We start from the raw sequence: 109,755 nt of genomic DNA on the forward strand, positions 1-109,755 counted from the left end.
TGGCCAAGCTGTCCGGGGTGACGCACGCCAGCGTGAACTCGTTGCACGGCCAGGGTGTGCGTCGGCTGGGCGACGGCCTGGTGGTCGAGGCGAAGGCACCCGACGGCCTGATCGAAGCGTTCCGGCATGACGGCTCCGCCTTCATGCTGGCGGTGCAGTGGCATCCGGAATGGAAGGTGACGGAAAACCCGTTCTATCTCGCGATCTTCCGCGCTTTCGGCGATGCCTGCCGTGCCCGTGCGGCCCGGCGCGGGGCGGTGGCATGAAGCGGCGGCATCCCCCGCCATGGAGAGGGAGCGCACGCCACGACATGGCGGCGTAGCGCGCCGGCGCGCAAGGCGGCCGTTCCTCTCTCCCTTACCGATCGCACCGACACCATGAGCCAGAAGAAGCCGAACCCCCGAAAGAAGCCTGCCGCGCCCGAGCCGGCCGACAGTTCATTGCGCCGCTGGCTGAAGGAACGCAGCATCACTGAGGTCGAGTGCCTGGTGCCGGACATCACCGGCATCGCACGCGGCAAGATCATTCCGGCCGACAAGTTCAGCCACGACTACGGCACGCGCCTGCCGGAAGGCATTTTCGCCACCACCGTCACCGGCGACTATCCGGACGACTATTACGACCTGACGTCGCCGTCGGATTCGGACATGTTCCTGCGGCCGGACCCGGATACCGTGAGGATGGTGCCCTGGGCGACCGACCCCACCGCGCAGGTCATCCACGACTGCCACACCAAGGACGGCAAGCCGCATGACCTGGCGCCGCGCAACGTGTTGCGCCGCGTGCTGGCCGCGTACGAGAAAGAAGGCCTGCGTCCGGTCGTCGCGCCGGAACTGGAATTCTTCCTGGTGCAGAAGAACACCGACCCCGATTTCCCGCTGCTGCCGCCCGCCGGGCGCTCGGGTCGCCCGGAGACCGCACGGCAGTCGTATTCCATCGATGCGGTCAACGAGTTCGACCCGATCCTCGACCTGATGTACGACTACTGCGACGCCATGGAACTGGACGTGGACACGCTGATCCACGAATCCGGCGCCGCCCAGCTCGAGGTGAACTTCACCCATGACGATGCGTTGTCGCGCGCCGACCAGGTGTTCCTGTTCAAGCGCACGATGCGCGAGGCGGCGATGCGCCATGGCGTGTATGCCACCTTCCTGGCCAAGCCGATGGAGAACGAGCCCGGCAGCGCCATGCACATCCACCAGAGCCTGGTGGACGTGAAGACGGGCCGCAATGTGTTCACGGGCAAGACGGAGGGCAAGGGCAGCAAGCTGTTCGGCCATTACCTGGCGGGGCTGCAGAAGTACGTGCCCATGGCGATGGCGTTCTTCGGCCCCAACGTCAATTCGTATCGGCGGCTGGCGCTGGGGCAGGTGGCGCCGATCAACGTGCAGTGGGGGTACGACAACCGTACCTGCGGCCTGCGGGTGCCGATGGACACACCGGAGAACATGCGCGTGGAGAGTCGTTTCGCCGGCTCCGATGCCAATCCCTATCTCGCGATGGCCGCGACGCTGGCCTGCGGCCTGCTGGGCATCCGTGAACAACTCAAGCCGACCGAGCCGCTGGCCAGCAGCGCGCAGGACATCGGCTTCGAACTACCGCGGTCGCTGGGCGAGGCGCTGGACGAACTCGAAGGCTGCAAGCCGCTGCAGGAGCTGATGGGCGCGCGCTTCGTGCGTGCGTACGTATCGGTCAAGCGCAAGGAATACGAGACCTTCTTCCGCGTGATCAGTTCGTGGGAGCGGGAATTCCTGTTGTTGAACGTCTGACTGTTGTTTCCTTCTCCCTCCGGGAGAAGGTGGCGCGAAGCGCCGGATGAGGGTGCGGCGGAATCGGGATGGTTCACCACTGATGATTCCGCCGGACCCTCACCCCAACCCCTCTCTCCCACAGGGACTTCCTTTGGTCGCCGGTGGGAGAGGGGCTCGATATCACGGAGCCCTTATGACCCAACTCGACACCCGCACCCTGCAGAGGCTCGACGCCGAGCACCACCTGCATCCGTTCAACGACAATGCCGCGCTGGCGAAACGGGGCACGCGCATCCTCACCAAGGGCGAGGGCTGCTACGTCTGGGATGCCGACGGCAACAAGCTGCTCGATGCCTTTGCCGGGCTGTGGTGCGTCAACATCGGCTACGGGCGCAAGGAACTGGGCGAGGTGGCATCGAAGCAGATGACGCAGCTGGCCTACTACAACAGCTTCTTCCAGTGCACGACCGAGCCGACCATCGCACTTGCCGCGAAACTGGCGGAGCTGGCGCCTGGCGACCTCAATCACTCCTTCTTCGTCAATTCCGGTTCCGAGGCGAACGACACCATCCTGCGCATGGTCCGCCACTTCTGGGCGGTGCAGGACCAGCCGAAGAAGAACATCTTCATCGGCCGCCACGACGGTTACCACGGCACCACGATGGCCGGCGCCAGCCTCGGTGGCATGAAGGGCATGCACAAGCAGGGTGGCCTGCCGATCCCCGACATCCACCACATCGATCCGCCGTTCTGGTTCGCCGACGGCGGCGACCTGTCCGAGGACGAGTACGGCCTGGTCGCCGCACGCCGGCTGGAGCAGAAGATCCTGGAACTGGGGCCCGAGCGCGTGGCCGCGTTCATCGGCGAACCCATCATGGGCGCGATCGGCGTCTACATCCCGCCGAAGACCTATTGGCCGGAGATCGAACGCATCTGCCGCCAGTACGACGTACTGCTGGTGGCCGACGAGGTGATCTGTGGTTTCGGGCGCACGGGCGAGTGGTTCGGCTCGCAGTATTTCGGTTTCCAGCCCGACATCATGCCGGTGGCCAAGGGCATCACGTCCGGCTACATCCCGCTCGGTGCGGCAATGTTCAACGATCGCGTGGCCAGCGTGCTGAAGGAGCGGGGCGGCGAGCTGGCGCATGGCGCCACCTACTCGGGCCACCCGGTGTGTGCTGCAGTGGCACTCGAGAACATCCGCATCCTGCAGGACGAGAAGATCGTCGAAACCGCGAAGACCGACACCGCGCCCTACCTGGCCCAGCGCTGGGCGGAACTGGGCGATCACCGCTTGGTCGGACAGGCGCGCATCGCCGGCATGGTGGGCGCGCTGGAACTGGTGCCGGACAAGAAGAAGCGCGCCTTCTTCCCCGAGCGGGGCACCGTCGGTCCGCGTTGCCGCGACCACGCGTTGAAGCATGGGCTGATCCTGCGCGCGACCTGGGACGCCATGCTGCTCTCGCCGCCGTTGATCATCACCCGTGCGCAGGTGGACGAACTGTTCGACAAGACGTGGAAGGCGCTCGACGACACCGCGACGGACCTGGGCATGTGAGGCCATCGAAGCGGCCCGTGCGCTGCGTCACGCCCTCGCAGCGCGGGCGTATGATGGTTCCCATCCCCCGTTCCTGTTCCATGGAGACCCCGATGAAGCTCAAAGCCCTCACCGTCATGCTGGCTGCCGCCGTGCTGGCCGCCTGTGGCGGCAAGGATGACAAGGCCGCCGACGGTGCGCCGTCGAAGGTGCTCAATGTCTACAACTGGTCCGACTACATCGCCGAGGACACGATCCCGAACTTCGAGCAGCAGTCGGGCGTCAGGGTCACCTACGACGTGTTCGACAGCGACGAGATTGTCGAGACCAAGCTGCTGGCCGGCAGCAGCGGCTACGACGTGGTGGTGCCGTCGCTGAGCTTCCTGGGTCGCCAGATCCAGGCCGGCGTGTTCCTGCCGCTGGACAAGAGCAGGATCCCGAACCTGAAGAACGTCGACCCCAAGATGCTCGAGCGGATCGCGCTGCAGGATCCGGGCAACCAGTTCGCGGTGCCGTACCTGTGGGGCACCAGTGGCATCGGCTACAACGTCGACAAGATCAAGGCCATCTTCGGCGACACCGCCGTCACCGGCAGCTGGGACGTGGTGTTCAAGCCGGAGAATGCGGCCAAGCTGAAGGACTGCGGGATCACCGTGCTGGATACGCCGTCGGAGCTGATCCCGATCGCGCTGAACTACCTGGGCGAGGATCCGCACAGCTTCGATCCCAAGGTGATCGACAAGGCCGCGGCGCTGCTGAAGTCGATCCGCCCGTACATCCGCAACTTCCACTCGTCCTCGTACATCAACGACCTGGCCAACGGCGATGTCTGCCTGGTGGTGGGCTGGTCCGGCGACATCATCCAGGCGCGTGATCGCGCGGCGGAGTCGGGCAACGGGGTCAACGTGGCGTACTCCATCCCGAAGGAAGGCGCGCCGCAGTGGTTCGACATGCTGGCCATCCCGAAGGATGCGAAGAACGTCGACAGCGCCTACGCCTTCATCAACTACCTGCTGGACCCGAAGGTTGCTGCGGCGAACACCAACTTCGTGACGTATCCCAATCCGGTGCCGTCGTCGAAGCCGATGGTCGACAAGGCGATCTCGGACGATCCGACGATCTACCCGCCCGCCGATGTCGATGCGAAGCTGTTCACCTTCGCGGTCCTGCCGCCGGACGTGGATCGCCAGTACACGCGCATCTGGACGGAGCTGAAGACCGGACGCTGAAATACCACGGGCGCGTGCCGGCAAGGACGCGCCCTTTGTCATCGTGGCATCGCCCGTGAAAGCCGGCGACGCCACAGGGAGGGGGTAGGGGAGCGGGACGGCACGGAACACGCCATTGCAATGACAGCACGCCCGCGGCGGCCCAGGCCGGTCCGGGACCACATCAAGCCGCCCTCGCGGGCCGAATGGAGAGAGATTGATGAAACTGCGCGTACTGGCAACCACCCTGGCCCTCTGTACCCTTGCCGCTTGCGGCGGAAAATCCGGCAGCGACGGCGGCGCCGACACCGGCGGCGCCAAGCAGGTCAACGTCTACAACTGGTCCGACTACATCGCCGAGGACACCATCCCCAACTTCGAGAAGGCCACCGGCATCAAGGTGACCTACGACGTGTTCGACAGCAACGAAGTACTGGAAACCAAGCTGTTGGCGGGCAGCAGCGGCTACGACGTGGTGGTGCCGACGATGAACTTCCTCGGGCGGCAGATCCAGGCCGGCGTATTCCTGCCGCTGGACAAGAGCAAGATCCCCAACTACGCCAACCTAGACCCGGCCATCATGAAGCGGCTGGAGAACCAGGACCCCGGCAACCAGTACGCCATCCCCTACATGTGGGGCACCACCGGCATCGGCTACAACGTCGACAAGGTCAAGGCCGCGTTCGGCAGCACCGATGTCGCCAACAGCCTGGACATCGTCTTCAAGCCGGAGAACATCAGCAAGCTGAAGGATTGCGGCGTGACCTTCCTCGACACGCCGTCGGAAATCATCCCGATCGCCCTGAACTACCTGGGCGAGGACCCGAACAGCCAGGATCCTGCGGTGATCGACAAGGCCGCCGCACTGCTGAAGACCATCCGCCCGTACATCACCAACTTCCATTCCTCGCAGTACATCGATGCCATGGCCAACGGCGACACCTGCCTGGTCGTCGGCTGGTCGGGCGACATCATCCAGGCGCGCGATCGCGCGGTGGAAGCCAAGAACGGCGTCAACATCGCGTATGCGATCCCGAAGGAAGGCGCACCGCAATGGTTCGACATGCTTGCCATCCCGAAGGACGCCAAGCACGTCGACGAGGCCTACGCCTTCATCAACAACCTGCTCGACCCGCAGGTGATGGCCAACAACTCCAACTTCATCAGCTATCCGAATGCCATCCCGAAGGCGAAGGCGCTGATGGACACGTCGATCACCGGCGATCCCACGATCTACCCGACGCCGGACGTCGAAGCGAAGCTGTTCACCTTCGCGATCATCACGCCCGAGGTCGATCGCCAGTACACGCGGATCTGGACGGAACTGAAGACCGGCAAGTAAACGCCTTGGCCGGGACGGACACACGCCGTCCCGGCCTTGCGTGATCGCTCATACCCACATCCATGCCGGTGCCCAGGCAGCCCGGCGACCAGGGGATCTCCATGGCGGCAGAACAGGGCAACGGCGCGGCACAGAACGGCAAGGCGAACGCGCAGGAGTACCTGCGCATCGTCGACGTCCGCAAGGAGTTCGACGGCTTCGTCGCGGTCGACGACACCAACCTGACCATCCGCAAGGGCGAGATCTTCGCGCTGCTGGGGGGCTCGGGTAGTGGCAAATCGACGCTGCTCCGCTGCCTGGCCGGGTTCGAGAAGCCGACCTCCGGCAAGATCTTCCTGGACGGCCAGTTGCTCAACGACCTGCCGCCCTACGAGCGGCCGCTCAACATGATGTTCCAGTCCTACGCGCTGTTCCCGCACATGACGGTGGAGCAGAACATCGCCTTCGGCCTGAAGCAGGACGGCCTGTCCAGGGAGGCGATCAAGAAGCGCGTCGAGGAGATGCTGGCGCTGGTGCAGCTGGGCAAGCTGGCCAAGCGCAAGCCGCACCAGCTCTCCGGCGGCCAGCAGCAGCGCGTGGCACTGGCGCGGTCGCTGGCGAAAGGACCTAAGCTGCTGCTGCTGGACGAACCGATGGGCGCGCTGGACAAGAAGCTGCGCTCGCAGATGCAACTGGAGCTGGTCAGCATCATCGAGAAGTCGGGCGTGACCTGCGTGATGGTCACCCACGACCAGGAAGAGGCGATGACCATGGCCACCCGCATCGCGCTGATGGACCAGGGCTGGATCCGCCAGGTCGGCACGCCGGACGAGATCTATGAGCAGCCGACCAGCCGTTTCGCCGCCGAGTTCATCGGCTCCGTCAACCTGATCGAAGGCGCGGTGGAGGAGGACGAAGCGAACTACGTCACCATCCGCTCGCCGCAGTTGCCCGATCCGATCTACATCGGTCACGGCATCTCGGGCTTCGAAGGGCAGGAGGTCGGGTTCGCGGTGCGGCCGGAAAAGCTTGGGATCGGCAAGCAGGAGCCGCCGCAGCCGCACAACAAGGCCAAGGGCGTGATCGAGGACATCGCGTACTTCGGCAGCCATTCGGTCTACCACGTACGCCTGCCGAGCGGGTACAAGTTCATGGCCAATTTCGCCAACGTGCAGCGCTGGGCCAGCGAAGGCCTCACCTGGAACGATGAAGTCTGGGTATGGTGGGGCGACAACGATGGCGTGGTGCTGACGTCATGAACCTTCTCCGCTCCCTTGGCAAGCGCCTGCCGGGGCCACGCTGGGGCGTGATCTCGGTGCCCTACGTCTGGCTGCTGCTGTTCTTCGCCATTCCCTTCCTGATCGTGCTGAAGATCTCGTTCGCCAAGCTGGCGATCGCGATGCCGCCCTATACGCCCATCCTCGAGTACATCGACGAGGCGCTAACGCTCAAGCTCAACCTGGGCAATTACGCGGCACTGTTCACCGATTCCCAGTACGTGGCCGCCTACCTCAGCTCGATCAAGATCGCGGCCATCTCGACCTTCCTCGCGCTGCTGGTCGCGTACCCGATCGCCTATGTCATCGCCCGCATGCCCCCCTCGTCGCGCAACATCGCGATGATGCTGGTGGTGCTGCCGTCGTGGACGTCGTTCCTCATCCGCGTCTACGCGTGGATCGGCATCCTCAAGAACAACGGCCTGCTCAACAACCTGCTGATGAAGATCGGCCTGATCGACGAACCGCTGCAGATCCTGTACACGCCGATGGCGGCGTACATCGGCATCGTCTATTGCTACCTGCCCTTCATGGTGCTGCCGCTGTACACCAACCTGGTGAAGCATGACCACCGCCTGCTCGAGGCCGCCTACGACCTCGGCGCCAAACCGTGGAAGGCGTTCTTCACCATCACCCTGCCGCTGTCGAAGGCCGGCATCATCGCCGGCTGCATGCTGGTGATGATCCCGGCGGTCGGCGAGTTCGTCATCCCCGAACTGCTCGGTGGCCCGGACACGCTGATGATCGGCCGCGTGCTGTGGGGCGAGTTCTTCAACAACCGCGACTGGCCGGCGGCGTCGGCGGTGGCCATCGTCATGCTGATCCTGCTGCTGATCCCCATCCTGATCTTCAACCGGGTGCAGCAGCGCGAGATGGAAGGGAGGCTGACATGAGCCGCACCGGACACCGCGCGGTCAACTGGACGATCCTGGGGCTCGGCTTCGCCTTCCTCTACGTGCCGGTCATCATCCTGATGGTGTATTCCTTCAACGAGTCGCGCCTGGCCACGGTGTGGTCCGGATTCTCGTTGAAGTGGTACGCCGAGCTGTTCCGCGATACGCAGATGCTGCAGGCGGCATGGATCAGCATCAAGGTCGCGTTCTGGACGGCGACGGCGGCCGTGGTGCTCGGCACGATGGCGGCCCTGGTGATGACGCGCATGCGCCGCTTCCCGGGCAAGACGCTGTTCGGCGCGTTGATCACCGCGCCGCTGGTGATGCCGGAAGTGATCATCGGCCTGTCGATCCTGCTGATGTTCGTTTCGCTCGGCCAGGTGGTGGGGCTGCAACCGCGTGGCATCCTGTCGATCTGGATCGCGCACGTGACCTTCACCTTGGCCTTCGTCACCGTGGTGGTGTCTTCGCGACTGTCGGAGCTGGACAAGTCGCTGGAAGAAGCCGCCATGGACCTGGGCGCGAACCGCATCAAGGTGTTCTTCCTCATCACGCTGCCGATCATCGCGCCGGCGCTGGTGTCGGGCTGGCTGCTGGCATTCACGTTGTCGCTGGACGACGTGGTGATCGCCAGTTTCGTCGCCGGACCCAGTTCGACCACGCTGCCGATGAAGGTGTTCTCGTCCGTGCGCATGGGCCTGAGTCCGAAGATCAATGCGCTCGCGACGCTGATGATCCTGGTGGTCAGCGTGGCCGCGTTCCTGGGCTGGTGGTTCATGGCCCGGGAAGAGAAGCGTCGCCAACGCGACATGCAACTGGCGCTGCAGGACAACGGGTAGCACCCTGGCGGTCACGCACCTCCGTCATCCAGGCCTACCCGCAGGAGCTCCCCCGGGCGCTCCTGCAAGGCAACGACGATCCGCTAACACATGCCGTCCGAAAATCCGGGCCGGGCAAGAGAATCTCCATGACCATCGAAACCACCAATCCCGCGACCGGCAAGGTCGAGTATCGCCACGAACTGATGACACCCGCGCAGGTCGACGCTGTACTGGCGGCGTCGGTAAAGGCATTTCCCGCGTGGTCCGCGCTGTCGTTGGCCGAACGCGGCACGGTGTTGCGTGCGATAGGCGCCGAGTTGCGCCGGCGTCGCGAGGATATCCAGCGCACGATCACGGCCGAGATGGGCAAGCTGCGCAAGGAGGCCCTGGCCGAGGTCGACAAGTGCGCAGGTGCCTGCGATTACTACGCCGACCACGCCGCCGATTACCTGCAGGACCAGCCGGTCGCCACCGATGGCCAGCGCAGCTACGTGCGCTATGAGCCGATCGGCTGCGTACTGGCCGTGATGCCGTGGAACTTCCCCCTCTGGCAGGTGTTCCGGTTCCTGGCGCCGGCCTTCATGGCGGGCAACGTCGCCGTGCTGAAGCATGCGAGCAACGTGCCGCGTTGCGCCGACGTGATCGGGGAGGTGGTGGCTGCGGCGGGCCTGCCGGAAGGTGTGTTCGGCGTGCTGCACATCGACAACGATCAGGCGGCCGAGGTCATCCGTGATGCACGGGTGGCGGCGGTGACCCTGACCGGCAGCGAACGTGCCGGCCGTTCCGTCGCCGCCAACGCCGGCGGCCAGCTCAAGAAGAGCGTCATGGAGCTGGGCGGCAGCGACGCCTTCATCGTGCTGGACGATGCCGACCTCGACAAGACCGTCGCCGGCGCCGTGGCGTCGCGCTTCGGCAACGCCGGGCAGACCTGCATCGCTGCGAAGCGGTTCATCGTGCAGGACGCCATCGCCGATGCGTTCGTGAAGCGTTTCGTGGAAGCGGCGGCAAAGCTGCAGCTCGGCGATCCGCAGGACGAGGCGACTACGCTCGCTCCCATGGCGCGCCAGGACCTGCGCGACGAGCTGCACAAGCAGGTGCAGGCCAGCGTTTCCAAAGGGGCCAAGGTGCTGCTGGGCGCGGAACCCGATGCGTCGCATGCCGGGTATCCGGCGTCGATCCTGGATGCGGTCGCGCCGGGCATGCCGGCCTATGACGAGGAACTGTTCGGCCCCGTCGCCAGCATCCTGCGTGTGAAGGACGATGCCGAGGCCGTGCGCGTGGCCAACGACACCACGTTCGGACTGGGCGGCAGCGTGTGGACGAAGGACGTCGAGCGCGGCAACCGCATCGCGCGCGAGTTGCAGGTCGGTGCGGCCTTCGTCAACGCGATCGTGCGCAGCGACGTGCGCCTGCCGTTCGGCGGCACGAAGCGGTCCGGCTTCGGTCGCGAGCTGGCCGAGCACGGCATCCACGAGTTCATGAACATCAAGTCGGTCTATATCGCCTGACCTGCGATGGCATCGAAGAGCCGGGCATGCCCGGCTCCGTGATGATGGGTCAGGAAGGAAGGCAGCGGAGCAGGCTCCGCCCTACGGTGTCCATGGGTGGAACGGATGGTTACGGCAGGCGCCGTTCCTAAGCCGACATGCCGGCGCCATCTTGTCGGCAGTTGAATTGGAGGCGCCATGAGTACCCTGACCGATACCACGCCCGCCCGCGTGATCCGCACGATCCGCGGCCGCCCCACGTCCGATGGCGCTGGCGTCAAGCTGACGCGCGTGATCGGCGGGCCCGACCTGCCGGATCTCGACCCCTTCCTGTTGCTGGACGAGTTCGGCACCGACAAGGCCGAGGACTACCTTGCCGGCTTCCCGGAGCATCCGCACCGCGGCTTCGAGACCGTCACCTACATGCTCGATGGCCGCATGCGCCATCGCGACAACCACGGCAACGAAGGCCTGCTGACGCCCGGTGCCGTGCAGTGGATGACGGCCGGTCGCGGCCTGGTGCATTCGGAGATGCCCGAGCAGGAATCCGGCCGCATGCGCGGCTTCCAGCTGTGGGTGAACCTGCCGGCGCGCGAGAAGATGACGGCGCCGAAGTACCAGGAGTTCGCGCCGGAGAAGATTCCGGTCGCGCATCCGGCCAACGGCATCGAGGTGAAGGTGATCGCCGGCAGTGTCGGCGACACGCGGGGCCCTATTTCCCAACCGGCCACCGACCCGGTGTACCTCGACATCGCACTGCAGCCCGGACGTGCCTGGGACTACACGCTGCCCGTCGGCCACAACGCGTTCGCCTACGTGTTCGAGGGCGCGGTGACGGTGGGCGAGGGCGAAGAAGCGCGTGCGCTGGACACCCATGAAATGGGGGTGCTGGGCGGTGGCGATACGCTGCAGGTGCGTGCGGGCAACCAGCCGGCGCGGTTGATCCTGGTGGCGGGGCGTCCGTTGCGCGAGCCGGTGATGCGCCACGGCCCGTTCGTCATGAACACCCGGCAGGAACTGATGCAGGCGTTCGTGGATTTCCAGGAAGGCCGCTTCTGAACCCTGCAGGGCGGGACCACGTCCCGCCCCGCGACCATCAGTTGCCGGCGGACAGCTGCGCGCTGGTGGCGCGCACGTCCAGTTGCTGCGCCAGCGAAATCAGGCTGCCGAGCTCTTCGGGCGAGTTGGCGTTGATCCAGACCTGCGCGTAGCGGTCGTTGTCCAGCTCGACGACGGTGATGCGGCGCGAGGCCATCGCGGGCGAGGTTTCCTGGCCGGCCAGATCGGGTCGGTACCAGAAGATCTCCTCGCCGGAGAACGCGCTTTCCTCCTCACGCAGTCGCCGTTCCAGGCGGATCCGCGGATCGCGCGAGGTGAGCATGACGTTCAGCACCTCGCGCCCGTCGGCGGCGACCGCCTTGCAGGCGATGAAGGTGGCATCCACGCGTTGTTGCCATTCCAGGCCCGCGTTCGCGGGCAGGGTGGGGCACGGCGGCGCTGTCTGCGCCCACGCAGCGGCGGAAAACAGGAAAAGGAAGGCAGCGATCATGGTCTTCATGCAAATCCCCTGGGGTGCGACACCCCGGACTACGGCGGTACGAATGTCCGCGCACCGTGGCGGGCCGTCACGGCCCTCCGTCATCCCCTGGCATGCCACGTTGGCGGCTGCCGCTTTCCCCCGGCAGTCGACCCGACCATAGCCCATGCTGCGTCGCAAAACAACGCGAGGGCGCGGGAACGGCGATCCCGGTCACCGCCATGCCGTCGCCGTGCCCGGCATCCACCGGGCACGGCGCGCAAGAATCAGTCGCGGTCGCGACCCAACCAACCATAGAGCATTCCGCCGATCAGGCCGCCGAGGATCGGCGCCAGCCAGAACAGCCACAGCTGGCCCACGGCAGCCGGCCCTGCGAACAGCGCGACGGCGGTCGACCGCGCCGGATTCACCGAGGTATTGGTCACCGGAATGCTGATCAGGTGGATCAGGGTCAGGGCCAGGCCGATGGCGATCGGCGCGAAACCCACCGGCGCGCGGCCGTGGGTGGAACCCATGATGACGACCAGGAAGAACGCCGTCAGCACGACTTCCGTCAGGAAGCCGGCCGCTACCGAATACCCCCCGGGCGACATGGCGCCGTAGCCGTTGCTGGCGAAAGCGCCTGCCGCGTTCGGATCCACTGCGAAAGCGGGGTTGCCCGAGGCGATCTGCCAGAGGATGAAGCCCGCCGCGAGACCGCCCACCACCTGGGCGACGATGTAGGGCAGCAGGTCGCGCGCCGGGAAGCGCCCGCCGGCCCAGAGGCCGATACTGACCGCCGGATTGAAATGGCCACCCGAGATATGGCCGAACGCGTAGGCCCCGGTGAGGACCGTCAGGCCGAACGCGAGCGACACGCCCAGCAGTCCGATGCCCAGGGGATTGCCGTCGCCGCCGAAGTTGGCCGCCAGCACTGCGCTGCCGCAGCCGCCCAACACAAGCCAGAACGTGCCCAGGAACTCTGCCGCGAGCCTCTTCGCCATACTCATGTCAGCTCCCCTCACTGTGATCGTGCGCCCCGTCACATGACGGTGCGCGCACGATAGCGGAAGCCCCTCGCCGTACGTGTTTGCTTTGCGTTACGCCGCAGGCATTCAAACGCCAATGAAGTTCGTGTCACATTCTGGCGGCGAGGCCGCCGATCATCGTTCGGGCAGCGGGATGAATTCGGTTTCGCCGGGGACGTGGCCGAAGCGGCCTTCCAGCCAGTCCTGCTTGGCCTGTTCGATGCGCTCCCTGGAACTCGACACGAAGTTCCACCACAGGTGGCGCGGTGCATCCAGCGGCTCGCCGCCCAGCAACATGGCCTTCACGGGTGTCCTGGCGCGCAGCACGGCCCGGCTGCCGCGATCGAACACCACCAGGTGCTTCTCCGGGATATCCGCACCGTCCACCTGCGCCTGGCCTTCGAGTACGTAGAGCGCGCGCTCCACATGCCCGCCGTCGATGTCCAGCTCGGCATCCGGCTGCAGGTCCACGGCGACGTTGAAGGTGCCGCTGAACACCTTCACCGGCGACTCTTCGCCATACGCGCGACCGGCGATGACGCGCAGCCGGGCACCGCCTCGCTCGATCCACGGCAGGGTCGCCGCCGTATGGTGGTGGAATTCGGGTGCGACTTCTTCCGCCGACGTCGGCAGCGCCACCCAGGTCTGCATGCCGTGCACGTCATGGCGTCCGGCACGCACGTCTCCCGGCGTGCGTTCGGAGTGGGCGATGCCGCGGCCGGCGGTCATCCAGTTGACGTCGCCGGGCGTGATCACCTGCTCGGACCCCAGCGTGTCGCGGTGGTGGATCGCGCCGGACCAGAGGTAGGTCACCGTGGCCAGGCCGATGTGGGGGTGAGGCCTCACGTCGATGCCGCGGCCGGGCTCGAACACCGCCGGCCCCATGTGGTCGACGAAGACGAACGGGCCCACGCTGCGGGCCTGGAGGCTGGGCACGGCGCGCCGGACGTTGAAACCGTCGCCGAGGTCGTGCACGCGGGGCGCGATGATCGTGGTCATGGGCAGGTCCTCCGGGAGAGGGACGAAGCATCGCACGGCGCCTCGGCCATGCCTGCAACAGCACGGAAACGGATCGTTGCGCGCCGGATCAGCCGCGCCGCGACGCCAGCCGGTCCGCCAGCCGCGTCGGTTCCGGCAAGCGGTAGCCGCGGAGCGTTCGCAGCACCCAGTCCAGCGCGCCCTGCATCGAGACGCGATGCCCCGGCGAGACGATCAGCGGGTTGCAGCGCGGCTTGCTGCGCAGGACCCAGCCGATGTGGTCGCCGCGATGGAGCAGTGGCGTGCGTTCGCCGGCAAGGGCGCCCGGTGCTTCGTGTTGACCGCAGAGGACGTTCTTGGCGACGCCGACGGCAGGCAGGCCGGTGACCACGCCAAAATGCGCGGCGATCCCCAGGCGACGCGGATGCGCGATGCCCTGGCCATCGACGAAGGCGAGGTCCGGCACGTGCGGCAGCCGGCCGAGCGCAGCGACCAGCGCCGGCAGCTCGCGGAAACTCAGCAGGCCCGGCACGTAGGGCATCGACGTGGGAAGGCGGACCACTCCATGGCGGTGGGCTGCAGCGTGCCGGCGTCCAGCAGCACGGCGGCGGCGCGGGTCGTGGCGCCGTCATCCTCGAATCCGACATCGAAGCCGCCGAGCCACCGCGGGACCTCCGGCACGTCGTCGCGCAGCACGACATCCGCCGCCAGTTGCGCCTGCACACGCCGCGCATCCGCGACGCTGCCGTCCCAGTCGCCGAATACGGGGTTCATCGTGGCGGCGCGGTGCCGTAACGCTGCACGTCCAGGGTCGCGACGCCGTCGGCGCCGATGCGCACGATGGACATGCGGTCGTATTCGCCATCGTCCATCGGTGCGGTCGCACACGCGCAGAGCGCGGCGACCAGGTCCGGCACCGTGTTGCTGTGGCCGACCACGAGCACCGTGCCGGCACGGTGCGCCTGCCGCCACTGCCCCGCGATCTCTGTCGCCGGACCGCGCGCGTAATACGCCGCGACCGGCAGCCGGTGCGCCGTGGCGGTGGGCTGTGCCGTCTGCCGGGTGCGGCGGAACTCGGTGGCGTACACGGCGACCAGCGGCTCGTCGCTCAGGCGACTGGCCAGTGCATCGGCACGGATCCGGCCGGCGGCGGAGAGGCTCGGGTCCTCGGGATCGTCCGTCGCCTTCTCGGCATGTCGGACCACCACGAACGTCAGCGGTGCGGCCATGTCGCGGGGAGCGCGGGTCACGCAGCCGGCGGCCAACGACGCCAGCAGGACCAGGAGGGGAGTGCGTAACCGTTGCGGCAGGCGCATGGCGATCCTCGGTGAAGGCAGGTGGCGAGCGTGCAGCGGCGGATCGGCCGGCGCAAGCGGCGCCATCACGGCGCTGCCGCTACGATAGGACCGTGTCCGTGAAGAGGGGGAGACCATGCGCAAGTGGCTGCGTCGGCTGGCCATCGCCATCGTCCTGCTGCTGGCGGCGTCCGCGGTGGCGCTGTACAGCTATGGGCGGTTCGCCGAAGGCGCGCGCGGGCCGGCATCGCATGCATTGCCGACGGCGGCCGATGCCACTGCGCTCGACCGCGCGATCGCGCCGATGCTGCGCGAGCGCGGCCGCCAAAGCGGCATGGCGCTACTGTCGGACAACCTGGATGCCTTCACCGTGCGTGCGGCCACGGCACGTGCCGCCGGCCGCAGCCTGGACCTGCAGTACTACATCTGGAACCACGACTTCACCGGCAACCTGCTGGGGTACGAGGTGCTGCGCGCCGCCGACCGCGGCGTGCGCGTGCGCCTGTTGCTGGACGACATGACGGCGCACGGCAAGGACTCTCACCTGGCCGCATTGGACGCGCACGCGAACATCGAAGTGCGCCTGTTCAATCCCTCGCGCAGCCGTGCGGGCGTGCTGGGACGTGCGACCGAGATGCTGCTGCGGCCGATGGCGATGAACCGCCGCATGCACAACAAGGCGTGGATCGCCGACGGCCGCGTGGCGGTGGTGGGCGGACGCAACGTGGGCGACGAATACTTCGACGCGGCTGCGCAGACCAACTTCCTCGACCTCGATGCCGTCCTGCTGGGCCCGGCAGTGAAGCAGACCTCCGCCATCTTCGATGATTTCTGGAACAGCGCGTCGGTCATCCCGCTCTCCGCCCTTACCCGGGCCGAGGACGGCGCGCTGGATCGCCTGCGCGAGAACGGCGATGCCGGTTACCGGTCGCCACAGGCGACGGACTATGTCGCGCGACTGCGCAGCACGCCCGGCATGCGCGCGCTGGTGGGCGGCAACACGCTGCACTGGCTCGACCAGGTGGGCGTGTACTCGGATCCGGCGTCCAAGGGACAGGGCGAGGGGCAGGGGTCGTGGCTCGTGCACCGGCTGGGCCGGGCGATGAACGAAGCCCGGCGCGAACTGCGGGTGATCTCGCCCTATTTCGTGCCGGGCGAGGAAGGCACGCGCTGGCTGGTGGGCAAGCGCGCCGAGGGCGTGGACGTCAGCGTCCTGACCAACTCGCTGGCCGCGAACGACGTGATGGCGGTGCATGGCGGGTACGCGCCGTACCGTATTCCGCTGCTGGAGGGGGGCGTGACGCTGTTCGAACTGATGCCTCACGGCCACCAGGACAGCAGCCTGTTCGGCTCGAGCGGCGCCAGCCTGCACACCAAGGCGTTCGCGGTGGACGGGGAGGGAGGATTCATCGGTTCGTTCAACCTCGATCCGCGCTCGGTGAATCTCAACACCGAGATGGGCGTACTGTTCCGCGACCGCAACGCGGCCACCGCGCTCGTGCGCAGCTATGAGACGAAGATCGCCCCCGACATGAGTTACCGCGTGCAGCTGCACGACGGTGCGCTGCGCTGGGAGGACGCCTCGCAGCAGCCTCCGCGCATCTGGGACCGGGAGCCCGAGGCCAGCGTCTGGCGACGGTGGACCGCACATGCCATCGGGTGGCTGCCGGTGGAATCCCAACTGTAGCGTGCGCCGTGCGCGCGTCCGCACGATGCCTGATCCGCATCCTGCGAACGGCGAACGGCGCACGCGGCATCAGGCGGCCAGCGTGGTCAGCAGGCCCTTCGCCGCATTGAACCGGTCCGGGGCATCCGGCATCGGCACCTTGATGCGCAGCTTGTCCGGCCCGTCCATGGCGTAGAGCTTCGGCTGCTTCTGGATCAGCTGGATCACCGCCATCGGGTCGATCTTCGGCTTGGCCTCGAACACGATGCGCCCGCCGTGCTCGCCCAGCTCCAGCTTGCGGATACCCATCGCATTCGCCGCCAGCTTCAGCTCGGCGGTGGCGAACAGGTACTTGGCCGGGTCCGGCAGCAGGCCGAAGCGATCGATCATCTCCACCTGCAGGTCGCGCAACTCCTCCTTGTCGCGCGCGCTGCTGATGCGCTTGTACAGCGTCAGGCGCGTATGCACGTCGGGCAGGTAGTCGTCCGGGATCAACGCGGGCACGTTCAGTTCGACCTCCGCGCCGCGACGCTCCTGGCCCAGGTCGACGTCGGGAAGGTGGCCGGCCTTGATGGAGCGCACCGCGCGTTCCAGCAGCTCGGTGTAGAGACTGAAGCCTACCTCCGCCATCTGGCCGCTCTGGTCCTCGCCGAGCAGTTCACCGGCGCCGCGGATTTCCAGGTCGTGCGTCGCGAGGGTGAAGCCGGCGCCCAGTTCGTCCATCGACGCGATCGCTTCCAGGCGGCGCTGCGCATCGGCGGTGATGCTGCGCTTGTCCGGCACCACCAGGTACGCGTAGCTGCGGTGATGCGAACGGCCGACGCGGCCGCGCAGCTGGTGCAGCTGCGCCAGGCCGAACTTGTCGGCGCGGTTCATGATGATGGTGTTGGCGTTGGGGATGTCGATGCCGGACTCGATGATCGTCGTGCACAGCAGCACGTTGAAACGTTGCTTCTGGAAATCCAGCATCACCTGTTCCAGCTCGCGCTCGGGCATCTGCCCGTGCGCCACGCCGATGCGCGACTCGGGCACCAGTTCCTGCAGCTCGCGCTGCATGCGGCCGATGCTCTCGACGTCGTTGTGCAGGAAGTACACCTGGCCACCGCGCGACAGCTCGCGCTGGAACGCCTCCTTCAGCAACGCCGCGTCCCAGGGGGTGACGAACGTCTGCACGGCCATGCGGTTGGCCGGCGGCGTGGCGATGATGGACAGGTCGCGCAGGCCTGCCATGGCCATGTTGAGCGTGCGCGGGATCGGCGTGGCGGTCAGCGTCAGCAGGTGCACGTTGGCGCGCAGCGCCTTCAGTGCCTCCTTCTGGCGCACGCCGAAGCGCTGCTCCTCGTCGACGATCACCAGGCCGAGATCCTTGAATTTCACGTCGGGCTGGAGCAGCCGGTGCGTGCCGACGATGACATCCAGCCTGCCGTCGGCCAGCTTTTCCAGTTCCGCCTTGATCTCCTTGGCCGTCTTGAAGCGCGAAAGCACTTCCACCTTCAGCGGCCAGTCGGCGAAACGGTCGCGGAAGTTGCGGTAGTGCTGTTCGGCGAGCAGCGTGGTCGGCACCAGCACCGCCACCTGCTTGCCCGCGCTGGCGGCAGCGAACGCGGCACGCACCGCGACTTCGGTCTTGCCGAAGCCGACGTCGCCGCAGACCACCCGGTCCATCGGCTGGCTGCTGGCCAGGTCGCGGATCACCGATTCGATCGCGTGGTGCTGGTCGGGGGTCTCTTCGAACGGGAAACCGGCGGCGAACGGTTCGTACATCGCGCGGTCCAGGTGCAGGGCCAGGCCGGCGCGGGCCTGGCGGCGCGCCTGGATCTCCAGCAGTTCGGCGGCGACATCGCGGACTTTCTCCGCCGCTTTCTTCTTGGCCTTCGCCCAGGCTTCACCACCGAGCGAATGCAACGGGGCCGTTTCCACCGACGCACCCGAGTAACGGCTGATCAGGTGCAGCTGTGCGACCGGCACGTACAGGCGATCGCCCTTCGCGTATTCGATCTCCAGGAACTCGCCCGGCATGCCGCCGACGTCCATCGCGATCAGGCCGCGATAACGGCCGACGCCATGATCCTCGTGGACGATCGGCGCGCCTTCGGTCAGTTCACCGAGGTCGCGGATGATCGCTTCCGGCTCACGCCCGGTGCGCTTGCGCCGGTGCGCCTGCGTGGCGCGTTCGGGGAACAACTGGCGCTCGGTCAGCACTGCGATGCGCGGATCGTCCAGCGCGAAGCCGTCGGCGAGCGGCGCAACGGCGATGGCGAAGCGTGGAAGCCCCTCTCCCTCCGGGAGAGGGGTTGGGGTGAGGGTGCGGGACGTACGCGATGGTTCGGCTGCCGAGGTCTTCGCCGCACCCTCATCCGGCGCTGCGCGCCACCTTCTCCCGGCGGGAGAAGGAAGAAATGCGCTGAAGTCGGCAACCACCTCCGGCTTCAGTTCCGCCGCCTGCAGCACTTCCAGCAAGGCCTCGCGGCGACCGGGCGAATCGGCGGCGATCAGCACGCGTCCCGGGTAGTGGCCGAGGAACGACTTCAACGCGTCGCCGGCGGGCGCGTCCTTGGCAGCGACAGGCAGCGGTGGCAACGGGTGTTCGCCCAGCGGCAGCGCATCGGCATGCCGGCTGTGCTGCGTGCCGCAGACCTCGATGCGGGCGCGCCGGTTGAGGTGCTCGCGCAGTCCGTCGGGCGATAGATACAGCTCGTCCGGCGGCAGCAGCGGACGTTCGATGTCGTGGCGACGCTGCTCGTAGCGGTTGCGCGTCTGGGCCCAGAACGCTTCGGCCGCCTCGCCGAAGCCGTCGGTGAGCAGCGGCAGCGCGTTCTCCTGCAGGTAGTCGAACAGGGTCGACGTCTGGTCGAAGAACAGCGGCAGGTAGTACTCCACGCCGGCCGGCGCCAGGCCGGACTTCAGGTCCTGGTACAGCGCGCTGCGCCGCGTGTCGACGTCGAAGCGGTCGCGCAGCAGCGTCATCGCGCGTTCGACGGCGCGTTCGTCCAGCGGCACTTCGCGGCCGGGGAGCAGCTGCACGGCATCGGTCTTGTCGAGCGAGCGCTGGCTTTCCGGGTCGAAGTGGCGGATCGAATCGATGGTGTCGTCGAGCAGCTCGATGCGCAGCGGCGCGTCCGCACCCATCGGGTAGACATCGAGCAACCCGCCTCGCACGGCGAAGTCGCCCGGGTCGAGCACCTGCGGCACGTGGCGGTAGCTGGCCGCTTCCAGCCGGCGCTTCTCGGCGTCGAAGTCGAGCCGCTGGCCGACGCGGTAGTCGAAGCTGCCGCCGACGATGTGGCGCAACGGCGACAGCCGCTGCATCAGCGTCTGCACCGGCACGATCACGATGCCGCGCGCCAGCGTGGGCAGGCGATGCAGCGCGGACAGGCGTTGCGACACGATGTCCGGATGCGGGCTGAACTGGTCGTACGGCAGGGTTTCCCAATCGGGGAACGGCACCAACGGTATCGCGGGGTCGTGCCCCAGCAGCGTATGCAGGTCCGCTTCGAGCTGGTGCGCATCGTGGTTGTCGCGCGCGACGACCAGCAGCGGCCCGTCATGCGCGTGCGCGGCGGACGCGATCGACCAGGCGAGTGCGGTCGGCGATGCCGGGGCACGCCACCAGGCGCGCGACTGGCCGCCACGGGGCAGCGGCGGTGGGAGAGGGAAGGTTTTCGGGGCGTCGGTCATGGGGTCTGCAAAAACAACGGCAGCGCCGGACACCATGGATGGCCAGCGCGAAGGAACGCGGAGTTTACCAAGCGGGCTTGCCGGGGCCTGTCACGCCCGGGAACGGATCATTCCGCGGTGAGCGGATCGATCACGTGGGCAACCACGGAAATGCGGTCGACGGGAAAGCCGCCTTGCCGCGCATGTTCGAGCACAAGGTCTTCGCTCGATGCGCGGTAGACGCAGTAGAGGCGGTCATCGGTGACGTAGCTGTGCTCCCACTGGACCTGCGGGCCGAGGTCGTGGAGCACGCGGCACGAGGCCTGGGAGACGGACTTCAGCTCGACGGGCGTCATCAGGCCGGCGCCCTGGATGTCGCGTTCGATCAGATAGCGTGGCACGGTCGCCTCGAGGGCGGGTGGCGGGGTCACCCTGTACGCATGACACGCTGTCCACGGCCCGCACGGGCCGACCGCCGGTCGGCGCGGTCAGGGATCTTCGTTCAGGTCGAGCACCACGCGGACCAGTCCGGAGCCGTCGTTTTCGCGGACACGCTTGAAACCCAGCGACTGCGCCAGCGTCAGCATGGGCTGGTTGGTATCGAGCACGTCGCCATACAGGCGGTCGAGCTTCTTCGAGCGCGCCCACTTGGCCAGCTTGCGCATCAGGTGGCGGCCCAGTCCCTGGCCGGCGATGAAGTGGCTGACCAGGATGGCGAATTCGGCCTCGCGTGTCCGCGGCACCATGGCGGCGCGCGCCACCGCGCCCACGAGGGCCTCGCCCGGCGGAAGCGCCTCGGCGGCGACCAGGGCGAACTCGGTGTTGGGGTCCGGATGGGTCAGGCGCTGCGCCATTTCCGGCGTGAGCTCCTTCAGCGCATACATGAACCGGTGGCGGATCTCTTCGGGGCCCAGCAGGCCGAAGGCGCCCTGGATGGGACCGGCATCCTCCGGCCGGATCGGGCGGATCAGCAGCTCGCGCCCGCTGGGCAGGCGGAAGTGTTCATGCCAGGGCGGAAGGCGTTTCGGCGCAGTCATGGCGTGATGCTCGCATGAAATCCGGAACCGGGGCGAGGGTCGCCGGCCCGCCGGTTCAGGCGCCGTGGCGTTTGCCGCGCAGGCGCGAGATCCCCGTGACGACGGCCACGATCACCGCGCCGGTCAGCACGCCGATGCCTGCATTGAACAGGCTGTCCCACAGCCAGCCGAGCTTGCCTTCCGCATACGGCTGGATGACGTGGTGCAGCGCCGGGACGCTGTGGACGAGGATGCCGCCGCCGACCAGGAACATGGCGGCGGTGCCGGCGATGGACAGGAACTTCATCAGGTACGGCGCGCTGTAGAGGATGCCGCGGCCGAAGGCACGCTTGAAGCGCGCCCAGCCGGTAGCGCGCGCATCGGCGGTCAGCGCCAGGCCGGCATCGTCCAGTTTCACGATGCCGCCGACCAGGCCGTACACGCCGACGGTCATGATGGCGGAGATCGCCACCAGCGTCAGCACCTGCTCCATGAAGGTGCGGCCCGCGAGCGTGCCCAGCGAGATGACGATGATTTCGGCGGACAGGATGAAGTCGGTGCGGATGGCGCCCCGGACCTTGTCCTTCTCGAACGCGACCATGTCGACGTTCGCGTCCTGGATCGCGGCCACGCGCTCGGCGTGGCGCTGGGTGTCGTCTTCCTTGTGCAGGAACTTGTGGGCCAGCTTCTCCACGCCCTCGAAGCAGAGGAAGGCACCGCCGATCATCATCAGCGGCGTCACCAGCGGGATGTCGTAACCTCGCCCGTGCAGCCAGGTTTCCAGGGCGCTGATCGCGAGCGCCGCCGGCACCAAGATCGCCTTGTTGACCACCGAGCCTTTCGCCACGGCCCATACCACCGGCAATTCGCGGTCGGCCTTCACGCCGGTGACCTGTTGCGCATTGAGCGCCAGGTCGTCGCCCAGCACGCCCGCCGTCTTCTTGGCGGCCACCTTGGTCATCACGGACACGTCGTCCAGCAGGGTGGCGATGTCGTCGATCAGGGCGAACAGGCTGGATCCGGCCATGGATGAGGCGTCGTCTTGGGAAAGGGAGCGGCGATTCTCGCACAGCGCCCCGATGGATCAGGTCGCGGCCTTCACCCACTCCAGCCGATGGCTCGCACCGGCTTCGCCGAGGGTGGCGGCCAGTACCGGCAGCACCGGCGCCAGTGCAGCGTCGAGTTGCCACGGCGGGTTCACCACCAGCATCCCGCTGCCATTGAGGCGCAGCGGGGAGTCGTCCGGGCGGACCAGCAGTTCGGCGACGAAGGCGCCCTTCGAGGGCAGCGCGGCGGCCTTGCGGAAGAACGGCAGCAGGCTGCGCCGCTGCTTGACGGGATACCAGACCGCATACGTGGCGGCCGGCCAGCGCTCCAGGGCATCGCGCAGCGAGGCGATGATCTGCGGGTACTCCGCATCCTGCACTTCGTACGGCGGATCGATCAGTACCAGTCCGCGCGCGAAGCGTTGCGTGCCGAGACGCGGCGGCAGCAGGGCCTTCATCGCCGCATAGCCGTCGCGGGCATGGACGGCCACGCGCTCGTCGCCATCGAAGACCTCGCGCAACGCCTTCGCCTCGTCGGGCTGCAGCTCGCACGCCGCCAGCCGGTCCTGCGCACGCAGCGCCTGCGCGACCAGCAGGGGCGAACCCGGATAGGTGATCAGCGCGCCGACGGGATTGTTGGCGACCACGGCGCGCAGGTAGCGCTCGGCGGGGTCGGGCAGGCGGGCGGCGCCCATCAGCTTGAAGACGCCGTCGTCGGCCTCGGACGTCTTGCGGCTTTCCGCGCCGCCCAGCAGGTAGCGGCCACGTCCGGCATGCGTGTCCAGCACGAAGAACGGCGCGTCCTTGCGCTTCAGCGCATCGACCAGGGCCAGCAGCACGATGTGCTTGAGGACGTCGGCATGGTTGCCGGCGTGGAACGCATGGCGGTAATTCATGGCGCGCAGCATATATGCTTGCGCCATGCCCCGCGTACTGATTGCCGAAGACGAAGCCGCCATCGCCGACGCCGTGCTGTATGCCCTGCGCAGCGAAGGCATCGACGCCGACCACTGCCTGCTGGCCCGCGATGTCGTGCCGCGCGTCCGCGCCGGCGGCATCGACGTGGTGGTGCTGGACGTGGGCCTGCCCGACGCCAGCGGCTTCGACGTCTGTCGCGCGCTGCGCGGCTTCACCGAGGTGCCGGTGATCTTCCTGACCGCGCGCAACGACGAGATCGACCGCGTGCTGGGCCTGGAGCTGGGTGCCGACGACTATGTCACCAAGCCGTTCTCGCCACGCGAACTGGTGGCGCGCGTGCGTGCCCGCCTGCGTCGCAGCGGCGGTACCGCGCCGACAGTCGCGGGCGACTGGGTCGCGCGCGGTGACTTCGCGATCGACCGCGAAGGCCACCGTATCCGCTACCGCCAGCAACCGCTCGACCTGACCCGCTATGAGTACGCCCTGCTGGACGCGTTGCTGCAACGCCCCGGCGCCATCCTCAGCCGGTCCCAGCTGATGGATCGCGGCTGGGACAGCGATGCCGACAGCACCGACCGCACCGTCGACACCCACGTCAAGACGCTGCGCGCCAAGCTGCGGGCGGCCGGCGCCGACCCCGACCCGATCCGCACGCACCGCGGGCTGGGTTACGCCATCGAGGCCTGACATGCGCCTCGGGCTGAAGCTGGTCCTCGGCTTCTTCCTCATCGTCGGCATCGCCGCCTTCTTTGTGATGCGCGTGTTCGTCAACGAGGTCAAGCCCGGCGTGCGCCAGGCGATGGAATCCACCTTGGTCGATGCCGCCAACATGCTGGCCGAGATGGCGGCGGACGACCTGAAGACCGGCCGCATCGCCAGCGGCGCATTCGCGGAGAACGTGGCGCAGGCGCAGCAGCGGGACCCGAAAGCGTGGGTCTGGCGTTTCCAGAAGCGCACCGTGGATTACCGCGTCACCGTCACCGATGCGAGGGGCACGGTGGTGTTCGACTCGCAGGGGCGCGACGTGGGCCGCGACAACTCGCGCTGGAACGACGTCTATCGCACCCTGCGCGGCGAGTACGGCGCACGCTCCAGCGCGGAGGTGCCGGGCGACAAGACCAATACCGTGATGCACGTGGCCGCGCCGATCTTCGACCCGGCCGACCGCTCGACGCTGATCGGCGTGCTGACGCTGTCGCAGCCGAACCGCAGCATCGAGCCCTTCATCGTCGCCAGCCAGCGCAGCATCCTGCTGCGGGGGGCATGGCTGATCGGCATTTCCGCCCTGATCGGCGTGCTGATGACGTGGTGGCTGATGCGCGGCATCGGTAGCCTGAACCGTTACGCACAGGCGGTCAGCGCCGGCGAACCCGTGCCGCCGCCACGCCCGCGCACCGACGAGATCGGCGACCTCGGCCGTGCGCTGGAGACGATGCGCCGCAAGCTGCAGGGCAAGGCCTACGTCGAGCAGTATGTGCAGTCGCTGACCCATGAAATGAAAAGTCCGCTCGCGGCGATCCGCGGCGCGGCCGAGCTCCTGCAGGAACCGTTGCCGGAAGCCGATCGGCAACGCTTCGCGCGCAACATCCAGACCCAGGAGCAGCGGCTCACCGAGACCATCGACAAGCTGCTCGCATTGGCGGAAGTGGAGCAGCACGGGTGGCTGCAGCGCCGTGAACGCATCGATACCGCCACCCTCGCCGATGATGTGGTGCAGGGAGTCGGTGCGAAGCTGACCCCACAAGGCGTCGACGTCGTGCGGGTGCCCCAGGCCGGCGCGTGGGCCGTCGAAGGCGATGCCTTCCTGCTGCGGCGCGCGCTGGGCAATCTGCTGGACAACGCGATCGCCTTCTCGCCGCCCGGCGGCACGGTGGAGCTGGTCGTCGATGCCGTGGACGGACTGGTGCGCTTCATCGTGCGCGACCAGGGCCCGGGTGTGCCGGACTACGCGCGGGAGCGCGTGTTCGAGCGCTTCTATTCGTTGCCACGGCCGGAGGGCGGTCAACGCAGTTCCGGCCTGGGCCTGCCCTTCGTGCGCGAAGTGATGCGCCTGCACGGGGGCGAAGTCACGCTGGAGAACCGGCCCGACGGTGGCGCGGAGGCGGTGTTGTCGCTGCCTGCGCTGCAGCCTTGAGGGATGCCTTCTCCCCGCGTGCGGGGGAGAAGGTGCCCGAAGGGTGGATGAGGAGCGCTTCCCCATCAGGCTTCGCGTCTCTCGCCGATAACGCCGCGCCCGCTGACCATGTCCTCAAGCGCCATCGTCGACGGTCTCCGCTCGCCCCTCACCCGCCTTCGGCACCCTCTCCCCGTTAACGGGGAGAGGGAACCCCGCACTTCACACAGCCTTCAAACACGCTTCCTGCCGGTTGCACATCACCGGCGGACGATGCACCGCGTATCCAACCGGGGCATCGACATGAAGTCACTGAAGTTGCTGTTGCGTTTCCTCACCATCGGCGGGCTGGTCCTGCTGCTGCTCATTCCGCTGATGATGATCCGCGGCACCATCCAGGAGCGCGAGGCCTACCGGCATCAGGCCGTGGAGCGGGTCATCGAAGGCACGGCTGGCAAACAGCGCGTGACCGGGCCGATCCGCGTCGTCCCGTGGACCGAGGTCCGTCGCGTCGAGTGGCAGGACGACAAGGGTTCGAAGCGTTACCGCGACGAGAAGACTGCCGGCCACTTGTTGCAGATGCCGAAGACCTTGAACGTCGCGGGCCATCTGGCGCCCGCCGAACGCGCCGTGGGCCTGTACAAGGTACGCGTGTACGAATGGCATGCTGACCTAGATGCCACCTTCGAGTCCGCACTGCCGGGGCCGTCGGCCACCGGCGCTGAGCGCCAGTACGGCACGCCGTACATCGTGTTCGGCATTGCCGACGTGCGCGGTGTCGCCGGCACGCCCGAACTGAAGATCGATGGCGCGACGCTCCCGCTGAAGTCCGGTACCGGCTACCTGGGCGCGCGCCTGGACGGCATCCATGCCGAACTTCCTGCCGTCGCGGCGGGTCGCGTGGCGGGCCAGCAGGTGAAGATGAAGCTGCTCCTCAAGGGTACCGAATCGTTGTCCGTCGTCCCGCTGGGCGACACCAATGACATCCGGATCAAGTCCAGCTGGCCGCATCCTAAGTTCGAAGGCTATTCGCCGAGCAGCGACGTCAGCGGTTCCGGTTTCAATGCCACGTGGAAGATTTCCTCGCTCGCCAGTAACGCGCAGAAGCAGCTGCGGGGCGAGGACGATGGCGCGTCGCAGACCGACCGCATCGTCGACGGCCGCGTGCTGGCTGCGCCGTTGAACGGCGGCGTGGACGCGCTGCAGGTCAGCCTGGTGGACCCGATCGACGTCTACACGCAGGCCGACCGCGCCAGCAAGTACGGCATCCTGTTCGTGGTGCTGACGTTCGTGGGGTTCGCGCTGTTCGAACTGATCAAGCGCTTGCCCATCCATCCGCTGCAATACCTGCTGGTGGGCCTGGCACTGGCGATCTTCTTCCTGCTGCTGCTGAGCCTGTCCGAGCACATCGCATTCTGGAAGGCCTACCTTGTTTCCGCGGCCGCCTGCATCGGATTGCAGTTCGTCTACCTGTCGGGCGTGCTGCAGAGTGGAGCGAGGGCGGCCGGGTTCGCCGCGATGCTGACCTCGCTGTACGGGGTGCTCTACGGCCTGCTGGTGTCGGAAGACAATGCCTTGCTGATGGGCTCGCTGCTGCTGTTCGGCATCCTCGCGGCGATCATGTGGGTCACCCGCAAGGTGGACTGGTACGCGTTGGGCACGGAACTGCGCTGAGGCGGCCATGCTCGATGTCGACAGCCTCCATCGCCGCGCATGCCGCGTGCTGCCCGACAAGATCGGTACCGACGCGGTGCTGCTCGACGGTGCGGACGATCAACGGCTGGCCGCACTGTTGCTGCCGTTGTCGCATCGTCGTCAGGGCAGCCTCGTGTTCCGGTTGTCGTCGACCACGTTGCGGTCGCTGGCATCGCGCGCGGCGCAGTACCTGCAGGACGCGTGCCGGGCCAGGGAGGGCCTGGGACGCCGCGCGCGACCCTTGACGTACGCCGCGTGGAAGCAGGAAGGGACCGGTCCGGCATCGCGCTTCCGGACCTGCAGCATGGACGGCCGCGCCGGCCTCTGCCTCCTGCCCGCCGCGGCATCCGTCGTCTACGTCTGGGACGATCGCGGACTCGACCGGGCGGGGTGGCGTGCCGTCCTTCCCTAGTGCCTGCTGCGTCACGATCTCGCCGCGGCCGATGGCGTGCGCTAGAGTCCCGGGATGGATTCAGCGCCCACCATCGGCCTCTTCCGTGGCCCGGAGATCACGCCCTGGCTCGACGACGTCGCGCGCCTGCGCGTCGCGGTGTTCCGTGACTGGCCTTACCTCTACGAAGGCGATCCCGGCTACGAGCGCGACTACCTGGCCGCCTATGCCGCGTCTGCCGAGAGCATCTTCGTGCTGGCCATGCAGGGCGGGGACGTCGTCGGCGCATCCACGGGCCTGCCCCTGGCGGACGACACCGACGCCTTCCAGCAGCCGTTCCTTGCCGCGGGCATGGATCCCGAACAGGTTTTCTACTTCGGCGAGTCGGTGCTGCTGCCTGCCTGGCGGGGCCACGGCATCGGCCATGCGTTCTTCGATCACCGCGAGGCGCATGCGCGCGCCCTGGGGCGCTTCGGCTGGACGGCCTTCTGCGCGGTGGACCGCGATGCCGGCGATCCGCGCAGGCCGTTGGCGCAGCGCACGAACGAAGCGTTCTGGGACAAGCGGGGCTATGCACGACAACCGGGCATGACGATGCGGCTGGCATGGAACGAGATCGGCCGCGGTGAGGTCGACCACGCACTGACGTTCTGGCTGCGCGGACTGGAGCCATCACGATGAAGGTGGCCGTCGCCAAGTACGCGATCGGGGCGCCCGCCGATTTCGATGCCTTCGCCGAACGCCAGGCACGCGTGATCGGCGAAGCGGCGGAGCAGGGTGCGCGCGTGGCCGTGCTGCCGGAATATCTTTCGCTGGAACTGGCGGCGACCTTCGATGCCGCAGTGCAGGCCGACCTGCTGGCTTCGCTCGCGGCGATACAGCAGTACCGGGATCGCTGGCTCGCGCTGTATGCACGGTTGGCCCGGGAGATGGATCTGTGCATCGTGGCCGGCAGCTTCCTGCTCGCGCACGATAGGGGACGCTACCGCAACCGCAGCGATGTCTTCACGCCGCGTGGCGGGCATGCCTGGCAGGACAAGCTGCAGTTGACCGGATTCGAGAAGGCGCTCGGCGTCATCGAAGGTGGCGACGCGCTGACGGTATTCGACCTTGATGGCGTGCGGTGCGGGGTGTCCGTCTGCTACGACAGCGAGTTCCCGCTGCCGGTGCGTGCGCAGGCCGAGGCGGGCGCACGACTGCTGCTGGTTCCGAGTTGCACGGATACCGACGCCGGGGCCACGCGTGTGCGGGTCGGTTGCCTGGCGCGCGCGCTGGAGAACCGTATGTTCGTCGCGCAGGCGGTGACGGCCGGGGAGGCGCCCTGGAGCCCCGCGCTGGACATCAACACCGGCGAGGCGGCTATCTATGCCCCGATGGATCGCGGCCTGCCTGCCGATGGCGTGGTGGCGAAGACCGCCGGCGCCCAGGCCTGGGCGATCGCGGACCTGGATCTCGACGCCCTGGACCGCAGCCGTGCGGACGCGCAGGTGGCGAATGATCGTGACTGGGCGGGTCAGCTGCGGCCGGCACTCGTGCGCGCCAAACTCCAGTCGTTGTAGGAGCGCCCTCGGGCGCGATGCTTTTCCGCACATCCAACGAACAGCATCGCGCCCGAGGGCGCTGCTGCAACAGATGGTCGTGCTCGCGATGCCTGGCGTGACTGCCGACTCAACCCGCAGCGATAGTCCCCCTAGCCCAGCAAGCTGACGCCAGGCACGATCCAGATCGACAGTCCTGCCAGCAGTGTTCCGATGGCCGTGGCGGCCAGCACGTCGCTCGGATAATGCAGTCCCAACACCACGCGCGACGCGGCCACGCAGCCGGCGAACGGGATCAGCAACGGCGCCAGGCCCGGGTAGTGCGCGAGTGCAACAAGGGTGAATGCGACGGCATGCAGCGTGTGGCCGGACGGGAAGCTGAACTCGTCCAGCGGCGCGATCCACGCGCGGATGCGCACGTCGGATGCGAACGGGCGCGGCCGGCGCGTCCAGCGCTTCAATGCCTTGTACAGCGTCAGTGCGATGACGCCGGTGCCCGCGAGGTGGGCAGAGGCCGCCAGGCCGTCCATGCCGTCGGCGACGATCAGCGCCGCCATCAGCACATACCAGAACACGCCGTCGCCCAGGCGGCTCACGACAGCGAAGAACCGGCGCACGCCGGCCCATTCACCCCACCGGTTGGCGCGCAGGCACCAGCCGGCGTCCCGGCCCATGAAGGCATTACGCGGCAGCAGCGGACGCATGGATGTTCCTCCGTGTCAGGGCGAGACCGGTCAGCAATGCATCGAAATCCGCCGCCACCTGGTCAGGATGCAGGCCGCGCATCGCGCGGCTGGCGGAACTGCCCTGCGCGCGACGCATCGGTGCATCCGCACCCAGGCGCAGGGCGGCGGCCAGGAAATCCTCGTCGTTCTCCACCGCCGCGCCGTGCACGCCGTCGATCAGGTGTTCGCGGGCGGCGCCGTAGTTGAACGCCACGGTCGGCACGCCGCTGGCCATCGCCTCCAGCGTGACGTTGCCGAAGGTTTCGCTGTGGCTGGAGAACAGGAACAGGTCACCGCTGGCGAAGTGCCGAGCCAGCGCTTCGCCGCGCTGCACGCCGCAGAACAGGAAGTCGGGGTGCTCCTGCGCCAGTCGCTCGCGCAGCGGACCGTCGCCCACCCACACGAACTTCGCCGTCGGTTGCCGCTGCTGGATCGCGCGGAACGTGCGTATCGACAGGTCCAGGTTCTTTTCCGCCGCGATGCGGCCGACATAGATGACCGCCAGGTCATCCGGCCCCAGGCCCCACGCGGCGCGCAGCGCATCGTCGCGCCTCGACGGGCTGAAGTGACGCGCATCGACCGCGCGCGCCAGCCGTACCACGCGGTCGAACCCCTCCGCCTGCAGGAAGTCCGCCAACTCGCGCGTGGGCACCAGCGTCGCGTCGGCGCCGTTGTGGAAGCGGCGCATCCATCGCAGGGCGGTGTGCTGCAGGAAGCGCACGCCGTAGTCGCGCATGTATTCGTCGAAGCGGGTGTGGAAGCCGGTCGCCACCGGGATGCCGAGCCGCCGCGCGGCACGCAACGCCGACCACCCAAGCGGACCTTCCGTGGCCACGTAGATCGCATCCGGCGGGTCGTCCTTCCACTGCGACAGCAGGCGGCGCGTGGCGGGCAGGCCGAACTTCAGTCCCGGATAACGCGGCAGGCTGGCGCCGCGCACCAGCAGGGTGTCGTCGACATGCGGCAGGTCGCCGGGTTGGCGCGGGCGGACCAGCGAGACCGCGCGACCGCGCTGGCGAAGGCCGGCCTCCAGGCCCTGCACGGTCAGGGCCACGCCGTTCACTTCCGGCGGATACGTCTCAGTGACGATGGCAAAGCGCATGCGCGACTCCACGTTTTGCGCATGCTGGACGCGGAAGATGTAGCCGGTGTGTCGAACGCGTGACCGGCCGATGACGGCGATCGCCGTGACATCAGCGTGGGGCGCGTGCAGGCCGGCCGTTGGCGGCGGCCTCCTTCAAGAGGCGCCGGAACGTGGGGCATGCCATGTGGTCGGGGGCAGGGCAGGCCGCGGCATGCCGCAGGCCACGGCGCAACGCAGCGAGGCGGTGGATCATGGCATCGATCTCGCGCGCTTTCGCCAGCAGGCTGCGCCGGTCGATGTCGGGTCGTCCATCGGGACCGAACATGGCGGCGATCTCGTGCAGCGTGAAGCCTGCGGTCTGCCCCAGCGCGATCAGCGCCAGGCGTTCCAGTACGCCGGGGTCGAACGTGCGGCGCAGGCCCTGTCGTCCGTTCGAGGCGATCAGCCCTTTCTGTTCGTAGTAGCGCAATGCCGACGCGGGGACGCCGGACCGCTTCGCGACCTCGCCGATATCCATGCGGATGCCCTCTTGACTTGAAGTCGACTTGAAGTCGCATCCTGCGCGCACCGGCCCTGCGGGACAAGCCTGCGGTGCCATCCCGTCCGGAGAACGTCATGGAACTTCCCGTCCACATCGTGCTGATCGGTCTCGGCGCCACCGTGACGATGGATGCGTGGGGCCTGCTGCGGTGGCGCGTGTTCGGTGTGCCGCGTGCGGATTACGGACGCGTGGGACGCTGGCTGGGCCACATGGCGGCGGGGCAGTTCCGGCACGAGGCCATTGCCCGCAGTCCGCCCGTCCGCGGCGAGCGCGTATTGGGCTGGGTCGCGCACTACCTGACCGGGGTCGCCTTCGCCGCGTTGCTGCCGGTGGTCTGGGGCGATGCGTGGTTGCGCGATCCCACGCCGTTACCGGCATTGCTGCTCGGGGTCGGGACCGTCGCCGCGCCGTTCCTGCTGATGCAGCCGGGCATGGGTGCGGGCGTGGCGGCGTCCCGCACTGCCGAGCCAGGCAGGGCGCGCCTGCACAGCCTCGTCAACCACCTCGTGTTCGGCGCGGGCCTGTACCTCTCGGCCATGTTCCTGCGTCCGCTGTTCCCCGCCTGATCCTTTCCTGTTTCCGGAGACTTCCCATGCGTATCCCCGTCCGTTTCGCTCCGTTGCTGTTCGGCGCCCTGCTGTCCGCGATCATGGTGTCGTTGGTGTCCGCGTTCGTGCTGCTGGTCAACCAGGGCCTGCGTCCCGACTTCCTGGGCACCTGGGCACGCAGTTGCGCCACGACCTGGCCCGTGGCCTTCCTCGCCGTCACGCTGGTGGCACCCTGGGTGCGCCGGGTGGTCGCCCGCATGACGGCCTGAGCGTCGGAGGGTCAGGCGATGCTTACCAGGCGAGGCCTTCCTGCCACGCCTCTTCCGGCAACCAGGTGGTCCGGTTCGGCGAGGGGGCATCCACACGCCCCTCAGCCACACTGCGCGCGACCCTGGGTTCGATCTCGGCGAACCGGACGGCACGTGCGCCGATCCGGGCTCCGATCAGGTTGTTGTGGATATCCATCGCATTGGAGCGCTTCCCTTGGTGTTCCATCACGGCGTTGATCCACGACACGACCCGCGGGTGGAGCGTATGCGAGACCACCGCGCTTGCCAGCGTGTGCCGATAGGCATCCAACGGTCCGTGCCGCCCGCCAGGCAGCGGGCTCTGCGAAACGTGCGACCAGGTGTAGGTCAGCACGAATGCCGGGTAGGCACCCATCGCCAAGGCGGTGAGGGCGAGCCGGGTAAGCCACGTGCGCTTTCGTCGGGACAGGTGCATGGCGCTTCGGACGATGCCAGCGATCAGGCGTCGAGCTGATGGCGCAGTTCGGTCACGACGGCGCGCCACGCGTGGATGTCGTCGGTCTCTTCCCACAAGTCCCGGAGCTCGGAGTGGTCGCCCAGCAGGCGTGTGAGCGCCTGCCGCGCTTGCGTGGCGATTCCGGCGGTGATCGTGGGCCGGATGCGGGCGAGCCAGGCAGCCAGGCCGTCCTGCTGCTGCGCGGCCAGCGTGGGCCGGCCTGCCGCAGCCGCGACGATCTCGGCGGCCACGATGGCCAGCACAGCATCCGATGCTTCCACGTACTCGGTCGAGGTCAGCACGTTGTCCAGTGCTTCGTGGACAAGCGCCAGGTCGCCGCTGTCCAGGACGTCGATCATGAAATCCGCCGCGTCGTCGTTTTCGAAGGAACCGATGCCCCAGGTGCCCATCCGCCTACTCCTTGCGCTGGCCTGCAAGGGCGAGCACGACCATGGCGGGCAGCGCCACGAGAAACGCGATGACAGCCGTCTGGTAGTGCCGCGCGTTGTACAGGTTGGTCATCCCGAGATTTCCTCGCGTGGGTTTTCACGTCGTGGAGAGGCGATCCGCACGGTCGGTTACACCCAGACGTCATTCTTCGCCGTGTAGGCACCGCCCGCATCGCCCGTATTCACCACGCCGCGGGGTTCCACCAGCATGATGCTGCACTCGTCGACGGCCACGGGCCGGTGCTCGACGCCCCTGGGTACCACGTACATTTCCCCGGTCGTCAGCACTACCGCCTTGTCGCGGAACTCCAGCGTCAGCGCGCCGTCGAGCACGATGAACACCTCATCGGTGTCCGCATGCGCATGCCAGACGAATTCGCCCTTCACCTTGGCGAGCTTGAACTGGTAGTCGTTCATTTCGGCGATGACGCGCGGAGACCAATGCTCGGAGAAGCGGGACAGCTTGTCCTTCAGATTGATGGCGGTGTGTGACATGGGCGTCCCGGAATGAAGCGGCTCGCAATACCGCATGGTGGGGGTTGCACTGTGCGTCAGGGAACCTGCTCGCCGCGTGCCGCGGTGAACAGCGCATACCATTCTTCCCGCGTCAGCACGACGTCGTCCGCGGCCGCGCACGCGCCGAGCCTGACGGGATCCGTCGTGCCGATGATCGGCTGGATGCCGGCAGGGTGCCGCAGCAGCCAGGCGATCTGGATCGCCTCGGGCGCCACGCCTTTGTCTTCCGCGATCCGCCGCAGCAGCAGCGATGTCGCGTGGATGACGGGATCGGCAAACGCCGACGTCGTCGCCAGCCTGCCGCCCGCCAAGGGCGACCAGGCCTGCACGCGGACGCCGTGCAAGCGGCAGTGGTCCAGCGTGCCGGCGGCGGAGGCATGGACATGGCCGGTGGTGTTGGCGACCACGCCGTCGTCGATCAGGTGATGGTGGAGCAGGCTGAGTTCCACCTGGTTGGCGACCAGGGGTTGCCGCACATGGCGCCGCAGCAGGTCGATCTGCCACGGCGTATGGTTGCTCACGCCGAAATGCCGCACCTTGCCGGCGGCCTGCAGGTCGTCGAAGGCGCGCGCGACCTCCTCCGGCTCGACCAGGGCGTCCGGACGGTGCAGCAGCAGCACGTCGAGATGGTCCACGCCAAGGCGCGACAGGCTGCCTTCCACCGACGCGGTGATGTGGCCATGGCTGAAATCGTAGCGGCCCGGCGTGCCGGCGGGATCCTCGGCAAATCGGATGCCGCACTTGGATTGCAGCACCATCCTACCGCGCAGGCCAGGCGACGCGCGCAGGACGTCGCCGAATACCTGCTCGGACTTGCCGCGGGCGTAGATGTCGGCGTGGTCGAACAGCGTGATGCCGTGCGACAGCGCGGTTTCGACCAGGCACTGCGCCTGCCGGCGCTCGTCGGCGGTGACCGGGGTGGCGTCCCAGGCACGGCTGAGGTGCATGCAGCCGTAGGCGATGCGGGACACCGGCAGGCCGTCGGCGAGGAGGTAGGTCTTCATGGCGGCGGAACGGAAAGGTCAGGGCCCATCATCGCAGGTCGCGGGCACGTCTTAGTAGCGCCGGCGCTCGGCCACGAGCCGGCGGGCCAGTGCGTCGGCCTCGAGCGGGCGCGCCAGGTGGTAGCCCTGCACGTCGTCGACGCCGAGCGCGCGCAGGGCGTCCAGTTCGGAGGCGGTCTCCACGCCTTCGGCCACCACGTGCGACTGCGTCTGGCGGGCGAATTCGATCAGGGCGGCAGCCAGTGCGCGACGCGGCGAATCGTGGTCGATCCCGCGCGTCAAGCTCAGGTCCAGCTTGATGATGTCCGGATGGATCGCGAGCACGTGCCGCATGCTGGCGTAGCCGGCGCCGGCGTCGTCAACGGCGATGCGCACGCCGGCCTCGCGCAACGGCGCCAGCCGTTCGTTGAGCAACGCATAGTCGTCGACCAGCGAGTGCTCGGTGATCTCCAGCACCACGCGCCGTGGATCCAGGTCGTCGATGTAGCCGTCGATGCCGCCGCTGACGAGGGTCTGCGGCGAGACATTCAGCGCGACATAGAAATCGCCGCTGACCTCGCGCAGGCCGTCCAGCGCGGACAGGATGGCATTGAGTTCCAGCCTGACGCCGAGGCCGATGGCGCGGGCTTCAGCGAACCATACGTCGGGCGTGCGCTGCGGTTCCAGCAGGAAGCGCGACAGGCACTCCACGCCGACGATCCTGCGCGTGCTGCTGCGGTAGATCGGCTGGTACACCATGTGCGGCTGGCCGAGTTCCAGCACGGAGGTGATGCGCGCCACCTTCTCTTCATGCTCTTGGACGGCATGCAGGTCGCCATCGATCTGGTAGGCGAGCAGGTCCGCGAACGCGCGCATCATGTGCAGGTCGCGCTCGCCGAGCGAAAGGCTGGGCGCCAGGCTGAAGCAGCAGAACGTGCCGTAGACGCGTCCGTCGCGCAACCGGATGGGGACGCTGATGTGCGCACCGATCGGCACGTGCTGTGTTTCGGGGATGCATTCCAGCGCGGGAATTGCCGCCGTATCGGGGATGAGCTGCGGGATGCTCCCTTCGACCACGCGCATGCAGTAGCCCTCGTCCAGCGGGCTGGAATCGCCGGGCCGGATGGGCGCGCGGTCGAGTCGGGTGGCGACATGGCGGAAGACACGGTGGCTGCCATGGAATTCGCTGACGAAGGCCACGTCCATGTCGAGGTGGCGGCGTACCGCGTCGAGCAGCCGGTCCACGTTGCGGCCGATCGCGACGGCGCCGGGGCCGCCTTCCAGCCAGGCGTCGGTCAACGCCTCCTCGGGTTTCCTACTGTCGATCACGGGCTTCCTCCTGAAGTCAGGTACGCGACGAATAGTCAGCCGTCGTGTTCTGCCCCCATCGCAAGGGCGCTGGGGAGGTGGCGCGGGGCGAAGGCGTTAGACGCGCCGCAGAGCCGGGGCGGGGTCGAGTGTAACCTCAAGTCACAATTTGACGGGTGAGGGGGACTCGTCGTCCGCGGACGATGGCGAGCCGGCAGCCTCGACGGCGCTCAGCGGGGTTTCCAGCGGCAGCATCCATATGCCATCCAGCAACACGCTCCAATCGGCGGGCTGCGGGTATCGGTAGGCGACGACCGACGATTCGATGGGGCCCATGCTGCGAAGACGCGTGCTGTCCAGATACATCGGTATCCCGCCGCGTGCCTCGAGCGAGGTCGCCGAGAGCGCGATAGCCACAGGTGGCAGGGAGGGGCGGCCGTGGCGACCCGATCGTGCGGTGAAGCCCACACTGGCCAGGCCACTCCCCAGTCGGCGGTGCAGGTGCATGCCCAGCGAAATCCGATCGGGCCGATCCGGAAGCGGGGCTTTCACCGCATGCGGTGTCGACGTCCAGATGATGGCGCGCTCACCCGGTGTGCGTGCATGCTGCCACGAGAAATTCCGTGCCATGCCCTCATCGCGCGTATTGAAGGAGGCCCCGCTGGACATGTCGAGGAATTGGCCAAGACTGATCGCCATTGCACGATCGGCCTGCCCATCGGGTCCGGATACACCGCGCCCGATCTTCTTCAAGCAACGGCGGAGGGCATCCCGGAATGCATCGTCGTACGGATGGGAGGCACTGAAATCCCATTGCGTCAGGCGCGCCAGCCGGCCTTCGCAAGCGACGCGAGAGGATCCGGCATGCGCGGCAAGGCGCCGGGGAAGCGCATGCTCCGAGAACGGTTGCGATACGCCGCCTACCTGAATGTCGAGGCCGCGCAGGCGCAGGGTGCCTTTGCTGGCGCGATCCCAGAGCCAACGCAGTGTCGGCTGGAATTCCCGCGTGCCGGACCACAGGGGGCCGATGGCCTCGGCAAGCCGTGCCGGCTGAGCAGTGCCCCGGGCCAGCTGCTCTTCCAGCGCGAGAAACTCGTAGACCGAACTCTCGAAGTAGAGCGCATCGAATCCGCATCGATCGACAAGCGCCTCGACGATGCGGCCCTTCAACATCACGGTGGCACCGGCACCGTGGCCGGCGTCTTCGCCCAGCATCACCACGCGCTGGGTGCACAGCGATTCGATCGCCGCGTCGAAGTCGTCGGCGACCGGAACCGTCGACGCGGTGGCGATGCCAGGCATCGCGAGCGCGAGCATCAGGATCGCGAGGTGCTTCAGACAGGTTCTCGATCGGCCCTCCCTGGCCTGCATGGAATTCCGCTACGCCACGAACGGTTTGAACGCCACGCCCAGGCCCTGCATGTCCTCGGGCTCGCCGACGAGATCCGAGCGCAGCAGCGGGCGTGCGTCGATCCATTTCTTGCTCACCACCAGGTCCAGCCGGTCGTCCGCCGCGGTCAGGTCCAGACGGGGGATCGCCTCGTTGTCGTGCGAGCGGTGCAGCAGCACGGCCAGGCGCAACAGCGCAGCCTTGCGCTTGGCGCTGAGCAGCAGGCGGTCGGGCAGGGCGTCGAAGGCGGTCTTGGGCACGCCACGCCGGTGGGTGCGGACCAGCGCCGAAAGTACCTGCTGCTCCTGGCGCGAGAAACCTTCGATGTCGGAATGTTCCAGCAGGTACGCGCCATGCACGTGGTACTGGCTGTGCGCGATCACCAGGCCGATCTCGTGCAGGCGCGCGGCCCAGCCGAGCATGCGTGCGTCGTCGTCGTCCAGGCCCCAGCTGTCCTCCACCTGCTCGAACAGGCGCATCGCCGTCGCCTCCACGCGCGCGGCCTGGAATTCGTCGATGCCGTAGCGCTGCATCAGCGCCGCAGTGGAAAGATCGCGCGGATCGTTGTCGCTGCCGCGGCCCAGCATGTCGAACAGGATGCCTTCCCGCATGGCCGCCTTGCTCACCATCAGGCGCTGCAGGCCCAGCGCCTCGAAGGCGGCCTCCAGCACCAGCACGCCGCCCGCGATGATGGGCCGGCGGTCGTTGGACAGGCCCGGCAGGTCGATGTCCTCGATGCGGTCGGCCTGCAGCAGTCGGTCGCGCACCTGCGGCAGCGCCTCGGCGGTCACCGCCCCCTTGGTGAGCTTCATCGCCGCACAGATCTCGCCGATGGCCTTGTTAGTGCCGGACGAGCCGATGGCTTCCTGCCACCCGAGGTTGCGGTACAGGCCGGCGAACTGCTGGAACTCGGCCCCGATCTCGGTGAGCGCTTCCCTCCAGCGCTTGCGCGACAGCTTGCCGCCGGGGAAGAAGCGGCGCGTGCTGGCGATGCAGCCGGCCTGAAGGCTTTCGCGCTCCAGCGTCTCGAAGCCGCGGCCGATGATGAATTCCGTCGAGCCGCCGCCGATGTCGATGACCAGGCGGCGCTGGTTCGATTTCGGCGGCTGCGAATGCGCCACGCCGAGGTAGATCAGTCGCGCCTCTTCGCGCCCGGAGACGACTTCGATGGGCTTTCCCAGCGCGGCTTCCGCCGCCGCCAGGAAGTCCTGCGGATCCCGCAGCTGTCGCACCGTGTTGGTCGCGAGCGCACGCACGCGGGCGGCCGGAATGTCGCGGATGCGCTGCCCGAAGCGCGAGAGGCAATCCAGGGCGCGTTGCCGTGCCGCGGCGGACAGGCCGCCCTTGCCATCGAGGCCGTCGGCCATGCGCACCGTCTCGCGCAGGCGGTCCACGACGCGCAACTGCCCCAGCAGCGAACGCGCGACCACCATGTGGAAGCTGTTGGAGCCCAGGTCGATCGCGGCCAGCATGTCCCCGTCCTGGAGCGGCGGGGAAGTGGGGGAAGTCAGGGGCGCCATGCGGTCAGTTTAGCCAATGGCGCCGTGCATGGCAGCAACGCGATCGGCAGGCGCGTCATCGCAGGCCGCATGCGGGGGTCGCCTCACACCTTTTCCAGCAGGGTGGACTGCGCCGAATGCGGCACGTCGTCGCCGGGCGTCAGCTTGACGTAGCTTCCATCGGCCTGCAGTTCCCAGGCATTGCAGTTGTCATCGAGATAGTTCTGCAGGCCGTCCTTGAACACCCGTGCCGCCAGGTCCTTGTCCAGGATGGGGAAGCAGGTCTCCACCCGATGCAGCAGATTGCGTTCGAGCCAGTCGGCGCTCGCGCAGTAGAGCTCCGGCGCGCCGTCGTTGCCGAACCAGTAGAGACGGCTGTGCTCGAGGAAGCGACCGACGATGGAGCGCACCCGGATGTTGTCGGAAATGCCCGGCACCCCGGGGCGCAGCGCGCAGGCGCCGCGGACGATCAGGTCGATCCGTACCCCTGCCTGCGAGGCCGCATACAGCGCGCGGATGATGCGCGGCTCGTTGATGGCATTGATCTTGGCGATGATGCGCGCCGGCTTGCCGGCCCGCGCCAGCTTGGCTTCGCGTTCGATCTTCTTGATCAGGCCCGGGTGCAGCGTGAAGGGCGATTGCAGCAGTCGCTTGAGCTTGGTCGTGGGCGCCAGGCCGGAGAGCTGCTGGAACAGCAGGTGCACGTCGCTGCCGATGTCGGGGTCGGCGGTGAGCAGGCCGATGTCCGTATACGCGCGTGCTGTACCGCTGTGGTAGTTGCCGGTGCCCAGGTGCACGTAGCGCCGCAGCTTGCGCCCTTCGCGACGCACGATGAGCAGCATCTTGGCGTGCGTCTTGTAACCCACGACGCCGTACACCACCTGCGCGCCGGCTTCCTGCAGCTTGTCGGCCACGCCGAGGTTGGCGTCCTCGTCGAAACGGGCGCGCAGTTCGACCACGACGGTCACGTCCTTGCCGTTCCGCGCCGCCTGCACCAGCGCTTCGACGATCGCCGAATCCTTGCCCGTGCGGTAGAGCGTCTGCTTGATCGCCAGCACGTCGGGGTCCACCGCAGCCTGCTTGATCAGGTCCAGCACGGCGCCGAACGAATCGAAGGGGTGGTGCAGCAGCACGTCGTCATCGGCCACCTTTTCGAAGATCGCCTCGCTGTCGCGCAGCGGCCGGGGGGTGAACACGGGGTACTTCAGCTCCGGGCGCTGCACCAGGTCGTACACCTGGATCACGCGGTTGAGGTTGACCGGGCCGTTGATCGGATACACCGCGTTGTCGGGCAGTGCGAAGTTCTGCAGCAACTGCCGCACGATGGGCTTGGGACAGTCGTGCGCGATCTCCAGGCGCACGGCCGGCCGGTAACCACGACCGACCAGCTCGTCACGCAGCGCCAGCGCCAGGTTCTCGACTTCCTCTTCGTCGACGACCACTTCGGAGTTGCGGGTCACGCGGAACTGGTACGAGCCCTTCACTTCCATGCCCGGGAACAGTTCGTCCACGAACACCGACAGCACCGAGGACAGCAGCACGAAGTCGTTCTCGCCACCGGACACGCGCTGCGGCAGGTGGATGATGCGTGGCAGCGAGCGCGGTGCGCGCACGATGGCGAGATGGCCGGCGCGACCGAACGCATCCTTGCCCTTCAGCACCACCACGATGTTCAACGACTTGTTGAGGATCTTCGGGAACGGATGCGCCGGGTCCAGTCCCAGGGGGGACAGCACCGGCATGATCTCGTTGCGGAAATAGGCGCGCAGCCAGCGCGTCTGGCGCGCGTTCCAGCTGTCGCGGCCGAACACGCGCACGCCGGCTTCGGCCAGTCCGGGGCGCAGCACCTCGTTCCAGCACTTGTACTGCGCATCGACCAGCTCGGCAGCGCGGTCGTGGATCTTGTTGAGCACGGTCGCCGGGCTCATGCCATCCGCGCCCGGCGGCAGGCCGAAGTCGAGTGCGTGGCGCACGGTGGCGGCGCGGATCTCGAAGAACTCGTCCAGGTTGGTGCAGGAGATGCACAGGAAGCGCAGCCGCTCCAGCAAGGGTACCGACGGGTCCTGGGCCTGCGCCAGCACGCGGAAGTTGAAGTCCAGCTGGGACAGTTCGCGGTTGAGGTAGAGCGCCGGGTCGCGCAGCGCGTCTTCGCCGGTCGCAGGGGCGGGCGTCGTGTCCAGGGCGGCGTTCATGCGGTCTGGCTGTCCGTGGTGAGGGCGCGCGGGGCGGCGTCGAGGCGAGGCTCGACACGTTCGGCGCCGAAATGGATGGAGAACAGGCTGCCCTGTCCGACCTCGCTTTCGATCTCGAGGCGGGCCTGGTGCAGGTTCAGTACGTGCTTGACGATCGACAGTCCCAGGCCGGTGCCGCCGCTCTCGCGCGAGCGGCTGGTCGAGACGCGGTAGAAGCGCTCGGTGATGCGCGGCAGGTGCGACGTCGGGATGCCGTAGCCGGTATCGCGCACGCTGAGCACCGCGCCGTCTCCCTCGCGCGCGAAGCGCACGGTGATGGTGCCGCCGACGGGCGTATAGCGCACCGCGTTGCTGACCAGGTTGGAGAAGGCGCTGTGCAGTTCCTTGTTGGAGCCTGACAGGTCCACGTTCGCCTCGTCCTGGACCACGATGGTGTGGCGGCGCTGGCTCAGCGCTTCCGCCTCGCGACGCAGCGTGGCCAGCATCGGCGCCATCGCGACGTTCTCGTCGGGCAGGCTGTCCTGCGCTTCCAGGCGCGACAGCGTCAGCAGGTCTTCCACCAGCTGGGTCATGCGCTGCGACTGCTTCTGCATCTCGGCCAGCATCGGCGCCCAGTCCGGGTACTCGGTGGGCTCCAGCATGTCCAGGTAGCCGTGCACCACGGTCAGCGGCGTGCGCAGTTCGTGCGAGACGTTGGCGACGAAGTCGCGCCGCATCTGCTCCAGGCGCAGCATCTTGCTGACGTCGCGCGCGACCAGCAGCCAGTACTCGTCGGAATAGGGGATCAACCGCAGGTTGAGCCGCAGGTTCGGATCGACCGGCGAGGCCGCATCGAGCATGGGTTCGGCGTTGCGGCCCGCGGCCAGCCAGTGCGACATCGGCAGGGGCTGCAGGCGGTCGCCGACCGGGGCGCCGATGTCCGTGGGGTACTGCAGGCCCAGCAGATGGGTGGCGGCCCGATTGAACCACTGCACGCGCTGGCTGTTCCGTTCCACGACGACGACCGCATCGGGCAGTGCGGCGGCGGCGGCGCGGTAGGCGCGCAGCATGTCGAGCAGGCGGCGCTTGCGGGTGCGCATCTCGGCCTGGCCGCGGAACAGCAGGCGGTCGAGTTCGTTCCAGACACCCTTGCCCTGCGCCGGTTCCATCCGCTGCCGGGCGGTCAGGCGCAGCAACACCTTGCGAAGCCGCCAGTAGTGCCACGCGACGACCCCGAGGGCAGCGACGGTGACGACGGGCCAGACCTGTCCCAGCAGCAGGCCGACCACGACCGCCATCGCCAGGATCAGGGCCAGCTGGCCGAGCGTCTTGAACCAGGCGGTGCGGATGTCGTGGGGCATGGATCGATTGTGTCAGATGTGTATGACAGCCTGCGCGGGCGGCGGCGCCGCCGCCGGCAGGGTCACATCGCCGCCGAGAAGCGGTAGCCCGAACCGCGGACGGTCTGCACCATGTTCTCCAGGCCATGGGGTTCGAGCGTCTTGCGCAGGCGGCGGATATGCACGTCGACGGTCCGCTCTTCCACATACACGCTGCCGCCCCACACGTGGTCGAGCAACTGCGTGCGCGAATAGACACGCTCGGGGTGAGTCATGAAGAAGTGCAGCAGGCGGTACTCGGTGGGGCCGATGGCGACCGGCGTATCGCCGGCGAACACGCGATGGGCGGCACCGTCGATGCGCAGGTTGCCGACCGCGACGCTGCCGTCCTCGTCGTCGTCGCGCGAGCGGCGCATGACGGCGCGGATGCGGGCGAGCAGCTCGCGGGCGGAAAAGGGCTTGACCACGTAGTCGTCGACGCCGGCCTCCAGCCCGCCGACCCGGTCGTTCTCCTCGCCGCGGGCGGTGAGCATGATGATCGGCACGTCGCGGGTCATGGCGTCCTTGCGCCAGCGGCGGGCCAGTTCCAGCCCGCTGGTACCGGGCAGCATCCAGTCCAGCAGGATCAGGTCGGGCACGCGGTCGGCGATGGCGTTCTGGGCTTCGCGGGCGTCGCCGGCATGGATCGGTTCGTAGTCGCCCTTGCGCAGGGCGAAGGCCACCATGTCGCGGATGGCGGGCTCGTCGTCGACGATCAGGATGTGCTTCTGCACGCAGGATCCGTGTGCGGGGAGGGACGACGCCAGTAGACGACAATTTTATGACGTTTACATGACATGCCGCGGGGCTGTCATGGCGGCGCCCGCAGGCCGGTCAGCGTCGTTCCACGTCCGGGTCGCGCACGCCCTGCCGGCGCAGCTCGAGCACCTCCGGCGTGATGGCGGCTATGCGGGCATCGACACGGGCGCGCGCGTAGAAGTCCAGGTCGCTCTGCTTCTTGAGATTCTGGAGCTGGATCAGAGCCTGCTCGGGCCGACCGTTCAGGTAGGCCGCTTCGGCATACGCCTCGCCGGCGCGCGCGGTATCTCCGGCCAGCTCGTTGGCCCGGGCGAAATTCTGCTGGAACACCGGGTCGTCGCCCGCGCGCGCCATCAGGGGGCGGAGCACGGCCTGCGCCCGCTGGCCGGCGTCACGGCCCCCCTGTTCATTGAGCACCTTGGCGTACGTCAGCGCGACGGGCCGGTTCTGGGGATACCGCAACATCAGGGCGTCGAAGCGCTGGTTCGCCGAGGCACGGTCTCCGGTACGCGATTCCGCTTCACCCAGCGCCAGCGCGACCCACAGGTTGTCTGCATGCTCATCGGCCAGCCGCTTGAGCTCCGTCAGCGCCAGACGGGTATCGCCGCCCTGCAGATGGGCCACGGCAAGCCCATACCGTTCCGGCCCGGTCAGCGGCTTGCCGGCCTGGCGCCGCAGGGTCTCGTATTCGCGGACCGCGGCGGACGGCGTACTGGCGCTGAGCGCGCGCAGGCGTTCGCGGGCCCAGTCGAACTGGCCGGTATCGCCCTGCCGGAAGGCCTGTGAGGGCAGGGTCACCGGGATCGGCAGCAGCGGATTGTCGCTGCGGGTTTCCGCCAAGGTCACCGCGTTGCGGTCGAAGCGCTCCACCCGCTCCCCGCCCGGCACGCTGGTCACCGCCGTCACCTGGTTGCCGCGCAATTGGTCCGCACGCTGGCGGGCCTCGCTGATGCGGGTCGTGGTGACCGGGTGGGTCTGCAGATAATCCGGCACCGATTCGCGACCGCTCCCGCGAGCGACCCGGGTGGCCTGCTGCAGTTTGGCGAAGAAGCCGGCCATCGCATCGATGTCGTAGCCGGCGCGCGACAGCGTGCGGATGCCGACCCGGTCGGCTTCCGACTCGTTGGAGCGCGTGTAGTCGATCTGGCGCTGTTGCATCAGGCCCATCGCCGAGGCGATGGCCGCCTGCGACGCATCCCCGCTGGAACTGCCGCCGGCCGCCTGCGCAAGCACGATGGCGCCCAGCATGCCCAGCAGGATCGGGACCTGGTCGCGCTGGGCCCGCTCGACGCCGCGCAGCACATGCTGCTGGGTGACGTGGGCGATCTCGTGCGAGAGCACCGCCGCCACCTCGTCTTCGCGGTCGGCGGTCAGCACCAGGCCCGCGTTCATGCCGATGTAGCCGCCGAGCGTGGCGAAGGCGTTGATCTGCCGGTCGCGCATCATGAAGAACGTGTAGGACTGCTGCGGGTTGTCGCTGTCCGCACCCAGTCGCCCGCCCACGCCCTGCAGCCAGTCGGTGACCAGCGGGTCTTCCAGCAGGTAACCGTAGTTGCGCAGCTCACGCAGCATCATGCCGCCGTACTGGGCCTGCCGGGCGGGCGTGAGCAACTCGCCCGCCGAAGACCCGATGTCCGGCAAACGGCTTTCCTGCGAGGCGGCCAGGGGCGCGGCGACGATCAGGGTCAGGGCGGTGGCAAGCAGCAAGGGACGCAAACGGGGGGCTCCGTGGCGGATAATGGGCGTCTTCATCAGGATGACCGTTCGTCGATCCGGGCGAGTGAATACGTGGTTAACCGGGCCCGTACCGGGTCGCACTGTTCCACTTCGTTCACTGGAAGACGGCGCGAACTGCCCGATATTGACGTGACCACCCGTCGCCCATTCCGTTCCGGAGACCTGCCTTGAGCAACACGCCCCACGCCGCAAGCGCCCCCGAGATCACGCTCTACAGCACGGCCATCTGCCCGTATTGCGTCGCCGCCAAGAACTTCCTCAAGAGCAAGGGCCAGACCTGGACGGAAGTGCGCATCGACCTGGATCCGGCCGAGCGCGAGAAGATGGTCGCCAAAGCCAGGCGCACCAGCGTCCCCCAGATCTTCATCGGCGACGTCCACGTGGGCGGCTACGACGACATGATCGCGCTGCATCGCGCCGGGCAGCTGGAGCCTTTGCTGGCCGGAGGTGCTGCATGAGCTCGGCCGACGACAGCCAGGACCGGGTCAAGGCGTTCACCGATTTCCGGCAGCGCATGAACAAGCGCATTTTGGATGAGCCGAACCAGGTGGTTCGCCGCTTCTTCGCCCTGGACACGCAGACCTACCAGGCAGGCGTGCTGGACGTGAAGACCAAGGAGCTCCTGGGCTTGGTCGCCTCGATGGTCCTGCGATGCGACGACTGCATCAGCTATCACGTCGCTCAGTGCAAGGAGGCCGGCGTGACGCGCGAGGAGTTCTTCGAAACCTTCTCAGTGGGCCTGGTCGTCGGCGGGTCGATCGTCATCCCGCACCTGCGTCGCGCGGTGGATTTCCTGGACCAGCTGGAAGGCGGTCAGGCGGATACGCCGCCGGCGCACGACCACGGCTGACGTTCCGCTTTTCCCCGAGGAAAGCCCGCGACGCGAATAGGCGGCGCCCTGCCTCCCGTCCGCGCCTGGCGCGGGCGGGGGCTCAGACCATGGTCGATTAGGGGACTTGCCGGCCGTTCGGGCATAATTGGCGGACAAATCTTCCTTTTCGCGCGCGTCGTGGCCTTGTCCGGTGCGTGCCCCTGTTCGGAAACCCCACTCAATGACCCAGACGATTACGGTCATCCGCGGCGACGGTATTGGCCCGGAGATCATGGACGCCACCCTGTACGTGCTCGACGCCCTCAAGGTCGGCCTGGCCTACGAGGAAGCCGATGCCGGCCTGGTGGCGCTGGAAAAGCACGGCGACCTGCTGCCGCAGGCCACGCTCGACTCCATCCGCAAGAACGGCGTGGCCCTTAAGAGCCCGCTGACGACGCCGGTGGGCGAGGGTTTCAGCTCGATCAACGTGGCCCTGCGCCGCCACTTCGACCTGTATGCCAACGTGCGTCCGGCGAAATCGTTCCCGAACACCAAGTCGCGTTTCCCGTCGGGCGTGGACCTGATCACCGTGCGCGAGAACACCGAGGGCGCGTACATCGGTGAGGGCCAGTCGATTTCCGAAGACGGCGAGACCGCGCTGCTGACGCAGAAGATCACCCGCAAGGGCTCTGACCGCATCGTGCGCTACGCCTACGACCTGGCCCGCAAGACCGGCCGCAAGAAGGTCACGATCGTCCACAAGGCCAACATCCTGAAGACGACCTCGGGCCTGTTCCTGAAGGTCGCGCGCGAAGTGGCCGCGCAGTACCCCGACATCCAGACCAACGAGATGATCGTGGACAACACCTGCATGCAGCTGGTGATGCGTCCGGAGCAGTTCGACATCATCGTCACCACCAACCTGTTCGGCGACATCATCTCCGACCTGTGCGCCGGCCTCGTCGGCGGCCTGGGCCTGGCCCCGGGCGCCAACATCGGCGTCGATGCAGCGATCTTCGAAGCCGTGCACGGCTCGGCCCCGGACATCGCCGGCAAGGGCATCGCCAACCCGTGCGCGCTGCTGCTGGGCGCGGCCCAGATGCTGGACCACCTCGGCCAGCCGGAGAAGGCCGAGCGCCTGCGCGCGGCCATCATCGCCACGCTGGACGCTAAGGATTCGCTGACCCCGGATCTGGGCGGCGAGGGCACCACGATGTCGTTCGCGAAGGCGATCGCCAGCCGCGTGTAGGCACAGCCACATCGCGGCAAGCACGAACGGGACGCTCAGCGTCCCGTTTTTGTTTGTCCCTGTCCCATCCATGGGGTTGGACGCTAGGCTGGCGGCACGCACAATCCGCGGCCCCACGCAGAAGGCCCTGCCATGTCCGTCCGTCCCAGCGCGCTCGCGCTGACCCCGTTGCTGCTGTTCCTGGCGCTGTTCTTCGGTGCCGGGCTGTATTACACGGCGCAGGGCGAGGCGATGGGGTTCTACCAGCTGCGCGCGCCGGTGGCGATCCTGCCTGCGCTGGCGTTGGGCGTCTGGCTGGCGCGCCGGCGCGGCCTGCCTGCGCAGCAGACCCTGCTGCAGGGAATGGGCGACAGCAACGTCATGCTGATGTGCCTGATCTTCCTGCTGGCGGGCGCATTCGCGACCGTGTCCAAGGCTATCGGTGCGGTCGATGCGGTCGTCGCGCTGGGATTGGGCGCGCTGCCGGCCAGCCTGATCCTGCCCGGCCTGTTCCTCGTGGCGGCCTTCGTGTCGCTGTCCATCGGCACGTCGATGGGCACCGTGGCGGCGGTCGTGCCCATCGCGCTGGGCGTGGCGGATGCGGCCGGACTGGACCGGGTGCTGGTCGTCAGCGCCGTGCTGGGGGGTGCCATGTTCGGCGACAACCTGTCGATCATTTCGGACACCACCATCGCGGCGACCCGCAGCCAGGGGGCCGAGATGCGCGACAAGTTCCGCGAGAACTTCAAGATCGCGCTACCCGCAGCGATCGCCACGATCTTGCTGCTGGGCACGCTGGGCGACGCTGCGCCAGTCGAAGCCCCGGACGCCGCTTCCCCATGGTTGGTACTGCCCTACGTGCTGGTGCTCGGCCTGGCGTTGGCGGGTCTGGACGTGGTGCTGGTACTCGGCATCGGTTTGGTGGCATCGGGCGTGTTCGGCTTCGTGCTGGGCAAGGATTACGACGTGGTCTCCTTCGCCGGCGACATCTACCTGGGTTTCGAGAGCATGGTGGAGATCACCCTGCTGTCGATCCTCATCGGCGGGCTGGCTGCGCTCATTAAGGTCACGGGCGGCCTGGACTGGCTGGCGCAGGTCATCGCAAGGTTCGCGCGCGGCCGCACGGGACGACGCTCGGGCGAAATCAGCATCGCTGCACTGGCGGCGGGGTCGGACGCGCTGACGGCGAACAACACCGTGGCGATCTTGGTCACCGGCAGCCTGGCGAAGGACATCGCACAGCGCCATGGCATCAGTCCGCGGCGCGCGGCCAGCGTGCTCGACATCTTCGCGTGCGTGATCCAAGGCGTGCTGCCGTATGGCGCGCAGATACTGCTGGCGGCATCACTGGCCGCCGTGTCGCCGCTGGCGCTGGCTGGCAGCGTGTACTACTGCTGGCTGCTTGCGGCATCGGCATTGGCTTTCATCCTCTGGCCCTCGCGCCGCGCGGCACGCGCCACCGAGTGAAAACGGGGCGCTTGCGCGCCCCGTCCGGTTCCGGCTCGGGCCATCGAGGCTCAGTCGCGCGACTGCAGCTTCGACAGCAGGCGCAGCAGTTCCAGGTACAGCCAGACCAGCGTGACCATCAGGCCGAAGGCGCCGTACCACTCCATGTACTTCGGTGCCCCCTGCTCGACGCCGCTTTCGATGAAGTCGAAATCCAGCACCAGGTTCAGCGAGGCAATGACCACGACGAACAGGCTGAAGCCGATGCCGACCAGGCCGGACTCATGGATCAGCGGGATCTTGATGCCGAAGAATCCCAGCGCGATGCTCGCCAGGTAGACCAGGGCGATGCCGCCGGTCGCGGCCACCACGCCCAGCTTGAAGTTTTCGGTGGCCTTGATCAGGCCGCTGCGGTAAGCGGACAGCAGCGCGAACAGGATGCCGAACGTCAGCATCACCGCCTGCATCACGATGCCGCCGAACTGCGCGTTGTAGACCGCGGAGATCGCACCCAGGAAGAACCCTTCGACCAGCGCGTACAGCGGCGCGGTGACGGGCGCCCAGGTCTTCTTGAAGACGGTGATCAGCGCCAGCACCAGGCCGCCGATGGCGCCGCCCCACATGTACACCGCGAAACCGGGGGCGGGCAGGCCGTCCGTACCGAGCGCCTGGTTCCAGGAGAACGCCGCCGTCAGCACGGTCAGCAACAGCAGGATGCCCGTCTTGTTGATGGTGCCGTTGAGCGTCATCGCCTCGCCGTCGCGCGAGACGACCGCACCACTGCCGAGATCGAGGAAGGTGGATTCCTTCAAAGCCGGATTGCCGCTGCGCATCGTCGTTCCCTCTATGGTTGCCGGACATCTGTCCCCAGCGGCCGAGCATATCGCAAGCGGAAGACCTTCAGGTTTCGTTTGACAGCAAGGCCACAGGTTCCGACAATACGCGACCTCGTTGGCGTCCAGGCGCCATGCCGGGACCCTCGTCGGGGTATAGCGCAGTCTGGTAGCGCATCTGCTTTGGGAGCAGAGGGTCGGGGGTTCGAATCCCTCTACCCCGACCAGCCCGACGCGGTGTCGTTATGTTCCGGCAGGGTGAGGGATGCGACAATCCGGACAGAGCGCCCGTAGCTCAACCGGATAGAGCACCGGCCTTCTAAGCCGGCGGTTACAGGTTCGAGTCCTGTCGGGCGCGCCACGGCGGTGCGAACCGCCAGGGTGCAGGTTTCAGTGGTGGCTGTAGCTCAGCTGGTTAGAGTACTGGATTGTGATTCCAGATGTCGGGGGTTCGAGTCCCCTCAGCCACCCCATTGATTGCAGGACGTCCGCGTCGCGGGGGTTCACAGAAAAAAACGATGCGGTTACACTACGCGTCTGATGTTTCGGGGCCGTTAGCTCAGTTGGTAGAGCAGTTGACTCTTAATCAATAGGTCCAAGGTTCGAATCCTTGACGGCCCACCAAACCCGAAACGCCCGGCCGCAAGCCGGGCGTTTTTTTATTGTCGGTCGCGCCATGCCGGCCGCTACAATGCGACGCTTACTGCGAAAGTGGCGGAATTGGTAGACGCACTGGATTTAGGTTCCAGCGGGTAACCCCCGTGAGGGTTCGAGTCCCTCCTTTCGCACCACGCGCCATCCGTTGAAGGCAGGGCGACCCGACGGCCGGTTCCCGGAGCCTTCTTCCGACCTCCCGGGTGCGCGCCCGGGTTGCGTCTGCTGCCGCGCGGCGCCCGTCACCGCTGGCAGCCTGTCCCGGAATCGGCGAAACTAGCAAGTTCCGCCGGGAAGGGCTTCGTGCTCTGGGCCCAGGCGTCCCGGATTATCAACATCGCCCCGGCTTAGTCGTGGCTGCAGGAGTCAGTGAGTATGCAAGTTTCGGTCGAATCGGTCGGCAACCTCGAACGCCGCATGAGCTTCAGCCTGCCGGCGGAGCGCCTGGACACCCATATCGGTGGCCGCCTGCGCGAGCTGTCGCGTACGGCGCGCATCAAGGGTTTCCGCCCCGGCAAGGTGCCAGCCAAGGTCATCGAGCAGCGTTATGGCGACCAGGTGCGTGCAGAAGCCCTCGACGGTCTGCTGCGCGAGACCTTCAACAATGCCGTGCGCGAGCAGGACCTGCAGCTCGCCGGCAACCCGCGCATCGAAAAGCAGGGCGACGGTGAACTGGATTTCGTCGCCACGTTCGAAGTGGTGCCGGAGTTCGGCGACATCGACGTCACCACCCTCAAGGTCGTGCGCAATACGGCCGAAGTGACCGATGCCGACATCGACCAGATGGTGGACAACCTGCGCATGCAGCGTCGCACCTTCCAGGCCGTCGAGCGCGGCGCGAAAGAGGGCGACCGCGTAGCGCTGGAAACCTGGTCCCAGGCAGGCGACGAGCGCATGCCGGCGGAAGGCGCTGAAAAGGGCGCCACCCTGATCGGCTCGGGCGTGATGTTCGGCGAGATCGAGCAGGCGCTGGTGGGACTCGCGAAGGGTGAGGAAAAGACCGTGTCCGTGACGTTCCCGGCCGACTGGCGCGTGCCGCAGCTGGCCGGCCGTCAGGTCGATGTGCACGTCAAGGTCACCGACGTGGCCGAGTCGGTGCTGCCTGAAGTCGACCGCGAGTTCATCCGCAGCTTCGGCGTGAAGGGTGGGGACGTGGAGCAGTTCCGCGCCGACATCCGCAGCAACCTGGAGCGCGAGCTGAAGGGCGCCCTGATGACCCGCCTGCGTCGCGAGGTCGGCGAGCAGCTGATCGCCGCCTATTCGCACGTCGAGATGCCGCCGCGCCTGGTCGAGAACGAAGCGCGCGTGATGGTCCAGCAGGCCGCCGAGCAGGCGCGCCGCCAGGGCCAGCAGGTGCAGATTCCCGAGAATGCCCACGCGGGCTTCACGGACGCCGCCCGCAAGCGCGTCCTGGTCGGCCTGCTGGTGGGCGAGGTGGCACGCCGCAACCAGCTGCGCCTGGATCCGAAGCGCCTGAACGAAACGCTGCGCCTGATCGCCTCGACCTACGAGGAGCCGGAGCAGGTCATTGAGTTGTACCGCAACGATCCCCAACTGATGAACAGTCTGCAGGGTCGTGTGATGGAAGAGCAGGTGATCGACTGGATCGCCGAGCGCGCCCAGCACACCGAGCAGGCGCTTTCCTTCCAGGAAGCCATCCGCAACTGATCCGGGCGCCCGCCCGGCCAGGAGGTCCGGCTATCCTAGGCCGGACCTTCCCTTGAACGACAGGCGCGAGAACCGATGAGTATTCAAACCCAAGCCCTCAACCTGGTGCCGATGGTGGTCGAGCAGACCAGCCGCGGCGAGCGCGCCTACGACATCTATTCCCGCCTGCTCAAGGAGCGCGTGATCTTCCTGGTCGGCGGCGTGGACGACCACGTGGCGAACGTCATCGTGGCGCAGATGCTGTTCCTCGAGGCCGAAAACCCCGAGAAGGACATCAGCCTGTACATCAATTCGCCCGGTGGCGTGGTCACGGCGGGCATGGCGATCTACGACACCATGCAGTACATCAAGCCCGACGTGAGCACCATCTGCGTGGGCCAGGCAGCCAGCATGGGCGCGCTGTTGCTGGCGGCCGGCGCGAAGGGCAAGCGTTATGCCCTGCCGAACTCCCGCGTGATGATCCACCAGCCGCTGGGCGGCTTCCAGGGCCAGGCGACGGATATCGACATCCACGCCCGTGAAATCCTGACGTTGCGCGCGAAGCTGAACGCCATCCTGTCCCATCACACGGGGCAGTCGCTGGAAACCATCGAGCGCGATACCGAGCGCGACAATTTCAAGAGCGCGGCGGATTCGCAGGCTTATGGCCTCGTCGACCAGGTGCTCGAGCGTCGCCCGGAAGATTCCATCCAGTCGGCCTGATCGACGGATTGCGGGTTTTCAGGCGCAAATACCCCTGTTCACGGTCCCGGCTGACAAGCCGGGACCGTGTGCTATTCTCCGACCGCAAGCCCCTCCGGGCAGGTTGAGCGACCGAGTAATACCAGCATGAGCGAAGATCGTCAGGGCCGTTCCGGCGACAGCACCAAAATCCTGTACTGCTCGTTCTGCGGCAAGAGTCAGCACGAGGTCCGCAAGCTGATCGCGGGCCCGAGCGTGTTCATCTGCGATGAATGCGTGGAACTCTGCAACGACATCATCCGCGAAGAGCTGGAAGAGAAGGCGCAGTCCGCGCGCAGCCACCTGCCCAAGCCGCGCGAGATCCTCGAGGTCCTCGACCAGTACGTGATCGGCCAGAACCGCGCCAAGCGCACGCTGGCCGTGGCCGTCTACAACCATTACAAGCGCATCGAGAGCCGCAGCAAGAACGACGACGTCGAGCTGGCCAAGTCCAACATCCTGCTCGCCGGTCCGACCGGCTCCGGCAAGACCCTGCTGGCCGAGACGCTGGCGCGCCTGCTCAACGTGCCGTTCACCATTGCCGACGCCACCACGCTGACCGAAGCCGGTTACGTGGGCGAGGATGTGGAGAACATAATCCAGAAGCTGCTGCAGAAGTGCGACTACGACGTCGACAAGGCGCAGCAGGGCATCGTCTACATCGACGAGATCGACAAGATCTCGCGCAAGAGCGAAAACCCGTCGATCACCCGTGACGTGTCCGGCGAAGGCGTGCAGCAGGCGCTGCTGAAGCTGATCGAGGGCACCGTCGCCAGCGTGCCGCCGCAGGGCGGCCGCAAGCATCCCCAGCAGGAATTCCTGCAGGTCGACACCAAGAACATCCTCTTCATCTGCGGCGGTGCGTTCGCCGGCCTGGACAAGATCATCCAGCAGCGCAGCACCGAGGCCGGCGGCATCGGCTTCGGCGCCAAGGTCAAGAGCTCGGAGAAGAAGTCCGAGGTGGGCAAGGTCCTGTCGGAAGTCGAGCCGGAAGACCTGATCAAGTTCGGCCTGATTCCCGAGTTCGTCGGCCGCCTGCCGGTCGTCGCCACGCTGGAAGAACTGGACGAGGCGGCGCTGGTCAAGATCCTCACCGAGCCGAAGAACGCCATCACCAAGCAGTTCAAGAAGCTGTTCGAGATGGAAGGCGTGGAGATCGAGTTCCGCCCGGATGCGCTGTCGGCGATCGCCCGCAAGGCGCTCAAGCGCAAGACCGGCGCGCGAGGCCTGCGCACCATCGTCGAGTCGGTGCTGCTGGATACGATGTACGAGTTGCCCTCGCTGGAGAACGTCAGCAAGGTGGTGGTGGACGAGTCGGTGATCGAACACAAGTCCGAGCCGTACCTCATCTACCAGAATCCCCCGGCGCAGAAGGTCGCATCCGCGGAGTGATCCGGCTTTCATGCAAGCCCTGACAGGCGCCCTTGTGGCGCCTGTTCAGTTTCTGGCAGCGCTGTCCAAGCCGCTGGTTTCCCTCGGGTTTTGGCGACGCTCTTGCATCCCTCAGGCGATGGCCCCATAACGGGCCCATTGGTGCCTTCGCACCCCTGCATTCCGCACCTCGCTGGAGCCCCCATGCCCCGTCGTTCCCCCTCCGAAATCCTCGACCTGCCGGTCCTGCCATTACGCGACGTCGTGGTGTTTCCGCATATGGTCATCCCGCTGTTCGTCGGCCGCGACAAGTCCATGCGTGCGCTCGAGCAGGCCATGGAGGCCGACAAGCGGATCATCCTGCTGGCGCAGAAGTCCGCCGAAACCGATGACCCGGCCGCCGCCGACCTCTACACGGTCGGCACGCTCGCGCAGGTGCTCCAACTGTTGAAGCTGCCGGATGGCACCATCAAGGTGCTGGTCGAGGGCACCGCGCGCGTCAGCGTCTCGAACGTCGTCGAGCGCGATGGTTCGTTGTACGGACAGGGCGAAGAGATCGATTCCACCGACGCCCGTGAGCCGCGCGAGATCGAGGCCGTGGCACGATCGCTGATGGGCCTGTTCGAGCAGTACGTCAAGACCAACCGCAAGCTGCCGCCCGAACTGCTGCAGACGCTGGCGGGCATCGATGAGCCCAGTCGCCTGGCCGATACCATCTCGGCGCATCTCGGTGTGCGCTTGAGCGACAAGCAGCGCCTGCTAGAAACGGTCGAAGTGGGCGAGCGGCTTGAGCTGCTGGTCGGGTTCGTCGATGGCGAGATCGATGTTCAGCAGCTGGAGAAGCGCATCCGCGGCCGCGTGAAGTCGCAGATGGAGAAGAGCCAGCGCGAGTACTACCTCAACGAGCAGATGAAGGCCATCCAGAAGGAATTGGGCGAGCTCGACGAGGCGCCCAACGAGCTGGAGGAACTGGCGCGCAAGATCGCGGAAGCGGGCATGCCTAAGCCCGTCGAGACGAAGGCGCGCAACGAACTCAACAAGCTCAAGCAGATGTCGCCGATGTCGGCCGAAGCCGCCGTGGTCCGCAACTACCTGGATTGGCTGCTCGGCGTGCCGTGGAACAAGCGCACGAAGGTCCGCAAGGACCTCAAGGTCGCGCAGGATACGCTGGACGCCGATCACTACGGCCTGGAGAAGGTCAAGGAACGCATCCTCGAGTACCTCGCGGTGCAGTCGCGCGTGAAGAAGCTGCGCGGTCCGATCCTGTGCCTGGTTGGCCCGCCCGGCGTCGGCAAGACGTCGCTCGGCCAGAGCATCGCCAAGGCGACCAACCGCAAGTTCGTGCGCATGTCGCTGGGCGGCGTCCGCGACGAAGCCGAAATCCGGGGCCATCGTCGTACCTATGTCGGCTCGATGCCGGGCCGCATCGTGCAGAACCTCAACAAGACCGGCAGCAAGAACCCGCTGTTCGTGCTGGACGAAATCGACAAGATGTCGATGGACTTCCGCGGCGATCCGTCTTCCGCCCTGCTCGAGGTACTGGATCCGGAGCAGAACAACACCTTCAACGACCACTATCTCGAAGTGGACCTGGATCTGTCCGAAGTGATGTTCGTCGCGACGTCGAATTCGCTGAACATCCCGGGGCCGTTGCTGGATCGCATGGAGGTCATCCGCATCCCCGGTTACACCGAGGACGAGAAGATCAACATCGCACAGCGTTACCTGGTGCCCAAGCAGCTGAAGGCGAACGGGCTGAAGGCCGAGGAACTGAAGATCGCCGAGGGCGCGATCCGTGACCTGGTGCGTTACTACACGCGCGAGTCCGGCGTGCGCAACCTCGAGCGCGAAGTCGCGAAGATCTGCCGCAAGGTCGTCAAGGAGCTCGCGCTTGCGGGTCCCAGGCCGGCCACGTCCAAGAAGAAGCCTGCCGCGATGCAGGTCACTGCGAAGAACCTGGACAAGTACGCCGGCGTGCGCCGCTACGACTTCGGGCGCGCCGAGGAGCAGAACGAGATCGGCCTGGTGACGGGCCTCGCGTGGACCGAAGTCGGTGGCGATCTGCTGCAGATCGAAGTCGCGCTGGTTCCGGGCAAGGGTGGCATGTTGCTGACCGGCCAGCTGGGGGACGTCATGAAGGAATCCGGTTCCGCCGCGATGTCCGTGGTGCGCGGGCGCGCGGTGAGCCTGGGCGTGGATGCGGAATTCCTGCAGAAGCACGACGTGCACCTGCACGTACCGGACGGTGCGACACCCAAGGACGGTCCGAGCGCGGGCATCGCGATGGTGACCGCACTGGTGTCCGCGTTGACGCGCAATCCCGTTCGCGCCGACGTGGCGATGACCGGTGAGATCACGCTGCGCGGACGCGTCACCGCGATCGGCGGGTTGAAGGAAAAGCTGCTCGCGGCCCTGCGTGGCGGCATCACCACTGTCATCATTCCCGACGAGAACAAGAAGGACCTGGCCGACATCCCCGCGAACGTCACCGACGGCCTGAAGATCGTGCCGGTGAAATGGATCGACGAAGTGCTCGATCTGGCGCTCGAGCGACCGTTGGCACCCGTGCCCGCCACCGGCAACGACGGTGGAGGAAGGGCGGTGGCGACAACGGGCAAGGGCAAGGGCAAAGGCTCGCCGCAACCCGGCGTGAAGCATTGACCAAGGCGACGGGCGGTGCGTGTCATCGCCCCGAAACCCGCGTCATTGCTGGGTTTTCGGCTTGCGTGCCATTTTTCGCGCTGGTATAACGACGACACCCGCATGCACGAGGCGACGCCTCGATGCGCGTGGACATCACGACCGGCTCCCGCGAGACAAGCGAAGGCCCACGTTCCGGGTTCCGGTCACTCATTCCGCGGTTGTGCCGCACAGGGAGTTACTCAATGAACAAAACCGAATTGATCGATGCCGTCGCCGACGAAGCCGAAGTGTCCAAGGCCGAAGCCGGCCGTGCCGTCGACGCCGTCATCTCCAGCATCACCAAGGCCCTGAAGAAGGGCGACAGCGTGACGCTGGTCGGCTTCGGCACCTTCCAGGTCCGCAAGCGCGCCGCTCGTACGGGCCGCAACCCGAAGACCGGCGACACCATCAAGATCAAGGCGTCCAAGAACCCCGCGTTCAAGGCTGGCAAAGCCCTGAAGGATGCCGTAAACTAATCGACTCGCTGCCGATGGCAGGGTGCGATCACCCGGGTGCTTAGCTCAGCGGTAGAGCGTCTCCCTTACACGGAGAGGGTCGGGGGTTCGAAACCCTCAGCACCCACCACATCGGGGCGATGCAGGATCAAAAAAATTGTCGGACGGTCTAGCGGAAGTCGCGCAAATCGTCTTACAATGTTCGTCTCAGCGCGGAGTGGTAGTTCAGTCGGTTAGAATGCTGGCCTGTCACGCCGGAGGTCGCGGGTTCGAGTCCCGTCCACTCCGCCATTTCACCCAAAAAGCCCGCGAAAGCGGGCTTTTTGCTTTCCGGCTCTCGCACCGTGTTCCCAGTGCGATTCGATGCCCTAAGGGCGTGGTGAGTCCGCCGGACGGCGAGACGCGCGTGCGACGGCACGGTAAACTGCGCGGCTGAACGAATTCGGATCCCGTGCGCACATGCTGCAGAAACTCCGCGACAAAACCTCTGGCTGGGTCGCCAGCCTGATCCTGGGGCTGCTGATCATTCCGTTCGCCTTCGTGGGCGTGAACGAGTACATGACGGGCGGGACCGCCAGCGACGTGGCCCTCGTCGAGGCGCCGCCGACATGGTGGGAGTCCGCTCCGCGGTGGTGGCCTGTGTCGATGGTCTGGCAGCGCGAGGAAGTAACGCAGGACGATTTCCGCGAGGCGTTCGAGCAGGCACGCCAGCAGCAGCGCCAGGCACAGGGCGAGGCCTTCGATCCGCGCGAGTTCGAAAGCGCGGACAACAAGCGCAAGGTGCTCGAGCAGCTGATCGACCAGAAAGTGCTTGCACTGGGCGCCAAGCGCGCCGGCATCGTCGTGGGCGACGCGGCGGTGCAGAAGATGATCATGAGCGAGCCGGCGTTCCAGGTCGACGGCAAGTTCAGTCCCGAGCAGTACCAGATGTTGCTGTCGTCGCAGGTGCCTGCGATCTCGCCGGTGCAGTTCCAGGAACAGCAGCGCGAGCGGCTGCGCATGATGTTGTTGCCGCAGGCCATCGGCGAGTCCGACTTCACCACCGAAGGCGAGCAGGCGCGCATGTGGAAGTTGCTGGGTGAGACCCGCGATATCGGCATCGCGCTGCTGCCGCCGGTGGCGGAGGACAGCGCCGAGGTGACCGACGCGCAGATCAAGGCGTGGTACGACGGCCACAAGAGCGATTTCAAGCAGCCTGAGCAGGTGTCGCTCGAATACGTGGAGATCAACGGCGCGACGCTGCCTGTCGCCGCGACCGCCGACGAAGCCGCGCTGCGCAAGCGCTACGAGGCGGAGAAGTCGCGCTTCATGTCGCCGGAGCAGCGCGTGGTCGCCCATATCCTGATCGCGGTCGATGCGGGCGCCGACGCCGCCACGCAGAAGAAGGCCGAAGAGAAGGCTGCGGCGCTGGCCAAGCAGGCCCGCGAGGGCGCGGATTTCGCGGCGTTGGCGCGCGCGAATTCGGACGATCCGGGGTCGAAGGATGCGGGCGGCGAACTGCCGCCGTTCGCGAAGGACGGCTCGATGGTCAAGCCGTTCGAGGATGCGGCGTTCGCCATGCAGGCCGGCGAGATCCGCGGCCCGGTGAAGAGCGACTTCGGTTACCACGTGCTGCAGCTGAAGCAGGTCAATCCCGGCGCAGGCCGTAGCTTCGAAGACGTGCGTGGCGAGCTGGCCGCGGAAGAAGCCAGCGGTGAACGCGACCGTGCCTACAACGACCTCGCGGGTCGCGTGGTCAACGAAACGTTGAAGAATCCGACGGCGCTGGCGCCCGCAGCGGCGGCGACCGGCCTGCCGCTGCAGAAGGTGGGTCCGTTCTCCCGCAACGACCCCCAGGGCATCGCGACGGTGCCTGCCGTGCTGCGCGCCGCGTTCTCCGACACGCTGGTGCAGGACGGCACCATCAGCGATCCGATCGAGATCGCCCCCAACCACAGTGTCATCATCCGCGTCGCCCAGCACACGCCCGAGCAGGCGCTGCCGCTGGACAAGGCGCGCGATGCGGTGGTGTTCGCCATCCGCCAGGACCGTCGCGAGAAAGCCGCGCGCGCCGCCGCCGATGCCCTGCTCGCACGCGTGAAGAAGGGCGAGTCGCTCGCCACCATCGCCGCTGCGGAAGGCCTGCGCTTCAACGAACTGCCGGGCCTGCGTCGCGGCATGCCGATGCCGACGGCCGAAGCCAACGAGGCGATCTTCGCCGCCGGACGGCCGGCGGAGGGGAAGGTGGTCGCCGGCCAGGTGGCCCTGGGGCAGGGCGCCTATGCCGTCTTCACCGTGAACAAGGTCACCGATGGCGCCATCGCGGACATGCCGGCCGAAGAGCGCGCGACGATGCAGCAGCAACTGATGCAGCTCAATGGCGGCATCGCGACGCAGGCGTACGTGGACGCGTTGCGCAAGCGTTTCAAGGTCAAGGTCTTCGAAGAGCGGCTCTGAGCCCGACCGATGTTGGATCCGAATCCCGCCGACCGGCGGGATTCTTCTTTGTGGCGAGCCTCGTCGCTACTCTGCGGCGCTGTCCAGCTTCAGCACCATGCCAGGACGCAGCACGGCATTTGCCTTCAGGTCATTCAGCTGTAGAAGCCGCTCGGGCGTAAGTCCGTGGCGACGTGCGATGGTCCACGCGGAGTCGCCACGCTGTACCGTGTGCGTGCGTGCGCCCGTGGCGACGCTTCCGGTGGCGCGCGCGTCGTCGGTGGCGAGGGCCAATGGCGCCGGCGCGGCGGTCTCGTCCGCGCTCGCGTACGTCGGGGCCAGCAGCCGGATCGGCTTGGTGCCACGGCTGAATCGACCGGAGAGCGCGGGATTGAGGCGCGTCAGCAAGGCGAGTGGTTGATGGTGCCTGGTGGCCCAGGCCTCGAGCGTGGCGTCGCCTAGCAGCACATGGACCGCCAGGCGCGGCACCGGGCGATCCATCTGTTTGAGCCACGCATCGCGATCGTCGGCCTGCTGGAAGATGCAGGCCAGCGCGTGCAGCTTCTCCACGTAGGCGTAGGTGATGCCGGACAGGCCGGGCAACTCCGCGGGACGCGCATTGCGGGCGTTCATGCCGGCACGGCGCATGGATTGCAGGACGCGGTATTCGCCGGCGTTGTAGGCCATCACGGCCAATCGCCAGTCGCCGCCGAACATGCCGTGCAGGGTCTTGAGATAACGGACGGCGGCCTGGGTGGAATCCACGGGCGACAGCCGGCCGTCGTAACCCTCGCGCATCGGGACTCCATGGTTGCGCGCGGTGATGCCGATGAACTGCCACAACCCCGCCGGGCCTTGGGGATTGCGCGCGCCGGGCTTGTACCCGCTTTCCACGAACGGAATGAGCGCGAACTCGGTCGGCAGCTGGGCTTCGCGCAATGCGTCGACGACGTAGCCGAACAACGGCAGCACGTCGTCTTCCGCGCGCGCGAGTTGTCCGGGCGCATGGCTGAAATGCTTCTTCCAGCGCCCCTGGGTCGCCGCGCTGTCGCACGTCGGATCGGCCAGCCCGTCGCGGAAGCGCTGGTAGATGTCCAGGCCGCTGCGTTGATCGCCGGCGGCGAGCGGGGAGGGGTCGACGGCAAGTACGTCGAGCGTCGCCGGTGCGTTCTCCGCCGTCGCTGGATCCGCGGCAACGACGGTCTGAGATGCCAGCGCGAGGCCGGTCGCCAGCAGTCCGGCAAGGGGCAGGGCACGGGGATGTTTCATGCGCGGAAGTCGTTCTTCCACTGCCGCAGGGTCGCGAAGGTCTCGACCCGATCGACCGGCGGCCGGCCGAGGCGGTGGGAGATGGCGGCCTGGACCTCGGCGCTGTCCACGCGCAGGAAAGGATTGGTCGCGCACTCGCTGGCCAGCGTCACCGGCAGGCTGGGACGGCCCGCCTGGCGCATGGTGCGGACGTCTTCGATGCGTTGCCGCAGGGCCGGGTTGAGCGGGTCCACGGCAATCGCGAACGCGCCGTTGGCCAGGGTGTATTCGTGGCCGCAACAGACCAGCGATGCACCGGGCAGGGCGGACAGGCGATCCAGCGATGCGAGCATCTGCGACGGCGTGCCCTCGAACAGGCGACCGCAGCCCAGGCTGAACAACGTATCCCCGCAGAACAGGTGCGGCGGACCGTCGCCGCCGCCGCCATGGAAGGCGATGTGGGTGCGCGTGTGTCCAGGCACGGCGAGCACCGACAGCGCCCAGTGCTTCACCCGTACGACATCGCCTTCGCCGACGCGTTCGGTAGCGTCGGGAATGCGGTCGTCGGCGGGCGCGAACACGGGTAGCGTCGGCCATCGGGCGCGCAACGCGGCGACGCCCCCGGCGTGGTCGGCGTGATGGTGGGTGATCAGCACCGCCGCCGGCCACAACCCGTTGCCGGTCGCGGCCAGGACGGGCGCGGCATCGCCGGGGTCGATCACCAGCGCGTCGCCCTCGTCGTCGACCAGCGCCCAGATGTAGTTGTCCTCGAAAGCAGGCAGGGCAAGCAGGCGCATCGGGGAAAGGCTCCGGGCGGGACGGACGCCCAGGGGCGGCGTCCTCTACAATCCGAACATGCCTGCGTTCGCGTTTACCCGTCAACCCGATCCCCTGGCGTGGTTCGGGACCGGCCACGGCGGACCGTTGCTGGCGTCGGAACATGCGCGGGTGAGCCAGGCGCTCACCAGCCGGACGCCGCAGCCGTGGCTCTGGATAGCCCCAGACGGGAGCGACCCGTCGCCGGTCGGCGCGCCGGCCACCCGAGGGCTCCGCCTGCGGGCCCGTGCGGGCTGCCATCGGCTGGCGGGGCAGGTCCAGTGCGGCCTGCCGCTGCCGCTACCGACCGAAGCGATGGGGGTGATCGTGCTGCAACACGTGCTGGATGCGGGCGACCCGCAGCCGCTCCTGCACGAGTGCTCCCGGATCCTCGAGCCGGGCGGTCGCCTCTGGCTCTTCGTGCTGAACCCCTGGAGCCCCTACCGATTGCGCTGGCGCGGCGCCGGCCTGGTGCCGCGCGCGCTGGGCCAGTGGCACCTGCAACTGGCGGCGGCCGGCCTGGTCGTGTCGGAGCATGTGCTGCATTACGGTCCGGTCTGGAAAGGCCTCGCCGATGCCCCCGGACACGGACCTGCGCCGTTCCGCGCCGCGCGCCTGCTGCAGGCTGAAAAGCGCGTGGCCGGCCTTGTTCCACCTGCGCCCGTGGCACGCGCGTGGCGTGCCGCGCCCGCCGCCTGACCCCTTACCCCGAGAACCCATGAAACACGTCAGCATCCATACCGATGGCTCCTGCCTGGGCAATCCCGGTCCCGGTGGCTGGGCGGCGCTCCTGCGCTACGGCGAGAAGGAGCGCGAGGTCGTGGGGGGCGAGGCCCAGACCACCAACAACCGCATGGAACTGATGGCTGCCATCGCGGCGCTGGAGGTGCTGACGGAGGGCTGCCAGGTCACGCTGCACATCGATTCGCAGTACGTCCGGCAAGGCATCACCGAATGGATGCCGGGCTGGGTGCGGCGCGGGTGGAAGACTGCCGGCGGCGATCCGGTGAAGAACCGCGACCTCTGGGAACGCCTGCATGCCGCCACGGCCCGCCACCGGATCGACTGGAAATGGGTCAAGGGCCACAACGGCGACCCCGACAACGAACGTGTCGATGCGCTGGCCCGCACCGCCGCCGAGCGTTTCCGCCGGGGAGCCGTGGCGTGAGCCCGACGTTGCATCCCGGCCAGGTCGTCGTGGAGACGGCGCGCCTGCGCCTGCATGCGATGTCGGACGCGGACGATGACGACGCGGCGCTCATGCTCGCGTTGCTCAACGATGCCGCTTTCATACGCCACATCGCCGATCGCGGCGTAAGGACCGTGGACCAGGCGCGTGCGTACCTGCGTACCGGCGCACTGCGCAGTTATTCGGAAAACGGCTTCGGCATGTATGCGGTCCGCCGCAAGGACACCGGCGCACTGATCGGCAACTGTGGCCTGGTCCTCCGCGAGGGGCTGGAAGGCCCCGATCTCGGTTACGCACTTCTGCCCTCGCACGCAGGCCAAGGGTTCGCGCGGGAGGCCGCGAACGCCGTCATCGCCGACGCCGCCCGCCGCCTCGGCCTCGTCCGCCTGCATGCCATCGTCAATCCCGACAACGTGGCCTCGATCGGCCTGTTGCAGAAACTGGGATTCGCATTCGACAGAATGATCTTGCTGCCCCCGATCGAACATCCGGTGGACCTGTTCCACCTGTCCCTCTCCAAGGAAGCCGCCTGATGCGCCAGATCATCCTCGACACCGAAACCACCGGCCTGGAGTGGAAGAAAGGCAACCGCGTCGTCGAGATCGGCTGCGTGGAGCTGCTGGAGCGCCGGCCGACCGGACGCACCTACCACCAGTACATCAATCCGCAGCGCGAGTTCGAGCAGGGCGCGGCCGAAGTCACCGGCCTGAGCCTCGAATTCCTGTCCGACAAACCGGTGTTCGCGGCGATCGCCGACGAGTTCCTGGCCTTCATCGACGGGGCCGAGCTTGTGATCCACAACGCAGCCTTCGACGTCGGCTTCCTGGACTACGAACTTTCCCGGCTCGGCGAACAGTACGGGCGCCTGTCCGACCGCGTCACCGTCGAAGACTCGCTGCTGCTGGCGCGCCAACGCTTCCCCGGCCAGCGCAATTCGCTGGATGCGCTCTGCAAGCGGCTCGGCGTGGACAACACGCACCGGCAATTGCACGGCGCCCTGCTTGATGCCCAGCTGCTGTGCGATGTCTACCTCAACCTGACGGCCGGCCAGTGCGAGATCGGCTTCGGCGGCGCGGAAGAGACGGCGTCGGCCGCGACCGCGGCGGTGGTCCAGTTCGACCCCGCGATCGCGGGCGCCCGCCCGCGGGTAGCGGTCTCGGCCGAGGAACTCGCCGCACACGATGCCCGGCTGGCGACGTTGAGGAAGAAGGCCGGCGGCCGCTGCCTGTGGGATCCTCCGGTGCTGGACGCCACTGCCTGAGTCGCGGCCGCCGCACCCCTTCACCCTGCGCCGGCCTTGCGGTAGCGTGCCTGCGGGGACATCGACAGGGGACGTGCATGGCGGGCAGGCAGGGAGGACGCAGGCGCTCTTGCGCCTTTGTGGTGGCGATGTTCGGGATCGTGGCGGGGATGGCCGAGGGCGGGGCGACGCCTGCGCCGCCCTTCCCCATGGAGGCGCCCGTGGCCTACACGGCCGCGCTGCAGGAAGCGATCGTGGCGCGCTGGGACGTGCCGGCGAGCGTACGCGCCGGGCAGATGTGTCCCGTACGGCTCACGCTGCTGCCCGGCGGCGAGGTCCTTACCGCCACCGCGGAGCCGGCATGCCGGTTCGATGCGAAGGGCCGCGACTCGCTGCTGGCCGCCGTGCGGCAGGCGTCGCCGCTGCCTTATCGCGGCCACGAACGCGTGTTCCAGCGGACCACGGTGGTGCGGTTCGTACGGCCGGAGTCCGACGTGGCGAAGGCGCCTCCCGCGCCACCTGCCGCATTCCAGGACCATCTGGCCCGGGTGCGCGCGGTCGAGGCGCAGGCGCTCGACCCTGAAGCGCGTTGCCTCGCCTACCCGGACCTGCCCGGCAATGCCTGGCCGGCGAATGCGGGGGCGTCGCGTTGCCTGCTGCTGCGGGCGCCTATCCTGTCGCTGGACGAGATCGACCGGCAACTCGATCAACCGCAGGGAGCCCGCGCCCTGGACCGTCGTTTCGATGCGTTGCTGCGGGCGCACTACGCGGACGCGACCCAGCGCGATCAGATCTTCATCGCTTACTCGATCTTCGATGCCGATCCCGAGGCCGAGCGTGTTGCCCGACGCTGGCTGGAACAGTCGCCGGACAGCGCCTTCGCGAAAATGGCGCTGGGGGATGTTTACGCGCGCCAGGGTTGGCGGGCACGCGGTACCCAGTGGGCGTCGGAAACGCCGGGCCAGCAGCTGGAGCGGATGGGCGCGTTGTTCCAGCGCGCGGTGCCGCTGCTGGCCGAGGCGTTCCAGGAGGAGAAGCGGCTGTCTCCGGCGTGCGAACAACTGGCGGCGATCGGCCGGATGAGTTCCAACGAGTTGCAGCGCTGGGCGACAGCAGAGTGCCTCAGGATCGATCCGCAGTCCTACTTCGTTCTGGAAGAGGTCATCACGCAGGCCGAACCGCGCTGGGGCGGTTCGGAGGAGGCGATGCGCGCGGCTGCGGGGCTGATCGCCGCGCGTGTCGCGCAGAACCCTGCGCTGCTGACGCTGACGGCCATACCGATCGGCTATGAGGCGGATCTCGCCGACGCCTGGCCCGAGATCATGCCGGGCACGGTTGCCGCGTCCCTGCAGGCTCCCAATGCTGGCTACATGGCGCGTGCGGGACGCGGCATGTATGCGCAAGGCGATCGCTGGCGCGCGCTGAGCTGGGTGTCGCAGTCGCTGCGCTTCCAGCCGCGGGACGACAGCCACCTCGCGTTGCGTGCGGAGATCCTGATGGAACTGGACGATGGCGAGTGGGCATTGCGCGATGCGCGCCGTGCGGTCGAGGCGGCGCCTGCCAGCGCACGACGCCAGTACCTGCTGGCCCGTGCCACCCGGCGCGCGCTCGGCGAGCATGCGGCCCGCGACGCGTTGTTGAAGACCATGGAAGACGCGGACATGCGGGAGCAAGCGTACGAGTTGTACTGCCAGACCTACGCAATGAGCGGTGAACTGGCGGCCGGCGAGGCATGCGCCGGTGCACTGGTCAGGGAGTTTCCGCGCAATGGCGAAGGCTGGCGCATGTTGGCCTGGCTCCGTGGCGTACAGGACGATCCGGCCCAGGTGGAGGCGATCGACCAGTTCGTCAAATACCACGACCTCGAGCGCTGGCCGCACCATGCCGCGACGATCGAACGCATCCGTCAGGCGAGGGCGCAGCGATGAGGCCGGTGTTACGGGGTCTTGTCGTGCCATGGGTGCTGTTGTTGGCCATCGCAGGCACCCGCGCCGAGGACCGCGCCGCGCCCGTCGTGCCATTGCCGCTCGATGCCAAGGTCGACGGCAAGGGGTATCCGGAATGGACGGCGGCGTGGTGGCAGTGGGCCGAGGCGCTGGATGGCCTGCCGTATCGCGACCGGGATGGCCGTGCCTGCGCCGTGGCACAGGATGGACCGGTCTGGTTTCTCGCGGGGACGACCGGCAGATTCAATGCGCGCCGCGAATGCACGATTCCCGTTGGCAAGCACTTGCTCATGCCGGTGATCAACATGATCCACTACACGCCGGGTGACGCGTTGCGTGGCGATCGCGTCCCCAGCTGCCGCCAGTTGCAGGCCTGGGCTGCGGTCAACAACGACCGGCTGTCGAGTGCGGTGGTCCTGCTGGACGGCGTACCGGTCGCGGACGTCGCGCGCTATCGCGTACGCAGCAACGGCTGCTTTCCGCTGTATCCCGATGTTCCACCTCCCCCGGGCCACCTGGCGCAGGTGGCGGCGAGCGACGGGTACTGGCTGTTGCTGCCGCCGCTGTCGCCGGGGCGGCATACCGTGAGCGTCGGCGCCAACTACGACGCCGATGGCAGTGGCTATGGGCGCATGGTGCAGAGCTTCGAGTACGTGCTCTGGATCGGGGGCGAAGGCGTCGCGGCCCGCTGACCCGCCCGTCCGGGCTCAGTGGCAGCGGACCAGGATCGCGGTCACGTTGTCCGAGCCGCCGCCGTCCAGCGCCGCGGCGATCAGCGTGTCGACGCATTCCTGGGCGCTGCAGTCGTCGTGCTTGAGGGTGGCGGCGATGCTGGGATCGTCGACCTCTTCGGTCAGCCCATCGCTGCACAACAACAGTTGCATGCCCGGGCGAAGTTCGCCGGTCATGGTTTCGACGTTGAGGTGGTTGGGGTCGGTGACCCCCAGCGCCTGGGTGACGACGTTGCGATGCGGGTGGGTGCGCGCCTGTTCGCTGGTCAGGGCACCCTGGGCGATCAGTTCCTGCACGTAACTGTGGTCCTGGCTCAGCTGGGCCAGCTGCCCCTCGCGCCACAGGTAGGCCCGGCTGTCGCCGACCCAGGCCACTTCGAAGCGGTTGCCCTGGATGCGGGCCGCCACCACGGTGGTGCCCATCGGCAAGGTGTCGTTGCGGCGGCGGGAGGTACGGATGATCTCCTCGTCGGCGATCCGGATCGCCTGCGCCAGCGGCGTGCCATCGCGGATCTCGCGCACGATGGTCTCCCGCGCCAGGGCACTGGCCACTTCGCCGCAGGCGTGGCCGCCCATGCCATCGGCCACCAGCCACAGGCCCAGCTCGCTGTCGCCGTAGTAGGTGTCTTCGTTCAGCTCGCGACGGAGGCCGACGTGGGAGATGTGGCCGAATTCGATCATGGTGCCCTGGTCTGTGCGGACGGCGTTTTCCTATCCGCTCATACGCAATGATCCGTGCGGACAGGACATCGGACAAGATTCGGGGCCTTCCAAACCCAACCGGGGTTCACCGAGGTGCAGGTCGGGTGATGCACCCCGCCGTCTTCGGGATCGGTCGGCTTGTCCCGATGCGGCGCGCCACGTATGATTCACGCCCCCGGGACAGCCCGGGCCACCGGAGAGGTGGCAGAGTGGTTGAATGTACCTGACTCGAAATCAGGCATACGTTAATAGCGTATCGAGGGTTCGAATCCCTCCCTCTCCGCCAGTTTCAAGAAAGCCCCCGCAAGGGGGCTTTTGCGTTTCCGTCACCGTGATGGGCGCGGATCGCCGTTGGGGACGGGCGTAGAATGGCCTTTTGCGCCGGAGCCCTCCATGTCCGAGATCCTCGTCCCCGTGTCCTTCGGTGAGCTGTTGGACAAGATCGCCATCCTGCAGATCAAGTCGGAACGCATGAGCGACCCGGCCAAACTGGCGCACGTGCGCGACGAACTGGCGGCGCTGGAGAAGACCTGGATGGCCCATCCCGTGGCCGGCCACGACATCGTCGAACTGCGCGCCCAGCTGAAAGCCGTGAACGAGCGCCTCTGGGTGGTCGAGGACGAGGTACGGCTGAAGGAAAAGGCGCAGGCCTTCGACGACGACTTCGTCCGCCTCGCCCGCAGCGTCTATTTCGAGAACGACGAGCGCGCCCGCATCAAGAAGGCGATCAACCTGGCCCTGGGCTCGAGCTACGTGGAAGAGAAGTCCTACCAGGACTACCGGACCGCGGGCGCGCCCTGACGGCGATCAGCCTGCGAGATCGTGCCGGCGTCGCTCGAAGGCGGCGATGCCATCGTCCACGGTGATCAGGGCCATGACGCCGTCGTGCTCGATCTTCGTGCCCCACGCGAGTTCGGCGGCTGGCCTGCCCTTGTAGCGGCGTGCGGCGTCATCGTAGCGGTCCACGCAATAGCGCACCGTGGAATAGGGGCCGCTGCGGCGGGGATTGCTGGCCGCGTGCAGGCCCAGCACGGCGGCGCCCATGGCGTTGGCGATGTGCATGGGGCCGGAGTCGGGCGTCATCACCAGGTCCGCACGCGCCAGCAGGGCCGGCAACTGCTTCAGGGTGTCCTTGCCGACCAGGTCCAGCGCAGGTGACCGCATCGCGGCGATGATGCCGTCCGCTGTCCGCCGTTCCAATTCGCTGCGCCCCCCGCACACCACCACGCGCCATCCCTGCGAGGCAGCGTGGTCGGCGACGGCGGCGTAGCGGTCCGCATACCAGTTGCGGCGTTCGTGGCTGGAACACGGCGAGATCACCAGCGTCCGCCGGCCGTCCTCGGGCCACTGCGCACGCGCCCATGCGTGCGCGTCGGCCGGTACCGGCAGGTCCCAGCGCACCTCGGTCTGGTGCAGGCCCAGCGGTTCGCAGAAACTGCCGATCGCATCGAGCACGTGGATGCCGGGCCGGTCGGGAATGCGTTCGTTGATCACCAGGCCATGCAGGTCCTTGGAACGACGGCGGTCGTAGCCGATCCTTCGCCGGGCCCGGATGAAGGCCGACAGCAGGTTCGCGCGCAACGCCACCTGCATCTGCAACAGCGCGTCGAAGCGCTCCCCCGGCAGCTCCCGGCGCAAGGCGCGCATGCCGGCCACTCCGGTGTTCTTGTCGTAGGTGTGGAAGGTCACGCCTTCCAGCCCTTCGAGCAGCTTGAATCCGCCCTTGTCGATCACCCAGTGCAGCGGCAGTTGCGGCCACTGCCGCTGCAGCGTGCGCACGAGGGGCACGACGTGGGTCACGTCGCCGAGTGCGGAGAGTCGGAGCAGGCAGAGCGATGAGGGAATCATGGGATAACTATTGTTAGACTCGCTGGATGGTCGGATTTGACGCCTCGGAATCCCTGACGCCGTTCCGCGAAGGCAGCGGATATGGCGCGATTCTGTTCGACCGCAAACACCTGCGGCAAGCGGATCCCGACTGGTTCCAGCCCGAGAAGTGGGGCGAACGCGCCCGCCCGGTGGACAGTGGAGGGCGCGGCAGCGCCTGGTTCATCGATGCCCCGTCCAGCCAGTGCGTGCTGCGTCATTATCGCCGGGGCGGCCTGGCGGCGCGTTTCAGCCGGGACCGCTATCTCTGGCATGGGCCGGACAAGACCCGCAGTTTCGCCGAGTTCCGGCTGACGCGTGCCCTGCTGGCGCGCGGCCTGCCGGTGCCAAGGCCGGTGGCGGCCAGCTACGTGCGCGACGGGATGTTCTACCGTGCGTCGATCCTGCTGGAGCGCCTGATGGAGGTGCGCACGCTGGCCGACATCGCCGACCAGGCCGAGGGCCATGCGCCGTGGGAGAGCACGGGCCGCCTGGTGGCGCGCTTCCATCGTGCGGGCCTGGATCATGCCGACCTCAATGCGCAGAACATCCTGTTCGATGCGGGCGGTCATGGCTGGCTGATCGATTTCGACCGGGGCAGGCTGCGCATTCCCGCCACCGCGTGGCGCGAACAGAACCTCGCACGGCTCAAGCGTTCCCTGCTCAAGTTGCGCGGTGCGCGCAGCGAGGATGAAGTAGGCGTCGACTTCGCGCACCTCCGCCGTGCCTACGACCATGCCTGGTCGCGGGGATACTGACGTGGCGTGGATGCTGCGGTTCCTGGGTGTGGGTAACGCCGGTGCCGTCGAGCTCGGCTCGGCGATGGCAACGCTGGAGCGCGACGGCCGGCCATGGCTGACGATCGACTGCGGCGGCGAAGGGTTGACCGCATACCAGTCGCGCCATGGAGGCATGCCCGAGGCGCTCTTCATCACCCATGTGCACCTCGACCACGTCGCGGGCATGGAAAGGTTGTTCGTCGCCAGCTATTTCGACGCTGCACGGCGCGGGAAGGTCCGCCTGTACGTGCCGGCGCCCCTGGTGCCGCTGCTCCACCAGCGCATCGCCAGCTATCCCAACGTCCTGGCAGAGGGCGGCGCGAACTTCTGGGACGCGTTCCAGCTGATCCCGGTCGGTGACGCGTTCTGGCATGACGGCTTGCGACTGGACGTGTTCCCGGTGCGCCACCATTGGCCGGAAACGGCGTTCGGCCTGCGCCTGCGGGGCAGCGTGGTGTGGACCGGCGATACGCGACCCATCCCCGAAATGCTGGCGCGCCATGCGAACGCGGGCGAACTGATCGCCCACGATTGCGCATTGCACGGCAACCCGTCGCACAGCGGCATCGACGATCTGGAACGCGAGTATCCGCCCGCGCTGCTGGCCCGCTGCGTGCTGTACCACTATGCGAGCGAAGCGGACGCGCACGCCCTTCGCGCACGCGGCCACCGTGTCGCCGTGGCGGGCGAGGGTTTCGCGCTGGCGGACCCGCTGCCGACCGTGCTGCCTTGAACGCCATCCCGCTCCCGCGCGATCTGCTGGGCCGTCCCCTGCATGACCTGCGGCTTTCCGTCATCGATGCCTGCAATTTCCGCTGCGGCTACTGCATGCCGGCCGATCGCGTGCCCGAGGACTATGGGACCGATGCCTCGCAACGCCTGTCTTTCGACGAGATCGACACGCTGGTCCGCGCCTTCGTGCGGCTGGGCATGCGCAAGCTGCGATTGACCGGGGGCGAGCCGCTGCTGCGCAAGCGCCTGCCCGATCTCGTCCACCGCCTTTCGGCCATTCCGGGATTGGAGGACATCGCCCTCACGACGAACGGCATGTTGCTTGCGCACCAGGCGCAGGCGCTGCACGACGCCGGCTTGCGGCGCATCACCGTCAGCCTGGACGCGCTGGATGCCGATCTCTTCGCCGAGATGTCGGGGCGGCGGGGGCAGGTGGGCGACGTGCTTGCGGGTATCGACGCCGCCGTGAGAGCCGGATTCTCGCGGCTCAAGATCAATGCCGTCGTGCAGCGCGGGCTCAATGAGGACCAGGTGGTGCCGTTGGTTGAGCATTTCCGCGGCACGGGCCATGTCGTGCGGTTCATCGAATTCATGGATGTGGGCGACAGCAACGACTGGCGGCTCGACCGGATGGTGCCGTCGGCCGCGTTGCGCGACCGCATCGCCGAGCGCTGGCCGCTGCATCCGCTGCAGGCGGACTATCGGGGCGAGGTGGCGGAGCGGTACGGGTTCGACGACGGCGGTGGCGAAGTCGGTTTCGTCAGCTCGGTCAGTACGCCGTTCTGCGGCGACTGCCACCGTGCGCGCGTGTCGGCCGACGGGCGCCTTTTCACCTGCCTGTTTGCGTCGGAGGGCGCCGACCTGCGTGCGGTCCTTGCGCAAGGCGAAGATGCGCTGGCGACGCACGTGGCAGGCCTGTGGTCGGCGCGCGGCGACCGCTACAGCGAGTTGCGTGGCCGTCCCGAAGTGCGGGATCGGCGACGCGTCGAGATGTATCTTATCGGTGGTTGAACCACGCAGGATCCTCATGCCACGTAACGCCCTGACCCATCTCGACGCCGACGGTCGCCCGGCCATGGTCGACGTTTCCGGCAAGGCGGCGACGGCGCGCGAAGCGCTCGCCACCTGCCGCGTGCGGTTTCCGGCGGAGATCGCGCGGCAGCTGAAGCGCAACGGCTTGCGCAGTGCGAAGGGCGGCATCGTCGATACGGCGGTCATCGCCGGGACGATGGCGGTCAAGCGCACGCATGAACTGATCCCTTTCTGCCATCCGCTACCGATCGACGGATGCCGCGTGGCGGTGGACTGGGATGGCGAAGCCACACTGCGCATCGATTGCCAGGTACGCACCGTGCATCGCACGGGGGTGGAAATGGAGGCGCTCACCGGAGCCACGGTGGCCGCCCTCACGGTCTACGACATGTGCAAGGCGCTGTCGCACGCGATCGTGCTCGGACCGGCGAAACTCGTCGGCAAGCGCGGCGGCAAGCGCGACGTGGGGCAGCTCTGATGCCCACGGTGACGCTGCTCTATTTCGCCAGCCTGCGCGAGCGTGCCGGCATCGCCAGCGAAACCCTCTCCACCCAGGCCCCGGACCTGGCGAGGGTCTACGACGACGTACAGGCGCGGCATGGATTCACCTGGCCGCGCGAGCACCTGCGCGTCGCGGTGAACGGCGAGTTCGCGCGCTGGGGAGACGCGCCGTCTGCGGGCAGCGAGATCGCCTTTATTCCGCCCGTCAGCGGGGGTTGAGCCATGGCAGACTTCGCCCTCTCGGAGACGCCGCCCGACCTGGACGCATGGCGCGCACGCGTGCTCGATCCGCGCGCGGGCGGCTACGCCAGCTTCGAAGGCTGGGTACGCGACCATCACGCGGGTCGCTCCGTGGGTGGCTTGGATTACGAAGCGTATGCAGCGCTCGCCGAGCGCGAAGGCGAACGCATACTTGCGGAAGCTAAGGCGCGCTTCGACATCATCGCTGCGTGCTGCGTGCATCGCGTGGGAACGCTGGCCATCGGCGACCTGGCGGTGTGGGTGGGCGTGAGCGCCGCGCACCGTGGTGCGGCGTTCGATGCCTGCCGCTACATCATCGATGAGGTGAAGCGTCGCGTGCCGATATGGAAGCGCGAGCATTACCGCGAAGGCGATGCCGACTGGCTGCACCCGATGGCGGAGGGTGCATGACGCCGAGGACAGTGCGTCCCCTCGTGCTGGCCTTGGCGGTCGGGCTGCTCGGTGCGCCGGCGGCAACGCGTGCGGCAGAGCTGCTGGTGGGCAACAAGTCTGCGGATACGGTCTGGCGCCTGTCGTTGCGCGACGGCCGAAGGATCGGCGAGTTCCGCACTGGCGAAGCACCGCACGAGATCGCGGTTGCGCCCGACGGGCGCATCGCCGTGGTGACGAACTACGGCGATGCGAAATCCGGCAGCTCGCTTTCGGTCCTGGACCTGGTGGGCGGCACGCCGACACGGACCATCGACCTGGGCCAGCACGGTGCGCCGCACGGTTTGCGCTTCCTGCCCGATGGCCGTCGCGTACTGGTGACGACGGAAGCCTCGGCCAGCCTGCTGGTCGTGGAGGTGGCCTCGGGCAGCATCGAGCGCGTGATCGATGTCGGTGGGGGCACGGGCCACATGGTCGCCGTGTCGACAGACGGAAAGGTCGCGTACCTGACCAAGATCCAGTCCGGTACGCTGAGCCGCATCGATCTGCAGTCCGGCATGAAGACGATAGAGCGCGCCGCCGGCAAGGGTGCGGAAGGCGTGGCGGTGCGACCGGATGGCGAGGAGGTGTGGGTGACCAATCGCGAGGACGGCACCGTCACCGTGCACGACCCGCGCACGCTGGCGGTCAGGCGTCGCATGAGCAGCAAGGGGTTTCCGATCCGGGTGGTGTTTTCCGCGGACGGCTCGCGGGCGTTCGTGACCAATGCACGCGCCGCGACGCTCTCCGTCTTCAATGCCCGCACCAAGGTGCCAGTGGCTACCGTCTCCCTGTCGCGCGATGACATGACCTACCAGCCCACGATGCTCGGCAACGCCGCATTGCCGATCGGCGTAGCGTTGGCAGCCGATCGGCCGCGCGCGTACGTGGCCATCAGTGGAGGCGACAGGATCGCCGTGATCGACACCGAACGCTGGCAGGTGATCGATTACTGGGTCACCGGACGCGAACCGGACGCGCTGGGGATCGTGGCCGAATGAACGACGCTCAAGAGGCGTCCGCCGCGATGGCGATGCCGTCGCGATGGCAGGAGACAGTGACAAGACGATGCCTCAAAAGGCGGTAGCCCCGCCGGCTGACCTCGGCGCCCGCATCGATCGATACCGTTGCTGCCTTCCGGCCCTGGCGGGATTTTCGACCTAGCGTCGCGAGGGGCCGACGGGGCCACCATAGACACGAAACCGCGCCTGGGCGCGGTCCGTCGTCAACCCGCCGAAGCGGATTGCGATGAAACTGGCGGAGAGAGGGGCGTCCTCCTCCATGTTTCATAGCCTATCATGCAGGCTCAGGGGCAGCAATAACCCCCTGAATCTGCGTGATTTCTTGCTCCATGCCCGACCACCCCATATCATCCAATCGCACCCCTTCCTGTTGGTCGGGATGTTGGGAAAGATGAGTTCGGCGGAGGGTACGGGCGATGCCCAAGCAGGCTAAGGAAATCGCAGCCATCCAGTTGTCGCGCTTGCCAGTCGGCTTGCACGCCGCTGGGGGCGTGACGGGATTATATCTTCGCGTCGCTCCTTCCGGCGCACGTAACTGGATTCTGCGGGTCACCATCGGCAACCGCCGCCGGGATATGGGGCTGGGCGGATTGCAGGACGTGCCGCTCAAAGACGCCCGCGAGTTGGCCCGGCAGGCACGCCGCAAGATCGCAGAAGGCATCGACCCTATCGAAACGCGCAGGGTCGCCAAGGTCACGCTGCGCGAAACACCCTCTTTCTCTGAGTGTGCCAAGCGCACCATTGAGGCGAAGCGGCCGGAGTGGAAGAGCGCCAAGCACGCGGACCAGTGGACAAGCACGCTGGACACCTACGCCAAGCCGGTCATCGGCAACATGCCCGTGGACATGGTGGAACTTCGGCACGTTGTCGAAATCCTGTCACCCCTGTGGACGGAGAAGACGGAGACCGCCACCCGACTGCGCACCCGCATTGAAGCGGTGCTGGCATGGGCGACTGTTAGCGGCTTCCGTAAGGGCGACAACCCCGCGCGCTGGCGTGGCAATCTCGATGCGCTGCTACCGAAGCCGGGCAAGGTGGCCAAGGTGAAGCATCACAAGGCCCTTCCGCTGGCTGAGTTGCTCAATTTCATGACGGCATTGAAGGCGAGGGAAGGCGCGGCAGCCCGTGCGCTGGAATTCCTGGTGCTGACAGCGGCCCGCAGTGGCGAAGTTCGTGGCGCGACTTGGGGTGAGATAGACGGCAAGGTCTGGACCATCCCGGCAGAGCGCATGAAGGCCGGCAAGGAACATCGCGTGCCGCTGTCGTCACGGGTGACGCAACTGCTCAAAGAACTTCCGCGCATGGCGGGCAGCGACTTGCTGTTCCCGGCGGCACGAGGCGGTCAGCTGTCAGACATGGCGCTAACAGCGGTCATGCGGCGCATGGAGGTTGATGCGGTTCCGCATGGCTTCCGTAGCACCTTCCGGGATTGGGCTAGCGAGAAAACGAACTATCCGCGCGATGTTGCGGAAATGGCGCTGGCGCACACCATTGGCGACAAGGTGGAGGCTGCATATCGGCGCGGCGACCTGTTCGACAAGCGCACAAAGATGATGGCCGATTGGGCGAAGTTCGCCGGGGGTGGCAAGTGAGTGATGAGCAACCCATCCAGAAGTTCACTAAGAGCGAGCGCGACGCGCATATCAAGCGCATTCGCGGATATGCCACAACCATTGCGGATCGCATAGAGAAAGGGCTACCACTGGAAGAATGGCAGAGTGGCTTCGTGCGTGGCCTAAAGTTGCGCAATGACCACGCGGAGACGGTGCGCGCATGGGCTAGGGACTACGAGCCAGGAAAGAGCGTTGGTGTCTATCCAAAAATTCGCGACGTGGACACAGCCTATTCCTATGTCATGCACCGCGCGAAGGGAAACGCGCACACGACAACACTTGCGGAAATAGTGAAGGCGTATGCCACCGGCAACGCAGAAGCGATTGATCCAGCGGATCGTTTTGAGCCGACAAGAGTGACAAAGCTAGGGGTGTGGAAAGCGATTGAGTCGCTGTTGCCGCAAGTGTGTGAAGACCTTGGCATTGATCCGGCGCTCATTGCAGAGCGTCAGCCGCGAGGCCGGCCCCGCAAGTCTGAATAGTTACCTTTACAGGGTTTAATAGTTACCTTTTCTGCTTGTAGACCGCATACGGCGGCATGAATTTAATAGCGACGTTCCTTCACTCATCGGAGCGTCCTCATGAGTACCAAAGCGGCACCTGCGCGACGTGATCGTCCGTCGCCGGATTACAAGAATCTTCCGCGCGCTGCGCGTCTTCGTGTTCGTCACGTCTGCGAATTAACCGGGCTGAGTGTCGCATCGGTTTGGCGACTTGCCAGCGACGAGAAATCGCCATTCCCCCGGCCGCGCAAGGATGGGCATGTCACCAGCTGGTCCTACGGTGAAATTCTGGATTACCTGGAAGGTGGAGCATGACGCTCTCATCACCATTCCCGCCGGTGCTAGCGGAAATGCCAGGCTGCGACACCATCATCGCGCTTGGCAAAGAACTGTTCGGGCACACGCTTGATGCTGACTCCCCCGAGCCTCTGAGGGAGTGGGCGTTTTTGTCTCTGATGAGGTTGCATTACTCGGACGACGATGAACTAGGCCGCAAGCTCAACGGGCATATCGAAAGTGCTGTGCGTCGCTATCGGTCCGGGAGGAACTGACACATGCTTACTCCCGATGATCCTTTGCTCATCTTCTGGCGCGCACAGAAGGCCAACAAGCATCTCTCAAACGAGTTCATCTGCGATGCCATAGCCACGGCATACGAGCGTATCGACGCCATCGCAACACGTCAGATGACGACGGGTGCGCGCGACCTTGCAGCCTCCTACCTGGTCAGGATGTCCGGTCAGCAGTGCGACGAACGGCAATCACTGAGTGAGATTGTCACCATGTTGGTAGGCGGTGAACCATGAGTGCGCTTCCGTTGCCTTGTCCGTTGGCACCCGCGCTAGATGATTCGCGGCATGTCTGCGAAATGTACGGCCTGGGACCGCAAGACTGGCGTCAACTGGTGAACGATGAGTGGCGACACGTCTGCGCGACGGTTCGGCCTGAATATCTAACACCGGGCAGGCTTCCACAGTCGTTCCACATGCTCCCTTACTTCCGCGCACACGCGCTCTACGCTCGCTCGCCAGCTAGGCGGCAATCGGCAAACTGGGCGCGCGCAGACATGCTAGAGCCGTACTTCCGCGACGACGAATAGCCGCTCCTTGTGAATCCTTGGCGGGGGCCTGTGAATTCAGACCTTTAAGGATCGGCTATGACAACACTGCAATTCGAGACCGCCGTAGGCGGTATGGCCGACATTGGCCAATGGTTTCCATGGCGGCTGGAATGGGACGCCGACAAGGGCAAGTTTTCTAAGCAACCGTCCACGCTGGATGGTATGCGCTACCCGGTTGACGCATCGTCGCCCGCCAACTGGAATGACTTTGACACTGTGCGCGATGCAGTGAAGCGGCTGGACGTGCCAGGCGCGAGCGTCCGTTATGCAATGGGCTTCTATCTAACACCATCCGCCGGCTATGTGCTTGTGGACATTGACCACGCGCTGGGGGCCGACGGTCAGTGGCTACCCATCGTGGACCAGTTGTGTGCTGAGTTCGGCGGCGCGATGGTTGAGCGCTCATCTTCCGGCCATGGCGTCCATATCATCGCCAGTAGTGCCGGCGCTCTCTCTAAGCACCGGAACAAGCCCGGCGCGATAACGGCGGCTGCACTGCGTCCGGTAGAGCTAGAGCTTTACAGCGAGTCGCGTGGCATTGCCTTCGGGTTAGATGGCGAGGCTGTCGGTAGCGCGGACGCCTCCTTTGACTTTACTCCGCTGGTGGGGCGGTACTTCCCGCCAAGCACCATTGTTGACGCCAGTGGCGAGCGTCGCGCGGAATGGCGTGGGCCATCCGACGATGACGAACTCATCCGGCGGATGCTATCGGCGCGTATCAGTGCGGATGCTGCTTTCAATGGGAAGGCTTCGCTGTCGAAGCTCTGGAATGGCGAGGCAGAGAAGAACAGCAACGCCGATGCCGCGCTCGCATCGCACTTGGCGTTCTGGACAGGCTGCGATGCTGAGCGTATGACACGGCTCATGTGGCGCAGCGGCTTGGTGCGCCCCAAGTGGCGTGACCATCGCACCTACCTGTCTACCACGATTGCCAATGCGTGCGGCGCATGTGCAGCTGTCTATCAGGAGCGCCGAGACTTGCCCTTTCCACCAGTGCAGCGCACAGCCGTAAACGCACCAATGGTGCGCAACGCGGCGGACCTACAGCGCGCGCAATTCAAGCCCATACAGTGGGCGTTGCAGGACTTGTTGCCGGAAGGGGTCACCATCCTTAGCAGCGATCCCAAGCTAGGCAAGTCCTGGATGGTCTACGCGTGGTGCATTGCGATTGCCACGGGCAAGGCCATTTGGGATGGGCGCGGACCGGAGAAGCAGGGCAGTGCGCTACTGCTGGCCTTGGAGGACAACGACCGTCGTATGCGGCGCAGGCTGGATAAATTGTTGCCAACGTTCGGCAGTCCGCCGATTGATCGACTCTACTACTCGTGCGACTGGCCGCGCGGTGAGGCAGGTGTAGCCGCTATACGTGAGTTCCTAGTTGCCAACCCCGCCACGCGCATCGTCGTCATCGACACCATTGCTGCGTTTCGCAATACGGACCCTGGTAGGAAGAGCGCCTATAGCTTTGACTATGAGGTTGGGGCGTTGCTGAAGCCGCTCTCTCAGGAGTTCCAGTGCGCGTTCGTGCTGGTGTCCCACAACCGCAAAGCCGGGGCAGGGGACACGCACGTCAATCAGGAAGTCTCTGGCACCACCGGACTGGTTGGCGGCGTAGACAACGTGTTCGTACTGAAGCGTTCGTCAGGCAGTGTCACGGCGGTGCTGCATACGGATGGCCGCGACATTGAACAGCAGCTGGAATTGGCGCTCCAACTCCATGACGGCCGCTGGGCGTGCGTTGGCGACGCTAAGGACGTAAACAGGACCCAGCAACGCACCTCAGTGCTAGAAGCATTGAACCGCGCAGGAGGCGTTGGGACGGCCCGCGACATTCACGAGGCTATGGGAGCCACGGAAAAGCTCTCGACGCTCCGTGTGCGGCTCTCACGCATGGTGGCAGGGGGTGAACTCAACCTCTCTGGCCGGCTGTACTCCCGAGCGCATCCGGAGAGCCGCTTCAGCCAGGTTCCTACACCCCCGCCCATGCCGGGTGTAAGCGCCAAAGTTGTTACACCCGGGCAGGGGGGTGTAATACCGGGTGTAACACCGATGAGGGCTCCAAGCGGGCGTTAACGGCTCCAACGGCCCGTTGAAGGCTCCAACGGGGTTAGTCACGCCCCCGCGTGGGTTACTACCATACCCCCTGTAATAGGTGTAATTTTGTAATAAACGTAACAGGGGTGTTACGTATTACAGCTGTTACAGGGGGTATAGGGAGCGATGAGTAAAGTGCTTGTGCTAGGAGCGGGAGCGAGCGTGGCGTATGGGTATCCGCTTGGCTCACGACTGAGGCAAGAGATTCTCAACCTGTCTCAGCACGACGCGATGGTAGCGGGGATAGTGCGAGAGCGTTATGAGACGCTAGACATTCGAGAGCTAGTGAAGTTCCAAGAGACGTTCAAGCATTCTCAGCTTTACTCCATCGACGCATTTCTCGCCAAGAGGAAAGAGTTCTCCGAGATTGGCAAGAAGTGCATAGCCCGAGTACTCCTGCGATGCGAAGGATCGAAGCCGCTCTTTTTGGAGAGTAGCGACAAAGATCACTGGTATCAGTACGCCTTCAACCAAATTGCACAGCGTGAGTGGGATGAACTCACGTTCGACGATCTTGCGATAGTCACGTTCAACTACGATAGATCTCTGGAGCACTTTCTATACGTAGCTCTCCAAAGCACTTACGGTAAGTCAGCCTACGAGGTCAGTGCGAAGCTGAAGACCTTGAGGATCGTGCACGTCTATGGTGCGCTTTGTGAGGCGCTTCCCGGGGATGATGGATACCTTTCCTATGATGGAAAGATTGACGCAGACAAGATTGCGGCGGCAGCGAGCGGACTTGTTGTAATTCCGGAAGGAAGGAGCGATAGCCCAACAATTGTCCGCGCAAGAGAGTGGCTGGGGAGTGCCCGCTCAATTTGCTTCCTGGGCTTCGGCTTCGATTCTCTCAATGTTGAGCGTTTATCTATGGATGAGTCGTGCTTAAGGTGGAAGCAGACAAATCAGGGTCGCATCATTAGAGGAATCTACGGAACTTGCATCGGCATGACAAAAGCGGAGATAAATGCAGCGGTTTCTTCCTTGTCAGGCGCCAGCGCATCCGAGCTTGGAGATCATGCTTTTCAGCCGGTGAATTGCACGCAGATGCTCAGAGAGACCTTGTTCTTTAGGTAAGAAGGTCGTGCCATTTGGGTTGCGAGATTCGGTTGGCTAACAACACGAGGGAATAGGCGATGGTCAAGGATTTGCTTGAGTCATTTCGCGTCAATTGGGTTTCGAGGCTTTCCAGTCCGCTCTTCGCTGCGCTAGCAATCAGCTGGGCGGTCTGGAACTACAGGATGATCTTTACCCTGCTTTCGTCGCAGAAGATTCATTGGCGGTTTGAGTACGTAGATAGTGTTCTTTATCCAACCTGGCAGCATGTTGTTTTTTTACAGGTTGTGCTTCCTGTCGTGACGGCTCTTCTCTACATTTATGCGTTCCCTATTCCAGCAAAAATTGTCTTTGAGCATTCTTTGCGAAACAAGGTGGCGTTGAGCAATGCGGCCAAGGAGATTGAAGGCAAGCGTGTTCTTTCTCACGAAGAAGCTGAAGAGCTTCGCTCTCAGATTGTTCAAGCGGAAGCGAGGCGTGCCACAGAAGAGCAAGATGCCAAGCAACAAATTTCTGTCTTTCGTGGTGCTAATGAGAAGCTCTCTACACAGCTACTTCAAGCTAGGCGAGAAATAGCTCAAGTGCGGGTAGAAGCAATCTCAATCAGGCCTGATGAAGCAAGGGGGCGCGTGGAAGACTTTCTTCTCTCTGGGCCATTCCATTTCATCTTCAATAGCAACCTGCCTCGCGAGCAAGGCGCAAAGAATATTGTGTTTGGCGAAGGTGGCGTCATAACGATGGGGGCCACGCCAGATGCAAACATGTGGGCAGTCGGTAAGAATGGGGAGGTTGTGATCACCGACAACAACGCGAATATCTACACTGTTCTTACTTACAATCCTGCGAAGGGAAATTTTATCGGCCATCTGAACGGTAGCTCTATCGCTCAGGCTCTGAGCCCCGCACCCCTCGTGTAAAAGATGGGCCCCGGTAGCACCTTGGCGCACTACCGGGCCTTTGCAGTTTCGCGATTCTCACGTCGCCTCTGCTGGTGCGGTTTCTCTCGCTGCGGCACTCACACCTAATCCGCTTGCGGCACCGTTCTAGTCGCTACTGACCACCGTGAGGCGCGGAGGTGGTGCTTTCGGTGCGAACTTGTGGCGGCTGCTGGCTATCTCGCGCGCACGTTCCTTGGCTGCATCTTTCTTGCCCGTCTCGCCCATGCGGGGGTGCTTGTATGGCAGCAGTTGCTTGGCGGCGTCCGCACGCATCGCCAAGGGTAGGTCTGCGTGGTTCATCACGTCCAGCAGGAATGACAGCGGGTCGTCGTACTTGTCGCGAGGCATCACGGGCGTGGTCAACTTCGCGTCTGGGCCAGGTGTTTCTTTGGTCGCAGCTTTGATGGCGCTGCGAACGGCCGGATTGCGCATGAGCTTGTCGGCTGCGACCGCAGCGCCAGCAACTGCATAGCCTGCCGCAATGGCGGCATCCCGGTTAGCCACGCCTGCGGATTTGTTGACGACGAATGCCTTTTGCTTGTCGGTGAGTTTGGTCATGGTGGTTAAGCCTTCAAGGGGAAAAGTTTCTCTCGGTGAGGGAGATACCGGTCTAGGTGTCACCCGTTTCGTGGTGATTTCTTGTCACGTCGCGTGTGGTGCGTTGGGAGCGTCAACGCGCCGCGCTGGTAGGTTCTCAAAGCGCCGCGCCTCGTCAGCGTCCATGACGCCGCTATCAATCATGGTCTTGTAGAACTCCGCACGTTCCGTAGCCGTACCGCGCAGCAGCGCGTCAACAGCGTGTTCCGCGTAGAACCGTTGGCGTGCGATGGGGCCAAGCAGCTGCTGCGAGATGGCCGACTCCCACAGCGTCAGCCAACGCGTCAGGCTGAACTTGACGAACTGAGCGCCCAGGCTTTCCACGTTGTTGTAGCTCGCCTGTTCCAACGTCTGAACAAGGATCGGCGGCACGCGGTATATGCGGCACACTTCGGTCACGCTGAAGTTCATGGCCTCCAACCACTGTGCGTCTTCGTTGGTGAGTCCAATGTTCTCCAGCTTCAGACCACGCACGCCCATGATGAGCGTCTTGCCTGCATTCGCTGGCGTTGCGTAGTTGTCCAGAGCACCGCGAACAGCGGTCATCTGCTCGGTCGTCATGTCGGTCTTGCCCTCGTTGTAGAGGACCGATGCCGGCCGCGCGCCACGCCCGAAGCTGGCAGCACCATGAGTACGCAGTGACAACGCCAGGCCCAACGACTCACGGGCAATGGTGATGCGGCTCTTGCCCACGATGCTGTCCGCGTCGGTGCGGTCACGCAGGTGCAGAACTTCATCGGCCAGCAGGCGGACGGGCCTACCCTTGTCGTCCGTGTAGTCGTAGCGGTAACGGCCACTGTCCAGCTTGACGATGGACACGCGACCGGGATTCATAGGATGCAGTGCTGTCACCTCCCCTGCTCGGTTGAACTCTTTACGGGCATAGCCGTTGCCGTTCAACAGGACGCTAGCCGTCAGCGTCTCCCGGAACTCCATGCCCGACTGATAGTCGTTGGGACGTTCCAGCACACGGGACAGCCAATGGCCGTCAGCGCGCTCGCGGCTGCCGTCATCGTTGCGGCGGTATGTGTGCAGCGGCAGGCATGCCGTGGACTCACTCAGGGCCTGCACGCAGGCGAATACCGTGGAGATGGACTCGGCCGACTTGGCGTCCACGTAGGAGCCAGCCAGCGTGTTGTTGCCACCATTTGCCAAGGCGTTCCATGACGGGTCTTCGGCACGGCGCTCAGTGCGGCCGCGCAGCATGTCCAGAATCTTCATTTGACGGTCTCCAACCAATAGCGCAACAGCGCCACTTGGCTTTGCGGTTGCAGGCTGCGCAGGTGGACTTCGGTGGCACCGTAGGCCGGTCGGCTCTGTACGATCGACACCTCATCCAGCGTCACGTTGCGCAGTTCGCGTGTGTTGCCGTTCCAGTGGTCTCCACCGGCCGGCACGTTGAAGGCGAACGAACAGCCGCCCAGGTCACCACGCTGCGCCAACGTGGCAAGGTCACGCCCGGCTTGGGTGTCGGGCAGTTCCAGCGAGAACGCCAGGCCCGTGTCGTCCTCAGACAGCGTGAGCGTGCCGCTACGGGTCCGCCCCAGCACCCGGCTGGTGTCGTGGTCGGCCAGCGCCAGGATGTCCGCACCGGACGCCAGAGAAGCCGCGAAGGCTCCCCGCCGGATCACTTCGGTGAAGTCGCCAATGGTGGTGGGGCTGTCGAACTTGGCGATGTAGCCCGTCAGCTTGCGGCCGTTGGCGGTCACACCGGCCGTGGCACGTTTCTCAATGGTCATGGGGCGTCTCCAAAGACACAGCCCGCCGCTAGGACGGGCTGTGCAGGGCTGGCAGTTACAGCGCGATGTCGGAGGCAACAACGAACGCCTGGGGATGGCGCACGCCCACGTCCACGGTGGACATGGCGCGGACCAGCACGCCGCCACGGCCGTAAGCCGGCTGGGCGTAGGGGTTCACGAGGATGTCGATTTCCGACCAGATGCCCAACAGCACCTGCGACCAATCGCCCAGGATGGCAATGCCGGTATCCGGATCGGGCGTGGCGTTGTTCGGCACCTGATTCGTGCTGTACGACTGAATGCCAGCCATGCGGCCGTCATCGCTCAGCAGGTGGATGCCCGTACCGGTGGACTTCTCCGTGCCGGCGAACTTGGCCGCGACGCTGGGATTGAACAGCCAGGACGACGCATCGACGTTCGCCAGTTCCGCTTTGGCCTTCATCGCCAGAACGTTCGCCCAATTGAGCGTCGCGAGGTTGGCGGTCTGGATACCCACGGTGGACAGCACGCCGGTCGGCTCATTGGTGCCACCACCCTTGATGAGCGCCGAGTCGATGGCCTGCGCCAGCACCGCCGCGAAGTCATCGCGCACCAGCTGTTCCACGTCGGGGCTGGATTGCATGATGAGCTGGCGGGACAGCTCGGTGACACCACCGGCATGCTTCGGTGCCAGCGTGATGTTGGACGGGTTCACGTCCGAATCCGGCACCGCGCCGTTCTCCGCTACCCAGCCAACGGACACGCCCGTGCCGTGCTTCGGAATGGTGACGTTGCCATGCAGACCGGACAGCACGCGCACGCCCAGGCGACGCGCCAGCAACTTGTTGCGCAGCGGCTGGATGTACAGGTCACCACGGTGGTCCGTGGGCACCAGTTCGGGCGCGCTACCCGTCGTGTTGACTCGACGTTCCAGTGCCGACATGGGCACGAACACGCCCTGCGCCTTGCGGCCGGTACGGCGTTCGGTTTCCTGCGCGTATTCCAGTTCCGCACCGGACAGCGCGCGGCCCTCAACGCCCGCCTGCAACACGCGCATGAGGGAAACGCGGGATTCCAGCGCAGCGATGGTGTCACCACCGTTGCCAGCGATGACGGTCACGCCAGCGGAACGCCTTTCCGCCTCGTCCAGGAACTGTTGACGCTGTTCGTCCTGTTCCAGCGATTCGATGTCGGCGCGGATGGTCGCGAAGTTCGCCGACTCTTCGGCGGTGAGTTGACGCTTTTCCGTTTCAGCCTTGGCGACGATGGCGCGAGCTTCAGCGGTACGGGCAGCCTTGCGCTGCCGGATTTCCTGCAAAGTCATGGGTGCTACTCCGGAGTTGAGGGATCAATCCCGGAGGTCTAATTACGCGCACGCGAGCGCGGTTCCAAACGATGAGGTGCACGGGAGGGCATGCGACGGCATGCGATAGGGGCGGGTTTTGCGCAAATGCCCAAACTGCGCGAATTTTCAGGACCCTAAAACAACAAATCCCGCCGTGTGGGGCGGGATGTTGGGAAAGCCAGATTTTCTTTCGTAACCTATTGATTGCGCTATATATTTGGCGGAGAGAGGGGGATTCGAACCCCCGAAGCGCGGTTTAGACGCTTACACACTTTCCAGGCGTGCTCCTTCAACCACTCGGACACCTCTCCGGGACCTGAATGCGGCCAGAGGCTGCTTTCAGGGGCGTGAATTCTAGCCTTGGCAGGGGGGGCGCCACAAGCGAAGCCGTGGAATTGTCGCGGGGCGGAGGGGCGGCTGGCGGAGCGTGGCACAATGTCGGCATGTCCTACCTCGTCCTCGCCCGCAAGTGGCGTCCCAAGCGTTTCGCCGAGTTGGTGGGCCAGGAGCACGTGGTCCGCGCGTTGACCAATGCACTGGACAGCGGCCGCGTCCACCATGCCTTCCTGTTCACCGGCACACGCGGCGTGGGCAAGACCACGATCGCCCGCATCTTCGCCAAATCGCTGAACTGCGAGAAAGGCACCAGTGCCGATCCCTGCGGCGAATGCCGGGCCTGCCTCGACATCGATGCCGGCCGCTACATCGACCTGCTGGAAATCGACGCCGCCTCGAACACCGGCGTGGACGACGTGCGCGAAGTTATCGAGAACGCGCAGTACATGCCGTCGCGTGGCAAGTTCAAGGTGTACCTGATCGACGAAGTCCACATGCTGTCGAAGGCCGCGTTCAATGCGCTGCTGAAGACGCTGGAGGAGCCGCCCGGGCATGTGAAGTTCCTGCTGGCCACCACGGATCCGCAGAAACTGCCGGTCACCGTGCTGTCGCGCTGCCTGCAGTTCAACCTCAAGCGCCTGGACGAGGAGCAGATCCGCGGGCAGATGACCAGGATCCTCAGCGCCGAGGCGATCGACGCCGATGCGAGCGCCATCGCCCAACTCGCGCGCGCAGCCGATGGCTCGCTGCGCGATGGCCTGTCGCTGCTGGACCAGGCCATCGCCTATGCCGGCGGTGCGCTGCGCGACGACGGCGTGCGCACCATGCTGGGCACGGTGGATCGCACCCAGGTGAATGCCATGCTGGCGGCACTCGCGCAGGGCGATGGCGAAACCCTGTTGCAGGTGGTGGCGCGGTTGGCGGAGTTTTCGCCGGATTGGGCCGGCGTGCTGGATGCGGTGGCGGAGGCCTTGCACCGCATCCAGGTGAGGCAGTTGGTGCCCTCGGCCAGTGTGGAAGCGGAAGGAATCGACGTCGATGCCTTCGCAGGCCAGCTGCGTCCGGAGGTCGTGCAGTTGTGGTACCAGATGGCCATCAACGGTCGCCGCGACCTGCATGTGGCGCCCAGCGGTCGGGCCGGATTCGAAATGAGCCTCCTGCGCATGCTGGCGTTCCGCCCGGCGCAGGCGGGCGAAATGCGGGGTGAGGCGCGCGCACCGGTGGTGCAGGCGCCCATCCCGAATGCGCCGCCGCCCGCCGCCAGTACTTCGCCCGCGATGCGCACGGCGCCCGCGACGCCGGAGCCGGTCATGCCACCGCAGCAGATGGCCCGTGAAGAGCGTCCCGCGCCTCCCAGCCCGAGTCCGGCACGCGCCATGGGGGACGACGCGCCGCCCTGGCGTGTCGCCGACGAACCTGCGGCAGCAGCACCTGTCGCATCGACGATGCCGGCCGGCATCGGCATCACCGACGCGGAGACCTGGCTGCATTTCGCCGGCACCTGCGGCCTGAAGGGCGTGGGCAAGCAACTGGTCGACAATGTCGCCTTCGCCGGATATGCGGACGGTACGCTGACCCTCGCGCTCGACAGCGGCTTCGACTACCTGCGATCGGAACGCACCCTCGGCGAACTCGGTGAGGCCATCGCCAGCCGCTATGGGGTGGCGCCGAGGCTGGCATTCGCGGCGGCCGCGCCGGAAGGCGAGACGCTGAAGCAGCGCAGCCACCGGCAGCGCGACGAACGCCAGAACGTCGCCGAATCGACCTTCATGAACCATCCGGACGTGCGCCAGCTGATGCAGCAGCATGGCGCCCGGCTCGTTCCGGACTCCATCCGACCTTACGAAGAGTGATCACGACATGCGTGGAAACATCGCCCAACTGATGCAGCAGGCGCAGAAGATGCAGGAGAACCTGCAGCGCGCCCAGGAAGAACTCGCCAAGCTGGAAGTCACCGGCAATGCCGGGGGCGGCATGGTCAGCGTGACGCTGACCGGCGCCAAGGAATGCCGCAAGGTCCGCATCGATCCGTCGCTGATGTCGGACGCGGAAATGCTGGAGGACCTGATCGCCGCCGCCTTCAACGATGCGTCCAACAAGGTCGACGCGGAATCGAAGTCGCGCATGGGCGCCGCCACGGCCGGCATGCCGCTGCCGCCCGGCATGAAGATGCCGTTCTGACCGCGATCCCGATCGGTTGACGGCGGCGCGCCTGCGCTGCCCCGGAACGACATGTCCAGCCCGCTGCTCGAACAGCTCATCGAAGCGTTGCGCGTCCTGCCCGGTGTCGGGCAGAAGACCGCGCAGCGCATGGCCTACCACCTGCTCGACCGGGAGCGGGACGGTGGCCGGCGCCTGGCCGGCGTGCTGGCCGAAGCGCTCGACCAGATCGGCCACTGCGAGCAGTGCCGCGATTTCACCGAGGGTGCGATCTGCACGCTCTGCGCGAGCGGCAGCCGCGACCGCCACCAGCTGTGCATCGTGGAGTCGCCATCCGATCGCCTCGCCATCGAGCAGGCCACCGGCTATCGCGGGGTGTACTTCGTCCTGCACGGGCGTCTGTCGCCGCTGGATGGTATCGGACCGCGCGAGCTTGGGCTGGATGCGCTGTCCGCGCGCCTCGCAGCGGGGGAGGTGAGCGAGCTGATCATCGCCACCAACCCGACCGTCGAAGGCGAAGCGACCGCCCACTACCTTGCGCAGCTGGCGCGGCAGCAGGGCGTGCGTCCCAGTCGCCTGGCCCATGGCGTGCCGCTGGGGGGGGAACTGGAGTACGTCGACCGCGGCACGCTGGCGCATGCGTTCGGCGGCCGCAGCGAGATGACCTGATTTCACGCACGGAGATCCATACCGCCATGACCGACACCATCTTCGCCAAGATCATCCGCCGCGAGATTCCGGCCACCATCGTCTATGAAGACGACGAGGTGCTGGGTTTCAAGGACATCGGGCCGCAGGCGCCGGTGCACGTGCTTTTCATTCCGAAGAACGAAGCGATACCCACGCTGGACGACCTGCGCCCGGAACAGGCGCACCTGATAGGCAAGCTCGCGATGGCTGCCGCGGACTACGCGCGCAGCGAGGGATTCGCGCAGGACGGCTACCGCATCGTGATGAACTGCCGCGAAAACGCCGGACAGACCGTGTTCCACATCCATCTACACCTGCTGGCGGGAGCGCCGCTGGGACGATTCGGAACGCCCGCCTGAGCGCTTGCGCATACACGCCCCATGAAAAAAGCCGCTCGATGAGCGGCTTTTTTGCGTGGATCGCGCCAGGTCTCGCTTACCACCAACCCCAGCGGCCCCAGCGCGGGCCCCAGAACGGATCGTAGTAGGGATAGGGGCGCACAACTTCGACTTCGCGCACTTCCGGCCACAGGTAGACCACGTCGGCGGCCACGCGGGGCAACTGGTAGTCGTAGTCGCCGATGCGGGTGCTTTCGTAGCCCTCGATCTTGCCGACGAAGGTCACTTCGCGGCCTTCGGCAAACACGGCGGGGTCGTAGAACCCGGCACGGCAGGCGATGAAGCGGCCATCGGTAGCGTCGGGCGCCGTCGACATCGGCCGGCCCGTGGCGTTGAGCGGCCTGGAGACGAGCTGGAAGCAGGTGGAATTCTGTCCGGGCGTCGTGCTGATGATGCGGCCGCCCCATCGGACCGGGGCGCCGACCTGCGGCGCGCCCACGGAATCGCGCGGATTGACCGGGGTGAAGCTGCCCTGCAGGGGCTTGGGTGCGGTGGCGCACGCGGAAAGCAGCGCAGCGGCTGCGACGATGACGGCGAAACGAAGGTTCATGGCCAGTCTCCAGCGGGTTATGGGCGGTGCCGGCGCAGGTCTTCGATCAATGCCCGGTGGTCTCCCTGCTCCGGAGCGTAGCGCGCTGCAGCGAAACGCTGGCTGAGTGAAAGCAGCCGATTCGCCGTGCGGGGGCGACCGGCGGCCGCACGGCGGGCCCACGCCGCAGGACTTTCATGAGGCTCTCGTCCCAGGCCAAGGCGCGCGTAGCGTCGGCTGAGCGCATGCCAAGCGCGCAACAAGGGATCCCGTTGCCGCTCGCCCCGGGCCAGCAGCCAGCCCATCCAGGCCATGGCCCCCATTGCAAAAACCCCGAACAGTGCCGTCAACTCACTGCTGCCCAGTTGCTTGGCGCCGAGACGCTCCAGCAGGCGTGATTGCCGCTTGGCGTCGAAACCCAGCACCAGGTCGTTCCAGCCCCGGCGCAACCAGTCGCCGACCTGGCCGAGGTCCTCGATGCCGATCAGGTTGCCCATGGCGCCGCCGGCCCCCAGTCGGTCTTCGATCGTGTCATAGATGCGCTCGGGCGCAACGGCGGCGGTGGGATCTACCCTCACCCAGCCTCGCCCGGGCATCCACACTTCTGCCCACGCGTGGGCATCCAGGTTGCGGACGATCCAGTACTTTCCCAATGCGTTGTACTTGCCGCCCGCATAGCCGGTGACTACGCGCGCTGGGATGCCCGCCGACCGCATCAGGAACACGAACGACGAACTGAAGTGCTCGCAGAACCCTTGCTGTTGGTCGAAGAGGAATTCGTCGACGGTGTCGCGGCCGGGAAATGGCGTGTCCAGCGTGTAGGCGAAGTCGGACCGTATCCACTGGAGCGCGCGCGCGACGATCGCTGCATCGTTGGCGCCCGCATCGCGGCGCCATTGCGCACCCAGTGCGCGGGTGCGCGGATTGAAGCCCGGCGGCAGCTGCAGGGCCTGGGCGCGTCGCGATACCGACAGGTCGGCTTCGAACCGCGTCGGAAGTGATGACTGCAGGCGCCACCGTGTCAGCGAGCTGAGCGGCGTGCGCGTCGCCATGCTGTAGTCGCGGGCCATCCACGCGCCATCGGGTGTCGCGTTCGGAAGGTCGAGCGCCACCAGGTCGCGACGGTCGCTGGGCTCCACGTCCATCTGGTAATCCCAGTTGAGTGCGGCGCGCGCCGTATCGGCCGGCGGCAGGGCAGGGGGCGCATCGCGACGCGTCCAGGTGCGGCCATCGAAGTCCGTCAGCACCGGGCCACGCCAGTACATCTGGCTCGTGGGAGGCGTGGCGCCGAAGAACTGCACGCGCAGCGCGGGCGCCTCGTCGGCGATGAGGTCCAGGTAGCTGCCGGGCGACATGTCGTCGCTGAGGCCCGGCTTCGACAGGGCCCGCTCAGGTACGCCCCACAATGGCGACGGAAAGCGCGGGAACAACCAGAAGGCCGCCATCACCAGCGGCACGCCGATGGCCACCAGTTTTCCGATTTCGCGAACCTGGTGCAGCGGGCGCGACAGGCCGGCCAGCGATACGGCCTCGGCATCGGCGAGTCGATGCAGCGCGACCAGGGCACCCAACACGCTGGCCAGGCCCAGCGCCATGCTCAATGGTCCCTGGTCGAGGAGGAACGCGGCGAACGGTGCGAACAGCGCAAAGCCCAGCAGGCTGCGGTTGTCGCGCAGCGTGCGGGTCTCGGTAGGCTTGAGCGCCAGCATGCCGGCGAGCAGGGCGCACCCGGTATCGCGTCCGAACTGCATGCCGGTCACCGACATCACCGCCGCGAACAACGCCAGCGCCATCAATGCCCTCAACAGGCCATGCAGGGGGCGACGCCATGACGCCAGCGCCAGCACGACACCCGTAGCCCCGATACCGAACGCCAGCGTCGTCGGCAGCTGGACAAGCAATGGCAGCAGGCAGGCACCCGCGGCGGCCAGCGTCCACTGGCGACTGAGTGCATCCAGCGTGGGGGCGTCAGCGGGCTTCATGCGGAAGCAGCGCCAGGGCGCGCAGGCAGGCGTGGCGGTGCGCGGGACCGTCCGCCGGGCCCAGCGCAGGTTGGCCGGGCAGCCGCAGGCGGTAGCGGAGGCCCTCGCGTTCGGCGCATTCGACCCAGTGCGCGAGTCGCTGGATGCGCATTTCGTGTCCAAGCATCGTCAACGCGTCCCAGTCGAGTTCCACGGCGCGCCCCAGTGGCCGTTCGTAGTCGCGAACGAGCAACTGGTCGCGACGCGCGGACGGTTTCCAGGCAATGGCACGCCGGGCATCGCCCGCGCGATAGTTGCGCAACTGGTGCACATCCTCGCCCGCCAGATCCAGCCTGGCCTTGGTGCCGCCCTTGTCCGCAGGCGGTAGCGGCGGGCCTTGTACTTCCGCGGCGGGATACACCAGCAACGGCGAGTCGGGCCATACCCATGCCCACGCCCTGGCGAGACCCAGCGGCTGCGTGGTGGAGATGCGCACGCGGTCGACATCGAACCAGCCGCGCCGTTCCGTCGGAAGTACCACTTCGACCACGGTGCCGTCGGACGCCGGCAACGACGTGAACGCAGGGTGGCCGCACGCATCGATGCGTAGCCCGTGGCGCACGCGCGCGTCGCGTGATGCGAGCGCGACGTGCAGGCGCAGGGGCGTGCCGACCGGGACAGGATCAGCCGACAAGGCATCGATGTGCAGGCCGGCGAGTTGAAGGTGGGCGAAGATCAGGCTGGCCATCGCGGTGGCAGCGAGCAGCAATGCGAGCAGCAGTGCCGGGTTGTTGTTGTAATTCAGCGCACCCAGGATCATCGCGCTCACCAGGGTGGCGAAGAACAGTCCGAACGGCGTGGGAAGCACGTAGATGCGCCTGCGCTCGAGCACGACGGGCAACGACTCCGGTCGCCGTGGCCGCGCCAGACGCGCGAATCGACGGATCAGGGAGAGCGCCATGCTCAATCCACCGGCACCGCGTGCAGGATCGCCTTGGCCAGTGCACCCGCCGATGCCGCTTCCGCCTCGGGTACCAGGCGATGCGCTGCGACCGCGGCGAACAGGGCCTGCACATCGTCCGGCAGCACGTGCATGCGTCCGAGCAGCAGCGCGTACGCGCGCGCCGCGCGCAGCAGCGCGATGCCGGCGCGGGGCGACAGGCCTACGCGTACCCCCGGATGCTGGCGGCTGCGCGTGAGCAGCGCCTGCACGTAGTCGATCAGGGCGTCACTGGCATGTACGTCCGCAACGGCCCGGCGCAGCGCCATCACGTCGTCCGAGGACAGCAGGGGCATCGCCTGTGCGATCAGCATGCGGCGGTCGCTGCCGGCCAGCAGCGCGCGTTCCGACTCTGTGCTGGGATAGCCCAGCGCCAGCCGCAGCAGGAAACGGTCCAGCTGCGAATCCGGCAAGGGATACGTGCCGGAGAGGTCGACCGGGTTCTGCGTGGCGATCACGAAAAAGGGTGCAGGCAGCGCATGCGTCACGCCGTCCAGCGTGACCTGATGCTCGGCCATCGCCTCGAGCAGGGCGCTCTGCGTGCGGGGCGGTGCGCGATTGATCTCGTCCGCCAGCAGCACGTTGGTGAAGACGGGCCCCGGATGGAAGCTGAAGGCGCGTGCCTGCGCGTCGTACACCGACACGCCCAGTACATCGGCCGGCAACAGATCCGACGTGAACTGCACCCGCTGGAAAGCCAGCCCGAGCGTGGCCGCCAGTGCATGGGCCAGCGTGGTCTTGCCTAGGCCCGGCAGGTCTTCGATCAGCAGGTGGCCGTCCGACAGCAAGGCCACGAAGGCGAGCCGTACTTCGTGCGACTTGCCGAGCACCAGCGAGTTGACCTGGGCCTGCGCGCGGGTGAGGGCGTCGGCGAGGCCTTCGGATAGCATAGGGCGGGTGCTGGGGATGGCGGACATCGCGCTCTCGGTTTCCGATCGTGGGTTGAGGGCAGTGTAGCGAGATGGACGAAGAACAACGCGCGCGCCGATGGTTCCTTGCCGTGTGGGCAATCGTGACGGTCGTCAAGGTCGCGATCGCCGCGCGCCTGCCGCTGTTCGTCGATGAGGCGTTCTACTGGCAGGAAGGGCGGCACCTCGCGGCGGCCTATTCCGATCTGCCCGGGTTGACGGCATGGCTGACGCGACTGGGTACGGAACTGGGAGGCCACCACGTGCTCGCCGTGCGCGCCCCCTTCCTGCTGATCGCAGCCTTGGTCCCCTGGTGGGTGGCCCGCACTGCGGCGCACTGGTTCGGGCCGGCCATCGGCTGGCAGGCGGCAACCCTGACGGTGCTGATGCCGCTCTCCGCCACGCTGGGGCTGCTCGCGTTGCCGGATGTGCCGATGGCGCTCGCAACGGTGCTTTGCGCGGATGCCGGCGCGCGCCTGCTGCGCCAGGTCGATGCGATGTCGGCGACCGAGCTGGCGCTCGGCCTGATGCTGGGGGCGCTCAGTCATTACCGGTTCGTCGGCGTGATAGGCGTGGGTCTGCTCGCGCTGCTCTGGTTGCCGGAAGGACGCAAGGTACTGCGCGATGCACGGGTGTGGGTTGCGCTGGCGGCGGGCGTGATCGCTTGGGCGCCACTGCTGGCCTGGAATCTCGAGTATGCCGACGCCGGCCTGCGCTTCCAGTTGCTCGACCGTCATCCATGGCGCTTCCACGGAGACGGGTTCCGTTTCCTCCTCGTGCAGGCCGCGATGGCCACGCCATTGCTGTTCTGCGCCATGCTCGTGGTTTGCCTGCGGGGCGTCCGTGGTGGGTCAGGCGCCGGCACGGCGTGGCGCTACTTCGCGCTGCTGGGTGCGGTTTCGACGCTGGGATTCTTCGTGCTGGGTTTCTTCGCCGACAACGAGCGGGTCAGCTTCCATTGGCCGTTGCCGGGCTACCTGGCGCTGCTTGTCGTGGTGCCGCTGTTATTGCAGGAGTGGACGCCGGCGTGGCGGCGTGCGACGTGGAGCATCACGGCGCTCGGCACCCTGTCGATGATGGCGTACTACCTCGCTGTCTCGTTGCCCGGGGTGCGCGTAGAGTCCGCCGGCAGCAAGTACTACCCGGAGAACTTCGCGGGTTGGGACCGCCTGGCCGCGGAGGTGCGCGCCACGCGCGCAAGGATGCCCGAGGGCACCATGCTGCTCGCCGACAATTTCAAGACCGGCGCAGCGCTGGGTTTCGCGCTGGACGACGCGGACATTCCGGTACTCGACCATCCGTTGAACCGCAAGCATGGTCGAGCGCCGCAACTCCAGCTCTGGGGCCTGCAGCATGACGGGTCACGCGAAGCGCCCACCTTGCTGGTCGTCGGCGCGACGGACGTCAAGTTCAGTGCCCTGCTCGCGCATTACCAGTATCTCTGCGGGGTCGTCGGTCCCTTGCCGGCGCCGCAGGGGGTGAACATCGACCACGGCGCACGCCGGTTCCTGTTGTTCGCGCTGCCTGCGGTACGTGCGCAGGGCGAATGCATCACGCCCGTGGTCGCCAACATCGATGTCCCTTCGGCCGGCGCGCGTGTCGGGCGTCGATTCACCGTGGGTGGCTGGGCGGTGAAGGATGTGGTTGGTGTCGCGAAGGTGGAAGTGCTGCTGGATGGTCGCGCGGTCGCCGAGACCACGCAGGCGGGCGCGAATGATTGGTTGCGCACGTTCCTCAAGGGGGCGTCGCGTGACCCGAGAATGCCGGTGGTCCAGTTCAGGGCCGATGTCGATGCCGGCGACATGCCGGCGGGCCGGCATTGGTTGGGGTTGCGGGTGACCGGCGGCGACGGCAGCGTCGAAACCTGGGCAGAGCAACCGGTCGATATCCGCTGACGGTCGGCCGGATCAGGGCAGGTCGAAGCCGGCCTCGCGCAGCATCCGTGAAAGGGCGATCAGCGGCAGGCCGACCAGCGCCGTGGGATCGGTCGATTCGATGGCCTCGAACAGGGTGATCCCCAGCCCCTCCGACTTGAAGCTGCCGGCGCAGTCGAACGGCTGCTCGACATCCACGTACCGCTCGATTTCCGCTTCGGCGAGGTCGCGGAAGCGGACCGTGGTGATGTCCTGGGCCTCCAGGACGTGGTCGTCGCGCACCAGGCAGACGGCGGTGTGAAAGCGCACCTGACGCCCTGACATGGCCGTCAGCTGGGCGATGGCGGCCTCCCGGTGGCCCGGCTTTCCCAGGGGGTGTCCATCCAGCTCCGCCGCCTGGTCGGCGCCGATGACCCAGCTGCCGGGGTGCTGTCGGGCGATGGCATCCGCCTTGGCACGGGCCAGGCGGGCGGCCATTGCGGGCACGGATTCCGTCGCTCCGGGTGTCTCGTCCACCTCCGGCCGCGCGATGTGCAGGGGCAGGCGCAGTCTTTCCAGCAGTTCGCGCCGGTAGCGGGAGGTGGAGGCGAGCAGCAGTGGCATGGGGCACCGGCAGGGGGACGGGGCGGGGAGTCTGCCCGCCGGCATGGCCGGCGGCAAGCCATCCTCGCCACCAGGGGTGGTTTGACAGTTCGGTATTCGATCCTTAACATTCAGCGGCTTATGTCCGCGAATATGCCCGAGCTGCTCGATGCGTGGCGCATGGTCGCGAACCGGCGCAGCTTCGAAGGCCGCCTTCCGTTGTCCGCCATGACGCGCCTGCAAGGCCTGTTGGCCGACACCGAGGGCGACGTTCGCTACACGGTGGAATTCGACCACGACGCATTGCGGGTCCCGTACCTGGAATTGCAGATCGAGGCCGGCCTTCCGCTGGTGTGCCAGCGTAGCCTGCAGCGCTTCGTGTTGCCGGTGTCGCTGAAGCAGCGGTTGGGTCTGGTGCGCAGCGAAGAGGAAGAAGCCGCGCTGCCGCCCGACTACGAAGCGCTGCTGGTGCCCGAAGACGGCATGCTGCGCCCCGCCGACCTGGTGGAGGACGAACTGGTCCTCGCCGTGCCGGTGGTGGCGGTGGATCCTGCGTCCGACGCGGTGGAACGCGAATGGGCGGCGGACGAAGAAGAGGTGGCGAGGGTCAGCCCGTTCGCGGCGCTGGCCTCGCTGAAGAAAGACTAGCCGCTACCGCGGTCTGGCAACACGAACCATACGGTTCACCAACAGATACAAGAGCTGGAGCAATCCCATGGCTGTGCAGAAATCCCGCGTCACCCCGTCCCGTCGTGGCCAGCGTCGTTCGCACGACGCGCTGACCGCCAAGCAGCTGTCGACCGACCCGACCACGGGCGAGATCCACCTGCGCCACCACGTGACCGCCGACGGCTACTACCGCGGCAAGAAGGTCATCGCCACCAAGACCTCGGCGGTCGAGGAAGATTGATCCGTGCGGCGCGCCCTCACGCAGGGCGCGCTTTCCGCATGATCGATGACTACCAGGGCCCGCATCCGGGCCGGCAATGGGGGCGTGCATGAGCGAGCCGGGCAACAAGGGGCGCATTTACGCGCGCATCGCCGGAACGGGCAGCTATCTGCCTGAAAAGGTGCTGACCAACGAGGACCTCTCGAAACTGGTCGATACCAGCGACGAGTGGATCCAGTCCCGCACCGGCATCCGCGAGCGGCACATCGCCGCCGAAGGCGAGACGGCCGGCGACCTGGGTTACCAGGCTGCGCTGCGCGCGCTCGAAGCCGCGGGCGTCGATGCTTCCGAGATCGACCTGATCGTCGTCGGCACCACCACCCCCGACCTCATCTTCCCGTCCACCGCCTGCCTGATCCAGGCGCGCCTCGGCGCGACCGGCTGCGCCGCGATGGATGTCAATGCCGCGTGCTCCGGCTTCATCTACGCGTTGAGCGTGGCGGAGAAGTTCATCCGCTGCGGCGATGCGAAGACCGCGCTCGTCATCGGCACCGAAACACTTAGCCGCATCGTCGACTGGACCGAGCGCACCACCTGCGTGCTGTTCGGCGACGGCGCCGGTGCGGCCGTGCTCAAGGCCGATGGCGAAACCGGCATCCTCAGTACCCACCTGCACGCCGATGGCAGCAAGAAGGAATTGCTGTGGAATCCGGTCGGTGTGTCGACGGGTTTCAAGGCCGACGAGCCGAACAACGGCATCCGCATCGAGATGAAGGGCAACGACGTGTTCAAGTACGCCGTCAAGGCGCTGGACAGCGTGGTCGACGAAACGCTCGATGCCAATGGGCTGGACAAGCACGACCTAGACTGGCTTATTCCCCACCAGGCCAATCTGCGCATCATCGAAGCCACGGCCAAGCGCCTGGACATGTCGATGGACCAGGTGATCGTGACCGTCGACAAGCATGGCAACACGTCGTCCGGATCGGTGCCGCTGGCGCTGGATACGGCAGTGCGTTCCGGTCGCGTGCAGCGCGGACAACTGCTGTTGCTGGAGGCCTTCGGTGGCGGTTTCACCTGGGGTTCGGTGCTGCTGCGCTACTGACGCGCACACCCTGGCCGCAGGCGAAGGCGATGCCGCAGGGCATCGCCTTCTTCGTTTCCGGCATCGCGTTTCCTGCTACATGTGATCTTCATGCATGCGTCACGTCGTCGCATGCGCATACGCCCCGGTACAGACAATCCGAAGCGTTCGCCCGTATCATCGCGGCCTGATTTTCATGCAGGATGTCCGAGTGACTTCCCCCCAACTCGCTTTCGTATTCCCGGGCCAGGGCTCGCAGTCGGTCGGCATGCTGGCGGAGTTGTCCGAACTGCATCCGATCGTACGCGAGACGTTCGCCGAAGCGTCCGAAGGTGCCGGCGTGGACCTGTGGGCACTGTCGCAGGGCGGCCCCGAGGAAATGCTCAACCGCACCGAATACACGCAGCCGGCGCTAATGGCCGGCGGCATTGCCGTGTGGCGCGCGTGGCAGCAGCAGGGCGGTGCGCAGCCCGCCCGGCTCGCCGGCCACAGTCTGGGCGAATACACGGCCCTGGTCGCAGCAGGTGCGCTTTCGCTGAAGGACGGTGCGCACCTCGTGCGCTTGCGCGGTCAGCTGATGCAGGACGCCGCACCGGCGGGCGTCGGCGCGATGGCAGCCGTGCTGGGTGCCGAAGATGCCTTGGTTGCTGAAGTCTGCACGTTGGCATCGGACAGCAAGGTGGTGGTGCCCGCGAACTACAACTCGCCCGGCCAGATCGTGATCGGCGGCGACAGCGATGCGGTGGAGCGTGCGATCGCGCTGCTCACCGAGCGCGGCATCCGCAAGGTCGTGAAGCTGGCCGTCAGCGTGCCCTCGCATACGCCGCTGATGCGCGAAGCCGCGAATCGCCTGGCCGAGGTGATGGCGGGCCTGTCGTGGCATGCGCCGTCGCTGCCGGTGGTGCAGAACGTGGACGCGACGGTGCACGACGGGGTTGATGCGATCCGCGACGCACTGGTGCGCCAGCTCTACCTGCCGGTGCGCTGGACCGACTGCGTGCAGGCGCTGGCATCCGACGGCGTCGCGCGCATCGCCGAATGCGGCCCGGGCAAAGTACTGGCCAGCCTGGTCAAGCGCATCGACAAGAGCCTCGACGCGCGCGCCATCGGTGGCGTCGGCGATTTCCAGGGTGCGTTGGCCGACTGGCAATCCTGATACGCAGCGACACGCGTTCCCTTATCCTGTCCGCCGCTATCGCGCGGACCCGTCCCGAGGACCTCCATCATGAGCAAACCCCTGCAGGGTGAAATCGCGCTGGTCACCGGCGCCAGCCGCGGCATCGGCGCGGCCATCGCAGACGCGCTGGCTGCGCAGGGCGCGACCGTCATCGGTACCGCCACCAGTACAGCGGGCGCGCAGGCCATCGGTGAGCGCTTGGCAAACGCAGGCGGCCATGGCCGCGAGCTCAACGTGACCGACGCTGGCGCCGTGGATGCGTTGATCGACGGCATCGCCAAGGAATTCGGCGGCATCTCCATCCTCGTCAACAATGCCGGCATCACGCGCGACAACCTGCTGATGCGGATGAAGGACGAAGACTGGCAGGCCATCCTCGACACCAACCTCACCAGCGTCTATCGCACATCGAAGGCGGTGATGCGCGGCATGATGAAGGCACGCAAGGGCCGCATCATCAACATCGCCTCGGTAATCGGCGTGACGGGCAATGCGGGCCAGGCGAACTATGCGGCGGCCAAGGCCGGCATCATCGCGTTCTCGAAGTCGCTGGCGAAGGAGATCGGCAGCCGCGGCGTGACCGTGAACGTGGTCGCTCCCGGCTTCATCGCCACCGACATGACCAAGGATCTGCCCGAAGAGACCAAGACCGCGCTCGCCGGCCAGATCGCGCTGGGTCGCCTGGGCGAGCCGGCCGACATCGCCAATGCGGTCGCGTTCCTCGCAGGGCCGGCCGCGGGCTACATCACGGGCGAGACCCTGCACGTCAACGGCGGCATGTACATGCCGTAAGAATTAGCTGTAAGTGGTTGATTCGGGTGCGTTTGGCGATACCTGCCCGGCGTCCCCGGTTTCCACTACACTATCCCCGGTTTGCCTTCGCCCCGCGTCGGCAGAATCCAACAAGTCACCCATCTCCGTCTGGAGCGAATCCATGAGCAGCATCGAAGAACGCGTCAAGAAAATCGTCGTCGAACAACTCGGCGTGAAGGAAGAAGAAGTCACCACCAGCGCATCGTTCGTCGATGACCTGGGCGCCGACTCGCTGGACACCGTTGAACTGGTGATGGCGCTGGAAGAAGAGTTCGAATGCGAGATTCCGGACGAGGAAGCCGAGAAGATCACTTCGGTGCAGCAGGCCATCGACTACGTCAAGGCGCACGTCAAGGCGTAAGTCGGGCGATCGCAGCAAACCGTGTCGGGGCCGCGCATGCGGCCCCGCGCGTATCCGGCCCCCCATGCGCCCGCGTAGGGCGCGGCCGCCAAGAGTCATGAGGAATCCGATATGAGCCAGCGTCGTCGCGTCGTCGTCACCGGCATGGGCCTGGTGTCCCCCCTGGGCAATGACATGGCCAGCAGCTGGGACGGCATCGTCAACGGGCGTTCGGGCCTGGGCCCGATCACCACCTTCGATACCGAGGGCTACAGTACGAAGATCGCGGGCGAGATCCGCGGTTTCGATCCCACGTCCTTCGTTCCGCCGAAGGATGTGAAGAAGATGGACTCGTTCATCCACTACGGCCTGGCCGCGTCGCTGATGGCGATGGACGACGCCGGGCTGGAAGTGACCGAAGCCAATGCCGAGCGCATCGGCGCGATCATCGGCGCCGGCATCGGCGGCATCCTCGGCATCGAGGAAACCGCGGTGAAGCTGCATGAAGGCGGCCCGCGCAAGATTTCCCCGTTCTACATCCCCAGCACCATCATCAACATGCTGCCGGGCCACCTCAGCATCATGAAGGGGTTGAAGGGCCCGGGCTATTCGGCGGTCTCCGCCTGCGCCACCTCCAACCATTCCATCGGCATCGCCATGCGCACCATCCAGTACGGCGATGCCGACGTGATGGTCGCCGGCGGTGCCGAGCGCGGCTCGTCCCCGACCTCGGTGGGCGGCTTCTGCGCGATGAAGGCCATGTCCACCCGCAACGAGGATCCGACCCGGGCGTCGCGTCCGTGGGACAAGGATCGCGATGGCTTCGTGCTGGGCGACGGTGCCGGCATCCTGGTGCTGGAGGAATACGAACACGCCAGGGCACGCGGTGCGCGCATCTACTGCGAGCTGGCCGGCTTCGGTGCCTCGCAGGATGCGTTCCACATGACCGCGCCCAGCGAGAACGGCGAAGGTCCGTCGCGCTGCATGCTGTCGGCGTTGAAGGACGCCGGACTGAATGCGGACCAGGTCGAATACCTCAACGCGCACGGCACCTCCACGCCGCTGGGCGACCTGGCCGAGACGCTGGCGATGAAGCGCGCGCTGGGCGACCACGCGTACAAGATCATGGTCAGCTCCACGAAGTCGATGACCGGCCACCTGCTGGGTGCGGCGGGCGGCGCGGAAGCCATCTTCTCCGTGCTGGCCATCCATCACGGCATCATCCCGCCGACCATCAACCTGGACGAGCCGGGCGAAGGCTGCGATCTCGACTACGTGCCCAACACCGCCCGCGATAAGAAGATCGATGTCGCGGTGTCGAACGGTTTCGGTTTCGGCGGCACCAACGGCACGCTGGTGTTCAAGCGGATCTGACGACGCTCGCTTCTCCCTTCGGGAGAAGGTGGCGCGTAGCGCCGGATGAGGGTACGGCGGAACCATCGACCGTTGAACCGTCGCCTTTTCTCCGTACCCTCACCCCAACCCCTCTCCCGATGGGAGAGGGGCCAGGACCACGATGATCGAAACCCGCGCACTTCCCGCCACCATCGACCTGCTGGCCCTGCATCGCCTCGATCCGCAGCGCTATCCGGTCCTGCTGGAATCCGTGGCCTCGGGCACCGCGCAAGGACGCTGGGATTTCCTGCTGATCGCCGACGGCACCGGCTTTCGCCTGGATGCCGACGGGATCACTCGTGACCTGCAGGGCGGCGTGGAGCCCGGCGATTTCCTCGCCGCGCTCGACCGACACTGGCAGGCGCAGCGCATCCCGCGCGAGGAACCGCGTTGGCCGTTCCGCGGGGGCTGGGCGTTGCTGCTGGCGTACGAACTGGCGCAACAGGTAGAACCGGTGCTGCAGCTTCCGCAGGCCCCCGCGACGCAGCCCGTTGCGCTGGCCCTGCGGTGTCCTGCGGCCGTCCTGCGTGATCGCAGCACCGGCGATTGTGTCGTGGTGGCGGAAGCGGGGCAGACCGACCTGATCGAGCGCACCGCGGTCGACATCGCACGCGGTGCCGACATGCCACCGCTACCCGCCTTGCGACCACCTACGCGCATCGACGAAGACGAGCCGTCACGCTTCACCGAGGGTGTCCATCGCATCCTCGATTACTTGCGCGCCGGCGATATCTTCCAGGTCAATCTGTCGCGTGCCTGGCAGGCGCGCTTTGATACGCTACTCGATCCGGCCACGCTGTATGCGCGACTGCGCACCGCCAATCCGGCGCCATTCGCGGGACTGTTCGCCACACCGCACTGGACGGTCGTCAGCTCCTCGCCGGAACGCCTCGTGTCGGTGCGTGGCGACGTGGTCGAAACCCGGCCCATCGCGGGCACCCGTCCTCGCTTCGAAGGCGACGATGATGCGGCACGCATCCGCGAACTCGTCGGCCACCCGAAGGAACGCGCCGAGCATGTGATGCTTATCGACCTCGAGCGCAACGACCTGGGCCGCGTCTGCACGCCCGGCAGCGTGCAGGTGGACGAACTGATGACGGTGGAAAGCTACGCGCATGTGCACCACATCGTCAGCAACGTGCGCGGCCACCTGCGCGACGACGCCACGCCCGGCGACGTCATCCGCGCCACCTTCCCCGGCGGCACCATCACCGGCTGCCCGAAGGTGCGCTGCATGCAGATCATCGCCGAGCTGGAACAGGTGCCGCGCGGCGCCTACACCGGCGCGTTCGGCTGGCTCAACCGCGATGGCGACCTGGACCTGAACATCCTGATCCGCAGCGCCGAAGTCGTCGCCGATGGCAGCGGCAGCGTGGCCCGGTTCCGCACCGGCGCCGGCATCGTGGCCGATTCGGTCCCGGACAAGGAGCTGGACGAAACCCGCGCCAAGGCCCGCGGGGTGCTGCGGGCGCTGGAAGGCTGACCGCGCGCCTACAGCCTGAGACGGCGACCGGGTATCCTGCACGGCCTGGCTTCATACCCCGAGGATTGCGTGGCGTCAGCACTCAAGCGCGGTTGCCGCTTCATCGTCATTGCCTTCGCCCTGCTGCTGCTCCTGGTGGCGGGGGCGGCGTTCTGGCTGTGGCAGGGCCATCGCGGTTTCGCGGACGCGCCGATCGGCGGCGTGGCGGCCGACACCACCGTCGAGGTGGCGCGTGGCGATGCCTTCCCGACCGTCTTGCGCAAGTTGCGCGAAAAAGGGGTTTCCCACGGCACCGACCTGCAGTGGCGGTTGCTGGCCCGCCGGACCGATACGGCCAGCCAGCTCAAGGTGGGCGAGTACGCGCTGGATCCATCCCTGACTCCGCGCGAACTGCTGCAGCGCATGCGTGAAGGCCGCACGCTGCAATACCGTTTCACCATCGTCGAGGGCTGGAACATCCGGCAACTGCGCGCGGCGCTGCGCAACGCTACGCCACTGCAGCAGAAAACCCCGGACCTTAGCGATGCCGAACTGATGGCGGCGCTTGGCCATGCCGGGCAGCATCCGGAAGGCCGCTTCCTGCCCGAGACCTATGTCTACACCCGCAGCGAATCCGACCTCGATGTGCTCAAGCGCGCCCATGCTTCTATGGAGAAGGCGCTGGCCGCCGCGTGGGAAGCACGTGGGCCGGACATCCCGCTGCAGTCGGCGGACGAGGCGCTGATCCTGGCGTCGATCATCGAGAAGGAAACCGGCATCGCCGAAGAGCGTCCGGCCATCGCCGGCGTGTTCGCGCGCCGGTTGAAGATCGGCATGCCGCTGCAGACGGATCCCACCGTCATCTACGGCATCGGCAGCAGCTACGACGGCAACATCCGCCGCCGCGACCTGACCACGGATACGCCGTACAACACCTATACACGTCGCGGCCTGACGCCGACGCCCATCGCCATGCCGGGTGTCGACGCATTGAAGGCGGCAGTGAATCCTGCCGAGGGCACCGCGCTGTACTTCGTCGCGGTCGGCGATGGCAGCGGACGGCACATCTTTTCGACCACGCTCGCCGAGCACAACGCGGCGGTGGCGCGCTACCTGGTGACGCGCCGCGAAACCCTCCGCAAGGCGGAAGCGCCGTGAGCGAGGCCCTGCTGTCGCAGCCGCGGCTGATCACGCTGGAAGGCGGCGAGGGTGCAGGCAAGACCAGCGCCATCGCCGCGATCCGCGACCGACTGCAGGCCGCGGGCCATGACGTGGTGCTGACGCGCGAACCGGGTGGAACGCCACTGGCCGAGCGGATCCGCGAGCTGCTGCTGGGAGCGCAGGACGAGCCGCTTGCGGCTGAGACCGAACTGCTGCTCATGTTCGCGTCGCGCGCGCAACACGTGCGCCAGATCGTACGTCCGGCGCTGCGGCGCGGCGCGTTCGTCATCAGCGACCGCTTCACCGATTCGAGCTACGCCTACCAGGGCGCTGGACGAGGCCTGGATCCGGAGTGGATCGCTGCGCTGGAACGTCGTGCCGTCGGCCTGAAGCCGGGCCTGACCCTGCTGCTCGACCTCGACGTGCGCGAAGGTCGCGCGCGGACGGCGGGCCGCGACCTGTGGCCGGACCGTATCGAAAGCGAGCAGGATGATTTCTTCGAACGGGTGCGCGCCGGCTTCCGGGCGCGCGCAGTGGCCGAACCGCACCGTTTCCGCGTGATCGATGCCGCACAGCCGCCTGCCGGCGTCGGCGCTGCCGTCGAGGCCGCCATCGGTGCCTACCTGCGCACGCTGACCGACAGCGATCTGGCATGAGCGCCGCGTTCTCGCCCTGGCAGCAGCGCGCCTACGACCACGCCGTCGCGGCGTTGGCGTCCGGTCGCCTGGGCCATGGGTTGCTGGTGTGCGGCCCGGCGGGTCTGGGCAAGCGCGCCGTGCTGGACCGCCTGGCGCGACGCGTCCTGGCCCAGCAGCGGGACGCGGACGGCGAGCCCGCGCCGGGCGACCGCAGCACCCGCCTGATCGACGCGGGCACGCATCCCGACCTGCACATCGTCTCGTTCGTCGCCACCAAGGATGGCAGCAAGCTGCGCACAGAGATCGTCATCGACCAGATCCGCGAGGTGTCGCAGAAGCTGGCGCTCACGCCCCAGTACGGCGGTGCGCAGGTAGCGCTCATCGATCCGGCCGACGCCATCAACCGGTCGGCGTGCAACGCGCTGCTGAAGACGCTGGAAGAGCCCGCCCCGAACCGCTACCTCTGGCTGGTCAGCGCACAGCCCGCACGCCTGCCGGCGACCATCCGCAGCCGCTGCCAGCGCATCGAGTTCCGCCTGCCGCCCCGCGACGAGACATTGGCCTGGCTGCGGGCACAGGGCCATGCGCCTGCAGACGCCGTCCGCGCCCTGGACGCGGCACGCGGCCACCCCGGTCTTGCCGACGATTGGCTGCGCCACGATGGCCTGGCGCTGCGCGAAGCGGTGGCACGTGATTTGCAGCGGCTGGAGAGGGGCGAGATCGGCGTGGTGGAGACCGCGCAGCGCTGGGCCAACGACGAGCTGGCCGATGCGCGACTGCGCCACGCGGCGGATCTCGCGCTGGAACAGGCGGGCACCGTCGGCTTGACCGATCCTGCCCGATTGAACAAGCTGGCCACCTGGTTCGACGCCGCCAACCGCACCCGTGATCTCCTGCGGACCACGGTGCGCGGCGATCTCGCCATGGTGGAACTGCTGCTGGCCTGGGCCGGTGGCGATCGCGGACGCGCTGTCGGGGCGCGCCGCTGACCGAAACACGGAGACGTCGATGAATGCAGCAGGTGGACGGCAGGGCATCCTGTCACTGGCAGTGAAGGACAAGGCCGCGCTGTACAACGCCTACATGCCGTTCGTGAAGGGCGGCGGGATCTTCGTGCCCACGCCCAAGCGCTACTTCCTCGGTGACGAGGTGTTCCTGCTGCTGACCCTGCCCGAATCCAGTGATCGCCTGCCGGTGGCGGGCAAGGTGGTCTGGGTGACGCCCGTCGGCGCGCAGGGCAACCGCGCTTCCGGCATCGGCGTGCAATTCGCCGAGAACAGCGAAGGCGAAGCCATCAAGAACCGCATCGAAACGATGCTGGCCGGCAGCCTTAACGGCGAGAAGCCCACCCATACGATGTGATGCGCAGGCGGGCTGCATGCTCGCCCTTCCTGTGCACTCTCTCCTGCGTCACGCCCGCGCGCGGCGCAGGTAGCGGATCGCGGCCCGTTCCCATTGCCGGGGCCCGCTCGCATGGCGGGCGGCGCGCTGGAGTGCGCCGTCCTCCCAGCCCGCGAATACGCGCGGATCCACGTAGTTCTTCTCGCAGATGCGCGGCGTGTTCCCCAGCAGGTCGGCGGCGCCACGCAGCACGGCCATCCTGACCTGTGCGCGCTGCGCATCATCGCCGGGCATGGGCGGGTCCTGCATCGCCAACGCGCGGAACGCGAACAGCGTCGCGCCCAGGGTACGGAAGTCCTTCGCGGTGTAGTGGCCCTGCAACTGCGCCTGCAGATAGTCGTTCACATCCCCGGAGGTGATGCGATGGACGCGGCCTTCTTCGCGGTACTGGAAGAGCGCCTGTCCCGGCAGTTGCCGGCACTGCCGTACCAGCCTTACCAGTCGCGCATCGGACACGCGTGATTCGAGCGGCTTACCGCCTTTGCCACGGAACGCGAACCGCACATGGCCTGCGGCGATGAACTGCGCATGCGCATTGCGCAGCGTGGTAAGTCCATACGAACCGTTTTCCCGTGCATAGCTCGCGTTGCCGACGCGGAGCAGCGTGTGGCCGAGCAGGGCGACCACCAGCGCGACCACTTTCCGCCGCGGCAGCCCAGGCAGGGACAGGTCGGCACGGACCTGACGGCGCAGGCGAGGCAGGGCGTCGGCGAATGCGATCAGTCGGTCGTACTTGCGGGCGCCGCGTTCGGCCTGCCATGCCGTGTGGTAGCGGTACTGCTTGCGTCCGCGCGCGTCACGACCGGTCGCCTGCAGGTGGCCTCGCGCATCCGGGCAGATCCACACATCGGTATAGGCAGGTGGAATGGCCAGTTGGCGGATGCGCGCGAGTGTCGCGTCGTCGCGCACGGGACGCCCACGCGGATCCACGTACGCGAACCCGCGCCCGCGGCGTCGCCGGCGCAGGCCGGGCATGGCATCGGAGGTATAGCGCAGTCCGGCCAAGCGGGGTCAGAACTCGTCCACGTACTCGAGTACCAGCCCATACTGCTCGCCGATGTCGTCCGCAGTGGCGCGTACGCGGTCGGCATGCGACGACGTGGCTTCCACTTCGACGGCATGCACGTCGTCGCCGGGCATGTCGTCCGAAAGGCCGGCGGAACTGGAATCATCGTCGTCCATGTGCGGCATCAGGTCGGCGAGTTCCTCCACCCGCTCGACGCCGTCCACGCCATGCAAGGCGGCCAGCAGGGCATCGAAGCCTGTGCGCGGGCCCGTCGCCCGCAATCTGATCATGGTCATGGTTGTCCTCGTTGCGGGGCGCATGTGTCTTGCCGGCGAACTTAGGGGCGGCGAAGTCACGTCCCCGTGAAGTCCGGCGAGGCAGCGCATGATGCGTTCAGGATGCGGTGGCGCGAGCGTACCCGCGCAGGGTCTCGCCTGATCCGCGTTCGCGTCGCACGGCATGCTCAGCGGGCGTGCGGCCCGGATGTCGTCGTCGAGGCCGCGGAGAGCATGGTTCCGCCATTGAGCCACCTGCCAATCACCGTGTGCCGCACGAGCAGTTGGTAGCTCGCGAACGACAGCAGGAACGTGGCAGCCAGCGACGCCGCGAACTCGAGCGTCCAGTGCCACGGCACGTCCAGCAGCCGGTACTGGACGGCCAGAAGCACGGGCAGATGGATCAGGTAGACCCAGTACGCGCTGTCGGCGAGCCAGCGCAGGGCGGTGCTGCGCGAATCCAGCCATCGCTTGGACGCCAGCAGGCACCAGAGCGTCATCCAGCTTCCCGCGCATGCTTCCAGCAGCGCGCGCACGCCGTGTGCCCAGGCAGAGGCGTGTTCGGTCTCGAAGCCGTCGGTCCATCGAAACAGCCAGGCGTAGGCGGCGAGCGCGCCGGCCAGCAGGAACGACGAAAGGGGACGAAGGCGATCGAGCAGCCCGTCATGGCGGCACAGCTGGTAGCCGAACGCGAAATACAGCCCGAAGAACACCAGCGCCCACAGCGCGGGCACGAAAAATTCCGGCGCCGGCCATGGCGCGCCGACCATCATCAGTGCCGGTGCCGTCAGCACAGGGCCCGCCACGACCCAGGCGAGTGCAGGCATCCCGAAAAGCCGGGTGCCGATGCGTCCAAGGCCCAGGGCCGAGGCGACCCAGACCAGCAGCGTGAACAGCATCAGATAGAACAGGAACCACAGGTGCGCCCACCCCGGCATCGCGGGCATGGCGCCGTGCTGATCGATGAAGGCACGGATCCATGCCAGTGCCGGCGGTGGATTCGACGCCGTTTCAGCGGCGTGTTGCGTCAGCCAGGTCATGCCGGCGAGGAGGGGAGGCGTCAGCACGAGCAACGGCAGCAGGATGCGCCTGCATCGATGGCGGAACAACGCCGCCATCGAGCGGCGTGTCACCAGCCGTGCCGAAAAGTAGCCTGCGATGGCGAAGAACAGCGGCATGCGGAACAGGTGCACGAACCACGCGACTGCGTCGACGACCGACGAATTCTCCCGATCCGCGGCCGGCCATAGCGGATGCATGAGCGGGCTGTAGGCCAGCGCTGCATGGAAGACCACGCCGGCCAGCATCGCCAGCGCGCGCAGGTTGTCCATGGCGTGGAGGCGATCCCCGGGCGGCACGATGGCGCCGCTCAGAGGAACGAGGTCTTGCGCGCGTGCACCCAGCCGGCGATGAGGATGGCGATGCCGATCACCGCCAGTTCGGCGCCGATCAGTCCGAGCACCTGCGGACTCCAGACGATGGCATCGCCGCGCAGGTGTTCGCGAATTCCGGGCATCGAGGTGACCCAGTAGAGGAAGGGGCCGATCAGCGTCATCAGTGCCAGCATCGCGAAGACGTTCCAGCCTTCGGAATCCACCGCGATCACCATGCACAGCGAGAGGCAGAAATTGGCCAGCATGAACAACGCCACGACGACCAGCCACGGCACCATGCCGTCCGGGCGGGGCGTGGTCAGTACCAGCGCCAGCAGGAAGCCGCCAACCAGCAGGAACGGCACCAGGTAGATGGCTAAATTGGCCAGCAACTTGCCCCAGAACACGTCCATGGGCGTCACGGGCAGGCTCATGACGAAGGCTTGGGTCTGCTGCTTGCGTTCGAGCATCACTGAAGACTGGATGGCGTAGGAACCCACCACGAGCAGCAGCACCAGCAACAGCAGCGCGCCCGCCGAGGCCAGCAGCGGCGTGCCCATGCCCACCAGCCCCAGCGCCAGCAACAGGCCGGCGACGAAACCGGCGAGTTGCTTCTGGTAGACCTGCCAGTCCTTGACGATCAGCTTGCGGACCACCGCGCCATCGGATGCGAGCCAGTTCATGCGTTGTTCCCTCCGCGGACGGTGGTGACGAAAATGTCTTCCAGCGCCATCGGCTCGACTGATTCGATGTGGAGACCGATGGCCTGCAGTGCGGGCAGCGTGGTGGCGTCGAAGGCGCCGGTCTTCACTTCCAGCAGGGGCGCGCTGTCGCGGATCGAGGCGATGCCGGGCAGCCGCCTGAGCGCGTCGGTCGAAGCGCCACGGCAAAGGATCCGCCGCCAGCCGTCGAGGAAGGATTCCTTGTCGCGCGACGCGACCACGCGGCCGCCATGCAGGAAGGTGATCGAATCGGCGATCTGTTCGATGTCCGCGGTGTTGTGCGACGAAAACAGGATCGAGCGTTCCTCGTCGCGCAACACATCGGCCAGTGCGTCCAGCACCTCGCCGCGCGCGACCGGGTCCAGTCCCGTGGTCGGTTCGTCCAGCAACAGCAGGCGTGGATGGCGGGCGAAGAGCAGCAGCAGCAATGCCTTGACGCGCTGTCCGTGCGAGAACCCGGCGAGCGCCTGGTGCGGCCGCAGGTCGAAGCGCTTCAGCAGATCCTGCGCATAGGCTTCGTCCCACGCGGGATAGACGCTGCGGACGAAGTCCATGTGCCAGCGCAGGCTTTGCCCGCGGTAAAGGCGCATGTCGTCGGAGGCGTAGCCGACTTCCTGCTTCACCGAGACCTGGGCGTGTGGCATGGGCTGGCCGAGCACGTCGACCTTGCCGCCATCGGCCCGCACGAGGCCCATCAACAACCGCAACAGCGTCGACTTGCCGGCGCCGTTGACGCCGACCAGGCCCATGACCTGGCCCGTGGGAAGCGCGAGGTCGATGTCGCGCAGCGCGAAGTCGTCATACCGCTTGTGCACGCCTTCGAGTGCGATGGCGAGTGTCATCGTGGCTTCCTTCC

General features: G+C 66.7%; 110 protein-coding genes, 9 tRNA genes, 1 other RNA gene and 1 pseudogene (2 of these 121 running past the window's edge). 75 read left to right on the forward strand and 46 right to left on the reverse strand.

Annotated features, from left to right (window positions below; genetic code table 11):
- The 10 genes from Q0907_RS03540 to Q0907_RS03585 all read left to right on the forward strand — a co-directional run.
- A protein-coding gene (locus Q0907_RS03540; protein ID WP_299341559.1) for a gamma-glutamyl-gamma-aminobutyrate hydrolase family protein crosses the window boundary here: on the forward strand, positions 1 to 266 show its final stretch. Its footprint begins 496 nt before the window's first position; 266 of the gene's 762 nt are visible here — the last part of the coding sequence; its start codon lies off the left edge, out of view; it ends in the stop codon at positions 264 to 266.
- A 111-nt stretch (positions 267 to 377) separates the two neighbouring features.
- Complete coding sequence (locus Q0907_RS03545; protein ID WP_296279984.1) at positions 378 to 1,772, forward strand: glutamine synthetase family protein; 1,395 nt, start codon at positions 378 to 380, stop codon at positions 1,770 to 1,772.
- Between the two features lie 175 nt (positions 1,773 to 1,947).
- Entirely contained in the window at positions 1,948 to 3,312 is a 1,365-nt protein-coding gene (locus Q0907_RS03550; RefSeq protein ID WP_299341562.1) for an aspartate aminotransferase family protein, read from the forward strand.
- 92 nt (positions 3,313 to 3,404) lie between these two features.
- Positions 3,405 to 4,520 (forward strand): polyamine ABC transporter substrate-binding protein, encoded by a 1,116-nt coding sequence (locus Q0907_RS03555; protein ID WP_299341565.1) that lies wholly within the window; start codon positions 3,405 to 3,407, stop codon positions 4,518 to 4,520.
- Between the two features lie 199 nt (positions 4,521 to 4,719).
- Entirely contained in the window at positions 4,720 to 5,841 is a 1,122-nt protein-coding gene (locus Q0907_RS03560; RefSeq protein WP_296279990.1) for a polyamine ABC transporter substrate-binding protein, read from the forward strand.
- Positions 5,842 to 5,942: 101 nt separating this feature from the next.
- A complete protein-coding gene (gene potA, locus Q0907_RS03565; protein WP_299341568.1) occupies positions 5,943 to 7,079 on the forward strand; it encodes a polyamine ABC transporter ATP-binding protein in 1,137 nt (378 codons plus the stop codon).
- A complete protein-coding gene (locus Q0907_RS03570) occupies positions 7,076 to 7,990 on the forward strand; it encodes an ABC transporter permease subunit (RefSeq protein ID WP_296279993.1) in 915 nt (304 codons plus the stop codon). Before potA ends, Q0907_RS03570 begins: the two co-directional genes overlap by 4 nt.
- Positions 7,987 to 8,829: an ABC transporter permease subunit gene (locus Q0907_RS03575; RefSeq protein WP_299341570.1), complete on the forward strand. Its 843-nt coding sequence runs from the start codon at positions 7,987 to 7,989 to the stop codon at positions 8,827 to 8,829. The genes Q0907_RS03570 and Q0907_RS03575 overlap by 4 nt, the downstream gene beginning before the upstream one ends.
- Before the next feature lie 128 nt (positions 8,830 to 8,957).
- Entirely contained in the window at positions 8,958 to 10,319 is a 1,362-nt protein-coding gene (locus tag Q0907_RS03580; protein ID WP_299341573.1) for an NAD-dependent succinate-semialdehyde dehydrogenase, read from the forward strand.
- Positions 10,320 to 10,496: 177 nt separating this feature from the next.
- Positions 10,497 to 11,357 (forward strand): pirin family protein, encoded by an 861-nt coding sequence (locus tag Q0907_RS03585; protein ID WP_299341575.1) that lies wholly within the window; start codon positions 10,497 to 10,499, stop codon positions 11,355 to 11,357.
- A 37-nt stretch (positions 11,358 to 11,394) separates the two neighbouring features.
- Here the strand turns inward: Q0907_RS03585 and Q0907_RS03590 are convergent, their stop codons facing one another.
- The 5 genes and pseudogenes from Q0907_RS03590 to Q0907_RS03610 form a co-directional block, all read right to left on the reverse strand.
- Positions 11,395 to 11,856, reverse strand: a complete 462-nt coding sequence (locus Q0907_RS03590) for a hypothetical protein (RefSeq protein ID WP_296279997.1) — start codon at positions 11,854 to 11,856, stop codon at positions 11,395 to 11,397.
- Between the two features lie 245 nt (positions 11,857 to 12,101).
- On the reverse strand, positions 12,102 to 12,824 hold the full coding sequence (aqpZ, locus tag Q0907_RS03595) for an aquaporin Z (RefSeq protein WP_296279998.1): 723 nt from the start codon (positions 12,822 to 12,824) through the stop codon (positions 12,102 to 12,104).
- A gap of 153 nt (positions 12,825 to 12,977) precedes the next feature.
- The gene (locus Q0907_RS03600; RefSeq protein ID WP_299341578.1) at positions 12,978 to 13,841 is read right to left on the reverse strand and encodes a pirin family protein; all 864 of its coding nucleotides are present in this window, start codon (positions 13,839 to 13,841) and stop codon (positions 12,978 to 12,980) included.
- 88 nt (positions 13,842 to 13,929) lie between these two features.
- Positions 13,930 to 14,594, reverse strand: a pseudogene (gene nfi / locus Q0907_RS03605) (deoxyribonuclease V).
- Positions 14,591 to 15,136 (reverse strand): histidine phosphatase family protein, encoded by a 546-nt coding sequence (locus tag Q0907_RS03610; RefSeq protein WP_299341581.1) that lies wholly within the window; start codon positions 15,134 to 15,136, stop codon positions 14,591 to 14,593. Before Q0907_RS03610 ends, nfi begins: the two are co-directional and overlap by 4 nt.
- 115 nt (positions 15,137 to 15,251) lie before the next feature.
- Here Q0907_RS03610 and Q0907_RS03615 point away from each other — a divergent pair, with 115 nt between their 5' ends.
- Positions 15,252 to 16,802, forward strand: a complete 1,551-nt coding sequence (locus tag Q0907_RS03615; protein WP_299341583.1) for a phospholipase D family protein — start codon at positions 15,252 to 15,254, stop codon at positions 16,800 to 16,802.
- 69 nt (positions 16,803 to 16,871) lie between these two features.
- Here the strand turns inward: Q0907_RS03615 and mfd are convergent, their stop codons facing one another.
- The 5 genes from mfd to rlmJ all read right to left on the reverse strand — a co-directional run bounded on the left by mfd (position 16,872) and on the right by rlmJ (position 23,396).
- Positions 16,872 to 20,459, reverse strand: coding sequence for a transcription-repair coupling factor (gene mfd / locus Q0907_RS03620; RefSeq protein WP_299341585.1), 3,588 nt, complete (start codon positions 20,457 to 20,459; stop codon positions 16,872 to 16,874).
- A gap of 107 nt (positions 20,460 to 20,566) precedes the next feature.
- The gene (locus Q0907_RS03625; protein WP_299341589.1) at positions 20,567 to 20,869 is read right to left on the reverse strand and encodes a DUF4242 domain-containing protein; all 303 of its coding nucleotides are present in this window, start codon (positions 20,867 to 20,869) and stop codon (positions 20,567 to 20,569) included.
- A gap of 57 nt (positions 20,870 to 20,926) precedes the next feature.
- Positions 20,927 to 21,475 carry a GNAT family N-acetyltransferase gene (locus Q0907_RS03630; protein ID WP_299341591.1) on the reverse strand — a complete coding sequence of 183 codons (549 nt, stop codon included), beginning with the start codon at positions 21,473 to 21,475 and terminating at the stop codon, positions 20,927 to 20,929.
- A gap of 55 nt (positions 21,476 to 21,530) precedes the next feature.
- Complete coding sequence (locus Q0907_RS03635; RefSeq protein ID WP_299341593.1) at positions 21,531 to 22,481, reverse strand: DUF808 domain-containing protein; 951 nt, start codon at positions 22,479 to 22,481, stop codon at positions 21,531 to 21,533.
- A gap of 57 nt (positions 22,482 to 22,538) precedes the next feature.
- Positions 22,539 to 23,396 carry a 23S rRNA (adenine(2030)-N(6))-methyltransferase RlmJ gene (rlmJ, locus tag Q0907_RS03640; protein WP_299341595.1) on the reverse strand — a complete coding sequence of 286 codons (858 nt, stop codon included), beginning with the start codon at positions 23,394 to 23,396 and terminating at the stop codon, positions 22,539 to 22,541.
- On the opposite strand from rlmJ, the gene creB reads away from it, so the two are divergent.
- The 6 genes from creB (at position 23,395) to Q0907_RS03670 (ending at position 29,176) form a co-directional block, all read left to right on the forward strand.
- Positions 23,395 to 24,105, forward strand: coding sequence for a two-component system response regulator CreB (gene creB / locus Q0907_RS03645; protein WP_299341598.1), 711 nt, complete (start codon positions 23,395 to 23,397; stop codon positions 24,103 to 24,105). The genes rlmJ and creB overlap by 2 nt on opposite strands.
- 1 nt (position 24,106) lies before the next feature.
- A complete protein-coding gene (gene creC / locus Q0907_RS03650; protein WP_299341601.1) occupies positions 24,107 to 25,552 on the forward strand; it encodes a two-component system sensor histidine kinase CreC in 1,446 nt (481 codons plus the stop codon).
- Positions 25,553 to 25,834: 282 nt separating this feature from the next.
- Positions 25,835 to 27,205 carry a cell envelope integrity protein CreD gene (gene creD / locus Q0907_RS03655; protein ID WP_299341604.1) on the forward strand — a complete coding sequence of 457 codons (1,371 nt, stop codon included), beginning with the start codon at positions 25,835 to 25,837 and terminating at the stop codon, positions 27,203 to 27,205.
- Between the two features lie 7 nt (positions 27,206 to 27,212).
- Positions 27,213 to 27,638: a hypothetical protein gene (locus Q0907_RS03660; RefSeq protein ID WP_299341607.1), complete on the forward strand. Its 426-nt coding sequence runs from the start codon at positions 27,213 to 27,215 to the stop codon at positions 27,636 to 27,638.
- Between the two features lie 54 nt (positions 27,639 to 27,692).
- Positions 27,693 to 28,298 (forward strand): GNAT family N-acetyltransferase, encoded by a 606-nt coding sequence (locus Q0907_RS03665; protein ID WP_299341608.1) that lies wholly within the window; start codon positions 27,693 to 27,695, stop codon positions 28,296 to 28,298.
- Complete coding sequence (locus tag Q0907_RS03670; RefSeq protein WP_299341610.1) at positions 28,295 to 29,176, forward strand: carbon-nitrogen hydrolase family protein; 882 nt, start codon at positions 28,295 to 28,297, stop codon at positions 29,174 to 29,176. Before Q0907_RS03665 ends, Q0907_RS03670 begins: the two co-directional genes overlap by 4 nt.
- Positions 29,177 to 29,307: 131 nt before the next feature.
- On the opposite strand, the gene Q0907_RS03675 is transcribed toward Q0907_RS03670, so the two are convergent.
- The 3 genes from Q0907_RS03675 to Q0907_RS03685 form a co-directional block, all read right to left on the reverse strand.
- A complete protein-coding gene (locus tag Q0907_RS03675; RefSeq protein WP_299342612.1) occupies positions 29,308 to 29,829 on the reverse strand; it encodes a phosphatase PAP2 family protein in 522 nt (173 codons plus the stop codon).
- Positions 29,830 to 29,836: 7 nt separating this feature from the next.
- A complete protein-coding gene (locus Q0907_RS03680; protein WP_299341612.1) occupies positions 29,837 to 30,982 on the reverse strand; it encodes a glycosyltransferase family 1 protein in 1,146 nt (381 codons plus the stop codon).
- Between the two features lie 91 nt (positions 30,983 to 31,073).
- Positions 31,074 to 31,487: a helix-turn-helix domain-containing protein gene (locus Q0907_RS03685; protein WP_343229808.1), complete on the reverse strand. Its 414-nt coding sequence runs from the start codon at positions 31,485 to 31,487 to the stop codon at positions 31,074 to 31,076.
- A gap of 92 nt (positions 31,488 to 31,579) precedes the next feature.
- Here Q0907_RS03685 and Q0907_RS03690 point away from each other — a divergent pair, with 92 nt between their 5' ends.
- Together Q0907_RS03690 and Q0907_RS03695 are read left to right on the forward strand one after the other, a co-directional pair.
- Positions 31,580 to 32,071, forward strand: a complete 492-nt coding sequence (locus Q0907_RS03690) for a DUF2938 domain-containing protein (RefSeq protein ID WP_299341617.1) — start codon at positions 31,580 to 31,582, stop codon at positions 32,069 to 32,071.
- A 26-nt stretch (positions 32,072 to 32,097) separates the two neighbouring features.
- Entirely contained in the window at positions 32,098 to 32,322 is a 225-nt protein-coding gene (locus Q0907_RS03695) for a DUF2798 domain-containing protein (protein ID WP_299341618.1), read from the forward strand.
- Positions 32,323 to 32,344: 22 nt separating this feature from the next.
- On the opposite strand, the gene Q0907_RS03700 is transcribed toward Q0907_RS03695, so the two are convergent.
- The 11 genes from Q0907_RS03700 to Q0907_RS03750 form a co-directional block, all read right to left on the reverse strand.
- Positions 32,345 to 32,776 (reverse strand): hypothetical protein, encoded by a 432-nt coding sequence (locus Q0907_RS03700; RefSeq protein ID WP_299341620.1) that lies wholly within the window; start codon positions 32,774 to 32,776, stop codon positions 32,345 to 32,347.
- 23 nt (positions 32,777 to 32,799) lie between these two features.
- Positions 32,800 to 33,207, reverse strand: a complete 408-nt coding sequence (locus Q0907_RS03705; protein WP_299341623.1) for a DUF4259 domain-containing protein — start codon at positions 33,205 to 33,207, stop codon at positions 32,800 to 32,802.
- A 168-nt stretch (positions 33,208 to 33,375) separates the two neighbouring features.
- Positions 33,376 to 33,741, reverse strand: a complete 366-nt coding sequence (locus Q0907_RS03710; RefSeq protein ID WP_299341626.1) for a cupin domain-containing protein — start codon at positions 33,739 to 33,741, stop codon at positions 33,376 to 33,378.
- Positions 33,742 to 33,797: 56 nt separating this feature from the next.
- Positions 33,798 to 34,766 carry an aldo/keto reductase gene (locus tag Q0907_RS03715; protein WP_299341628.1) on the reverse strand — a complete coding sequence of 323 codons (969 nt, stop codon included), beginning with the start codon at positions 34,764 to 34,766 and terminating at the stop codon, positions 33,798 to 33,800.
- A 51-nt stretch (positions 34,767 to 34,817) separates the two neighbouring features.
- Complete coding sequence (locus tag Q0907_RS03720) at positions 34,818 to 36,074, reverse strand: EAL domain-containing protein (RefSeq protein ID WP_299341631.1); 1,257 nt, start codon at positions 36,072 to 36,074, stop codon at positions 34,818 to 34,820.
- A gap of 141 nt (positions 36,075 to 36,215) precedes the next feature.
- The gene (locus tag Q0907_RS03725; protein ID WP_299341634.1) at positions 36,216 to 37,424 is read right to left on the reverse strand and encodes an erythromycin esterase family protein; all 1,209 of its coding nucleotides are present in this window, start codon (positions 37,422 to 37,424) and stop codon (positions 36,216 to 36,218) included.
- Between the two features lie 9 nt (positions 37,425 to 37,433).
- Positions 37,434 to 38,963 carry an exopolyphosphatase gene (gene ppx / locus Q0907_RS03730; protein WP_343229804.1) on the reverse strand — a complete coding sequence of 510 codons (1,530 nt, stop codon included), beginning with the start codon at positions 38,961 to 38,963 and terminating at the stop codon, positions 37,434 to 37,436.
- An 83-nt stretch (positions 38,964 to 39,046) separates the two neighbouring features.
- Positions 39,047 to 41,134, reverse strand: coding sequence for a polyphosphate kinase 1 (gene ppk1, locus Q0907_RS03735; RefSeq protein ID WP_299341637.1), 2,088 nt, complete (start codon positions 41,132 to 41,134; stop codon positions 39,047 to 39,049).
- A complete protein-coding gene (phoR, locus tag Q0907_RS03740; RefSeq protein WP_296280048.1) occupies positions 41,131 to 42,474 on the reverse strand; it encodes a phosphate regulon sensor histidine kinase PhoR in 1,344 nt (447 codons plus the stop codon). Before phoR ends, ppk1 begins: the two co-directional genes overlap by 4 nt.
- A gap of 62 nt (positions 42,475 to 42,536) precedes the next feature.
- Complete coding sequence (phoB, locus tag Q0907_RS03745) at positions 42,537 to 43,226, reverse strand: phosphate regulon transcriptional regulator PhoB (protein ID WP_296280049.1); 690 nt, start codon at positions 43,224 to 43,226, stop codon at positions 42,537 to 42,539.
- A 100-nt stretch (positions 43,227 to 43,326) separates the two neighbouring features.
- The gene (locus tag Q0907_RS03750) at positions 43,327 to 45,003 is read right to left on the reverse strand and encodes a M48 family metalloprotease (RefSeq protein ID WP_299341642.1); all 1,677 of its coding nucleotides are present in this window, start codon (positions 45,001 to 45,003) and stop codon (positions 43,327 to 43,329) included.
- Between the two features lie 152 nt (positions 45,004 to 45,155).
- On the opposite strand from Q0907_RS03750, the gene grxC reads away from it, so the two are divergent.
- The 4 genes from grxC (at position 45,156) to Q0907_RS03770 (ending at position 48,494) form a co-directional block, all read left to right on the forward strand.
- Positions 45,156 to 45,446 carry a glutaredoxin 3 gene (grxC, locus tag Q0907_RS03755; protein WP_296280051.1) on the forward strand — a complete coding sequence of 97 codons (291 nt, stop codon included), beginning with the start codon at positions 45,156 to 45,158 and terminating at the stop codon, positions 45,444 to 45,446.
- On the forward strand, positions 45,443 to 45,838 hold the full coding sequence (locus Q0907_RS03760) for a carboxymuconolactone decarboxylase family protein (protein WP_299341645.1): 396 nt from the start codon (positions 45,443 to 45,445) through the stop codon (positions 45,836 to 45,838). Before grxC ends, Q0907_RS03760 begins: the two co-directional genes overlap by 4 nt.
- A gap of 202 nt (positions 45,839 to 46,040) precedes the next feature.
- Positions 46,041 to 47,048: an isocitrate dehydrogenase gene (locus tag Q0907_RS03765; protein WP_299341648.1), complete on the forward strand. Its 1,008-nt coding sequence runs from the start codon at positions 46,041 to 46,043 to the stop codon at positions 47,046 to 47,048.
- A gap of 132 nt (positions 47,049 to 47,180) precedes the next feature.
- The gene (locus Q0907_RS03770) at positions 47,181 to 48,494 is read left to right on the forward strand and encodes a Na+/H+ antiporter NhaC family protein (protein ID WP_299341651.1); all 1,314 of its coding nucleotides are present in this window, start codon (positions 47,181 to 47,183) and stop codon (positions 48,492 to 48,494) included.
- Between the two features lie 50 nt (positions 48,495 to 48,544).
- Here Q0907_RS03770 and Q0907_RS03775 read toward each other — a convergent pair whose 3' ends face one another.
- Complete coding sequence (locus Q0907_RS03775) at positions 48,545 to 49,306, reverse strand: Bax inhibitor-1/YccA family protein (RefSeq protein WP_299341654.1); 762 nt, start codon at positions 49,304 to 49,306, stop codon at positions 48,545 to 48,547.
- Positions 49,307 to 49,456: 150 nt separating this feature from the next.
- Here Q0907_RS03775 and Q0907_RS03780 point away from each other — a divergent pair.
- From Q0907_RS03780 to Q0907_RS03840, 13 genes are all read left to right on the forward strand, one after another.
- Positions 49,457 to 49,533: transfer RNA gene (locus Q0907_RS03780), tRNA-Pro, on the forward strand.
- Positions 49,534 to 49,590: 57 nt separating this feature from the next.
- Positions 49,591 to 49,667: transfer RNA gene (locus Q0907_RS03785), tRNA-Arg, on the forward strand.
- 35 nt (positions 49,668 to 49,702) lie between these two features.
- Positions 49,703 to 49,779 (forward strand) — tRNA-His (locus Q0907_RS03790).
- A 75-nt stretch (positions 49,780 to 49,854) separates the two neighbouring features.
- Positions 49,855 to 49,930 (forward strand) — tRNA-Lys (locus Q0907_RS03795).
- A gap of 81 nt (positions 49,931 to 50,011) precedes the next feature.
- A tRNA-Leu gene (locus Q0907_RS03800) sits at positions 50,012 to 50,097 on the forward strand.
- A gap of 238 nt (positions 50,098 to 50,335) precedes the next feature.
- Positions 50,336 to 51,628 (forward strand): trigger factor, encoded by a 1,293-nt coding sequence (tig, locus tag Q0907_RS03805; protein WP_299341657.1) that lies wholly within the window; start codon positions 50,336 to 50,338, stop codon positions 51,626 to 51,628.
- A 75-nt stretch (positions 51,629 to 51,703) separates the two neighbouring features.
- Entirely contained in the window at positions 51,704 to 52,330 is a 627-nt protein-coding gene (clpP, locus tag Q0907_RS03810; protein ID WP_162336364.1) for an ATP-dependent Clp endopeptidase proteolytic subunit ClpP, read from the forward strand.
- A 126-nt stretch (positions 52,331 to 52,456) separates the two neighbouring features.
- Positions 52,457 to 53,740 carry an ATP-dependent Clp protease ATP-binding subunit ClpX gene (gene clpX, locus Q0907_RS03815; protein ID WP_296280061.1) on the forward strand — a complete coding sequence of 428 codons (1,284 nt, stop codon included), beginning with the start codon at positions 52,457 to 52,459 and terminating at the stop codon, positions 53,738 to 53,740.
- Positions 53,741 to 53,923: 183 nt separating this feature from the next.
- On the forward strand, positions 53,924 to 56,380 hold the full coding sequence (lon, locus tag Q0907_RS03820; protein WP_299341660.1) for an endopeptidase La: 2,457 nt from the start codon (positions 53,924 to 53,926) through the stop codon (positions 56,378 to 56,380).
- Between the two features lie 122 nt (positions 56,381 to 56,502).
- Positions 56,503 to 56,877, forward strand: coding sequence for an HU family DNA-binding protein (locus tag Q0907_RS03825; RefSeq protein WP_296280065.1), 375 nt, complete (start codon positions 56,503 to 56,505; stop codon positions 56,875 to 56,877).
- Between the two features lie 34 nt (positions 56,878 to 56,911).
- Positions 56,912 to 56,986, forward strand: a tRNA-Val gene (locus Q0907_RS03830).
- A gap of 84 nt (positions 56,987 to 57,070) precedes the next feature.
- Positions 57,071 to 57,147 (forward strand) — tRNA-Asp (locus Q0907_RS03835).
- 168 nt (positions 57,148 to 57,315) lie between these two features.
- On the forward strand, positions 57,316 to 59,292 hold the full coding sequence (locus Q0907_RS03840; protein ID WP_299341662.1) for a SurA N-terminal domain-containing protein: 1,977 nt from the start codon (positions 57,316 to 57,318) through the stop codon (positions 59,290 to 59,292).
- Positions 59,293 to 59,358: 66 nt separating this feature from the next.
- Here Q0907_RS03840 and Q0907_RS03845 read toward each other — a convergent pair whose 3' ends face one another.
- Complete coding sequence (locus Q0907_RS03845; RefSeq protein WP_299341664.1) at positions 59,359 to 60,540, reverse strand: lytic transglycosylase domain-containing protein; 1,182 nt, start codon at positions 60,538 to 60,540, stop codon at positions 59,359 to 59,361.
- Entirely contained in the window at positions 60,537 to 61,316 is a 780-nt protein-coding gene (gloB, locus tag Q0907_RS03850; RefSeq protein ID WP_299341666.1) for a hydroxyacylglutathione hydrolase, read from the reverse strand. Before gloB ends, Q0907_RS03845 begins: the two co-directional genes overlap by 4 nt.
- A 58-nt stretch (positions 61,317 to 61,374) precedes the next feature.
- Here gloB and Q0907_RS03855 point away from each other — a divergent pair, with 58 nt between their 5' ends.
- From Q0907_RS03855 to Q0907_RS03880, 6 genes are all read left to right on the forward strand, one after another.
- The gene (locus Q0907_RS03855) at positions 61,375 to 62,034 is read left to right on the forward strand and encodes a methyltransferase domain-containing protein (RefSeq protein ID WP_299341668.1); all 660 of its coding nucleotides are present in this window, start codon (positions 61,375 to 61,377) and stop codon (positions 62,032 to 62,034) included.
- Positions 62,035 to 62,053: 19 nt separating this feature from the next.
- Complete coding sequence (rnhA, locus tag Q0907_RS03860) at positions 62,054 to 62,503, forward strand: ribonuclease HI (protein WP_296280074.1); 450 nt, start codon at positions 62,054 to 62,056, stop codon at positions 62,501 to 62,503.
- Positions 62,500 to 63,057: a GNAT family N-acetyltransferase gene (locus Q0907_RS03865; protein WP_299341670.1), complete on the forward strand. Its 558-nt coding sequence runs from the start codon at positions 62,500 to 62,502 to the stop codon at positions 63,055 to 63,057. The genes rnhA and Q0907_RS03865 overlap by 4 nt, the downstream gene beginning before the upstream one ends.
- Positions 63,057 to 63,785: a DNA polymerase III subunit epsilon gene (gene dnaQ, locus Q0907_RS03870; RefSeq protein WP_299341672.1), complete on the forward strand. Its 729-nt coding sequence runs from the start codon at positions 63,057 to 63,059 to the stop codon at positions 63,783 to 63,785. Before Q0907_RS03865 ends, dnaQ begins: the two co-directional genes overlap by 1 nt.
- Positions 63,786 to 63,985: 200 nt before the next feature.
- On the forward strand, positions 63,986 to 65,692 hold the full coding sequence (locus Q0907_RS03875; protein WP_299341674.1) for a DUF4034 domain-containing protein: 1,707 nt from the start codon (positions 63,986 to 63,988) through the stop codon (positions 65,690 to 65,692).
- On the forward strand, positions 65,689 to 66,402 hold the full coding sequence (locus tag Q0907_RS03880) for a hypothetical protein (protein WP_299341678.1): 714 nt from the start codon (positions 65,689 to 65,691) through the stop codon (positions 66,400 to 66,402). The genes Q0907_RS03875 and Q0907_RS03880 overlap by 4 nt, the downstream gene beginning before the upstream one ends.
- A 15-nt stretch (positions 66,403 to 66,417) precedes the next feature.
- Here the strand turns inward: Q0907_RS03880 and Q0907_RS03885 are convergent, their stop codons facing one another.
- Positions 66,418 to 67,122 (reverse strand): PP2C family serine/threonine-protein phosphatase, encoded by a 705-nt coding sequence (locus Q0907_RS03885; protein ID WP_055942014.1) that lies wholly within the window; start codon positions 67,120 to 67,122, stop codon positions 66,418 to 66,420.
- A gap of 216 nt (positions 67,123 to 67,338) precedes the next feature.
- Here Q0907_RS03885 and Q0907_RS03890 point away from each other — a divergent pair.
- Together Q0907_RS03890 and Q0907_RS03895 are read left to right on the forward strand one after the other, a co-directional pair.
- Positions 67,339 to 67,429: transfer RNA gene (locus tag Q0907_RS03890), tRNA-Ser, on the forward strand.
- A gap of 107 nt (positions 67,430 to 67,536) precedes the next feature.
- Positions 67,537 to 67,944: a DUF6165 family protein gene (locus tag Q0907_RS03895; protein WP_296280083.1), complete on the forward strand. Its 408-nt coding sequence runs from the start codon at positions 67,537 to 67,539 to the stop codon at positions 67,942 to 67,944.
- Between the two features lie 6 nt (positions 67,945 to 67,950).
- Here the strand turns inward: Q0907_RS03895 and Q0907_RS03900 are convergent, their stop codons facing one another.
- Entirely contained in the window at positions 67,951 to 68,991 is a 1,041-nt protein-coding gene (locus Q0907_RS03900) for a glycosyltransferase family 9 protein (RefSeq protein WP_299341682.1), read from the reverse strand.
- A 26-nt stretch (positions 68,992 to 69,017) separates the two neighbouring features.
- Here Q0907_RS03900 and Q0907_RS03905 point away from each other — a divergent pair, with 26 nt between their 5' ends.
- Genes Q0907_RS03905 through Q0907_RS03935 form a run of 7 tightly spaced genes read left to right on the forward strand, consistent with a single transcriptional unit; the run spans position 69,018 to position 73,723 of the window.
- Positions 69,018 to 69,767 carry a 3-deoxy-D-manno-octulosonic acid kinase gene (locus Q0907_RS03905; RefSeq protein ID WP_299341684.1) on the forward strand — a complete coding sequence of 250 codons (750 nt, stop codon included), beginning with the start codon at positions 69,018 to 69,020 and terminating at the stop codon, positions 69,765 to 69,767.
- Between the two features lies 1 nt (position 69,768).
- On the forward strand, positions 69,769 to 70,521 hold the full coding sequence (locus Q0907_RS03910) for an MBL fold metallo-hydrolase (protein WP_299341687.1): 753 nt from the start codon (positions 69,769 to 69,771) through the stop codon (positions 70,519 to 70,521).
- The gene (gene moaA, locus Q0907_RS03915) at positions 70,518 to 71,531 is read left to right on the forward strand and encodes a GTP 3',8-cyclase MoaA (protein ID WP_299341690.1); all 1,014 of its coding nucleotides are present in this window, start codon (positions 70,518 to 70,520) and stop codon (positions 71,529 to 71,531) included. Before Q0907_RS03910 ends, moaA begins: the two co-directional genes overlap by 4 nt.
- Positions 71,532 to 71,547: 16 nt before the next feature.
- A complete protein-coding gene (moaC, locus tag Q0907_RS03920; protein ID WP_299341693.1) occupies positions 71,548 to 72,030 on the forward strand; it encodes a cyclic pyranopterin monophosphate synthase MoaC in 483 nt (160 codons plus the stop codon).
- Complete coding sequence (locus Q0907_RS03925) at positions 72,027 to 72,272, forward strand: MoaD/ThiS family protein (RefSeq protein ID WP_299342616.1); 246 nt, start codon at positions 72,027 to 72,029, stop codon at positions 72,270 to 72,272. The genes moaC and Q0907_RS03925 overlap by 4 nt, the downstream gene beginning before the upstream one ends.
- A 3-nt stretch (positions 72,273 to 72,275) precedes the next feature.
- Positions 72,276 to 72,704, forward strand: a complete 429-nt coding sequence (locus tag Q0907_RS03930) for a molybdenum cofactor biosynthesis protein MoaE (RefSeq protein ID WP_296280096.1) — start codon at positions 72,276 to 72,278, stop codon at positions 72,702 to 72,704.
- Positions 72,701 to 73,723, forward strand: coding sequence for a gluconolaconase (locus tag Q0907_RS03935; protein ID WP_299341696.1), 1,023 nt, complete (start codon positions 72,701 to 72,703; stop codon positions 73,721 to 73,723). Before Q0907_RS03930 ends, Q0907_RS03935 begins: the two co-directional genes overlap by 4 nt.
- Positions 73,724 to 73,808: 85 nt before the next feature.
- Here the strand turns inward: Q0907_RS03935 and ffs are convergent.
- Positions 73,809 to 73,905: signal recognition particle sRNA small type (ffs, locus tag Q0907_RS03940), an RNA gene on the reverse strand.
- 255 nt (positions 73,906 to 74,160) lie between these two features.
- Between ffs and Q0907_RS03945 the strand changes: the two genes are divergently transcribed.
- The 7 genes from Q0907_RS03945 to Q0907_RS03975 all read left to right on the forward strand — a co-directional run bounded on the left by Q0907_RS03945 (position 74,161) and on the right by Q0907_RS03975 (position 81,044).
- The gene (locus tag Q0907_RS03945; RefSeq protein ID WP_299341699.1) at positions 74,161 to 75,336 is read left to right on the forward strand and encodes a site-specific integrase; all 1,176 of its coding nucleotides are present in this window, start codon (positions 74,161 to 74,163) and stop codon (positions 75,334 to 75,336) included.
- Positions 75,333 to 75,839 carry a hypothetical protein gene (locus Q0907_RS03950; protein ID WP_299341702.1) on the forward strand — a complete coding sequence of 169 codons (507 nt, stop codon included), beginning with the start codon at positions 75,333 to 75,335 and terminating at the stop codon, positions 75,837 to 75,839. Before Q0907_RS03945 ends, Q0907_RS03950 begins: the two co-directional genes overlap by 4 nt.
- Positions 75,840 to 75,938: 99 nt before the next feature.
- Positions 75,939 to 76,175, forward strand: coding sequence for a hypothetical protein (locus Q0907_RS03955; protein WP_299341704.1), 237 nt, complete (start codon positions 75,939 to 75,941; stop codon positions 76,173 to 76,175).
- Between the two features lie 239 nt (positions 76,176 to 76,414).
- Entirely contained in the window at positions 76,415 to 76,666 is a 252-nt protein-coding gene (locus tag Q0907_RS03960) for a hypothetical protein (protein WP_299341707.1), read from the forward strand.
- 350 nt (positions 76,667 to 77,016) lie between these two features.
- Positions 77,017 to 79,053, forward strand: a complete 2,037-nt coding sequence (locus Q0907_RS03965) for an AAA family ATPase (RefSeq protein WP_299341710.1) — start codon at positions 77,017 to 77,019, stop codon at positions 79,051 to 79,053.
- Positions 79,054 to 79,200: 147 nt separating this feature from the next.
- Positions 79,201 to 80,148, forward strand: coding sequence for a hypothetical protein (locus Q0907_RS03970; protein ID WP_299341713.1), 948 nt, complete (start codon positions 79,201 to 79,203; stop codon positions 80,146 to 80,148).
- A 59-nt stretch (positions 80,149 to 80,207) separates the two neighbouring features.
- Positions 80,208 to 81,044, forward strand: coding sequence for a hypothetical protein (locus Q0907_RS03975; RefSeq protein ID WP_299341716.1), 837 nt, complete (start codon positions 80,208 to 80,210; stop codon positions 81,042 to 81,044).
- Positions 81,045 to 81,170: 126 nt separating this feature from the next.
- Here Q0907_RS03975 and Q0907_RS03980 read toward each other — a convergent pair whose 3' ends face one another.
- The 5 genes from Q0907_RS03980 to Q0907_RS04000 form a co-directional block, all read right to left on the reverse strand.
- Positions 81,171 to 81,623: a terminase small subunit gene (locus Q0907_RS03980; RefSeq protein WP_299341719.1), complete on the reverse strand. Its 453-nt coding sequence runs from the start codon at positions 81,621 to 81,623 to the stop codon at positions 81,171 to 81,173.
- An 84-nt stretch (positions 81,624 to 81,707) separates the two neighbouring features.
- Positions 81,708 to 82,883: a phage portal protein gene (locus Q0907_RS03985; RefSeq protein WP_299341722.1), complete on the reverse strand. Its 1,176-nt coding sequence runs from the start codon at positions 82,881 to 82,883 to the stop codon at positions 81,708 to 81,710.
- On the reverse strand, positions 82,880 to 83,401 hold the full coding sequence (locus tag Q0907_RS03990; protein ID WP_299341725.1) for an HK97 family phage prohead protease: 522 nt from the start codon (positions 83,399 to 83,401) through the stop codon (positions 82,880 to 82,882). Before Q0907_RS03990 ends, Q0907_RS03985 begins: the two co-directional genes overlap by 4 nt.
- Positions 83,402 to 83,456: 55 nt before the next feature.
- A complete protein-coding gene (locus Q0907_RS03995) occupies positions 83,457 to 84,704 on the reverse strand; it encodes a phage major capsid protein (RefSeq protein ID WP_299341728.1) in 1,248 nt (415 codons plus the stop codon).
- 239 nt (positions 84,705 to 84,943) lie between these two features.
- A tRNA-Ser gene (locus Q0907_RS04000) sits at positions 84,944 to 85,036 on the reverse strand.
- Between the two features lie 132 nt (positions 85,037 to 85,168).
- Between Q0907_RS04000 and dnaX the strand changes: the two genes are divergently transcribed.
- From dnaX to Q0907_RS04020, 4 genes are read left to right on the forward strand one after another with little or no spacing between them, the layout of a single operon-like run.
- A complete protein-coding gene (gene dnaX, locus Q0907_RS04005; RefSeq protein WP_299341730.1) occupies positions 85,169 to 86,914 on the forward strand; it encodes a DNA polymerase III subunit gamma/tau in 1,746 nt (581 codons plus the stop codon).
- Positions 86,915 to 86,921: 7 nt separating this feature from the next.
- Entirely contained in the window at positions 86,922 to 87,242 is a 321-nt protein-coding gene (locus tag Q0907_RS04010) for a YbaB/EbfC family nucleoid-associated protein (protein ID WP_296280101.1), read from the forward strand.
- 51 nt (positions 87,243 to 87,293) lie between these two features.
- Entirely contained in the window at positions 87,294 to 87,890 is a 597-nt protein-coding gene (gene recR, locus Q0907_RS04015; RefSeq protein ID WP_299341733.1) for a recombination mediator RecR, read from the forward strand.
- A gap of 26 nt (positions 87,891 to 87,916) precedes the next feature.
- Positions 87,917 to 88,270: a histidine triad nucleotide-binding protein gene (locus Q0907_RS04020; protein ID WP_299341736.1), complete on the forward strand. Its 354-nt coding sequence runs from the start codon at positions 87,917 to 87,919 to the stop codon at positions 88,268 to 88,270.
- Between the two features lie 76 nt (positions 88,271 to 88,346).
- Here the strand turns inward: Q0907_RS04020 and Q0907_RS04025 are convergent, their stop codons facing one another.
- Genes Q0907_RS04025 through Q0907_RS04040 form a run of 4 tightly spaced genes read right to left on the reverse strand, consistent with a single transcriptional unit; the run spans position 88,347 to position 92,689 of the window.
- Entirely contained in the window at positions 88,347 to 88,859 is a 513-nt protein-coding gene (locus tag Q0907_RS04025) for a Slp family lipoprotein (protein ID WP_299341739.1), read from the reverse strand.
- A gap of 17 nt (positions 88,860 to 88,876) precedes the next feature.
- Positions 88,877 to 90,820 carry a DUF3488 and transglutaminase-like domain-containing protein gene (locus tag Q0907_RS04030; protein WP_299341742.1) on the reverse strand — a complete coding sequence of 648 codons (1,944 nt, stop codon included), beginning with the start codon at positions 90,818 to 90,820 and terminating at the stop codon, positions 88,877 to 88,879.
- A complete protein-coding gene (locus Q0907_RS04035) occupies positions 90,807 to 91,760 on the reverse strand; it encodes a DUF58 domain-containing protein (protein WP_299341745.1) in 954 nt (317 codons plus the stop codon). The genes Q0907_RS04030 and Q0907_RS04035 overlap by 14 nt, the downstream gene beginning before the upstream one ends.
- A gap of 2 nt (positions 91,761 to 91,762) precedes the next feature.
- Entirely contained in the window at positions 91,763 to 92,689 is a 927-nt protein-coding gene (locus Q0907_RS04040; protein ID WP_299341748.1) for an AAA family ATPase, read from the reverse strand.
- A 71-nt stretch (positions 92,690 to 92,760) separates the two neighbouring features.
- Here Q0907_RS04040 and Q0907_RS04045 point away from each other — a divergent pair, with 71 nt between their 5' ends.
- Positions 92,761 to 94,602: a glycosyltransferase family 39 protein gene (locus Q0907_RS04045; RefSeq protein WP_299341751.1), complete on the forward strand. Its 1,842-nt coding sequence runs from the start codon at positions 92,761 to 92,763 to the stop codon at positions 94,600 to 94,602.
- Positions 94,603 to 94,614: 12 nt separating this feature from the next.
- On the opposite strand, the gene Q0907_RS04050 is transcribed toward Q0907_RS04045, so the two are convergent.
- Positions 94,615 to 95,184 carry a Maf family nucleotide pyrophosphatase gene (locus Q0907_RS04050; RefSeq protein ID WP_299341753.1) on the reverse strand — a complete coding sequence of 190 codons (570 nt, stop codon included), beginning with the start codon at positions 95,182 to 95,184 and terminating at the stop codon, positions 94,615 to 94,617.
- 120 nt (positions 95,185 to 95,304) lie between these two features.
- Between Q0907_RS04050 and Q0907_RS04055 the strand changes: the two genes are divergently transcribed.
- The 12 genes from Q0907_RS04055 to Q0907_RS04110 all read left to right on the forward strand — a co-directional run bounded on the left by Q0907_RS04055 (position 95,305) and on the right by Q0907_RS04110 (position 105,484).
- Positions 95,305 to 95,811 (forward strand): YceD family protein, encoded by a 507-nt coding sequence (locus Q0907_RS04055; RefSeq protein ID WP_296280118.1) that lies wholly within the window; start codon positions 95,305 to 95,307, stop codon positions 95,809 to 95,811.
- A 67-nt stretch (positions 95,812 to 95,878) separates the two neighbouring features.
- Positions 95,879 to 96,073 (forward strand): 50S ribosomal protein L32, encoded by a 195-nt coding sequence (gene rpmF, locus Q0907_RS04060; RefSeq protein WP_162336389.1) that lies wholly within the window; start codon positions 95,879 to 95,881, stop codon positions 96,071 to 96,073.
- 88 nt (positions 96,074 to 96,161) lie between these two features.
- Positions 96,162 to 97,157 (forward strand): beta-ketoacyl-ACP synthase III, encoded by a 996-nt coding sequence (locus tag Q0907_RS04065; RefSeq protein WP_299341756.1) that lies wholly within the window; start codon positions 96,162 to 96,164, stop codon positions 97,155 to 97,157.
- Between the two features lie 190 nt (positions 97,158 to 97,347).
- Complete coding sequence (fabD, locus tag Q0907_RS04070) at positions 97,348 to 98,292, forward strand: ACP S-malonyltransferase (RefSeq protein ID WP_299341758.1); 945 nt, start codon at positions 97,348 to 97,350, stop codon at positions 98,290 to 98,292.
- Between the two features lie 69 nt (positions 98,293 to 98,361).
- The gene (gene fabG / locus Q0907_RS04075; RefSeq protein WP_299341766.1) at positions 98,362 to 99,105 is read left to right on the forward strand and encodes a 3-oxoacyl-ACP reductase FabG; all 744 of its coding nucleotides are present in this window, start codon (positions 98,362 to 98,364) and stop codon (positions 99,103 to 99,105) included.
- 142 nt (positions 99,106 to 99,247) lie between these two features.
- Positions 99,248 to 99,487 carry an acyl carrier protein gene (acpP, locus tag Q0907_RS04080; RefSeq protein ID WP_014161144.1) on the forward strand — a complete coding sequence of 80 codons (240 nt, stop codon included), beginning with the start codon at positions 99,248 to 99,250 and terminating at the stop codon, positions 99,485 to 99,487.
- 111 nt (positions 99,488 to 99,598) lie between these two features.
- Complete coding sequence (gene fabF, locus Q0907_RS04085; protein WP_299341769.1) at positions 99,599 to 100,840, forward strand: beta-ketoacyl-ACP synthase II; 1,242 nt, start codon at positions 99,599 to 99,601, stop codon at positions 100,838 to 100,840.
- A gap of 142 nt (positions 100,841 to 100,982) precedes the next feature.
- Positions 100,983 to 102,344: an aminodeoxychorismate synthase component I gene (locus Q0907_RS04090; protein ID WP_299341778.1), complete on the forward strand. Its 1,362-nt coding sequence runs from the start codon at positions 100,983 to 100,985 to the stop codon at positions 102,342 to 102,344.
- Positions 102,345 to 102,413: 69 nt separating this feature from the next.
- Positions 102,414 to 103,481: an endolytic transglycosylase MltG gene (gene mltG, locus Q0907_RS04095; protein WP_299341789.1), complete on the forward strand. Its 1,068-nt coding sequence runs from the start codon at positions 102,414 to 102,416 to the stop codon at positions 103,479 to 103,481.
- Positions 103,478 to 104,140 (forward strand): dTMP kinase, encoded by a 663-nt coding sequence (tmk, locus tag Q0907_RS04100; protein WP_296280130.1) that lies wholly within the window; start codon positions 103,478 to 103,480, stop codon positions 104,138 to 104,140. The genes mltG and tmk overlap by 4 nt, the downstream gene beginning before the upstream one ends.
- Positions 104,137 to 105,111 (forward strand): DNA polymerase III subunit delta', encoded by a 975-nt coding sequence (locus tag Q0907_RS04105; RefSeq protein WP_299341792.1) that lies wholly within the window; start codon positions 104,137 to 104,139, stop codon positions 105,109 to 105,111. Before tmk ends, Q0907_RS04105 begins: the two co-directional genes overlap by 4 nt.
- Before the next feature lie 19 nt (positions 105,112 to 105,130).
- On the forward strand, positions 105,131 to 105,484 hold the full coding sequence (locus Q0907_RS04110; protein WP_296280132.1) for a PilZ domain-containing protein: 354 nt from the start codon (positions 105,131 to 105,133) through the stop codon (positions 105,482 to 105,484).
- Positions 105,485 to 105,532: 48 nt separating this feature from the next.
- Here Q0907_RS04110 and Q0907_RS04115 read toward each other — a convergent pair whose 3' ends face one another.
- The 6 genes from Q0907_RS04115 to Q0907_RS04140 all read right to left on the reverse strand — a co-directional run.
- Entirely contained in the window at positions 105,533 to 106,528 is a 996-nt protein-coding gene (locus Q0907_RS04115; protein ID WP_343229805.1) for a DNA topoisomerase IB, read from the reverse strand.
- Positions 106,529 to 106,534: 6 nt separating this feature from the next.
- On the reverse strand, positions 106,535 to 106,825 hold the full coding sequence (locus tag Q0907_RS04120) for a hypothetical protein (RefSeq protein ID WP_299341795.1): 291 nt from the start codon (positions 106,823 to 106,825) through the stop codon (positions 106,535 to 106,537).
- A 167-nt stretch (positions 106,826 to 106,992) separates the two neighbouring features.
- Positions 106,993 to 108,135 carry an acyltransferase family protein gene (locus Q0907_RS04125; protein WP_299341796.1) on the reverse strand — a complete coding sequence of 381 codons (1,143 nt, stop codon included), beginning with the start codon at positions 108,133 to 108,135 and terminating at the stop codon, positions 106,993 to 106,995.
- 38 nt (positions 108,136 to 108,173) lie between these two features.
- Positions 108,174 to 108,860 carry an ABC-2 transporter permease gene (locus Q0907_RS04130; protein WP_299341799.1) on the reverse strand — a complete coding sequence of 229 codons (687 nt, stop codon included), beginning with the start codon at positions 108,858 to 108,860 and terminating at the stop codon, positions 108,174 to 108,176.
- Positions 108,857 to 109,741 carry an ABC transporter ATP-binding protein gene (locus Q0907_RS04135; RefSeq protein WP_299341802.1) on the reverse strand — a complete coding sequence of 295 codons (885 nt, stop codon included), beginning with the start codon at positions 109,739 to 109,741 and terminating at the stop codon, positions 108,857 to 108,859. The genes Q0907_RS04130 and Q0907_RS04135 overlap by 4 nt, the downstream gene beginning before the upstream one ends.
- A protein-coding gene (locus tag Q0907_RS04140) for a GntR family transcriptional regulator (RefSeq protein ID WP_299341805.1) crosses the window boundary here: on the reverse strand, positions 109,738 to 109,755 show its end. The gene runs 402 nt beyond the window's last position; the window shows 18 of its 420 coding nt (coding positions 403-420); the start codon falls outside the window, past its right edge — the gene reads right to left on this strand; it ends in the stop codon at positions 109,738 to 109,740. The genes Q0907_RS04135 and Q0907_RS04140 overlap by 4 nt, the downstream gene beginning before the upstream one ends.

The organism is uncultured Pseudoxanthomonas sp. (assembly GCF_947498795.1).
GTDB lineage: Bacteria > Pseudomonadota > Gammaproteobacteria > Xanthomonadales > Xanthomonadaceae > Pseudoxanthomonas_A.

Coding starts and splice junctions, on each gene's coding strand:
- Q0907_RS03630 (WP_299341591.1), bottom strand. CDS start 21,475: ATGACTGCGCCGAAACGCCTTCCGCCCTGGCATGAACACTTCCGCCTG.
- lon (WP_299341660.1), top strand. CDS start 53,924: ATGCCCCGTCGTTCCCCCTCCGAAATCCTCGACCTGCCGGTCCTGCCA.
- Q0907_RS03680 (WP_299341612.1), bottom strand. CDS start 30,982: ATGCGCTTTGCCATCGTCACTGAGACGTATCCGCCGGAAGTGAACGGC.
- Q0907_RS04090 (WP_299341778.1), top strand. CDS start 100,983: ATGATCGAAACCCGCGCACTTCCCGCCACCATCGACCTGCTGGCCCTG.
- Q0907_RS03840 (WP_299341662.1), top strand. CDS start 57,316: ATGCTGCAGAAACTCCGCGACAAAACCTCTGGCTGGGTCGCCAGCCTG.
- Q0907_RS03585 (WP_299341575.1), top strand. CDS start 10,497: ATGAGTACCCTGACCGATACCACGCCCGCCCGCGTGATCCGCACGATC.
- Q0907_RS04035 (WP_299341745.1), bottom strand. CDS start 91,760: ATGGCGCTCTCCCTGATCCGTCGATTCGCGCGTCTGGCGCGGCCACGG.
- Q0907_RS04020 (WP_299341736.1), top strand. CDS start 87,917: ATGACCGACACCATCTTCGCCAAGATCATCCGCCGCGAGATTCCGGCC.
- Q0907_RS03575 (WP_299341570.1), top strand. CDS start 7,987: ATGAGCCGCACCGGACACCGCGCGGTCAACTGGACGATCCTGGGGCTC.
- Q0907_RS04045 (WP_299341751.1), top strand. CDS start 92,761: ATGGACGAAGAACAACGCGCGCGCCGATGGTTCCTTGCCGTGTGGGCA.
- Q0907_RS04135 (WP_299341802.1), bottom strand. CDS start 109,741: ATGACACTCGCCATCGCACTCGAAGGCGTGCACAAGCGGTATGACGAC.
- Q0907_RS03960 (WP_299341707.1), top strand. CDS start 76,415: ATGCTTACTCCCGATGATCCTTTGCTCATCTTCTGGCGCGCACAGAAG.
- Q0907_RS03675 (WP_299342612.1), bottom strand. CDS start 29,829: ATGGGCCGGGACGCCGGCTGGTGCCTGCGCGCCAACCGGTGGGGTGAA.
- Q0907_RS03555 (WP_299341565.1), top strand. CDS start 3,405: ATGAAGCTCAAAGCCCTCACCGTCATGCTGGCTGCCGCCGTGCTGGCC.
- Q0907_RS03980 (WP_299341719.1), bottom strand. CDS start 81,623: ATGACCAAACTCACCGACAAGCAAAAGGCATTCGTCGTCAACAAATCC.
- dnaX (WP_299341730.1), top strand. CDS start 85,169: ATGTCCTACCTCGTCCTCGCCCGCAAGTGGCGTCCCAAGCGTTTCGCC.
- recR (WP_299341733.1), top strand. CDS start 87,294: ATGTCCAGCCCGCTGCTCGAACAGCTCATCGAAGCGTTGCGCGTCCTG.
- Q0907_RS04105 (WP_299341792.1), top strand. CDS start 104,137: ATGAGCGCCGCGTTCTCGCCCTGGCAGCAGCGCGCCTACGACCACGCC.
- Q0907_RS04030 (WP_299341742.1), bottom strand. CDS start 90,820: ATGAAGCCCGCTGACGCCCCCACGCTGGATGCACTCAGTCGCCAGTGG.
- Q0907_RS04040 (WP_299341748.1), bottom strand. CDS start 92,689: ATGCTATCCGAAGGCCTCGCCGACGCCCTCACCCGCGCGCAGGCCCAG.
- Q0907_RS03670 (WP_299341610.1), top strand. CDS start 28,295: ATGAAGGTGGCCGTCGCCAAGTACGCGATCGGGGCGCCCGCCGATTTC.
- fabG (WP_299341766.1), top strand. CDS start 98,362: ATGAGCAAACCCCTGCAGGGTGAAATCGCGCTGGTCACCGGCGCCAGC.
- Q0907_RS04025 (WP_299341739.1), bottom strand. CDS start 88,859: ATGAACCTTCGTTTCGCCGTCATCGTCGCAGCCGCTGCGCTGCTTTCC.
- Q0907_RS03615 (WP_299341583.1), top strand. CDS start 15,252: ATGCGCAAGTGGCTGCGTCGGCTGGCCATCGCCATCGTCCTGCTGCTG.
- gloB (WP_299341666.1), bottom strand. CDS start 61,316: ATGCGCCTGCTTGCCCTGCCTGCTTTCGAGGACAACTACATCTGGGCG.
- aqpZ (WP_296279998.1), bottom strand. CDS start 12,824: ATGAGTATGGCGAAGAGGCTCGCGGCAGAGTTCCTGGGCACGTTCTGG.
- Q0907_RS03760 (WP_299341645.1), top strand. CDS start 45,443: ATGAGCTCGGCCGACGACAGCCAGGACCGGGTCAAGGCGTTCACCGAT.
- Q0907_RS03705 (WP_299341623.1), bottom strand. CDS start 33,207: ATGGGCACCTGGGGCATCGGTTCCTTCGAAAACGACGACGCGGCGGAT.
- ppx (WP_343229804.1), bottom strand. CDS start 38,963: ATGGCGCCCCTGACTTCCCCCACTTCCCCGCCGCTCCAGGACGGGGAC.
- Q0907_RS03955 (WP_299341704.1), top strand. CDS start 75,939: ATGAGTACCAAAGCGGCACCTGCGCGACGTGATCGTCCGTCGCCGGAT.
- Q0907_RS04130 (WP_299341799.1), bottom strand. CDS start 108,860: ATGAACTGGCTCGCATCCGATGGCGCGGTGGTCCGCAAGCTGATCGTC.
- Q0907_RS03885 (WP_055942014.1), bottom strand. CDS start 67,122: ATGATCGAATTCGGCCACATCTCCCACGTCGGCCTCCGTCGCGAGCTG.
- Q0907_RS03880 (WP_299341678.1), top strand. CDS start 65,689: ATGAGGCCGGTGTTACGGGGTCTTGTCGTGCCATGGGTGCTGTTGTTG.
- Q0907_RS03985 (WP_299341722.1), bottom strand. CDS start 82,883: ATGAAGATTCTGGACATGCTGCGCGGCCGCACTGAGCGCCGTGCCGAA.
- Q0907_RS03770 (WP_299341651.1), top strand. CDS start 47,181: ATGTCCGTCCGTCCCAGCGCGCTCGCGCTGACCCCGTTGCTGCTGTTC.
- Q0907_RS03900 (WP_299341682.1), bottom strand. CDS start 68,991: ATGATTCCCTCATCGCTCTGCCTGCTCCGACTCTCCGCACTCGGCGAC.
- Q0907_RS03895 (WP_296280083.1), top strand. CDS start 67,537: ATGTCCGAGATCCTCGTCCCCGTGTCCTTCGGTGAGCTGTTGGACAAG.
- Q0907_RS03935 (WP_299341696.1), top strand. CDS start 72,701: ATGACGCCGAGGACAGTGCGTCCCCTCGTGCTGGCCTTGGCGGTCGGG.
- Q0907_RS03965 (WP_299341710.1), top strand. CDS start 77,017: ATGACAACACTGCAATTCGAGACCGCCGTAGGCGGTATGGCCGACATT.
- creC (WP_299341601.1), top strand. CDS start 24,107: ATGCGCCTCGGGCTGAAGCTGGTCCTCGGCTTCTTCCTCATCGTCGGC.
- dnaQ (WP_299341672.1), top strand. CDS start 63,057: ATGCGCCAGATCATCCTCGACACCGAAACCACCGGCCTGGAGTGGAAG.
- Q0907_RS04120 (WP_299341795.1), bottom strand. CDS start 106,825: ATGACCATGATCAGATTGCGGGCGACGGGCCCGCGCACAGGCTTCGAT.
- phoR (WP_296280048.1), bottom strand. CDS start 42,474: ATGCCCCACGACATCCGCACCGCCTGGTTCAAGACGCTCGGCCAGCTG.
- Q0907_RS03710 (WP_299341626.1), bottom strand. CDS start 33,741: ATGTCACACACCGCCATCAATCTGAAGGACAAGCTGTCCCGCTTCTCC.
- Q0907_RS03995 (WP_299341728.1), bottom strand. CDS start 84,704: ATGACTTTGCAGGAAATCCGGCAGCGCAAGGCTGCCCGTACCGCTGAA.
- Q0907_RS03750 (WP_299341642.1), bottom strand. CDS start 45,003: ATGAAGACGCCCATTATCCGCCACGGAGCCCCCCGTTTGCGTCCCTTG.
- Q0907_RS03945 (WP_299341699.1), top strand. CDS start 74,161: ATGCCCAAGCAGGCTAAGGAAATCGCAGCCATCCAGTTGTCGCGCTTG.
- Q0907_RS03695 (WP_299341618.1), top strand. CDS start 32,098: ATGCGTATCCCCGTCCGTTTCGCTCCGTTGCTGTTCGGCGCCCTGCTG.
- acpP (WP_014161144.1), top strand. CDS start 99,248: ATGAGCAGCATCGAAGAACGCGTCAAGAAAATCGTCGTCGAACAACTC.
- Q0907_RS03845 (WP_299341664.1), bottom strand. CDS start 60,540: ATGAAACATCCCCGTGCCCTGCCCCTTGCCGGACTGCTGGCGACCGGC.
- Q0907_RS04125 (WP_299341796.1), bottom strand. CDS start 108,135: ATGGACAACCTGCGCGCGCTGGCGATGCTGGCCGGCGTGGTCTTCCAT.
- potA (WP_299341568.1), top strand. CDS start 5,943: ATGGCGGCAGAACAGGGCAACGGCGCGGCACAGAACGGCAAGGCGAAC.
- Q0907_RS03635 (WP_299341593.1), bottom strand. CDS start 22,481: ATGGCCGGATCCAGCCTGTTCGCCCTGATCGACGACATCGCCACCCTG.
- rpmF (WP_162336389.1), top strand. CDS start 95,879: ATGGCTGTGCAGAAATCCCGCGTCACCCCGTCCCGTCGTGGCCAGCGT.
- Q0907_RS03725 (WP_299341634.1), bottom strand. CDS start 37,424: ATGCAGGCCAGGGAGGGCCGATCGAGAACCTGTCTGAAGCACCTCGCG.
- creB (WP_299341598.1), top strand. CDS start 23,395: ATGGCGCGCAGCATATATGCTTGCGCCATGCCCCGCGTACTGATTGCC.
- clpP (WP_162336364.1), top strand. CDS start 51,704: ATGAGTATTCAAACCCAAGCCCTCAACCTGGTGCCGATGGTGGTCGAG.
- Q0907_RS03560 (WP_296279990.1), top strand. CDS start 4,720: ATGAAACTGCGCGTACTGGCAACCACCCTGGCCCTCTGTACCCTTGCC.
- Q0907_RS03970 (WP_299341713.1), top strand. CDS start 79,201: ATGAGTAAAGTGCTTGTGCTAGGAGCGGGAGCGAGCGTGGCGTATGGG.
- Q0907_RS04065 (WP_299341756.1), top strand. CDS start 96,162: ATGAGCGAGCCGGGCAACAAGGGGCGCATTTACGCGCGCATCGCCGGA.
- Q0907_RS03765 (WP_299341648.1), top strand. CDS start 46,041: ATGACCCAGACGATTACGGTCATCCGCGGCGACGGTATTGGCCCGGAG.
- Q0907_RS03660 (WP_299341607.1), top strand. CDS start 27,213: ATGCTCGATGTCGACAGCCTCCATCGCCGCGCATGCCGCGTGCTGCCC.
- Q0907_RS03700 (WP_299341620.1), bottom strand. CDS start 32,776: ATGCACCTGTCCCGACGAAAGCGCACGTGGCTTACCCGGCTCGCCCTC.
- rlmJ (WP_299341595.1), bottom strand. CDS start 23,396: ATGAATTACCGCCATGCGTTCCACGCCGGCAACCATGCCGACGTCCTC.
- Q0907_RS03855 (WP_299341668.1), top strand. CDS start 61,375: ATGCCTGCGTTCGCGTTTACCCGTCAACCCGATCCCCTGGCGTGGTTC.
- Q0907_RS03975 (WP_299341716.1), top strand. CDS start 80,208: ATGGTCAAGGATTTGCTTGAGTCATTTCGCGTCAATTGGGTTTCGAGG.
- Q0907_RS03570 (WP_296279993.1), top strand. CDS start 7,076: ATGAACCTTCTCCGCTCCCTTGGCAAGCGCCTGCCGGGGCCACGCTGG.
- moaC (WP_299341693.1), top strand. CDS start 71,548: ATGCCACGTAACGCCCTGACCCATCTCGACGCCGACGGTCGCCCGGCC.
- mfd (WP_299341585.1), bottom strand. CDS start 20,459: ATGACCGACGCCCCGAAAACCTTCCCTCTCCCACCGCCGCTGCCCCGT.
- Q0907_RS04110 (WP_296280132.1), top strand. CDS start 105,131: ATGAATGCAGCAGGTGGACGGCAGGGCATCCTGTCACTGGCAGTGAAG.
- Q0907_RS03990 (WP_299341725.1), bottom strand. CDS start 83,401: ATGACCATTGAGAAACGTGCCACGGCCGGTGTGACCGCCAACGGCCGC.
- fabF (WP_299341769.1), top strand. CDS start 99,599: ATGAGCCAGCGTCGTCGCGTCGTCGTCACCGGCATGGGCCTGGTGTCC.
- Q0907_RS03550 (WP_299341562.1), top strand. CDS start 1,948: ATGACCCAACTCGACACCCGCACCCTGCAGAGGCTCGACGCCGAGCAC.
- Q0907_RS03905 (WP_299341684.1), top strand. CDS start 69,018: ATGGTCGGATTTGACGCCTCGGAATCCCTGACGCCGTTCCGCGAAGGC.
- Q0907_RS03580 (WP_299341573.1), top strand. CDS start 8,958: ATGACCATCGAAACCACCAATCCCGCGACCGGCAAGGTCGAGTATCGC.
- clpX (WP_296280061.1), top strand. CDS start 52,457: ATGAGCGAAGATCGTCAGGGCCGTTCCGGCGACAGCACCAAAATCCTG.
- creD (WP_299341604.1), top strand. CDS start 25,835: ATGAAGTCACTGAAGTTGCTGTTGCGTTTCCTCACCATCGGCGGGCTG.
- Q0907_RS03600 (WP_299341578.1), bottom strand. CDS start 13,841: ATGACCACGATCATCGCGCCCCGCGTGCACGACCTCGGCGACGGTTTC.
- tig (WP_299341657.1), top strand. CDS start 50,336: ATGCAAGTTTCGGTCGAATCGGTCGGCAACCTCGAACGCCGCATGAGC.
- Q0907_RS03665 (WP_299341608.1), top strand. CDS start 27,693: ATGGATTCAGCGCCCACCATCGGCCTCTTCCGTGGCCCGGAGATCACG.
- Q0907_RS03715 (WP_299341628.1), bottom strand. CDS start 34,766: ATGAAGACCTACCTCCTCGCCGACGGCCTGCCGGTGTCCCGCATCGCC.
- Q0907_RS03545 (WP_296279984.1), top strand. CDS start 378: ATGAGCCAGAAGAAGCCGAACCCCCGAAAGAAGCCTGCCGCGCCCGAG.
- Q0907_RS04055 (WP_296280118.1), top strand. CDS start 95,305: ATGTCCGCGAATATGCCCGAGCTGCTCGATGCGTGGCGCATGGTCGCG.
- Q0907_RS04050 (WP_299341753.1), bottom strand. CDS start 95,184: ATGCCACTGCTGCTCGCCTCCACCTCCCGCTACCGGCGCGAACTGCTG.
- Q0907_RS03825 (WP_296280065.1), top strand. CDS start 56,503: ATGCGCGTGGACATCACGACCGGCTCCCGCGAGACAAGCGAAGGCCCA.
- Q0907_RS04010 (WP_296280101.1), top strand. CDS start 86,922: ATGCGTGGAAACATCGCCCAACTGATGCAGCAGGCGCAGAAGATGCAG.
- Q0907_RS03610 (WP_299341581.1), bottom strand. CDS start 15,136: ATGCGCCTGCCGCAACGGTTACGCACTCCCCTCCTGGTCCTGCTGGCG.
- rnhA (WP_296280074.1), top strand. CDS start 62,054: ATGAAACACGTCAGCATCCATACCGATGGCTCCTGCCTGGGCAATCCC.
- Q0907_RS03775 (WP_299341654.1), bottom strand. CDS start 49,306: ATGCGCAGCGGCAATCCGGCTTTGAAGGAATCCACCTTCCTCGATCTC.
- Q0907_RS03690 (WP_299341617.1), top strand. CDS start 31,580: ATGGAACTTCCCGTCCACATCGTGCTGATCGGTCTCGGCGCCACCGTG.
- Q0907_RS03590 (WP_296279997.1), bottom strand. CDS start 11,856: ATGAAGACCATGATCGCTGCCTTCCTTTTCCTGTTTTCCGCCGCTGCG.
- ppk1 (WP_299341637.1), bottom strand. CDS start 41,134: ATGAACGCCGCCCTGGACACGACGCCCGCCCCTGCGACCGGCGAAGAC.
- Q0907_RS03930 (WP_296280096.1), top strand. CDS start 72,276: ATGGCAGACTTCGCCCTCTCGGAGACGCCGCCCGACCTGGACGCATGG.